86 protein-coding genes, 3 tRNA genes and 1 pseudogene (1 of these 90 running past the window's edge) are annotated in these 115,343 nt (G+C 68.1%); 48 read left to right on the top strand and 42 right to left on the bottom strand.

The features are described from left to right. A protein-coding gene (wecB, locus tag ACNJ7K_RS05715) for a non-hydrolyzing UDP-N-acetylglucosamine 2-epimerase (RefSeq protein WP_487041341.1) crosses the window boundary here: on the top strand, positions 1–491 show its final stretch. The gene continues 667 nt to the left of window position 1, outside the view; 491 of the gene's 1,158 nt are visible here — the last part of the coding sequence; its start codon lies off the left edge, out of view; its stop codon occupies positions 489–491. A gap of 95 nt (positions 492–586) precedes the next feature. Here wecB and wecC read toward each other — a convergent pair whose 3' ends face one another. From wecC to ACNJ7K_RS05700, 3 genes are read right to left on the bottom strand one after another with little or no spacing between them, the layout of a single operon-like run. After that, positions 587–1,843: a UDP-N-acetyl-D-mannosamine dehydrogenase gene (gene wecC / locus ACNJ7K_RS05710; RefSeq protein WP_487041340.1), complete on the bottom strand. Its 1,257-nt coding sequence runs from the start codon at positions 1,841–1,843 to the stop codon at positions 587–589. Further along, positions 1,836–2,651 carry a WecB/TagA/CpsF family glycosyltransferase gene (locus tag ACNJ7K_RS05705; RefSeq protein WP_487041339.1) on the bottom strand — a complete coding sequence of 272 codons (816 nt, stop codon included), beginning with the start codon at positions 2,649–2,651 and terminating at the stop codon, positions 1,836–1,838. The genes wecC and ACNJ7K_RS05705 overlap by 8 nt, the downstream gene beginning before the upstream one ends. Then, positions 2,648–3,868: a hypothetical protein gene (locus ACNJ7K_RS05700; RefSeq protein ID WP_487041338.1), complete on the bottom strand. Its 1,221-nt coding sequence runs from the start codon at positions 3,866–3,868 to the stop codon at positions 2,648–2,650. The genes ACNJ7K_RS05705 and ACNJ7K_RS05700 overlap by 4 nt, the downstream gene beginning before the upstream one ends. A 319-nt stretch (positions 3,869–4,187) precedes the next feature. Between ACNJ7K_RS05700 and ACNJ7K_RS05695 the strand changes: the two genes are divergently transcribed. Continuing rightward, a complete protein-coding gene (locus ACNJ7K_RS05695; RefSeq protein WP_106201618.1) occupies positions 4,188–4,832 on the top strand; it encodes a PIG-L deacetylase family protein in 645 nt (214 codons plus the stop codon). A gap of 4 nt (positions 4,833–4,836) precedes the next feature. On the opposite strand, the gene ACNJ7K_RS05690 is transcribed toward ACNJ7K_RS05695, so the two are convergent. The 3 genes from ACNJ7K_RS05690 to ACNJ7K_RS05680 are packed head-to-tail and all read right to left on the bottom strand — an operon-like array spanning position 4,837 to position 8,656. Continuing rightward, positions 4,837–5,436 (bottom strand): dTDP-4-dehydrorhamnose 3,5-epimerase family protein, encoded by a 600-nt coding sequence (locus ACNJ7K_RS05690; protein ID WP_487041337.1) that lies wholly within the window; start codon positions 5,434–5,436, stop codon positions 4,837–4,839. A 38-nt stretch (positions 5,437–5,474) separates the two neighbouring features. Next, a complete protein-coding gene (locus ACNJ7K_RS05685; RefSeq protein WP_487041336.1) occupies positions 5,475–6,479 on the bottom strand; it encodes a glycosyltransferase family A protein in 1,005 nt (334 codons plus the stop codon). Positions 6,480–6,520: 41 nt separating this feature from the next. Continuing rightward, positions 6,521–8,656 carry a heparinase II/III domain-containing protein gene (locus tag ACNJ7K_RS05680; protein WP_487041335.1) on the bottom strand — a complete coding sequence of 712 codons (2,136 nt, stop codon included), beginning with the start codon at positions 8,654–8,656 and terminating at the stop codon, positions 6,521–6,523. A 167-nt stretch (positions 8,657–8,823) separates the two neighbouring features. On the opposite strand from ACNJ7K_RS05680, the gene ACNJ7K_RS05675 reads away from it, so the two are divergent. Both ACNJ7K_RS05675 and ACNJ7K_RS05670 read left to right on the top strand, forming a co-directional pair. Continuing rightward, positions 8,824–10,203 carry a phenylacetate--CoA ligase family protein gene (locus tag ACNJ7K_RS05675; RefSeq protein WP_487041334.1) on the top strand — a complete coding sequence of 460 codons (1,380 nt, stop codon included), beginning with the start codon at positions 8,824–8,826 and terminating at the stop codon, positions 10,201–10,203. Positions 10,204–10,295: 92 nt separating this feature from the next. Further along, positions 10,296–11,618 carry a putative glycoside hydrolase gene (locus ACNJ7K_RS05670; protein ID WP_487041333.1) on the top strand — a complete coding sequence of 441 codons (1,323 nt, stop codon included), beginning with the start codon at positions 10,296–10,298 and terminating at the stop codon, positions 11,616–11,618. Positions 11,619–11,635: 17 nt separating this feature from the next. On the opposite strand, the gene ACNJ7K_RS05665 is transcribed toward ACNJ7K_RS05670, so the two are convergent. From ACNJ7K_RS05665 to ACNJ7K_RS05650, 4 genes are read right to left on the bottom strand one after another with little or no spacing between them, the layout of a single operon-like run. Next, complete coding sequence (locus ACNJ7K_RS05665) at positions 11,636–13,966, bottom strand: glycosyltransferase (RefSeq protein WP_487041332.1); 2,331 nt, start codon at positions 13,964–13,966, stop codon at positions 11,636–11,638. After that, positions 13,945–15,030, bottom strand: coding sequence for a glycosyltransferase family 4 protein (locus tag ACNJ7K_RS05660; RefSeq protein WP_487041331.1), 1,086 nt, complete (start codon positions 15,028–15,030; stop codon positions 13,945–13,947). Before ACNJ7K_RS05660 ends, ACNJ7K_RS05665 begins: the two co-directional genes overlap by 22 nt. Then, positions 15,027–16,532, bottom strand: a complete 1,506-nt coding sequence (locus tag ACNJ7K_RS05655; RefSeq protein ID WP_159417002.1) for an O-antigen ligase family protein — start codon at positions 16,530–16,532, stop codon at positions 15,027–15,029. Before ACNJ7K_RS05655 ends, ACNJ7K_RS05660 begins: the two co-directional genes overlap by 4 nt. Further along, positions 16,529–18,040 (bottom strand): P-loop NTPase family protein, encoded by a 1,512-nt coding sequence (locus ACNJ7K_RS05650; RefSeq protein WP_159417001.1) that lies wholly within the window; start codon positions 18,038–18,040, stop codon positions 16,529–16,531. Before ACNJ7K_RS05650 ends, ACNJ7K_RS05655 begins: the two co-directional genes overlap by 4 nt. A gap of 208 nt (positions 18,041–18,248) precedes the next feature. Here ACNJ7K_RS05650 and ACNJ7K_RS05645 point away from each other — a divergent pair, with 208 nt between their 5' ends. From ACNJ7K_RS05645 to ACNJ7K_RS05630, 4 genes are read left to right on the top strand one after another with little or no spacing between them, the layout of a single operon-like run. Continuing rightward, on the top strand, positions 18,249–19,640 hold the full coding sequence (locus ACNJ7K_RS05645) for a polysaccharide pyruvyl transferase family protein (protein WP_106200799.1): 1,392 nt from the start codon (positions 18,249–18,251) through the stop codon (positions 19,638–19,640). 47 nt (positions 19,641–19,687) lie between these two features. After that, a complete protein-coding gene (locus tag ACNJ7K_RS05640) occupies positions 19,688–21,256 on the top strand; it encodes an oligosaccharide flippase family protein (RefSeq protein ID WP_120281063.1) in 1,569 nt (522 codons plus the stop codon). After that, the gene (locus ACNJ7K_RS05635) at positions 21,243–22,523 is read left to right on the top strand and encodes a GNAT family N-acetyltransferase (RefSeq protein ID WP_487041330.1); all 1,281 of its coding nucleotides are present in this window, start codon (positions 21,243–21,245) and stop codon (positions 22,521–22,523) included. Before ACNJ7K_RS05640 ends, ACNJ7K_RS05635 begins: the two co-directional genes overlap by 14 nt. Positions 22,524–22,525: 2 nt before the next feature. Next, positions 22,526–23,872 carry a glutamate-1-semialdehyde 2,1-aminomutase gene (locus tag ACNJ7K_RS05630; protein ID WP_159416998.1) on the top strand — a complete coding sequence of 449 codons (1,347 nt, stop codon included), beginning with the start codon at positions 22,526–22,528 and terminating at the stop codon, positions 23,870–23,872. Between the two features lie 19 nt (positions 23,873–23,891). On the opposite strand, the gene ACNJ7K_RS05625 is transcribed toward ACNJ7K_RS05630, so the two are convergent. After that, positions 23,892–24,392 (bottom strand): PaaI family thioesterase, encoded by a 501-nt coding sequence (locus ACNJ7K_RS05625; RefSeq protein ID WP_006553428.1) that lies wholly within the window; start codon positions 24,390–24,392, stop codon positions 23,892–23,894. A 92-nt stretch (positions 24,393–24,484) separates the two neighbouring features. Between ACNJ7K_RS05625 and ACNJ7K_RS05620 the strand changes: the two genes are divergently transcribed. Further along, positions 24,485–25,684 (top strand): MFS transporter, encoded by a 1,200-nt coding sequence (locus tag ACNJ7K_RS05620; protein ID WP_487041329.1) that lies wholly within the window; start codon positions 24,485–24,487, stop codon positions 25,682–25,684. Positions 25,685–25,713: 29 nt separating this feature from the next. Here the strand turns inward: ACNJ7K_RS05620 and ACNJ7K_RS05615 are convergent. The 3 genes and pseudogenes from ACNJ7K_RS05615 to ACNJ7K_RS05605 all read right to left on the bottom strand — a co-directional run. Continuing rightward, positions 25,714–26,613: pseudogene (locus ACNJ7K_RS05615) on the bottom strand (enterochelin esterase domain-containing protein); the annotation flags it as partial. Between the two features lie 184 nt (positions 26,614–26,797). Continuing rightward, positions 26,798–27,787, bottom strand: coding sequence for an ABC transporter substrate-binding protein (locus ACNJ7K_RS05610; RefSeq protein ID WP_159416995.1), 990 nt, complete (start codon positions 27,785–27,787; stop codon positions 26,798–26,800). Between the two features lie 72 nt (positions 27,788–27,859). After that, a complete protein-coding gene (locus ACNJ7K_RS05605) occupies positions 27,860–29,410 on the bottom strand; it encodes a Rieske 2Fe-2S domain-containing protein (RefSeq protein WP_159416994.1) in 1,551 nt (516 codons plus the stop codon). Between the two features lie 282 nt (positions 29,411–29,692). On the opposite strand from ACNJ7K_RS05605, the gene ACNJ7K_RS05600 reads away from it, so the two are divergent. After that, positions 29,693–30,508, top strand: a complete 816-nt coding sequence (locus ACNJ7K_RS05600; protein ID WP_230789698.1) for a lysophospholipid acyltransferase family protein — start codon at positions 29,693–29,695, stop codon at positions 30,506–30,508. A 4-nt stretch (positions 30,509–30,512) separates the two neighbouring features. Then, positions 30,513–31,376, top strand: coding sequence for an HAD family hydrolase (locus ACNJ7K_RS05595; RefSeq protein ID WP_404817782.1), 864 nt, complete (start codon positions 30,513–30,515; stop codon positions 31,374–31,376). A gap of 25 nt (positions 31,377–31,401) precedes the next feature. On the opposite strand, the gene ACNJ7K_RS05590 is transcribed toward ACNJ7K_RS05595, so the two are convergent. Next, on the bottom strand, positions 31,402–33,546 hold the full coding sequence (locus ACNJ7K_RS05590) for an N-acetylmuramoyl-L-alanine amidase (protein WP_159416992.1): 2,145 nt from the start codon (positions 33,544–33,546) through the stop codon (positions 31,402–31,404). Between the two features lie 273 nt (positions 33,547–33,819). On the opposite strand from ACNJ7K_RS05590, the gene ACNJ7K_RS05585 reads away from it, so the two are divergent. The 14 genes from ACNJ7K_RS05585 to ACNJ7K_RS05520 all read left to right on the top strand — a co-directional run bounded on the left by ACNJ7K_RS05585 (position 33,820) and on the right by ACNJ7K_RS05520 (position 57,213). Beyond that, the gene (locus ACNJ7K_RS05585; RefSeq protein ID WP_487041328.1) at positions 33,820–35,379 is read left to right on the top strand and encodes a SpoIID/LytB domain-containing protein; all 1,560 of its coding nucleotides are present in this window, start codon (positions 33,820–33,822) and stop codon (positions 35,377–35,379) included. A gap of 140 nt (positions 35,380–35,519) precedes the next feature. Continuing rightward, positions 35,520–36,272 carry a MerR family transcriptional regulator gene (locus tag ACNJ7K_RS05580; RefSeq protein WP_487041327.1) on the top strand — a complete coding sequence of 251 codons (753 nt, stop codon included), beginning with the start codon at positions 35,520–35,522 and terminating at the stop codon, positions 36,270–36,272. Positions 36,273–36,344: 72 nt separating this feature from the next. Then, a complete protein-coding gene (glf, locus tag ACNJ7K_RS05575; protein WP_120281074.1) occupies positions 36,345–37,565 on the top strand; it encodes a UDP-galactopyranose mutase in 1,221 nt (406 codons plus the stop codon). Between the two features lie 50 nt (positions 37,566–37,615). After that, positions 37,616–39,514 carry a glycosyltransferase gene (locus ACNJ7K_RS05570; protein WP_487041560.1) on the top strand — a complete coding sequence of 633 codons (1,899 nt, stop codon included), beginning with the start codon at positions 37,616–37,618 and terminating at the stop codon, positions 39,512–39,514. 46 nt (positions 39,515–39,560) lie between these two features. Further along, a complete protein-coding gene (locus ACNJ7K_RS05565) occupies positions 39,561–40,109 on the top strand; it encodes a phosphatase PAP2 family protein (RefSeq protein WP_487041559.1) in 549 nt (182 codons plus the stop codon). Further along, positions 40,106–41,011 carry a decaprenyl-phosphate phosphoribosyltransferase gene (locus ACNJ7K_RS05560; RefSeq protein WP_060652272.1) on the top strand — a complete coding sequence of 302 codons (906 nt, stop codon included), beginning with the start codon at positions 40,106–40,108 and terminating at the stop codon, positions 41,009–41,011. Before ACNJ7K_RS05565 ends, ACNJ7K_RS05560 begins: the two co-directional genes overlap by 4 nt. A 4-nt stretch (positions 41,012–41,015) precedes the next feature. Then, positions 41,016–42,962 carry an arabinofuranosyltransferase AftB family protein gene (locus ACNJ7K_RS05555; protein WP_487041326.1) on the top strand — a complete coding sequence of 649 codons (1,947 nt, stop codon included), beginning with the start codon at positions 41,016–41,018 and terminating at the stop codon, positions 42,960–42,962. A gap of 267 nt (positions 42,963–43,229) precedes the next feature. Then, complete coding sequence (locus tag ACNJ7K_RS05550; protein ID WP_120281076.1) at positions 43,230–44,240, top strand: alpha/beta hydrolase; 1,011 nt, start codon at positions 43,230–43,232, stop codon at positions 44,238–44,240. A gap of 258 nt (positions 44,241–44,498) precedes the next feature. Beyond that, positions 44,499–46,415, top strand: a complete 1,917-nt coding sequence (locus ACNJ7K_RS05545; protein WP_230789709.1) for an alpha/beta hydrolase-fold protein — start codon at positions 44,499–44,501, stop codon at positions 46,413–46,415. Positions 46,416–46,548: 133 nt separating this feature from the next. Then, the gene (locus tag ACNJ7K_RS05540) at positions 46,549–47,121 is read left to right on the top strand and encodes a DUF732 domain-containing protein (protein WP_120281078.1); all 573 of its coding nucleotides are present in this window, start codon (positions 46,549–46,551) and stop codon (positions 47,119–47,121) included. Positions 47,122–47,141: 20 nt separating this feature from the next. Then, entirely contained in the window at positions 47,142–48,101 is a 960-nt protein-coding gene (locus ACNJ7K_RS05535; RefSeq protein WP_006553445.1) for a cutinase family protein, read from the top strand. 684 nt (positions 48,102–48,785) lie between these two features. Continuing rightward, the gene (gene fadD32 / locus ACNJ7K_RS05530) at positions 48,786–50,675 is read left to right on the top strand and encodes a long-chain-fatty-acid--AMP ligase FadD32 (RefSeq protein WP_060652455.1); all 1,890 of its coding nucleotides are present in this window, start codon (positions 48,786–48,788) and stop codon (positions 50,673–50,675) included. 53 nt (positions 50,676–50,728) lie between these two features. Continuing rightward, entirely contained in the window at positions 50,729–55,663 is a 4,935-nt protein-coding gene (gene pks13 / locus ACNJ7K_RS05525; protein ID WP_487041558.1) for a polyketide synthase Pks13, read from the top strand. An 8-nt stretch (positions 55,664–55,671) separates the two neighbouring features. Beyond that, entirely contained in the window at positions 55,672–57,213 is a 1,542-nt protein-coding gene (locus ACNJ7K_RS05520; RefSeq protein WP_120281080.1) for an acyl-CoA carboxylase subunit beta, read from the top strand. A gap of 36 nt (positions 57,214–57,249) precedes the next feature. Here the strand turns inward: ACNJ7K_RS05520 and ACNJ7K_RS05515 are convergent, their stop codons facing one another. The 3 genes from ACNJ7K_RS05515 to ACNJ7K_RS05505 form a co-directional block, all read right to left on the bottom strand. Beyond that, positions 57,250–57,891 carry a TetR/AcrR family transcriptional regulator gene (locus ACNJ7K_RS05515; protein WP_230789721.1) on the bottom strand — a complete coding sequence of 214 codons (642 nt, stop codon included), beginning with the start codon at positions 57,889–57,891 and terminating at the stop codon, positions 57,250–57,252. A gap of 148 nt (positions 57,892–58,039) precedes the next feature. Then, the gene (locus ACNJ7K_RS05510; protein ID WP_268654995.1) at positions 58,040–61,348 is read right to left on the bottom strand and encodes an arabinosyltransferase domain-containing protein; all 3,309 of its coding nucleotides are present in this window, start codon (positions 61,346–61,348) and stop codon (positions 58,040–58,042) included. Positions 61,349–61,392: 44 nt separating this feature from the next. Next, complete coding sequence (locus tag ACNJ7K_RS05505) at positions 61,393–64,689, bottom strand: arabinosyltransferase domain-containing protein (RefSeq protein WP_268654996.1); 3,297 nt, start codon at positions 64,687–64,689, stop codon at positions 61,393–61,395. A 130-nt stretch (positions 64,690–64,819) separates the two neighbouring features. Here ACNJ7K_RS05505 and ACNJ7K_RS05500 point away from each other — a divergent pair, with 130 nt between their 5' ends. Then, entirely contained in the window at positions 64,820–67,597 is a 2,778-nt protein-coding gene (locus ACNJ7K_RS05500; protein ID WP_268654997.1) for an FAD-binding and (Fe-S)-binding domain-containing protein, read from the top strand. Positions 67,598–67,611: 14 nt separating this feature from the next. On the opposite strand, the gene ACNJ7K_RS05495 is transcribed toward ACNJ7K_RS05500, so the two are convergent. The 4 genes from ACNJ7K_RS05495 to ACNJ7K_RS05480 all read right to left on the bottom strand — a co-directional run bounded on the left by ACNJ7K_RS05495 (position 67,612) and on the right by ACNJ7K_RS05480 (position 70,002). Continuing rightward, positions 67,612–68,268 (bottom strand): hypothetical protein, encoded by a 657-nt coding sequence (locus ACNJ7K_RS05495; protein WP_268654998.1) that lies wholly within the window; start codon positions 68,266–68,268, stop codon positions 67,612–67,614. A gap of 8 nt (positions 68,269–68,276) precedes the next feature. Beyond that, positions 68,277–69,161: a hypothetical protein gene (locus tag ACNJ7K_RS05490; RefSeq protein WP_268654999.1), complete on the bottom strand. Its 885-nt coding sequence runs from the start codon at positions 69,159–69,161 to the stop codon at positions 68,277–68,279. Between the two features lie 272 nt (positions 69,162–69,433). After that, positions 69,434–69,709, bottom strand: coding sequence for a hypothetical protein (locus tag ACNJ7K_RS05485; protein ID WP_192378612.1), 276 nt, complete (start codon positions 69,707–69,709; stop codon positions 69,434–69,436). After that, positions 69,706–70,002 (bottom strand): SAV_915 family protein, encoded by a 297-nt coding sequence (locus ACNJ7K_RS05480; protein ID WP_159416979.1) that lies wholly within the window; start codon positions 70,000–70,002, stop codon positions 69,706–69,708. Before ACNJ7K_RS05480 ends, ACNJ7K_RS05485 begins: the two co-directional genes overlap by 4 nt. Positions 70,003–70,126: 124 nt before the next feature. On the opposite strand from ACNJ7K_RS05480, the gene ACNJ7K_RS05475 reads away from it, so the two are divergent. Continuing rightward, the gene (locus tag ACNJ7K_RS05475; protein ID WP_159416978.1) at positions 70,127–70,567 is read left to right on the top strand and encodes a DoxX family protein; all 441 of its coding nucleotides are present in this window, start codon (positions 70,127–70,129) and stop codon (positions 70,565–70,567) included. Here the strand turns inward: ACNJ7K_RS05475 and ACNJ7K_RS05470 are convergent. Next, entirely contained in the window at positions 70,542–72,470 is a 1,929-nt protein-coding gene (locus tag ACNJ7K_RS05470) for a galactan 5-O-arabinofuranosyltransferase (RefSeq protein ID WP_159416977.1), read from the bottom strand. The genes ACNJ7K_RS05475 and ACNJ7K_RS05470 overlap by 26 nt on opposite strands. Before the next feature lie 156 nt (positions 72,471–72,626). Here ACNJ7K_RS05470 and ACNJ7K_RS05465 point away from each other — a divergent pair, with 156 nt between their 5' ends. After that, positions 72,627–72,947 carry a hypothetical protein gene (locus ACNJ7K_RS05465; RefSeq protein ID WP_159416976.1) on the top strand — a complete coding sequence of 107 codons (321 nt, stop codon included), beginning with the start codon at positions 72,627–72,629 and terminating at the stop codon, positions 72,945–72,947. 61 nt (positions 72,948–73,008) lie between these two features. On the opposite strand, the gene dprE2 is transcribed toward ACNJ7K_RS05465, so the two are convergent. Further along, entirely contained in the window at positions 73,009–73,770 is a 762-nt protein-coding gene (gene dprE2 / locus ACNJ7K_RS05460) for a decaprenylphospho-beta-D-erythro-pentofuranosid-2-ulose 2-reductase (RefSeq protein WP_016692644.1), read from the bottom strand. After that, a complete protein-coding gene (dprE1, locus tag ACNJ7K_RS05455; protein WP_120281092.1) occupies positions 73,770–75,194 on the bottom strand; it encodes a decaprenylphosphoryl-beta-D-ribose oxidase in 1,425 nt (474 codons plus the stop codon). Before dprE1 ends, dprE2 begins: the two co-directional genes overlap by 1 nt. Positions 75,195–75,213: 19 nt before the next feature. Between dprE1 and ACNJ7K_RS05450 the strand changes: the two genes are divergently transcribed. Further along, complete coding sequence (locus ACNJ7K_RS05450; RefSeq protein WP_016692646.1) at positions 75,214–75,747, top strand: GtrA family protein; 534 nt, start codon at positions 75,214–75,216, stop codon at positions 75,745–75,747. Positions 75,748–75,778: 31 nt separating this feature from the next. Here ACNJ7K_RS05450 and ACNJ7K_RS05445 read toward each other — a convergent pair whose 3' ends face one another. The 3 genes from ACNJ7K_RS05445 to rfbA form a co-directional block, all read right to left on the bottom strand. Beyond that, positions 75,779–76,660, bottom strand: a complete 882-nt coding sequence (locus ACNJ7K_RS05445) for a DUF559 domain-containing protein (RefSeq protein ID WP_230789769.1) — start codon at positions 76,658–76,660, stop codon at positions 75,779–75,781. Positions 76,661–76,754: 94 nt separating this feature from the next. Continuing rightward, the gene (rfbC, locus tag ACNJ7K_RS05440) at positions 76,755–77,336 is read right to left on the bottom strand and encodes a dTDP-4-dehydrorhamnose 3,5-epimerase (protein WP_268655002.1); all 582 of its coding nucleotides are present in this window, start codon (positions 77,334–77,336) and stop codon (positions 76,755–76,757) included. A gap of 1 nt (position 77,337) precedes the next feature. Beyond that, on the bottom strand, positions 77,338–78,213 hold the full coding sequence (rfbA, locus tag ACNJ7K_RS05435; RefSeq protein WP_487041325.1) for a glucose-1-phosphate thymidylyltransferase RfbA: 876 nt from the start codon (positions 78,211–78,213) through the stop codon (positions 77,338–77,340). 33 nt (positions 78,214–78,246) lie between these two features. Here rfbA and rfbB point away from each other — a divergent pair, with 33 nt between their 5' ends. From rfbB to ACNJ7K_RS05420, 3 genes are all read left to right on the top strand, one after another. Continuing rightward, positions 78,247–79,254, top strand: a complete 1,008-nt coding sequence (rfbB, locus tag ACNJ7K_RS05430; RefSeq protein ID WP_487041324.1) for a dTDP-glucose 4,6-dehydratase — start codon at positions 78,247–78,249, stop codon at positions 79,252–79,254. A 143-nt stretch (positions 79,255–79,397) separates the two neighbouring features. After that, the gene (locus ACNJ7K_RS05425) at positions 79,398–81,302 is read left to right on the top strand and encodes a glycosyltransferase (protein ID WP_487041323.1); all 1,905 of its coding nucleotides are present in this window, start codon (positions 79,398–79,400) and stop codon (positions 81,300–81,302) included. 24 nt (positions 81,303–81,326) lie between these two features. Further along, positions 81,327–82,811: a glycosyltransferase family 39 protein gene (locus ACNJ7K_RS05420; RefSeq protein ID WP_487041322.1), complete on the top strand. Its 1,485-nt coding sequence runs from the start codon at positions 81,327–81,329 to the stop codon at positions 82,809–82,811. Here the strand turns inward: ACNJ7K_RS05420 and wzm are convergent. Further along, a complete protein-coding gene (gene wzm, locus ACNJ7K_RS05415; RefSeq protein ID WP_006553471.1) occupies positions 82,799–83,647 on the bottom strand; it encodes a galactan export ABC transporter permease subunit Wzm/RfbD in 849 nt (282 codons plus the stop codon). The genes ACNJ7K_RS05420 and wzm overlap by 13 nt on opposite strands. Before the next feature lie 188 nt (positions 83,648–83,835). Here wzm and ACNJ7K_RS05410 point away from each other — a divergent pair, with 188 nt between their 5' ends. From ACNJ7K_RS05410 to ACNJ7K_RS05395, 4 genes are all read left to right on the top strand, one after another. Continuing rightward, the gene (locus ACNJ7K_RS05410; RefSeq protein ID WP_487041321.1) at positions 83,836–85,080 is read left to right on the top strand and encodes an amidohydrolase; all 1,245 of its coding nucleotides are present in this window, start codon (positions 83,836–83,838) and stop codon (positions 85,078–85,080) included. A gap of 13 nt (positions 85,081–85,093) precedes the next feature. Continuing rightward, the gene (locus tag ACNJ7K_RS05405) at positions 85,094–85,741 is read left to right on the top strand and encodes a trimeric intracellular cation channel family protein (protein WP_120281100.1); all 648 of its coding nucleotides are present in this window, start codon (positions 85,094–85,096) and stop codon (positions 85,739–85,741) included. 28 nt (positions 85,742–85,769) lie between these two features. Next, positions 85,770–86,153 carry a hypothetical protein gene (locus ACNJ7K_RS05400; protein ID WP_487041320.1) on the top strand — a complete coding sequence of 128 codons (384 nt, stop codon included), beginning with the start codon at positions 85,770–85,772 and terminating at the stop codon, positions 86,151–86,153. Between the two features lie 158 nt (positions 86,154–86,311). Beyond that, complete coding sequence (locus ACNJ7K_RS05395) at positions 86,312–88,804, top strand: response regulator (RefSeq protein WP_487041319.1); 2,493 nt, start codon at positions 86,312–86,314, stop codon at positions 88,802–88,804. Between the two features lie 56 nt (positions 88,805–88,860). Here ACNJ7K_RS05395 and ACNJ7K_RS05390 read toward each other — a convergent pair whose 3' ends face one another. Continuing rightward, a complete protein-coding gene (locus tag ACNJ7K_RS05390; protein ID WP_487041318.1) occupies positions 88,861–90,642 on the bottom strand; it encodes an AMP-dependent synthetase/ligase in 1,782 nt (593 codons plus the stop codon). Between the two features lie 143 nt (positions 90,643–90,785). On the opposite strand from ACNJ7K_RS05390, the gene ACNJ7K_RS05385 reads away from it, so the two are divergent. Continuing rightward, entirely contained in the window at positions 90,786–93,245 is a 2,460-nt protein-coding gene (locus ACNJ7K_RS05385; protein WP_487041317.1) for a molybdopterin oxidoreductase family protein, read from the top strand. After that, positions 93,242–93,730 (top strand): hypothetical protein, encoded by a 489-nt coding sequence (locus tag ACNJ7K_RS05380; protein WP_487041316.1) that lies wholly within the window; start codon positions 93,242–93,244, stop codon positions 93,728–93,730. The genes ACNJ7K_RS05385 and ACNJ7K_RS05380 overlap by 4 nt, the downstream gene beginning before the upstream one ends. 12 nt (positions 93,731–93,742) lie before the next feature. Here the strand turns inward: ACNJ7K_RS05380 and glfT1 are convergent, their stop codons facing one another. The 3 genes from glfT1 to ACNJ7K_RS05365 all read right to left on the bottom strand — a co-directional run bounded on the left by glfT1 (position 93,743) and on the right by ACNJ7K_RS05365 (position 96,139). Then, positions 93,743–94,633 (bottom strand): galactofuranosyltransferase GlfT1, encoded by an 891-nt coding sequence (gene glfT1, locus ACNJ7K_RS05375; RefSeq protein WP_016692663.1) that lies wholly within the window; start codon positions 94,631–94,633, stop codon positions 93,743–93,745. Beyond that, positions 94,626–95,477: a galactan export ABC transporter ATP-binding subunit Wzt/RfbE gene (wzt, locus tag ACNJ7K_RS05370; RefSeq protein WP_159419065.1), complete on the bottom strand. Its 852-nt coding sequence runs from the start codon at positions 95,475–95,477 to the stop codon at positions 94,626–94,628. The genes glfT1 and wzt overlap by 8 nt, the downstream gene beginning before the upstream one ends. A gap of 77 nt (positions 95,478–95,554) precedes the next feature. Further along, the gene (locus tag ACNJ7K_RS05365) at positions 95,555–96,139 is read right to left on the bottom strand and encodes a bacterial proteasome activator family protein (RefSeq protein ID WP_487041315.1); all 585 of its coding nucleotides are present in this window, start codon (positions 96,137–96,139) and stop codon (positions 95,555–95,557) included. 147 nt (positions 96,140–96,286) lie between these two features. Here ACNJ7K_RS05365 and ACNJ7K_RS05360 point away from each other — a divergent pair, with 147 nt between their 5' ends. Continuing rightward, complete coding sequence (locus ACNJ7K_RS05360; RefSeq protein ID WP_230789816.1) at positions 96,287–97,486, top strand: cysteine desulfurase-like protein; 1,200 nt, start codon at positions 96,287–96,289, stop codon at positions 97,484–97,486. Here ACNJ7K_RS05360 and ACNJ7K_RS05355 read toward each other — a convergent pair. Then, positions 97,483–98,469, bottom strand: coding sequence for an NAD(P)H-quinone oxidoreductase (locus tag ACNJ7K_RS05355; protein ID WP_159416966.1), 987 nt, complete (start codon positions 98,467–98,469; stop codon positions 97,483–97,485). The two genes, ACNJ7K_RS05360 and ACNJ7K_RS05355, sit on opposite strands and share 4 nt — an antisense overlap. Before the next feature lie 119 nt (positions 98,470–98,588). On the opposite strand from ACNJ7K_RS05355, the gene ACNJ7K_RS05350 reads away from it, so the two are divergent. Both ACNJ7K_RS05350 and ACNJ7K_RS05345 read left to right on the top strand, forming a co-directional pair. Next, positions 98,589–99,059, top strand: a complete 471-nt coding sequence (locus ACNJ7K_RS05350) for a MarR family winged helix-turn-helix transcriptional regulator (protein WP_060652229.1) — start codon at positions 98,589–98,591, stop codon at positions 99,057–99,059. Between the two features lie 51 nt (positions 99,060–99,110). Then, positions 99,111–99,195: transfer RNA gene (locus ACNJ7K_RS05345), tRNA-Ser, on the top strand. A 134-nt stretch (positions 99,196–99,329) separates the two neighbouring features. Here the strand turns inward: ACNJ7K_RS05345 and ACNJ7K_RS05340 are convergent. From ACNJ7K_RS05340 to ACNJ7K_RS05330, 3 genes are all read right to left on the bottom strand, one after another. Then, complete coding sequence (locus tag ACNJ7K_RS05340) at positions 99,330–100,073, bottom strand: MBL fold metallo-hydrolase (protein WP_159416965.1); 744 nt, start codon at positions 100,071–100,073, stop codon at positions 99,330–99,332. A gap of 31 nt (positions 100,074–100,104) precedes the next feature. Next, positions 100,105–100,503, bottom strand: coding sequence for a flavodoxin domain-containing protein (locus ACNJ7K_RS05335; RefSeq protein WP_159416964.1), 399 nt, complete (start codon positions 100,501–100,503; stop codon positions 100,105–100,107). A gap of 81 nt (positions 100,504–100,584) precedes the next feature. Continuing rightward, positions 100,585–101,847 carry a helix-turn-helix domain-containing protein gene (locus tag ACNJ7K_RS05330; RefSeq protein WP_487041314.1) on the bottom strand — a complete coding sequence of 421 codons (1,263 nt, stop codon included), beginning with the start codon at positions 101,845–101,847 and terminating at the stop codon, positions 100,585–100,587. Between the two features lie 147 nt (positions 101,848–101,994). Between ACNJ7K_RS05330 and ACNJ7K_RS05325 the strand changes: the two genes are divergently transcribed. Both ACNJ7K_RS05325 and ACNJ7K_RS05320 read left to right on the top strand, forming a co-directional pair. Beyond that, positions 101,995–103,836: an NAD(P)-binding domain-containing protein gene (locus ACNJ7K_RS05325; protein WP_487041313.1), complete on the top strand. Its 1,842-nt coding sequence runs from the start codon at positions 101,995–101,997 to the stop codon at positions 103,834–103,836. 173 nt (positions 103,837–104,009) lie between these two features. Beyond that, complete coding sequence (locus tag ACNJ7K_RS05320) at positions 104,010–105,008, top strand: alpha/beta hydrolase (RefSeq protein WP_230789838.1); 999 nt, start codon at positions 104,010–104,012, stop codon at positions 105,006–105,008. Positions 105,009–105,029: 21 nt separating this feature from the next. Here the strand turns inward: ACNJ7K_RS05320 and ACNJ7K_RS05315 are convergent, their stop codons facing one another. Both ACNJ7K_RS05315 and hisC read right to left on the bottom strand, forming a co-directional pair. Continuing rightward, the gene (locus tag ACNJ7K_RS05315; RefSeq protein WP_230789840.1) at positions 105,030–106,727 is read right to left on the bottom strand and encodes a bifunctional metallophosphatase/5'-nucleotidase; all 1,698 of its coding nucleotides are present in this window, start codon (positions 106,725–106,727) and stop codon (positions 105,030–105,032) included. 99 nt (positions 106,728–106,826) lie between these two features. Beyond that, positions 106,827–107,906 carry a histidinol-phosphate transaminase gene (hisC, locus tag ACNJ7K_RS05310; protein ID WP_230789842.1) on the bottom strand — a complete coding sequence of 360 codons (1,080 nt, stop codon included), beginning with the start codon at positions 107,904–107,906 and terminating at the stop codon, positions 106,827–106,829. A 148-nt stretch (positions 107,907–108,054) separates the two neighbouring features. On the opposite strand from hisC, the gene ACNJ7K_RS05305 reads away from it, so the two are divergent. The 3 genes from ACNJ7K_RS05305 (at position 108,055) to ACNJ7K_RS05295 (ending at position 109,246) form a co-directional block, all read left to right on the top strand. After that, positions 108,055–108,146: transfer RNA gene (locus tag ACNJ7K_RS05305), tRNA-Ser, on the top strand. 37 nt (positions 108,147–108,183) lie between these two features. Beyond that, positions 108,184–108,256: transfer RNA gene (locus ACNJ7K_RS05300), tRNA-Arg, on the top strand. A gap of 171 nt (positions 108,257–108,427) precedes the next feature. After that, complete coding sequence (locus ACNJ7K_RS05295; RefSeq protein WP_120281113.1) at positions 108,428–109,246, top strand: RelA/SpoT domain-containing protein; 819 nt, start codon at positions 108,428–108,430, stop codon at positions 109,244–109,246. Positions 109,247–109,568: 322 nt separating this feature from the next. On the opposite strand, the gene ACNJ7K_RS05290 is transcribed toward ACNJ7K_RS05295, so the two are convergent. Beyond that, entirely contained in the window at positions 109,569–110,462 is an 894-nt protein-coding gene (locus tag ACNJ7K_RS05290; RefSeq protein ID WP_120281114.1) for a TIGR03619 family F420-dependent LLM class oxidoreductase, read from the bottom strand. A 351-nt stretch (positions 110,463–110,813) separates the two neighbouring features. Here ACNJ7K_RS05290 and ACNJ7K_RS05285 point away from each other — a divergent pair, with 351 nt between their 5' ends. Further along, positions 110,814–112,046, top strand: coding sequence for an acyl-CoA dehydrogenase family protein (locus tag ACNJ7K_RS05285; RefSeq protein ID WP_120281115.1), 1,233 nt, complete (start codon positions 110,814–110,816; stop codon positions 112,044–112,046). Beyond that, positions 112,046–113,194: an acyl-CoA dehydrogenase family protein gene (locus ACNJ7K_RS05280; RefSeq protein ID WP_120281116.1), complete on the top strand. Its 1,149-nt coding sequence runs from the start codon at positions 112,046–112,048 to the stop codon at positions 113,192–113,194. The genes ACNJ7K_RS05285 and ACNJ7K_RS05280 overlap by 1 nt, the downstream gene beginning before the upstream one ends. A 30-nt stretch (positions 113,195–113,224) precedes the next feature. Here the strand turns inward: ACNJ7K_RS05280 and ACNJ7K_RS05275 are convergent, their stop codons facing one another. Next, positions 113,225–113,674, bottom strand: coding sequence for a very short patch repair endonuclease (locus tag ACNJ7K_RS05275; protein ID WP_120281117.1), 450 nt, complete (start codon positions 113,672–113,674; stop codon positions 113,225–113,227). Between the two features lie 11 nt (positions 113,675–113,685). Further along, positions 113,686–114,831 (bottom strand): DNA cytosine methyltransferase, encoded by a 1,146-nt coding sequence (locus tag ACNJ7K_RS05270; protein ID WP_120281118.1) that lies wholly within the window; start codon positions 114,829–114,831, stop codon positions 113,686–113,688. Positions 114,832–115,343: the final 512 nt, after the last annotated feature.

Below are 115,343 nucleotides of genomic sequence, written 5' to 3'. Positions count from 1 at the left end.
TCGCCCGTCTGGCCCGCGCGTTCCCGCACATGACCTTCCTGCTGCCGGCACATCTCAATCCGATCGTGCGGGAAGTCCTCCTCCCGCCCCTCGCCGACCTGGGCAACGTGGTCGTGACGAATCCGCTGTCCTACAGCGACTTCGCACTCGCCATGGCGGCATCGACGATCGTGCTGACCGACAGTGGCGGTGTGCAGGAAGAGGCACCGAGCCTCGGCAAGCCCGTCCTCGTGATGCGGGAGACCACCGAGCGGCCGGAAGCCGTCACGGCGGGAACCGTCCGGCTGGTGGGGACGGACGAGGAGCTCATCGTCGAGTGGGTCACCCGGCTGCTCACCCAGCCCGCGGCCTACGACGAGATGGCCCGCGCGGTCAATCCGTACGGCGACGGGAGCGCCGCCCGGCGTTCGGTGGCGGCGATCGAGCACTTCTTCGGCCTCGGACCTCGCCCCTCGGAGTTCGCGCCCGTCGAGGCGGTCGGCTCCTACTGACAGGTCCGGATACCGCGTAGTCCGAAAGGAATACGGCCGGCAGGTGCGAGAACACCTACCGGCCGTATTTTCGTGGGTGCCGTATTCTCGTGGGTTCAGCGCCACACCCCGCGGGTGTCGTACACGACCTTGCCCGCCAGGAGGCTGCGCGACAGCGACCGGAACTGATCGTGGTCCACGAGCTCGACGACGATGTCCGCCGCGGCGATGGCGTCCCGGCACCGCGCGGTGCGCACGCTCTCGTATCCGAGGAGGGTGTCGGGAACCTCGTGCACGAACGGATCGGCGAGCAGGAGTTCGACGTCGGGCAGCGCCTTGGCGATGAGCTCGACGACGTGCAGGGCCGGACTCTCCCGGATGTCGTCGACGTTGGCCTTGAACGTCAGCCCCAGACACGCGACCGTCGGATTCTTGAAACGCGAACAGGTTTCGATGACCTGCTGGGCCACGTAGTTCGGCTTGGAATCGTTGATCTCGCGTGCGGTGCGGATCAACTTCGCCGAACCCGGCGACGCGCCGACGATGAACCACGGATCGACCGCGATGCAGTGCCCGCCGACACCGGGGCCGGGAGAGAGGATGTTCACCCGGGGATGGCGATTCGCCAACCGGATGACCTCCCAGACGTCCAGTTCGAGTTCGTCCGAGACGTACGACAACTCGTTGGCGAAGGCGATGTTGATGTCGCGGTAGGCGTTCTCGACCAGTTTCGCCATCTCGGCGCTCGCGGCGTCGGTCAGGCAGATCTCACCCTGGCAGAAGACGCGGTAGATCGAGGCGGCGCGCTCGGCGCACAGCGGCGTGATCCCACCGACCACGCGGTCGTTCGTGATCATCTCGATCATGATGCGGCCCGGGAGCACCCGTTCGGGGCAGTGGGCGACGTGGATGTCCGGCAGACCCTCGTCGGCGTGGGGGAGATGGAGATCGGGTCGCAGTTCGGACAACCACCGGCTGACGCTCTCGGTGGTACCGGGCGGTGAGGTGGATTCGAGCACCACGATCTCCCCGCCGCGCAACTGGGGGGCGATCTGCTCGGTCGCCCGCCGCACGTACGACAGGTCGGCGGTGTGATCGGCGTTGAACGGTGTCGGCACGGCGATGATGTACGCGTCGGCGAGGGGAACCGTGTCGGTCGCGCTCAACGTCCCCATGGCCACGGCGCCGGCGAGGCTCACCGCGAGATCGGGTTCGGCGAACGGCACCTCGCCCCGCGAGACGGCCGACACGATACGGGGATCGATGTCCACGCCGATGACGTCGATGTCGCGGGTCGCGAGGACGACGGCCGTCGGCAGGCCGATGTAGCCGAGTCCTACGACGGCGACGGTGCCGCTGAATGTGTCAGCCATGATGCTTCCTCGGGGTCGGGAGTTTCTCGGGACGCGGATAGGGCGGGGTGGTGCGGAAACGCTCGCGGGCGAGCAGGATCAGGAACGCGGTGTTGGTCGTGAGATAGCGCCGCCACATCCGGCGCGGTTCCTGCAGGAGGCGGTAGGCCCACTCCATGCCGGCGCGCTGCCACCGCTCGGGTGCGCGCTTGGTGATCCCGGCGAGGACGTCGAACGAGCCACCCACACCGTGACGTATCGGGACGTCCAGCACGTCCTCCCAGCGCCGCAGGAAGTTCTCCTTGCGAGGAGAGGGCATGCCGAGGAACAGCATGTCCGCGCGGGACTCGCGGATGGCCCGGGCGATCGACTCCTCCTCGGATTCGTCGAAGTAGCCGTGGTGGGCACCGGCGATGCGGAGGCCGGGATACTTCGTGGTGAGGACGTCGACGAGGGCGTCGAGCACCGACTGCTCCGCGCCGAGCAGATAGACGGAGCGGTGTTCGGTGTCGGCCGTCGCGAGCAGCGAGGTGAACAGGTCGATTCCGGCGACGCGTTCGGGCAGCGGATATCCGAGGAGGTTGCCCGCCCACACGACCGCCTGACCGTCGGCGAGGAGTATGTCGCACTCGAGCAGGGATTCGCGCAGGGCCGCGTCCTTGCGGAGGCGAACGGTCTTCGCGGCGTTGACGACTCCGACGGTCATCGGTTCTCGACGCTCGAGGGCGTCGCGGCACCGTGCCACGGCCTCGTCCATCGTGACGGCGTCGAGCGGCATCCCGAACAGGGTCGCCGACGTGCGGGTGCCGGTGGTGGGGTCGGCGGTCATCGGGTTCCTCCGAATTCGTTGCGCTGCAGCCACGCGTAGAGCATCCAACCGAGTTCGTACGGGCGGCATTCGTAGTCCACGACTCCGGCGGGAAGGAGCCGGTCGAGTCCCGGCAGTTCCGAACCCGGACGCAGCGCGGTGGCCGCGGCAGCCAGCGATCTCGCGGCCTTGCGCGGTTCCCGCCGACCGACCTTGCGCCAGACGACGTCCTGGGACTCGCAGACGAGATCGGCCAGCGCCTCGGGATGGCTCTGCAGCCAGTCGATCCCGAGTTCGATTGCGGCGGTGTGGTCGTCGCCGCCGGCTGCGGCGAGATCGAACAGCACCATCGGCGCCATCGCGTGCTGGTGGACGCTGTAGACGGGGAAGCGCTCGACCACGCTGTGCCCACGCGAGTCGTAGTGCCACCACCACTGACCGGCCTCGCCCTGCAGCGCGCAGATCCGGGTGGCGCACGCGTTCGCCGCGGCGAGCGCGACGTCGTCGTCCGTCGCCGCGGCCGTCCGGGCGAGTGCCTGGAGGGGATAGACCTGGTCGGCGAAGGACCCGATGTGCCGGCGCAGTCTGCTGCCCGTGCCCACGGGAATCATGTGGGGGAAGAGACCACCGGGACCCTGCGCGGCGAGGATCCGTCGCTTCAGCGTCTGCACGAGACCACCGGAATCGAATTGTGTGCGCGCGGCGAGTGCGGCAGTGAGGGCCCAGGACGCGTCGACCGTCGCCAGGGGGCTGCCGCTCTCGCACCGGCCCCGGAGTTCTTCGTAGAGCGCGGAATCGACCGAGCCGGTGATCTCGGCGCAGGCCCACACCGCGAGCGCGAGGGCGCCGGTGTCACGGTGGCCGAGGGCCCGGATCCCCGTCCGACGGGCGAGCTCGGCGGCCGTGTCCCCGTGGAGCACACTGCGCTGCACGTGTTCGGGCAGCAGGTGCAGTCCGAGGGCGGCGATCGAGGTGTAGCGCGTGCTCCGCCCCTCGAGCCGGAGTTCGGTACCGAACGATGTCCTCGTGCCGCGTGCGGTCTGGGGGAAGCCGTCCCCGTCGTACATCCGGGTGAGCCCGCGTACGGCGAGATCGGTCAACTGGATGACGCGTACGGCCGTCTCCGGTCGGGTGCCGCTCCGGGGCGGTACGTGGTCGCTACCGCTCTGCGGCGGTACAGGGTCGCTGCCGCTCTGCGGGGGTGCGTGATCTTTGTGCAGTCCTGCCGCAATCTTCATGGGGACTCCTTCGCGGGACGAATGCCGTGTCCGTGGAGTGGATGAAAGTCTGTGAATGGCGGAAATAACTGATGCAAGGATAGCTACTGAGCTAGAAAAAGTCCTAGAGTTTGTTTAAGCCTTGTTGGCGGACTTCGGATGTGTTTTAGTGGGAACCACGATCGAAATTTCGGACCCATCGACATTCCTCTGCGGGGTCTGCCGTCAGCCTGGGCTCCGTCGCCGAAGACAAGGTGTTGATCATGAAAGTGCTTCTGTCTCCCGTCGTTTGCGCACCCGGCCGCAGCACCGAGGGGGTGTGGGAGTCGTGATCGAACTGATGCCGCGCAACGTCCGCGAGGTCGCGCTGTTCGGCGCCCACTGCGACGACATCGCCATGGGGGTCGGCGGAACACTGCTGACCCTGTCGGCGGCGTGCCCGAACCTGCGCGTGCGTGCCTTCGTCCTCTCCGGCGGCGACACCCCGCGAGAGATCGAGGAGAACCACGCGCTCCGGGCCCTGTGTCCCGGAGCGGACGTGATGGTCCGCGTGCTGGACATCCCGGACGGGCGTGCCCCGGGGTACTGGGAGGGGATCAAGATCGCACTCCAGTCCTTCCGCTACCACACCGAACCCGACGTGGTGTTCGCTCCGCAGCGCGCCGACGCGCATCAGGACCATCGTTTGCTCGCCGAGATGGTGCCGACGGTCTTCCGCGACCACCTGGTCCTCGGCTACGAGATCCTCAAGTGGGAGGCGGACACGCCGTCCACCTCCGTGTACCACCCGCTCACGAGGGATGTCGCGGCGGAGAAGGCGCGTGTGCTGCTCAAGCACTATCCGTCGCAGACCGATCACGACTGGTTCGACGAGGAGTCGTTCCTGGGCCTGTCCCGTCTCCGCGGGGTGCAGTGCCGGTACCCGCACGCCGAGGCGTTCGTCCTGGAGAAGGCGGTCGTCCGGTTCGGCGGGCAGGGCGCCTGAGCATTCACCACAACACGTCGGCCGGGTTCTCCGAGGAGGGGAGCCCGGCCAACAGGTCCTTCCAGCTGCCGGCAGCGGCATCACGTGCGCTGATCGTCGTCACCGGCAGTGGCCAGACGATGCCGAGATCCGCGTCGTCGTGTGCCACCGCGAGATCCTCACGCGGATCGTGCGGCCGGTCGATGCGGTAACAGACGTCGGTGACGTCGGCCAGCGCCTGGAAACCGTGCAGGAATCCCGGCGGTACGAACAGGTGGGCGAACTCGACGTCGTCGAGCAGGAATGCCTGTGAGCGGCCGAAAGTGGGCGATCCGGGACGGATGTCGACCAGCACGTCGTGGATCGCTCCATGTGCACAGCGCACCAGTTTCGCCTCCCCGTCCCCGGAGCGGCTGTGCATGCCGCGCACGACGCCCCGGACCGAGCGGGACTGCGAGTCCTGCACGAAGTCGGAGGCCCGGACGGCCGGCGAATCGGGACGGCTCCGGAGGTAGGCGTCGAATTCGGTCGCGTCGAAGGTGCGGGTGAACAGGCCTCGATCATCACGGAACGGTTCGGGGCGGAGAACGAGAACACCGGCCAGGTCGGTGGTGTCGATACGCATCGCAGGTCTCCCTCGTGTCTACGGGATGGGAAGGTGCGTCAGACCGGCGCGTTCAGACGGACGGCCACCCGCCCGGCCGCGCTCGTCAGTCGTTGTTTCGCCGGGTACAACATCCGGACCGGGCCGGGAGCCACCGTGACGGACGCGAGCGCGACAGCGGCACGCAGGGAACGCCGGTGGGTGAAGGCGTCACGGGCCGCGATCCGGGCGGCGGGCAGATCGTTGCGGAGGAAGGCGGACCGGGCCCGACGCAGTGCCTGGTCGTAGCGGAGCCGGCTCACCGTCTCGTCCAGGGCCTCGTGTTCCTCGGGGGTCGTCGCCAACGCCGCGCCCGCCTGGAACGACCGGATCAGCTGCCGTTCGAAGGTCGCGACGGTGGCCTCGTCCCGTGAATCCGAGTCGCCGCGCAGGCGGTACCGGGCGAGCCGGTCGGGCAGCATCTGCACCTCGAAACGGTCGGCGAGGCGGAGCCAGACGATCACCGATTCGTCGACGTCCTCGATGCCCGACGCGTAGGCGTTCACCGCGGACCACGCCTCGCGGCGGATCGCCGCCGTGTAGTAGGGGACCTCGCCGCCGAGGACGTCGAGCAGGGAGAGGCGTCCGCGTCCCCGGCGGTTCCCGCCGGCCCCGATCGACCGCATGTACCCGGTGGGCAGCAGTCCCTCGGCATCGGTGAACAGGTGGGCGTCCACCGCGACGGCGTCGATCTCCGGCCGGGCGTCGAGCACGGCACCGACCCGCGTGCAGAAGCCCGGCATCAGGTGGTCGTCGCTGTCGAGGACACACAGGTACCGTCCGCGCGCCGCCTTCGCCGCCGCGGCGATCCCGCCCGCGTAGCCGCGATTCTCCTGGCGCACCAGGATGATCCGCGGGTCGTTCAGATACCGCCCGACCACGCGGGCCATGTCGTCCGACATGCCGTTGTCGACGATCACGTGTTCCCAGTCGTCCCGTTTCTGCGCGAAGACGGATTCGATCGTCTCGGCGACGTAGTCCTCGGTGTGGTAGGCGGTGGTGAGGAAGCTGAAGGTCGGTTCCATGCTCGAACTCCTCGGAGAAACTGTGGGGATCAGGCGGGTGATCAGGAAACGGGGTCGGCGACGTCCTCGCGCCGCACGTGTCCGGGCGGGTCGCTGCTCGGCAGGACGGTGTGGAGGTGGGCGCCGTCCTCGTCGTGCCACCGGACGGTGATCGCGTCGTCGCGCAGGGCGACGGCAAGTCCCGACACCGCCGGTTCTCCGGCGCTGCCCGGCGTCAATGTCGTTACCAGCGCGACCGGGGTCTGCGCGTGCACGACACTGCCGACGAGCCATGCGGGGACGCGGGATTCGAGCCGGTGCGACCACCAGCCCAGATTCGTGTCGGTGTCGCCGCGGATCTCGCTGCGGATCGGTTCTCCGGAGGACGCGGCGTAGGTGAGCTGCAGGGCGGGTGCGCCCTCCCGGAGGGCGAGATGGCCGCATTCGGCGGGTCGGACGTCGAGGGAGGGGTGCAGCGGCCAGGCGGTGCGGAACTCGTGGTGGCCGGTACCGGTGAACAGGTCCACCACCACCGCGGTGGCACGGCCGGGCGGTGCGATGAGCCATCGGCGGTGTACGACGGGTTCGTCGAGTCGGAGGTAGCCGTCGTGCTCGGCGTCCACGAAGCCGGTTGCGGTGTCCACGGAATGCGTGTGCACCCGCGCGTGCTGCCGCCAGAGGAAGGCACCGCCGATGACGGATTGGTCGAGTCCGTCCACCGAGGCGGTCGGGTGGGCTCGCGTGCCCCGATGTGCGGACCGCCAGTCGGGATGGCCGTAGTAGCTCGTCACGCCCGGATGTCCGACGAGTTCGTGGCCGTCTGCGCTCAGGGTGACCGCGAGTGCGTCGGCATGGCCGTGCGCTGCGATCGACAGGTACCCGAGGGGACCGACGTCCATGGTGATCCGGCGTCGCCCGGAGCGCAGCACCACGAGGCCGCCGTCGGGTGCGTGGAAGCTGCCGAAGGGTTCGCCGCGAGGCGTGTCCTCGGTGGCTTTCGTGGCGGCGGCGAGCCACCCGGCGGCCGGGGGTCGAGTGCCGGCCCGTCTCGCGTCGGGTGTGCCCAGCACACATCCCACGAGACCGAGATGATCGCGAACGGTGCGCACGGGCGACGCGTCGAGGCGCAGAGCGAACCCTTCGTCGTCGTCCCCGTAGCGCGGTGCCGGGTCGTGGTCTCCGACCACCGCCGCGAGATACCGGGCGCTGCGCGTGATCGCGTTCGTGAGCAGGACGGGCGCGTATCCGTCACGTCGCCGGAGCATCTCGGCGACGAGGAGCAGCAGTTCTGCGGTGAACATCTGATAGCCCACGGCCTGTTCGGCACCGCTGCCGTCGGGCAGGATCTGCCGGTCGGCCTCCGCGCACAACGCGGTGACGGCATCACGCTCCCATCGCGGCGAGGGCCGTAGATCGGGGAACAGCAGCGCCACGGTGGCGAGGCCCGCGAGTTCACCGATGAGGTGATTGTTCGCCGAGCTGTACAACGAGCGTTCGGCCCAGCATCGGCGGGCGCTCTCCGCGAGCATGCACACGACGGCGCGGAAGCGGGCGACGGTGAGACGCGGACTGTGCCGCAGCCCCTGCAGCGCGACGGCCACCGAGATCGCGCGGATGCCCGCCTCGAACGCTCCGCGCCAGGCGATGCCGCGTCCGGGGGGATTGGCGGCGATCCACGAGTCCAGCTGGTCGAACGCCTCGGCGGCGTAGCGATCATCGCCGGTCAGGAGCCAGGCCTGCGCCAGCCACGGAAGGTGCTGCAGCCGGTTCAGTTCCCAGATCCACTTCGGGTCGCCGGCCGCGGTGCGGTGATCGATGCGGTGACCGGGCAGTGTCGGCCAGTCGATCCCGCCGATGGGGTCGTGATTCCAGTCGATCTCGGGCCCGAGTGCCGCCTCCGGATAGCCGAAGTAGGCGAAGCGGTGGTCGAGAACCCGATCCGCGGCGACGAGCGTGGCGGCGGCGATCTCGGTTCCGGCGAGGGTGTCGGCCTGTTCGTGGCCGAGGAGGACGGGACGGCCCTCGGTTGCACGGAAACGGTCGAGGGTGCCGCACCAGTCGAGGTCGGGCCCGACGAGTTGCGCGTCGGTGAACGATCGGGACGGAAGTCGTTGTCCGACCACGCGGCGGACCCGCCATTCGATCTCGGCGGGTTCCATCGCGCGGAGCCGATGTGCGTACCAGGTAAGTCGTTGCACGGGACCTCCGTTACGAGGTGGTTGCACGGGACCTCCGTTACGAGGTGATCGACAGGGGATCGGCACGGTGCGAATCCCCACCGTAGCAAAATCAAAGTCTGTAGATTGCCGCTTAATCAGACTACAGGTATGTTTAGCGCGAGCACATCCGAACCGAAGGTGGGCCCATGGCACCTCCGAAGAAACTCGTCGCCGTCCAGCACCGCGTGCGGCGTATGCATCCACTCGCCGCCCCGATGAGCCGTGAACTCAGCAGGATCGCCGCGGCGGGCCCCGACGAGATCCGTGCCTTCCAGGAAGGTCGGCTCCGTGCGATGACGCGATGGGCGGCCGTCGCCTCGCCGTTCTACCGGCAGTGGTTCCGCCGCGAGAAGGTGGACCCGCGTGAGATCCACACTCTCGACGACCTGCGGCGCCTGCCCGTCCTCCGCCGCAACGACCTGATGGATCGTCCCGAGACGTTCCGCGCCTATCCCGCACGCGCGATGTGGGAGGCCCATTCGAGCGGAACGTCCGGCCGGGCCGTCACCGTCTACCGGACCCCGGGCTCGTCGGTCTACGAGATGCGGGTGCTCGAGCGGCAGTGGAATTGGTTCGGCCTGCCGCGTGCCCCTCGCCGGGTGACGCTGGGCGGTAGCGACTTCGCGGCCGACCGTCCCGGAAACCCGACCGAGATCGTCCCCGGCGCACGACAGCTGTTGGTGTCGAGTTACCGGCTCACCCCCGACGACCTGCCCACGATCGTGCGGGACATCCGCAGGTTCGGTCCCGACGCGATCGACGGCTGGCCGTCGAGCATCTGCCTGCTCGCGGAACTGCTGTACGAGCAGGGGGAGCGGCTCCCGGTCCGCGCCGTCCTCACGTCCTCCGAGACGATGCGGTCCGCCCAGCGTGCCCTGATCCGCGAGGTCTTCCGAGGTCCGATCGTCGATCACTACGGTCAGACGGAGCGGGTCGCGATGGCGGGCACGTGCGAGGCGGGCACGATGCACATCTTCCCCGACTACGGCATCGTCGAACTCGAACCCGTCCCCGGTGCACCGGACAGATGGGAGATCATCGGAACACCCTTGCACAACTGGGGTTTCCCGATCTTCCGTTACCGGACGGGCGATCTGGTCGGACCGGCACCGGCAGACGGGTGCGCGTGCGGCCGGGCGTTCCCCACCCTCGGAGCGCTCGACGGTCGGGTCGAGGACGCGTTCACCACCGCGGACGGCCGGCCGCTTCCGATGCCGTCGACCGTGATCGACGACGTCACCGGTGTCCGCGAAGCCCAGATCGCGCAACTCGCTCCGGGACGGTTCGAGATCCGGATGGTTCCGGGCGTGGGCTTCGACGCCGAGCGCGTCGAGCAGCAGTACAGACGCAACGTCGAGCGGTTGTACGGCCCGGGACAGGAACTCCGCGTGGTGACCCTGGATGCCGTGCCGCGCACCGCCTCCGGAAAATTCAAGACGGCCGTCGTGGAGGGTGGGGGGGACCGTTCCGTTCCGGCGGTTGTGGCGGAGGCCTTCACCGGCTATCGCCTAGGCTCGGGAGAGTGAGGCGTCATCCCGTGTACAGGAGAACGGGACGCCGCCGCGGGTCGGGAGGATCCCGGCACCATACGGGATCGGCAGGGTCCAAGGGCCGTACGGTGTCCCGCATCCTGCTCGTCGTGCTGGTGACGACGTCGTCGCTGTCCTGCGCGGCGCCCACCGCGCGCGACACCACCGCGGATGCGGCGTCGACAGCGATGTCCCTGCCGGGTATGCCCGCGACCGGTGAGCCGACCTTCCCGAGAACCGCCACCTACTATCTCGACCAGGATCGCCTCCCTCCGATGGAGGAGCTCGCCCGATACGATCTCGTGGTTCTCGATCACGAATGGGCGCATCGTGTTCCGGAATCGTACTTCGACGGGCTCCGGTCGCGGAATCCGCGTGTCCGTCTGCTCGCGTACCTGAACCTCGTCGACCTTCCGGGAGCGCTGGGGTCGCCGGGATACTGGGCCGATCGGTACGCCCTGTGGCAGTTCGACGGCCCGAACAGCAGCGCCTTCCCGAAGGAATGGCTCGCCACCACGGCATCGGGGGAGCCGGTCAGCGAATGGCCCCGGACGACGATGACCAACCTCACCGACGTGGCGCCGCGGGTCGACGGCAGGATCTATGCCGAGTACGCCGCGGAGTGGGTCGCCGATCAGGTCTGGTCGACCGGGATCTGGGACGGTGTCCTCCTCGACGTCTGGGGGGATCGGATCTACTCGGCCGACGCGGACGCGTGGGACATCGACGGCGACGGTGTGGACGAACCGGATTCGCAGATCTACGGCCCCGACGGGCCGTGGGCGCGGGGACTCACCGTGGCGGAACGGATCATGCGGGAGCGCATGCCCGACGCGATCATCGTCGCGAACGGCGATCGCAGCCCGGTCGACGGCCTGCTCGACGGGCGGGCCTGGGAGAGCTTCGCGGATCCGATGGTCGAGCGCGATCCGGGCATGGACCTCGACCGCTATCTCGAGACGAGTGCCGGAGGGGGACATCGATCACCGGGAGTGTGGATGACGATCGACCGCCTGGGAACGGGCCGGAGTGTGGCCGACACCTATCGACGAGCGCGCTTCTTTCTCACGGCCACGCTCCTGGGAGACGGTTACTGGGCGCCGATGCTCCTGCACTACGGCAGTACCGCCTACTACGACGAGATGGACGGGGCGGGACTCGGCCCCGGTTATCTGGGCCTGCCCGTCTCCGACGCCGGTCTGCAGGGCGACGCGGGACGGACCGTGCTCCGCCGGGACTTCGAGAACGGGATCGTCCTCGTGAACAGCGGGGACAATGCCGAACACGTGTACCTCGAGGGCCCCTACCGTCACCTGCAGGGGACGCAGGACCCGAGCGTCAACGACGGCAGCGTCACCGACGAGGTGGTGCTCGAACCGCTGGACGGCCTCATCCTCCTGCGGACGGACTGACCCGGTCGATCTGCCCGTCAGTTCGACCGGCCCGTCAGTTCGGTGAGCAGGGCCTCGAACGACCGTGCGGTCCGGGAGATCCGGTACTCGCGTTCCGCGCGTTCGCGGCCGTTCGCGCCGAGGCGGCGCGCGAGTGACCGGTCGGCGGCCAGCACGCACAGTCGTTCCGCGAGTGCCGCGGCGTCTCCGACCGGGACGAGGAAGCCGTCGGTCCCGTCGGTGACCATGTCGGGCAGGCAGCCGCATTCGGTGGCCACCACCGGAAGACCGGCGGCCATGGCCTCGATGACCGTGATGGGTGCACCTTCGTGGACGGACGACAGCGCCGACACGTCCAGTCCCGGCAGCAGTGCTCGGACGTCGCGGCGCACACCCGTGAACACGGTCCGGCCGGAGATACCGAGATCGCCGGCGAGCGACCGTAGTTCGGATTCTCTCTCGCCGCCACCGATGATCAGCAGTCGCAGCTCGGGACGGGTGCGTGCGGCGATCCGCACCGCCTCGAACAGCACCTGGTGTGCCTTCTGATGGCTCAACCGCGCGACGATACCGACGGCGAACGCGTCGGGGGACAGCCCGAGCGCTGCGCGTGCCCGGTCGCGGTCCTCCTCGGTGGGCGGGTCACCGATGTCGATCCCGTTGGTGATGACCACTTCTCGTGTGCGCGACCACGGCCGGCGGGCGACCCCCTCCTCGCGGCGCAGATAGTCGCCCTGGCGCGGTCCCAGCAACACGAGGGCATCGGAGAGGAAGAGGGTGGACACGGCCCACCGGGGAAGACACCGCTTGCCGATGCTCGTCAGATCCATGTCGTGCGCGGCAACGAGATTCGTGGGTGTCATGGCAAGGCGCGCTGCCAGCCTGCCGAGCGCCAGAGCGGCGTGGTGGTGGTGTGTCACGAGCACGGCGTCGGTGCGGTCGGTACGCAGCATGCGCACGAGCCGCGTCAACCGGCGCGGGTCGTAGCGGCCGGATCGCGGGACGACCTCCACCTCGAATCCCGCGCGCCGATACTCCTCGGCGAGCGGGCCGGCTTCGCGCACGCACACCAGACGGGGGCGCACGACCGACGGATCGAGGTGCCGGAACACCTCGAGCATGAGGACCTCGACGCCCCCGACGAACGTCTGGTCCAGCACGAGCGTGAGGCGGACGGGATCCGTCCGCTCTGCGTGCTCCGTCGGCCGTGCGGGTCGCACAATTCGAGACCGTGCGGGTCGCACAATTCGAGACCGTGCGGCTTCCACGAGGGCGCTCTGGGCGCCCGCGACACTTCGGTGGAGTGTGAACTCCGATTCCACGCGTTCCCGCGCGGCCCGCCCCATCTTGCGGGCGAGTTCGGGATCGTCGAGCAGTTCGAGCATCCCGTCGGCGAGTGCTCGTTCGTCGCGGGAAGACACGAGCCGGCCGGTGACCCCGTCGACCAGCATCTCGGGGACGCCGCCGACGGCCGTGCACACCGCGGGGCGGCCGGATGCCATGGCTTCGAGCAGGGCCATGGGGAAGCACTCGATGCTGTACGACGACAGGACGACGAGATCCAGGGCACGGAGGATGCGCGGGATGTCGTTGCGCGCACCGGTGAAGACGACGTTCGCGCGCAGATCGGCGGCGTCGGCGATCGCTTCGAGGTCCTCGCGGCACGGACCGTCGCCGATGACGAGGAAACGGACATCGGGTCGCACGTCGACGACCCGCCGTGCGGCGCGGAGGAAACAGGCGTGGTCCTTCTCCGGACGCAGTGCCGCCACGATCCCGACGGTGGGAGCATCCGCGGGCACGCCGAGTTCGGGCAGCACGCTGCGATCGTCGGTGGTGTCGTACAGCGACGGATCGACCCCGTTGTACACGACGGTGATCTTCTCGGGTGGGTAGCCGAGATCGTCGGTCATGAATGCGCGCTGTGCCTCGGCCACACCGAAATAGGAGTCCGTGAGCGGATCGAGGCACCGGTCGATCAGTCGCCGGAGCCGGCCGCGGGGTTCGGGATCACCGCAGTGGTGGACCCACACCACGACGTGCGGGACGCGGGCGAGGAAGGCCGCCGCCCGTCCCAGCGTCTCGGCGTTGTATCCCCGCGTGATCACGATGTCGGGACGGAACCGGCACATCTCCCGCACCAGATCGACCAGGGCGCGCACCATCTGCCGCTTGGTCCTGCGCAGCGCCGTTGCGGGAATCGACGATTCGACCAGATCGGAGAACAGCGCGCCGGGTTCTCCGATGCAAACGGCACACGAGGTGAAGCGCTGGGGGTCGAGTCGCGGGAGCAGGGTGGTGACGTGCCGTTCGGCGCCGCCCACACCCAGATCCGGCACGACGTACATCAGTCGCAGCGGACGGGACATCTGCCGACCTCTCTGTAGAGGGTGTCGAAACGCCGTGACACGACGTCGACGTCGAATTCCGTGCACACCCGGCGCCAGGCGCCGGCGCCGAGGCGGGCCCGCTCCGCGTCGTCGGTGACGACCTTGCGGAGGGCGGCGGCGAGGGCGTCGGGATCGTCGGGTGGGACGAGGATTCCCGAATCGGCGTCGACGAGATCGGGTATCCCGCCGACCGGACTGGCCACCACACACAGCCCGGCCGCCATGGCTTCGAGGATCGCCATCGGCTGACCTTCGTTCCGGGACGGCAGCACGAGGATCCGGTTGTCCCGGAGCAGTCCGGAAACCTTCTCGGGTGCCGTCCATCCCGCGATGGTGACGGTGTCGTCGATACCGAGTTCGGCGACCTGCTGTGCGGCCGCGTCCACGGCACCGTCACCCGCGATCGTCAGGTGCGCGCCGGAGACCGCTCCTTCGTGCGCGAGTCGCGCCCATGCCTCGAGCAGGACGAAGGTGCCCTTGCGTTCACCGACCTCGCCGAGGAAGAGCACGTTCACCGGTCGCCCGTCCGGCCGTTGGGAGACGGGCGTCCGGGGCCGGACGGCATTGGGCACGACGACGATCCGGGCACGGGGTGCGATCTCCTGCAGGCGGCACGCCCACCTCTCCCCGAGTGCGATCACCGCGTCGGCCTCGGTGAGGGTCGCGCGGATGACGGTCCGGGCGGGCTTGGGGCACAGGGAGTAGAAGCGGTGGAACTCGGCGCCGTGGACGTGGAGGATCACCGGGATGCGGGCGGCGCGTGCGATCCATGCCAGCGTGGCCTTCCGGACGAAGCTTCCGTACGAGGCGGTGTGGAGGTGTACGACGTCGGGTCGCCTCCGGATCACCGTGTAGGTGAACGAGACCAGCCCGACGGCGAAGGCGACGATCCGGAGGGGGATCGAACCGTTGCGATGGGTGCCGATGTGTTCGATGTGCCAGTCGCTCCACAGATCGGTTCCCTGCATCGTGCGGACGAACGAGGCGACACCGCCTCGGGTCGATGTGCTGGTGGAGACCCACAGCGCCCGTGGGGCATTCATGACGAGACCTCCTCCGGGGATCTCTCGGGATCCCGCTTCCGCGGGACGAACCGGTCGGACCATCCGATCGCCACACCGGCGATGAGCAGTGCCATCGCATTGGTGACATCGAAATTGCGGAGTTCGGCGGTGAACCCGGTGACGAGCAGGCACAGCACGGCGAGGACGGCCGCGATCGCGAGCGGTTGCCCGGTGAGCCGACCCGGTGGCAACCTGCGGTAGGCGCGGACGAGTTGGACGACGAGCAGCACGAGCACCGTGATCCACAACAGACCACCGACGATGCCGAGTTCGGCGAAGATCCCCAGTTCCGTGAAGTGGGCGTCGATACCGAATCCGCCCTCCCACGGGATGCTCGGTCCCCACGCCCGGTGGAAGAAGGTGTTGACGGACACGAAACGCGCGACACCCCACCCGGTGAGCGGTTCCTCGCGGATCGCCCAGAAGGCCGTCGCCATAGCGTTGAGCCGGTCGTGGATCTCGCTCGTCGAACCCACGCCGCCGGCCTTCCGGTCGGCGCTGGTGAAGGTCGACCAGTTCATCGCGACCGCGACCACCATCGCCGTGGCCGTCAGGGCGAAGGCGCGGCGGAAGCCGCGGGCGCACAGCAGTCCGACGAGGACGACGATCCCGAACGCCAGCCACACCGCGCGTGTGTAGGTGAGGAAGACGCCGTAGGCGCAGGCCACGGCGATCACGGCGGCGAGGCGCCGGAGCCAGACGGGTTCGGATCTCTGCGAGGCCAGGACGACCGTGACGATGAATCCGAAGATGAGGATCGTCCCGTTGCCGACGGGCTGATTGGTGACACCCACCGCGCGGCCCGGCCAGTGCTCGTTCTCGAGCATGTAGCGCGGCCACACCAGAGCGGTCGGGCCTTTGAGCTGGAAGATGCTCATCATCGCCGAGAACGCCGCGATGGCGGTGACGGTCCAGAGCATGCCCCGCACCGCACGCTCCCGGTCGAAACTCAGGCGTCCCATGACGAAGACGGCGAACGGGATGACCGTGCCGATGATGATGAAGCGGGACACCGAGGTGGGTTGACTCGTCAGGGGAACCACCGCGGGGAAGCGGTGCGAGGCGAACATCGACCAGAAGTTCCACAGGACGAACAGGCCCATGAAGATCTCGAGCATGCCCAGCTGCCGGATGCGATCGGGGCGCACGGTGATCCAGAGCCCGAACGACCCCAGCGCGACCGCGAAGAGGAAGACGAACAGATCGACGGGCAGCATGGGGATCTCGGGTGTGGGGAGCCGGAAGAACATTGCGACGATCAGCACGAGCACCGCGGTGGCCGGGTGGTAGACCGCCGCGGCGATGACGGCCAGTCCCACCGCCCCGGGCAGGATCAGCGCAAGCAGTTCGCCCGGGAGGACGAATGCGGCCAGGGCCGCGGCGACGAGCAGGCCCGCAGCCGTGGCGGCCGTGAGCGCCGCGCGTCCGAACCGGGCTCCCGACGATCGGATGCCCGGCCGGACGGTTCCTGCGGTGGTCATGGTGTTGCACCCGGCTTGCCGGACAGCAGTGTCGCGGCGTCCCGGTCGGGATGGTGGCCGTTGGACGAGATCGCCGTCGTGTCGGGGCCGAGGCTGTCGATCCGTTCGTAGCGCACCGTGGCGAGGGACTCGCCCCGCTTGTCGCGGCGGAAGAGACGGCGGACGAGCGAGCGTCCGGTGCGGGGGTCGACGAGGACCGCGCCGAGCAGTTCGGCGTCGGCGAGCAGTTCGACAGCCTCGCGGGTGGGACCGACCCGTCCCGAGCGCCGATCCAGGACGAGCACGGTGCGGTCGCTCACGACACACGCAGAGTGGGCGAAGGGGTCCTCGGTGAGCGGCGGGACCTCGACGATCACGAGGTCGGCATCGGCCCGGAGCCGTCGCAGGAGGTGGGTGAACCGTTCGCGGTTGAGCGGGGCGTCCGGGTCGTCGAGGAGATCCCGGACGAGTGCCGTGCGTACCGTGACGGCATCGTCGGCCGCGGTGCGTTCCTGCACCGTGACGGTGTGCATGTCGGCGTGGAGCAGGACGACGCGCTCGCCCTCACCGGCCCAGAATTCGGCGATCGCCCGTGCCACCTGGCCGGTCGCCGGTGTCCGGGTGGGCGAGGCGACGGCCAGGGTCCCCGGCCGCGGTACCTGGCGATGTCCGGCGCGGGTCGCGAGGCGGACGAAGCCGAGATGCCGGGCGCGGCCCTTGCGCCGGCTTCCCCCGCGAGGGATCTCGACGACCGGATTCACTCCCGTCCTCGTGTGCACGTCGTGGGAGGTGCCGAGGGTGGGGGAGAACAAGGCGGCGAGAACTGCGGCGACGGAGCCGAGGACGAGGCCGCCGAGGAGTCCGACCAGCACGTTGCGGGACATGCTCGGTTCGGACATCGCGATGCCGGCGTCGGGCTGCAGGATCTGGAGCTGGTTGGTCGAGTCGCCCTGCAACTGCTGGATCAGCGTCTCGAGCTCGATGATCCGCTGGGTGGTGTAGGCGGGATCCGCACCTTCGGTGAGCAGTCTGCGCCGCTCGTCCAGCTGGCTGCGGAGTGCATCGAGGGAGGCGTCCTTCTCGGCCCGCCGCACCGCGTCGACGTCCCACCGGAAGTTCGTGGCCAGGGCCAGGGCGGCGTCCTTGGCTCCCACATCGGTACCGGCCGTTGCCTCGACGAAGATCATCGAGCTCGCGGCGGCGGTGCGTGCCTCGAAGGTCGTGCCCGGCGGGAGGTCGGTCGAATCCCGAAGTCGCGCTTGGTAGGCGGGATCATTGAACAGATCGATGTAGCCCCGCACCATGACGGCGTCCTCCTCGGGGACACGTCCCGGCGAGGAGACGATCAGCACCGTCCGGCCGGTGTAGCTCGGCTCGGCGGTGTAGGTGCTCACGGCCGACGCGATCACGGCTCCGAGCGTGATGAGAAGGACGAGGGGCCAGAAGTGGCGGATGCGCTGAAGTTGGATCCCGACGGTCGTCGCCGTGTCGAGCGTATCGGCGTCGGTCGTGGTGTTCGTGTGTGTCATGGGGTACCCCAGGTCCTCGGGAGACGACGCTTCAAAACAATCTCAGAGTATCTTTTTACAGGATAGAGCAGAGTTCTAGTTTGTTAAATCCCAAGTTTGGTGGATTATGGATTCGAACCGTACCCATGAGCCTGATTCTGAGTATGCTTCGCTACACCGCACCGCCGGGGACTCCCGGACCCTCTCTCATCGAGGATCGGATCATCGGATGATCGACAATCATTTCGGACTGCACTCGGACGAACCGGCCGCGCGGCCGGTCCGCATTCTCATCGAGAGCAGCGAGTACTGGCTTCGCAACAACGGCGACCTGGCGATGCTCGAGGTCACGATCACGCGCCTGCGTCGCAGATGGCCCGACGCGCAGATCGGCGTGCTCACCGACGTCCCGCTCCTGCTCCGCGCCTACCACCCGACGGCGAAGGGGATCACCGTCCTCTCGACCGACCCCTGGGCCGAGCCGACGGTCGCCGAGGACTTCTTCGCTGCACTGGGACCGCACATCGTCGGCCCGATCGCCCTCGGCATGGTCCGCTTCCGGGTGTGGTTCCCGCAGAAGGCACGCGGACTGCGCCGGCGGCTCGAGCGGCTCGTCCGCACGCGTCTCCCGTCCGAACAGGCCGTGGAAGCGCCCGTCTCCGCCAGTGAGGCGGCCGCTCGCCGGCCGGTGCACCCGGGCAGCGCGGCCGCCGTCGAGAAGGCCTCCCTCCTGCTCGTGCTCGGAGGCGGCTACATCACCGATTCCGATGCCGCCCAGGCCCACCGTGTCTTCACCCTCATCGAGCACGCCTGCGACCACGGTGTTCCCGTCACCATGGTCGGCCAGGGCCTCGGACCGCTCGACGACCCCCTCCTGCAGAAACGCGCGGCCGAGGTGATGCCGCGCGTCGACTTCGTCTCCCTGCGGGAGAACCTTCGCGGCCCGGCCATCCTCGAACGGGCCGGTGTGCCGGACGATCGAATCCTCGTCACCGGCGACGACGCGATCGAACTCGCCTACACCGAATGCGACACCGGCCCCGGAACCGACATCGGCGTGTGCCTGCGTCTCGCCGCCTACGCACCCGTCTCGGAGATCGCCCGCGACACCGTCCGCAGGGTCGTGCAGGCCGTGGCCACCGAGTACTCCTCGACGCTGGTGCCGCTGATCATCGCGGAATACCGCTCCCAGGACCGTCGTTCGACGCTGCCCATCGTGCGCGGAGCGGACTCGGTGGCCGAACCGCCACCCCGGTACACCTCACCCGGACAGCTCGTCGAACAGGTGTCGAGGTGCCGCGTCCTCGTGACCGGCGCCTACCACCTCGCGGTGTTCGCGCTCTCGCGGGGAATCCCCGTGGTCGCCCTGTCGTCGACCCGCTACTACGACGACAAGTTCCGCGGCCTCGAGGACATGTTCGGCGGTGGCCTCACCCTGCTGCACCTCGACGATCCCGCGCTCGGAACCAAACTCGCAGATGCGATGCGCACCTCCTGGCAACAGGCGGACGAGGTCCGCGGTCGTCTGCGTGCCCGTGCCCGGGAGCAGATCCGCCTGGGACACGTGGCCTTCGAACACGTCTTCGCGCTCGCCGAACGGGCGCGGGTCGAGAACCACTGAGACCACTGGGATCACCGAGCAGTACAGGTCGGAAGGATGTCGCCGGAGTGAGCAGCACGACCCCCGAAGAGACGGACCCTGCGGGCCGGACGGTGGAGACCGGCCCCTCCGGGCGGTCGCTGATGTCCTCGATCGGACGGGTGGCCGGCGCGTCGACCGTCGCCTTGCTCTTCTGCGAACTGGTCTCGCTCGCTCAGACCGTCGCCCTCGCACGCCTGCTCACCCCGGCCGAGATCGGCATCTTCGTCGCGGGAACGGTTCTCACGACCTTCTTCGGCACATTCGTCGAAGGCGGACTGCGGTCGGGACTCATCCAGCGCGACACCGACGTCGCCGACGCGGCCGAGACCGTCTTCCGCGTGACCCTGCTGGCCGGGATCGTCATGAGCATCGGCGCGCTCGTGGCCGCACCCGTGATCGGGGCGATCTTCGACAACACCACCGCGGGGCTGGTCGCCGCCGCGACTTCCGGAGTACTGCTGGTCTATTCGGTCGCCAACGTGCCGGAAGCCATGCTGCAACGCGAGTTCAGCGTCAAGAGGCGGCTGATCGTCGGTCCCGCCGTCGCCGTCAGCTACGCAACGGTCGCGGTGTCGACGGCCGCTCTCGGCTGGGGTGTGTGGAGCATGGTGGCCGGCACCTACGTCTCGTACATCACCCTGGTGGTGTCGGTCTGGTCGATCACCAGCTGGCGGCCGGGTCGCGGTCGCGCCTCGTTCGCCCTCTGGCGCGAACTCGCCCGATACGGAGCACCTCTCGTGTTCGGAATGATCGGCTCGCGCGTACAGGCGGCGACGGAGGCGGTGGTGGTCGGCCGAGGACTCAGCGCCTCCGACCTCGGCTTCTTCCGGTACGGCCAGCGGATCGCCCGGATCCCGGCGATGGCGATCATCGAGATCGGCTCGGTCGCACTGTTTCCTGCCTTCTCACGGATCGCCAAGGACCCAGGCAGGCTCGTCTCGGCCTATCTGCGCGCCCTGCAGTGGGCGACCATCGGTGCCGCCGCGTGTTCCGGGTTGATGATCGCCGCCGGCACACCCGCCGTCGTCGTCGTGCTGGGGGAGCCGTGGCGCGGAGCCGGACCGGTGGTCGTCGCCCTGGCCGGTCTCAGCCTCGGCAAGGCGTTCATCTGCGTGAGCGAGGAGATCATCAAGGGATGCGGCCGGACGGGCCTGCTGAACTGGTACACACTCACCGAGGTCGGTGTGGGTCTGGTGCTCCTGCTCGTGTTCGTCGGATTCTTCGGCCTCGTCGGAGCAGCACTGTCCGTGTCGATCACGGCCATCGTCGTGGGGATCGTCGTCATGGCCCTCGCGAAGAGATGCATCCCGGTGTCGCTCTCGCAGCTCGCGGGTGCGATTCTTCCCCCGCTGCCCGCCGCGGCAGTCGCGACGGTAGTGCTCTGGTTGTTCGAACACCATCTCGCACAGAGTGATACGCACCCCACCCTCGTCGCCGTCGCCTTGCTGGCACTCGACGCACTCGTCTTCGCAGCCGCCTATCTTCTGGCGCTCGGCGTGTTCGCGAGATCCGCCACGACCGACCTGGTCGGCACGGTCGGCCGACTTGCCGCAACCGCCGTCAGGACGAGGAGGGATACCCGTGTCGATTCCTAGAACCCATCCCGAGAAACACGGCTCCGCCGAGCTCGCCGCGGTCGCGCGGTCCGGGGAGGTGGTCCGGCTCCGGCCCCCGCGGTTCTCGGACCATCGGGAATGGCGCCGGATCCGGCTGCGCGACCGAGCCATCATCGAACCGTTCTGGGCGGCCAGTGAGCTGTCCTGGGAGGCGCGGCACACCCAGGAGGAATGGGTGCAAGAGTGCCTGCACCTGCGATCCTGCCGCCGATCGCGCGGCTTCGTGATCGAGGTCGACGGGCGTTTCGCCGGACAGGTCAACCTGTTCGGCATCGATCACGTGAGCCGCTCCGCGGAGCTGGGTATCTGGATGGACTCGGCGGTGGGTGGCCGGGTCATCGGGCACCTGGCGATATCGATCCTGATGGACCACGCGTTCACCGCCCTGGGGCTGTACCGGCTCACCGCGCCGATCTGTGTCGACAACCTCCCGGCCGCCCGCGGCGCGGACCGGCTCGGGTTCGTCCGGGAGGCGACGATGAAGAAGTCCTTCGCGGCAGGGGGCCGTCGCAAGGACCACATCCTGTTCGCCATGACGGCCGATCGGGTGCCCGGCGAGGGACTGACCGCGCAGTGGTCCGATCCCTCGGTTCCCCTCGTCCTGCCGGTGTGCTCCGTCGACCGGCGCATCTCGCCGAGAAGTCTCGCGACCGGCTGCCGCTACGTGCTCGGTACCGCGAAACGGCTGGCTCCCGGACGAGCAGCGCTGCAAGCGGCACCTGCTCACGTCGGTGGGCTGATCCTGCGACCGGTCCACGCCCTGTCCGCTCCTCTGTTGCGACAACACCGCCGGGAGGAGGACGCCGTCCTGGAAGGGATGTGGCAACCGAGCTCACCGTGGGCGGGCTGGTCGGGGCACGCCTTCGGATACCGCGTGGAGAAGGACGGCCGGCACCTCGGCACGGTCGGTTTCGAACCGATCGATCTCGTCCGGCACGACGCCACACTGCGTGTGGACGCGACCGGCGACGACAGTCACCGGGCGCTCCTGCAGGCAGCGGGATGGCTGCTCGACCGGGCGTTCGGGGTGCTGAACATCGAGCGGGTACAGACCGGGGTCGATTCCTGCAACGCGGTGGCAGCCGGTTTCGCGAAGGCGCTCGGGCTCACCCTCGAAGGACGGATGCGAGGCATCACCACACACGACGACCGGCTGCGTGATCTCGACCTGTGGGCCAAGGTCGCGGACGGCAGCGCAGACAACGAGACATACAAACTCGATCACGCAACCCCCGCGGGAGAATGACGATGACCGAATCCGTCGACCTATCAGCAAAATTCGACAGATCCGCCCACCTCCAGCGGCGCCTCCACGAACTCGTGCCCGGAGGTGCCCACACCTATGCCCGCGGCCCGGACCAGTATCCCGAACACATGACGCCGATCCTCACCCACGGGGACGGCGCACACGTGTGGGACGTCGACGAGAACCGCTACGTCGAATACGGGATGGGACTGCGGTCGGTGACGCTGGGACACGGCTACCGCCCGGTCGTCGAGGCCGTCACCGAAGCCGTACGGAGAGGGACGAATTTCAGCCGTCCCACCCTCCTCGAAGTCGAAGCGGCCGAGGACTTCCTGTCGCTCGTGCCCGGCGCCGACATGGTCAAGTTCGCCAAGAACGGATCCGACGCCACCACCGCGGCGGTCCGTCTCGCGCGCGCCGTCACCGGGCGCGATCACATCGCGGTCTGCGACCACCCCTTCTTCTCCGTCGACGACTGGTTCATCGGAACCACGCCGATGAGCGCGGGCATCCCGGAGAGTTCGCGATCGCTCACGTTGCGCTTCCGCTACAACGACCTCGCATCGCTCGACGCTGCCCTCACGTCGCATCCGGTGGCGTGCGTAGTCCTCGAAGCGGCCACTGCTACAACAGAACCCGCATCCGGATTCCTCGAGGGAGTGCGCCGGCTGTGCGATCGCCACGGTGCGCTCATGGTGCTCGACGAGATGATCACCGGGTTCCGCTGGTCGGAGCACGGGGCGCAGTCGGTCTACGACGTGCGGCCCGACCTGTCGTGCTGGGGCAAGGCGATGGGGAACGGATTCCCCATCTCCGCGCTCGCCGGTCGCCGCGAGTACATGGAACTCGGCGGACTCGGGACCGACGCCGAACGGGTCTTCCTGCTCTCGACCACCCACGGACCGGAAGCGGCGTCGCTCGCAGCCTTCCGTGCAGTGGTACGTGCGTACGGGACCGAGCGGCCGATCGAACGGATGGAGGCTGCCGGAACGCGTCTGGCCACCGCGGTGAACGCGCTCTCGGCGGAGATGGGACTCGACGAGTACGTCCGGGTCGAGGGCAGACCGTCCTGCCTGGTGTTCTCGACGCGAGGACCCGACGGGACGCCCTCGCAGGAGTACCGGACGCTGTTCCTCGCGGAACTGCTCGACCGCGGGGTCCTGGGCCAGTCGTTCGTCGTGTCGGCGGCCCACACCGACGACGACATCGACCTCACCGTCGCCGCGGTGGAAGCGGCGCTCGTGGTGTACCGGAAGGCGATCGACGCCGGGAGCGTCCGGGGTCTCCTGCGCGGACGGCCGGTGGCGCCTGCGCTCCGCCGCTTCGCTGCCCCGCGCCGACTGCCGTAGCGGTCGGTGCAGGAAACGGTCAGCGCAGGATCAGGCAGGTGGTCGAGCCCGTCGCGAGCAGGCGGCCCTCCGAGTCGCGGGCCTCACCGCGCGCCGTCGCCGTGCGCCGTCCGGTGTGCTCGCAGAAGCCCTGCACACGGATGACACCCTTCCCGGTCTGCACCGGGCGGACGTAGCGGACCTGCAGGTCGAGGGTCGTGTACCCGACCCCGGCCTCGAGGGTGCTCGACACGCAGAAGCCCATCGCGGTGTCGAAGAGGGTGGCGAGCACACCGCCGTGGATGCTGCCCACCGCGTTGGCGTGGAACTCCTGCGGCTCGAGGGTGACCTCGGCGAAACCCTCGCCGGCATCGGTGACGGTGAAACCGAGCGTGCGGGAGGTGGGGTGGTGCGGGATCGTCCCGTCCATCAGCCCGCGCAGGAAGTCGAGTCCGTGCATGTCGCGGTTGGCCGCCGACGTCGGTGCCGGGTCCTCCCACGTGTAGGTACGCTGCCGCTGCTGTTGCTCGTCCGTGCTCACGATGACCGACCGTATCCCACCTCCGGAGGGGTGACATGTGGAGCCGGGCGTGCCATTCTCGTTGCATGCGCCGTCGATGTTGATCCGACCCGGTGACCTCGCTGTCCGCGCGGGTGGTCGCGTACGCGTCCGTCCGTGAGTTCGTGCCGCTCTACGGCCTGTACGCGTTGCTGTTCGAGGATCACGGTCTCGACACCCGCTCCATCTCGTCGCTGTTCGTCCTGTGGTCGGTGGTCGCCTTCGTCTCGGAGGTGCCGTCGGGCGCGTGGGCCGACACCGTCTCCCGTCGCGGTCTGCTGTTCGGCAGCGGAGCCCTGCTCACCGCCGCGTTCACGATGTGGCTGGTGTGGCCCGGTTACTGGGGGTTCGCGCTCGGCTTCGTCCTGTGGGGCATCAGCGAGTCGTTGAAATCCGGCACCTTCGAGGCCCTCGTCTACGACGAACTCGCCGCGCGCGGGTGCGAACACCGGTACGCGGCGATCATGGGATACGCCAACGCGGGTGAGATGACGTGCGTCTTCGTCGCGATCCTCACGGCGGCACCGCTGTTCGAACTCGGCGGTTACGCCCTGGTGGGCTGGGTGTCGGTCGCGATCACCGTCGTCGACATCGCGCTCGTGGGAACGCTTCCCGCCGCACCGAAGGTGGAGGAGGCCGACGAGATCGCCGGCAGCGGCGACACCGTCCTCGTCCGCTACATGTCGTCGCTGCGGGCCGGCACGTCCGAGATCCGCACCGACCGGGCCGTGCGACGATCGGTCGTCCTCGCGGCCGCCCTGCTCGCCTGTCTCGCCTTCGACGAGTACTTCGCTCTCCTCGCACGCGAATCGGGAGCGGAGACCGGATTCGTGCCGGTGCTGGTCGCGCTGACGGCCGTCGGACAGGTGGTCGGTGCCGCGACCGCCGGACGGACTGCGACGATGAGCGGCCGCACCATGGGTGCCGTCGTGATCGTCGGATCGGCATTGATCGCCGGTGGTGCACTCGCCGGAGGGATCGCCGGATTCACGGCGATCGGCGTGGGTTACGGCGCGCTGCACAACGTGGCGATCGTCGCCGAGGCGCGCCTGCAGGACACGATGTCCGGTCGCGCCCGGGCGACCGTCTCCTCCGTCGTCGGCCTGACGAGCGAGGTGCTGTCGGTGGCGATCTTCGCTGCCTACGCGCTCGGCTCGCTGTGGTTGCCGATGGCGGTGCTGGTCGCGGTGACGGTGCTCCCGCTGGTCGGGCTGGGCGTGGTCGCGCCGAGACTGTTGCCCGCAGCGCGCTCGGCTCCATTCTCCGGCCCATGAGGGTCGGGGAGCAGTTCGGCCACGAGGGCGGGAAGCCGCTCTCGCCACTGAACCCAGTCGTGGCCGCCGGCGAACCGCGCGGAACGGACGGGATGCCCGGCACGGCCGAGACGGCTCACAGCCGAGTCGATCTCGTCGAGCATCATCCATTCGAGTGAGCCGGCCTCGCAGAAGATGGGCACCCTGCCACCACGATCGGCCTCGGCGATCGTCGGAACGTCGCGCCCCCGGTCGTCGTGCCACCACATCGACGGTGAGAGACACGCCGCACCGGCGACGATGTCCGGGCGTGTCAATGCGAAGAACATCGACGCGAGACCACCGTAGGAGCAACCGCCGACGATCACCTGCTCGTCGACGAGGGCGAGCAGTTCGTCCCGGAAGCGCGGGTTGGCGGTCAGATCGGAGGCACGGACGTTGCGTGCCGGACCGTCGGCACCGACGTGCTCGACGGCCACGACACGTGCCGGTGAGGCGGTGCCGTCGAAGGCGGCGAGTACTCCGTGGGCGAGGATCTCGTCGCCGTCGAACAGCAGTACCGTGCCCCGTCCCGGTAGAGGCGGAAGATATGTGTGTACGCGGCGCGGGGTTCCGTCGAGCACGACGATCGAGGTGTGAAGATCTCCCGCAGGCGGCTCTCCCGTCCGGAAGCGTTGTGGTGGTGCATCGGGAGCTGCACCTTCTCGGGTCCCGGTTGCATTGCGACGGAACCGGATCCACCATTCGCGTTCGTTCTCTCCGTCCTCCGGTCCGTCGATCGGGCCGGCCGACGGAATGAAAGCGTAGGAACCACGCCAAGCGCTGGGTACCCGGACCGAATGCGTCCACGACCGACCGTCCGGATCGCGCCGCATCGTGCCCTCGGCGATGCGGCTGCGGTCGGTCACGCAGTTGACGTCGAGAAACACCTCGGCGGTGAAGGGCGGCATCCGGTCTGCGCTCACCGTGAAGGTCGCGATCCAGCCGTCGTCGTCGGCGGTGAACACCGGCGTACCGTCCCCGATCACGCGCGAGCGGTAGGCAGCCTCGGGAGGCGTGACGGCACTGCGATCCGGGGCGGGCAGCCGTTTCCGAGGAGATGGGGTAGGCACGCCGGTGTCGTCGGTCATGGCGTCAGGCGTCGCCGCGGACCGCAGCGGCGATCTTCTCGGGCAACTGCTCACCGAGCCACGCCATGCTCAGCAGGCTCGTCGAGCGGAAGGCGCGCCACTCCTCGTCGGTGGGCACGTAGTGACGACCCTCCCGAACGACGTCCAACGACGCGAAGACCGGCATGGCGGAGTAGCTTTCGCGGAACGACTCGTCCGGGAAATAGCCGATGAACACGTCCGCTTCGAACAGGTCGAAGTTCTCCGGGCTGATCTGGTTGTCCTTGCCCTGCGCGACGTACTGCTCGGTGGCAGGGGACGGTACGAGTCCGAGGTCACCGAAGAGCTGGCTCGTCGCCGAATCCGGCCCGGTCAGCAATCCGGCCCGGTCGGTGGAATGCAGGAGGGATACGACGTAGGTCGCGCCGTCGAGTTCGGGATGCTGCTCCTTGGCGGACGCCAATTCGGTCTCGACCGCTTCGATGCGCGCGTCGATCTCGTCGCGGACCCCGAACAGTTCGGCGACACGCTGCGTCTGCTGCGTCCAACTGTCGGCCTTCTTCTCGTCTGCACGCGCAAGGGTGGGGGCGACCGCCGAAAGCTGCTCGTACACCGAGTTCTCCAGCTCGATTCCCGTGGCGAGGATGAGGTCGGGTTCGTAGGAGGCGATCTCTTCGACGGGCACCTCGGTGAACTCGAGCAAGGGTGGGACAGTGCCTCCGAGTTCGGTGACCGCATCCTCGGTCCACGGCATGACGGGTCGGACCACCGAAGCGGTCATGGCCACCGGCACCACTCCGGCCGCCAGAGCGGCGTCGTTGTCGGAAACCGACAGGGTGACGACGCGTTCGGGTGTCTCGTCGAGCGTGACCTCGCCGAACCGGTCGGCGACACTGACGGTTCGGTTCTCTCCCGGAGGCTCGGTGGAGCCTGCGGGATCGGACGAACCCGAGCAGGCGACGGTCAGGGCCAAGGGGACGGCCAGTAGCGGCACGACACGACGGAGCGACTTCAAGACTCACCTTCCACAACGTAAGGACTAGGTAAGCCTAAACTAATTAACTCGCGGGTTGTGCCGTCATCGTTGTCACAACTTGCTGCTGCGCAGTTCGTGCCCCTTCGAGGTCTTGCAGCGGCCCGATTCGAGATCCCACTGCCAGCCGTGCAGGTTGCAGGTCAGCGTGGTGCCGTCGACGACACCGAACTTCGACAGGTCCGCCTTCAGATGCGGGCAGCGACGCTGGATCTCGTAGCCGCCCAACTCGATCGACGCCGAGTCGTCGTGCGCCTCGGCGAACCAGCCGTCGGCGTACGCGATGCGCTCGTCGGTCAGGCACTTGAAGAAGGTGTAGAGGAACTCGTTGTAGCCGCCGATGCGCCAGGCCGTGAACCGGGTGGACAGGAAGATCGTGTTGACCCAGTCGGGCTCGTCGTCGCGCAGAACCGTGCGCACGAGCTCGGGGGCGATGCGGAAACCGTAGCGGTACTTGCCTTCTCCCTCGATGGGTTCGCGCACGACGCGCTTGGGGAAGTCGAGCACCACGGTCTCGTCGCCCATCACAAGACCCACCGGATAGCCGATGCCGTCGCAGATGAGATCGGACTGCGCCATGATCGGCTCGAACTTCGCCTTGAGCGCGGACAGCAGCGGCTCACCCTCGGCGGGAGCCCAGGTCGCCTTCTGCGCCGCGATCACCGGAGCGAAACGCTGCGCCATGTCCTCGATGTAGGCGGCCTTGTTCGTGAAGATCGCCTCGACTTGCTCGTCGGGGATCGGGTGCGTGAGCGTCATGTGCTCGCTGCCCTTCAGATCCACCACCGAACCCGGGATCATGAGCAGGCCGCCCTCGCGGCCGTGGATGCGCAGCTGCTCGAGGAAGACCTGCTGGTCGGGGAAGATGTTGCCCTCGTCGCCGTGGTCGTCGTTGAGGTCGCGCAGGTCGTCGTCGAGGAAGACCGGCGGACCGGCAGACGGCACGATCCACGTCGCGTCGACCTGGTCGATGTAACTGCGGCAACGGTCCATGCCGCGCTGGCGCTTCTGCTTGCCGAAGTTGGCCTTGGTCTTCTTCGGGATGTCGTAGACCATCGGGTACCAGATGGCGCCCGAGTACTGCAGCAGATGGATGTCGATCTTCCCGAACGCCTCGTGCATGACGTCCATGTCGATCGGCCGCGCGTCGTTCATGTTGAACACGGTCGACTCACCGTCGGAGACGATCAGGCCCGAGTCGCCGATCGGTCCGTCGGCCGGCGCGCGCAGCGCGATGATCATGATGTCGAGATCGCCCTCGGGACCACTTACCGTGTGCTTCACGGAATCGGTGGTCTCGAAGAACTTCGTGAAGCCGAGATTCTCGAGCTCGCGACGCAGGTCCGGCACCGGATAATCGGGCAACAGGACGGTCGCGTCCTTGTTGACGTGCTTGCTCAGCGTGTCGGGATCGAAGTGATCCTTGTGCAGATGCGAGACGTACAGGTAGTCGACGTTGCCGAGAGCGTCCCAGTCGAGACCGGTGTTGTCCGGGAAGGGCACCCACGAGGCGAAGTACGCGGGCGTGACCCACGGATCGCACAGGATGGACCCCGCTTCGGTCTGGATGTGGAAACCGGCGTGTCCGACGCTGGTGATCTGCACTTCGTACCCTCCTGACGTGCTGACCGACGCCTACCAGGGTAGGCGCCGCCAGTCGGTCCACTGCGCCCAGGCAGTACCCGTTGCTACCCGTCGTGAGCAGGACCACCAGGTCACGGGGTGTACCGGCCTCGACGATCGGAATCGTCACACTCGTGTACACCTCCGAGATCGGGGTGACGGAGGCGGCCGCGGCATCGAAGGATTCGAGGTCGCCGCGCACAGCATCGCCTTTCGACGATGATCACGGTCGTTCCTCCACCGGGCCCCGCTAGGCTGACCGGCGTGGAACCCTTCTATCGGACCATCATCGGTGTCGCCCGCACGCTCTTCGCAGCGCAAGGGCTGAAATTCGCGATCACCGGGGCGGAGAACATCCCGGCGACGGGTGGTGCGGTCATCGCGATCAACCACACCGGCTACATGGACTTCACCTACGCCGGGATCCCCGCCCGGGTCACCAAGCGGTACATCCGCTTCATGGCGAAGAAGGAAGTCTTCGACCACAAGATCTCCGGCCCCATGATGCGCGCGATGAAGCACATCCCCGTCGACCGCGGCGACGCCGGCGAGTCCTACCGTCTCGCCGTCGAGGCGCTGCGTGCCGGGCAGCTCGTGGGTGTGTTCCCGGAGGAGACGATCAGCCGCAGCTTCGAGCTCAAGGCGTTCCGGTCCGGCGCGGCGCGGATGGCGAACGAAGCCGGTGTCCCCGTGGTCCCCATGGTCATCTGGGGGTCGCAGAGGGTGTGGACGAAGGGCCACCCCAAGCGGCTCGGACGTACGAACACCCCGATCACCATCGAGGTGGGCGCCCCCATCCAACCGTTCGAGCCGGCAGCGGAGATGACCGCGCAGCTCCACGCGACCATGGAGGAGATGCTCCACCGGGTCCAGGACGGTTACACCCACGAGGCCGGCGCCTACTGGGTGCCCCGCCGGCTGGGCGGATCCGCGCCGACCCTCGAGGAGGCGACCGCCCTGGACGAGGCCGCGGCCGCCGAGCGCCGCGCGCGGAAGGCACGCGAACGTGCCGCCCGTGAAGGTGCTGCCGGTAGCGGCAACGACGACGCAGGCGGCGACCGCGGTACTTCGGCACAATGACGGAGTGAACGCAGAGTCGAGTCGAGAGCCGTATCGGGACCACATCACGGACGCGTCGCGTCCCGGATTGGTGGCCACGGACGTGGACGGCACCCTGATCGACGACACCGAGAAGGTGTCCGATCGGACCCGCGCCGCGGTGCATGCGGTGGTCGACTCCGGTGTTCCGTTCGTTCTGGCCACCGGCCGCCCGCCGCGCTGGATCGCGCCGGTGGTCGAGGAACTGGGCTACGCGCCGATGGCGGTGTGCGCGAACGGTGCCGTGCTCTACGACAGTTCCACCGACCGTGTGCTCAGCGCCGCGGTGCTCGAGGTCGACGAACTGGCGTGGCTCGCCGAGGTTGCCTCGTCGGTGCTTCCCGGTTGCGGTCTGGCCGCGGAGCGGGTGGGGGAGCGGGCCCACGACGCGGCGACGCCGCAGTTCGTCAGCGCTCCCGGTTACGAACACGCCTGGCTGAATCCGGACAACACCGAACTCGCCGAGCACGAGGTGATCGGTGAGCCGGCCATCAAATTGCTCGTCCGGCTCCCCGGCGCGACCAGCCGGGAGATGGCGGAGGCTCTCGTGCCGAAACTGCACGGGCTGGTCGACGTGACCTATTCGACGACCCACGGGCTCATCGAGATCTCCGCGGCGGGGGTCACGAAGGCGTCCGGTCTCCAGGAGATGGCCCGGATGCTCGGTGTCTCCCACGAGAATCTCGTGGCCTTCGGCGACATGCCCAACGACATCCCGATGCTGTCGATGGCGCGTCACGGCGTGGCGATGGAGAACGCGCATCCGGACGCGAAGTCGGTCGCAGACGAAGTCACCGCCACCAACGTCGAGGACGGGGTGGCCCGCGTTCTCGAACGGTGGTGGCGGTGACTCGTTCCTACCGGTGCGCTGCGGGTCAGCCCGCGGGCGCCGGTGCGGGTGCCGGTTCCGGCGCTGGTGCCGGTTCGGGTCCGGGTTCGGGCGCAGGAGCACCCTCGGGTGCGGGTCCTGCGACGTCGGCCGGCTGATCCTGCATCGCCTGGTCGTAGGCGTCGTCGTAGGCGCGCAGCACCTTGGTGACGACACCCGTGACCTCGTTGAAGATCAGCGAGCCGAACTCGAAGTCCGAACGCCAACCGTCCGGCACCCGGTACTCGTCGCTGGTGGGCAACCCCAGCTCACCAGCGTCGAGTCCGTTCTTCTCCCACGCCTTGTAGATCTCGCCGAGTACCGTCCACGTGCCGCCGTTCGGTGACGTGTAGATGGCACCGTTGACGAAATTCACTCGTTCGAAACCGCTCTTGACCGCGGGAAGGATCGAGGTCACCGCCTGACCGAGCCGTCCGAGTTCGCCGCCCTCGGCGAGCCACTTCTGGACCAGCGGGTGACCGCTGAGGCGGATCAGTTCGTCGACGACACCTTCGGCGGTGTCGGCCGAGCCCGAGGCGAGCGCTCCGACGTTGACGTCCGGCACGTTCGGCGACGGGTTCGACGGTGACGGATTCGAGGGCTGCGGGTTCGACGGCTTCGGGTTCGAGGGCTGCGGGTTCGACGGTTGCGGGCTGCCACCGCCACCCTTCGCCGCGGCTGCGGCGATGTCGCGGATCTTCCCCATCTGCGCGTAACCGGCGTCGCCCGGGCAACTGGTGTTGCCCACGTCGCGGTGCGCGAAGATGATCGGCAGGTCGACCGCCGTGCCGCGCGGGTACGGAGTGAACGACGTGCCCTCGGAGTACATGGTGGTGCGACCCTTGGGGTCGAGCCCCGCCCGTGCCAGTCGCCAGCCGAGGAACTTGCCGACCGACTCCACTGCGGCCTGCGGCGGGGCCTGGGTCGAGAAGTCGCCCATCATCGCGATGCCGTGGGTGTTCTCGTTGAAACCACCCGAGTGGGCGCCCTGCACGTTGCGCTCGAGACCACCGGCGCGACCCTCGAAGATCTGGCCGTACTTGTCGACGAGCGTGTTGTATCCGATGTCGCACCAGCCGAGCGTGCGTGCGTGGTACGCGTAGATCGCGCGCACGATCTCGGCCGATTCGGCCTTCGAGTAGTTGTTGCTGCCCGCGGTGTGGTGCACGGTCGCGCCACCGAGGGAGTCGTCGTAGGTCGGGGTCTGGCAGCGCATCGACTCGTCGGCGCCCCACTGCTGGCGGGTGATCACCTTCAGGCCGGAGTTGCCGAGCGGGCTCGCGATGTCCTCGAGTCGCGCGTCCGCCTCGCTGCTGCCGGGCGAGATGAGCACGGCACTGACCGCTTCGGCGGCTGCCTGCAGCGGGTTCTCGCGCAGCGGCTTGGACGAGGACGCGGGCACGTATCCGAGGTCGGGCGCATCGGCTGCGGGTGCAGCGACCGGCGCGGGTGCCTCGTCGACGGGGACCGGGGCCTCCACCGGTGCTGCAGGAGCGGGAGCTCCGGGCGCCGGTGCCTCAGGGGCGGGTGCCTCGGGAGCGGGAGCAGGAGCTTCGGGCGCCGGCGGGGCCTCCGCGCCGGCAAGATTCGGTTCGGGGCCGGGACGCGGCGTCAGCAGCACCTGCACCGCACGCGTGGCACCGACGTAGATCGGCTCCGTGCCCGTGCGTCCTTCGGCGGTGGCGTCGTCGGCGCGCGTCTCGATCGGCTCGGTCGCGGTCCAGGGACCCCAGCTGCCGTCGTCCTTCTGCGCGCGGATGAGCGCGTCGGTGGCGGCGACGTCCTCGGCGGCGAGCGCGACGAGGCTGAACGGGGTGTCGCGGGTGAGTTCCTTGACGGTCGCACCGACGCGCTGGACGAGTCCGCCGTTCGGGTCGGGAGCAGTCGTGATCTGCGGGAGGCCGTCGACGATCTCCTTCAGGCTGAGGTCCGGCAGGTTGAGACCGGTCAGTTCCTCGAGCGGGATGATCAGGTCGGGCACCGAGGCGAGCACGACTTCCGCGATATCGGGTGCCACTGCCTCGACGGTGTCGTTGGCATTCCGGATCTCGGGAGCGGTGCTGGTCAGCCCGGTGACGGCGAAGGGCGTCGCGACGGCCAGGGCGGCGACGGCACCCAGGACGATCGACGGCTTGGGGCGGCGATGCGGCACTGTTTGCTACTCCCTGTCGTTGGTGCTCCAGCGGACGGTTCCGACTTCGGATCGTCCCTTACGTGTCGCTTCCGTAGTCCGGTTCGGACACGAAAGTTCTGTAACTCGTGATTCTTGTGTTGCTTCTGTGACATTTGTTGCCTAGCTCCGTCACTCTTGTCACACTAGACGCAGCAAACCTTAAGCCTCAACCTGAGCTTGAGGATCGGTCGAAATTGTCCGATATCGCGGATCACGAGTTCGCGCCCAGAGCGACAACGAGGGAGCAACGTCATGTCACGACAGTCCATCGGGCGCAGAGGCAAGATCCGGAGGCGGCGCATCATCCTCGGCAGGCCGTTGCGCAACGGATGGCGTCCCTCCGTCGCCCGTGCTGCCGCGATCGGGGTCGCTCCCGCGCTGCTCGTCGGAGCCGGCGTCGGCGCGCTCGTCCAGAGCAACCAGGCGGCACCGGGTGTCGTGCAAGCGGTTTCGGCCGACACGCCCTTCACGTTCAGCGGCTTCGGTCACGGCCACGGTCGCGGCATGGGGCAGTGGGGTGCCTACGGCTACGCCCAGGACGGATGGACCGCCGAACGGATCATCGGCCATTACTACGGCGGCACCGAACTCGGCACGGTCGACGACGCGATGATCGCGGTCCGTCTCATGGCGCGCGACGACCACACCCTCGACGTCTACTCCGACACCGGCATGATCGTCGCCGGTAAGCAGCTCGCGCCCGGCGAGGCCGCGCACCTGACACCCACCCCGGACGGCGGTGCGAACGTCGTCGTCACCGAGGGCTGCAGCGGCGACGTGCTGTGGCAGGCCGCCACCGACCTGCCGTGGGTCGACCCGATCGACCTCGCCGAGGACCGTCCCGCGAACGAGCACCTCACCATGTGCTCGGACGACAAGACCTACCGCGGTGCCCTCGGTGTGGTGCTCGACGGCACCGCCCCGCGCACCGTCAACCGCCTCCACGTCGAGGACTACCTGCGCAGCGTGGTCCCCGCCGAGGCGCTGCCCGCCTGGGCCGACACCGGTGGTGCCGAGGCACTGCGGGCGCAGGCCATCGCCGCGCGGTCCTACGCCCTCGCCGAGAAGCGTCACGAGAAGTGGCAGACCTGCGACACCACGGACTGCCAGGTCTACGGCGGGTCGGGCGTCGAGGATCCGCGCACGGACGACGGTGTGCGCACCACCCGCGGAACCGTCCTGATGAAGGACGGCGAGGTCGTGCGCAGCGAGTTCTCCGCCTCAACCGGTGGCTACTCGGCCGGCGGCACCTTCCCGCCCGTCGAGGACGAGGGCGACAAGGTCGCCCCGAACCGCGAATGGGCCAAGACCTTCACCGCGGCCGAGATCGGCAGCAAGTTCGGCGTCGGCGACCTCCAGGCCTTCGAGGTGCTCTCCCGCAACAATCTCGGACCCGAGGGTGGCCGCGTGACCCGGGTCCGCGTGGTCGGCTCCGACCGCACCATCGAGACGACGGGTGCCGAGGCACGGACCAAGCTGGGACTGCGTTCCGACTGGTTCACCGTCAAGGAAGGCATCGACGAGGACGCCCCGGAGATCACTCCGGCGCCCGAACCCGGCCCCGAGACCGGCACCGATCCCTTCGGCAGCGGCACCGGCACCTCACCCATCGAGCAGGCCTATCTGGACCTCGGCGGCGTCGACAGCGTGCTCGGCTCGCCCATCGGCCCCGAGCTGATGCTGCCCGACGAGATCGGTAAGTTCCGGATCTTCACCGGCGGCGCGATCGTGTGGACACCGGACCTCGGTGCGCAGGTGATCGATGCGAGCTTCCTCGAGGACTGGTTCCCCAGCACGGGTAGCGCCGAGTAACCCGACGGCACACCTCGACCGGCCGGTCGCCCGAACAGGGCGGCCGGCCGGTGGCGTTCCGGCACCGCGACGACAAGTGTTGACGTTGACGCAACGTCAAGATGCACGCTGGTCGTAGCCGGAAAGAAAGAGGTGGGCACGTGCGGGAATGGTCGATCCAGCAACTGGCACGCGCCGCCGGTGTCACCAGCCGCACCCTGCGGCACTACGGCGACGTGGGGGTGCTGCGTCCGAGTCGCACCGGCAGCAACGGCATGCGGTTCTACGACCAGGACGCACTCGTGCGTCTCCAGCGCATCCTGCTGCTCCGCGATCTGGGGCTGGCCCTGCCCGCCATCCGCGACGTGCTCGGCGGTCACGACGACACCGCGAACGCACTGCGTACCCACCTCGACCTGCTCGAACACGAGCGCCGGCAGTTGGACCGTCGTATCGCGGCGGTGCGCACCACCTTGGCGAAGACGGAGAGAGGGGAGGAACTCGTGGCAGACGAAGTGTTCGACGGGTTCGACCACACGCAGTACCGGGACGAAGTGATCGAACGGTGGGGCAAGGACGCCTACGACTCGGGCGACCGTTGGTGGCGGGGTATGGACGACGCCGCCAGGCGCGACTGGATGAGGCAGGTCGAGCAACTGAACCACGACTGGATCGCGGCGGCCCGGGCCGGGCTCGACCCGGCCGGACCCGAGGCGCAGGACCTCGCACGGCGGCATGTCGCCTGGTTGTCGTCGGTTCCGGGCACCCCGGGATGCGGCACTGCGGAGGGCAGTCCGCGCGAGTACGTCCTCGGTCTCGCCGACATGTACGTCGAGGACGAGCGTTTCGCAGCGAACTACGGAGGACGGGAGGGCGCCGAATTCGTCCGTGACGCGCTCACCTACTACGTGTGAGTGTGACGGCCCTCTCGGCCCGCCCGGACCGAGAGGGCACCTCCGCGACGGAGTCGCATACCCTGGTCTCCCGTGACTGCTGCATCAGCGCCCCAGCCCTCCACCGGTGAGTACGACCTGATCGTCGTCGGCTCCGGATTCTTCGGACTGACGATCGCCGAGCGCGCGGCCACGCAGCTCGGCAAGCGAGTGCTCGTGATCGAGCGTCGCCACCACCTCGGTGGCAACGCATACTCCGAGCCCGAGCCGGAAACCGGGATCGAGATCCACAAGTACGGTGCCCACCTGTTCCACACCTCCAACAAGAGGGTGTGGGACTACGTGAACCAGTTCACCGATTTCACCGGCTACCAGCACCGCGTGTTCGCGATGCACAAGGGCCAGGCCTACCAGTTCCCGATGGGTCTCGGACTGGTGTCGCAGTTCTTCGGCCGGTACTTCAGCCCCGACGAGGCACGCGCCCTCATCAAGGAGCAGGCCGCCGAGATCGACACCGCCGAGGCGAAGAACCTCGAGGAGAAGGCCATCTCCCTGATCGGCCGCCCCCTCTACGAGGCGTTCGTCCGCGACTACACGGCCAAGCAGTGGCAGACCGATCCCAAGGAACTGCCCGCCGGCAACATCGCCCGGCTGCCCGTCCGCTACACCTTCGACAACCGCTACTTCAACGACACCTACGAGGGCCTGCCGGTCGACGGTTACACGGCGTGGCTCGAGAACATGGCGAAGGACGAGCGGATCGAGGTCCGGCTCGACACCGACTGGTTCGCGGTGCGCGACGAGATCCGGGCGGCCAGCCCCGACGCTCCTGTCGTCTACACCGGCCCGCTCGACCGCTACTTCGACTACTCCGAGGGGCGCCTCGGATGGCGCACCCTCGACTTCGAGACCGAGGTGCTGCCCACGGGCGACTTCCAGGGCACCCCGGTCATGAACTACAACGACGCCGACGTGCCCTACACCCGGATCCACGAGTTCCGGCACTTCCACCCCGAGCGCGACACCTACCCGGCCGACAAGACGGTCATCATGCGGGAGTACTCGCGGTTCGCCGAGAACGACGACGAGCCGTACTACCCGATCAACACCTCGGAAGACCGCGAGAAGCTGGGCGCCTACCGCGCCCTCGCGAAGCAGGAAGCGGCCGAGAACAAGGTGCTCTTCGGTGGCCGTCTCGGCACCTACCAGTACCTCGACATGCACATGGCGATCGCCAGCGCACTGTCGATGTTCGACAACGTCCTGGCCCCGCACTTCGAATCGGGAGCGCCCATCGCCGGGGACGCCTCGTGAGCGCCGCGAAGCACGCCGCTGCCGCGAACGCCGGCAAGCACGAGGCGGCCGTGAGTGCTTCCGCTGCGGAGCAGGACGACCTGCTCGGGCGGTCGCTGCTGCAGCGCATCATCCTGCCGCGACCGGGCGAGCCGCTCGACGTGCGCACCCTCTACCTCGAGGAGTCGCCCACCAACGCGCGTCGCGCCCACGCGACGAGCCGGACGACGCTGGCGATCGGCGCGGAGTCCGAGGTGTCGCTGTGCACCTACTTCAACGCCTTCCCGGCGAGCTACTGGCGTCGCTGGAGCACGCTCGGCTCGGTGGTGCTGCGCCTCGAGCTCACCGGCCACGGCCGCGTCGACCTGTACCGCAGCAAGGCCGACTCGAGCCGCATCCACGTCACCGGCCGTGAGTTCCGCGGCGACGGGGTGATCGTCGAGATCGACACCGACCTCGGTCCGTTCGAGGACGGTGGCTGGCTGTGGTTCGACGTCACCACCGACAGCGACGTCACCCTGCACGCCGCCGGCTGGTACGCACCCGTCGAGGCGCCCGGACGCGGCTCGGTCGCCGTGGGCATCCCGACCTTCAACCGTCCCGCCGACTGCGTGAAGGCGCTGCGTGCGCTCGCGTCCGACCCGTTGGTGATGGACGTCGTCGACGCCGTCATCATCCCGGACCAGGGCACCCGCAAGGTGAAGGACGAGGCCGACTTCGCGGAGGCCGCCGAACCCTTCGGTGATCGCCTCGTCATCCACGACCAAGGCAACCTCGGTGGCTCGGGTGGTTACAGCCGCATCATGTACGAGGCGCTGAAGACCACCTCCAGTCCCTACATCCTGTTCATGGACGACGACATCGAGATCGAGCCCGACTCGATCCTGCGCGCCCTCGCCCTGTCGCGGTTCGCGCGGACCCCGATGCTCGTCGGCGGGCAGATGCTCAACCTGCAGGAACGCAGCCACCTGCACACCATGGGTGAGGTCATCCACCGCGCGAACTTCATGTGGGGTGCCGCCCCGAACGTCGAGTACGACCACGACTTCTCCACCAAGCCGCTGCGCGACCGGGAGAACTCGAAGCTACTGCACCGCCGCATCGACGTCGACTTCAACGGCTGGTGGATGTGCATGATCCCGCGCGTCGTCGCGGAGGAGATCGGTCAACCCCTGCCGCTGTTCATCAAGTGGGACGACGCCGAGTACGGCCTGCGGGCCCGCGAGGCCGGCTACCCGACGGTGACGATGCCGGGCGCCGCGATCTGGCACATGGCGTGGAGCGACAAGGACGACGCCATCGACTGGCAGGCGTACTTCCACCTGCGCAACCGGCTCGTCGTGGCCGCGCTGCACCAGCACGGCGACCCCAAGGCGATGGTGCTCGACACCATCAAGGCCACGATCAAGCACCTCGTGTGCCTCGAGTACTCGACGGTCGCGATCCAGAACAAGGCCATCGAGGACTTCCTCGCCGGCCCGGAGAACCTGTTCGACCTGCTGCCGCGCGCCCTCGGCGAGGTGCACGCGCTGCGGAAGAACTTCCCCGACGCGGTGGTGCTGCCGTCGTCGACCGAACTGCCGATGGCATCCGGCGCCGAGGTCGGCGCCGTGGGACTGCCCGAGGGTGCGGTCGCGAAGGTCAAGCGTCTGGCCAAGGGCGCGCTGCACAATCTGCGTCCCGAGAACCGCGAGCACCACGAGCGGCCCCAGCTGAACGTGCCGACCATCGACGCGCGGTGGTTCCTGCTCTCGCAGGTCGACGGCGTGACGGTCACCACGGCGGACGGTCGGGGTGTCGTCTACCGTAAGCGCGATCGTGCGCAGGCCCAGGCCCTGCTCACGGAGGCGCTCCGGTTGCGACGCGAACTCGCGCGCCGGTTCCCCGAGATGAAGAAGCGGTACCGGGACGCGGTTCCCGCCCTGACCAGCAAGGAGGAGTGGGAGCGTGTCTTCGGTATCGGCAACTGACAGCAGCGCTGCGTCCACGACCGCAGACGGTGTGACCGCAGACAGTGTGACCGCAGACGGTGCGGCCGCACGTCATTGGAGAAGTACCGACACCGAGGTCCGGATCCTGCAGACCGTCCAGGCGACCGCAGGTGCGGCGCCCGCCGCGACGAAGATCGCCCGCGGCATGTCGCACTTCGGTGAGCACGCTCTCGGCTGGATCGCGATCGGCGCCGCCGGCGCCCTCGTCGACCGCCCCCGTCGCCGCAAGTGGGCGAGTGTGGCGGTCGGTGCGTTCGGTGCCCACGCGGCGTCCGTCGTGATCAAGCGGGTCGTGCGCCGTCCGCGGCCGGTGGACCCGACGGTGCAGGTCAACGTGTCCACGCCGAGCCGGCTGAGCTTCCCGTCGTCGCATGTGACGTCCACGACTGCGGCGGCCGTGCTGCTCGCCCGCACCACCGGGCTACCCTTTCCCGCGGTGCTCGTGCCGCCCATGATGCTGTCCCGCCTGGTGCTGGGCGTGCACTATCCGACGGATGTGCTGGCGGGTGCGGCACTCGGTGCGGCGTCCGCGGCCGTCGTGGCGCGGGCAGAGACGAAGTGGGGAGATCGATGAGCGAGGAACCGGCGCCCGTCAAGGAGGCGCCCAAGAGCCTGGGCGCCGGGATCGTCAAGGCGGTCCGTCCCCGACAGTGGGTGAAGAACGTCCTGGTGCTCGCGGCCCCGATGGCGGCCGGCTCGGTCACCCAGGTCGACGTGCTGCTGCCCGTCGCGCTCGCCTTCGTCGTCTTCTGCATGGCCGCCTCGGGCATCTACCTCGTCAACGACGCGATGGACGTCGAGGCCGACCGTGCACACCCCACCAAGCGTTTCCGGCCCATCGCGGCCGGTGTGCTCCCGGTGCGACTCGCGTACATCCTCGCGACGGTGCTGCTCGTCGGCTCGATCGCGCTGTCGTTCATCGCGAACTGGCAGCTCGCCGTCGTCATGGCGGTGTACATCGGCATCCAGCTCGCGTACTGCTTCGGGCTCAAGCACCAGGCCGTGCTCGACATCTGCATCGTCTCGTCGGGCTTCCTGATCCGTGCCATCGCCGGTGGTGTGGCCGCCGAGATCCCGCTGTCGCAGTGGTTCCTGCTGATCATGGCGTTCGGGTCGCTGTTCATGGCGGCCGGAAAGCGCTACGCCGAGCTGCGCCTCGCGACCCGCACCGGCGCGAAGATCCGCAAGTCGCTCGAGTACTACACCGAGACCTACCTGCGGTTCGTGTGGACGGTCGCGGCGACGGCAGTCGTGCTCTGCTACGGCCTGTGGGCGTTCGAGCAGGACAACGTGGCCGGTTCCAACTGGTACGCGATCTCGATGATCCCGTTCGTCGTTGCCATCCTGCGCTACGCGGTCGACGTCGACGGCGGTGAAGCCGGCGAGCCCGAGGAGATCGCCCTGAAGGACCGGGTGCTGCAGTTGCTCGCAGTGGTGTGGATCCTGGTGGTCGGCGGTGCTGTCTACCTCTTCTGACGTCGTGCGCGGCGTCCACGACACCGAGGCCGGACCGTCCAGTACGGTCCGGCCCGTTCGGCGTGACCGCCTCGCCGGCGGTGTGTTCGCCGCCGGTGTGGTCATCTCCGCGTTCCTGATGTTCTGGGGAGCGTGGGAGCGGCGCTGGATCGCCGACGACGGTCTCATCGTCCTGCGGACCGTGCGCAACCTCCTCGCCGGCAACGGGCCGGTCTTCAACGCGGGGGAGCGCGTGGAGGCCAACACCTCCACCGCGTGGACGTACATCGTCTACGCGGGTGGATGGCTCACCGGCCTCCGCCTCGAATACGTGGTGCTCACGATCGCGCTCGTGTTGTCGACGGGCGCGATCGTCCTCGCCATCTTCGGCGCTGCACGCCTGTACCGGTGGCGACTGCGCGCCACCACGGGCACCGTGCTGCTCCTGCCCGCCGGTGTCCTCGTCTACATCGCGGTGCCCCCGGCCCGCGACTTCGCCACCTCGGGCCTCGAGTCCTGTCTGGTGATCTGCTGGCTCGGCCTGCTGTGGCTGCTCATGGCCCGGTGGGCGACCCCCACGCCGGGAGGGGACGGATCGCTCCCGGGTACCGGGCAGATCCTCGCCACGGCGTTCGTCGCCGGACTCGGCCCGCTCGTGCGACCCGAACTCGCGCTGGTCGCGGTGCTCGCGCTCGCGATGCTGTTCCTCGCGCCCGGCCTCGACCTGCGCATCCGGGTCGCGATGGTCGCGGTCGCCGGGGTGATCCCGGTCGGCTACCAGATCTGGCGGATGGGCTATTACGCACTGCCCTATCCCAACACTGCGGTCGCCAAGGACGCCGGTGGCGCCAAGTGGTCGCAGGGCCTCGAATATCTCGGCAACCTCGTCTCGCCGTACCTGCTGTGGCTGCCGCTGCTGTTCCTCGCGGTCCTCGCCGCGCTCGTCCTCGCCACCAGCCGTGACGCCGTGGGCCTCACCGCGGCGGCGGCGCGTCCCGATCCGCGCGACGTGCGCGCCACGCTGACCTGGGCTCAGAAGCTGTTGCGCACGCCGACCGCCGTCGTCGTGCTGTTCCTCGGCTCCGGTGTGCTGCTCGCGCTGTACTCGCTGCGTGTGGGCGGCGACTTCATGCACGGCCGCGTCCTCCTGCCGCCGCTGTTCTGTCTGCTCCTGCCCGTCGCCGTCGTCCCGCTGCGGATCCCGGACCGGGCGGAACTCGGCAACAACCGGCCGACGCAGGTCGCGGGTGCGCTGGCCGTGCTGTGGCTGGGCACCGTCGTGTGGACGGCCGCCGCGGCCAACACGACCGGCATGACCGAGGGCGCCGTGGTGGGCCGATCCGGCATCGTCGACGAGCGCGCCTTCTACGCCCTCAACACCGGGCATCTGCATCCCATCCTGGCCGAGGACTATCTCGACTACCCGCGTATGCGGGCCATGGTCGAGGCCATCGCGAACACCCCGAACGGTGGGCTGCTGCTGCCGACCCCCTCCTTCGACGCGTGGGACGTCGTGCCGCCACCCGAGCCCATCCCACCGGGCGGTGCCGGACACACGGTGTTCTTCCTGAACCTGGGCATGACCAGCATGAACACGGGTCTGGACGTGCGGGTCGTCGACCAGATGGGCCTGGCCTACCCGCTCGCCGCGCACACCGAGCGTCTCGAGGACGGCCGGATCGGCCACGACAAGATCCTGTTCCCCGACTGGGTGGTCGCCGATTCGGGCATGGTCGACGTCCATCCGTGGATGCCGGGCTATCTCGACGAGGACTGGGTCGCGATGGCGAAGACCGCGCTGACCTGTCCCGAGACCCGGGAGATGATCGACTCCTCGAGCGCCGAACTCACGTGGGCACTGTTCAAGAGGAACCTGCGCAACGCGTTCGACTACGCCTCGTACCGGATCGAACGGGTGCCGAAGTACGAGATCCAGCGTTGTGACCTGCCTATGCCACCGCCGCGGGGGTGACGGCCGGACACCGAGATCAACTTGGCCCGCTTCGACTGTCTCGATAGGATCACGGCGCATCACGGATGGGTAACTTTCCGGCAGCGCGTGCTTGACCTACAGGTCAAGAGGTGCCCAAGAGCTGTTGAAACCAGGGTTTGTCAGAGATCACGCGGTCCTTTACAGTTTTGACCGCAGTGTGACTTGGGGCGGCCTTCCGCGGTCGTCATCGCCGGAATCCGGGGGACGCGAACGCGGACGCCGCAGACGAGAAAGAGAGCATTGTTCATGCGTTTTGTCCCGAGGTTGAGGCAGGGCCTTCGACGGCGACTGCTCGGCACCGCCGCCGCAGCTCTGGTCCTCCCCGTGGCTGCCGGCCTCGTCGGAACCACCGCCGCCGTCGCCGCGCCGGCGCAGGGAGCGCCGGTCTCGCACCGCGCGCCTGCAGGCGGCTTCGAAGAGGTCTTCGTCGAGTCCGACATGGGCCCGATCAAGGTTCAGATCCAGTGGGCCGCGCGCGGTGGCGACGCGGCGCTCTACATGCTCGACGGCCTTCGCGCTCGGGACGACGCGAACGCCTGGACGTTCGAGACGAACGCCCTGCAGCAGTTCGCGAACGACAACGTCAGCCTGATCATGCCGGTCGGCGGACAGTCGAGCTTCTACACCGACTGGTACGCGCCGTCCAACCTGAACGGCCAGGACGTCACCTACAAGTGGGAGACGTTCCTGACGGAGCAGCTGCCCGACTACCTCGCCACCCGTGGTGTCTCGCGCAACAACAACGGCATCCTCGGCCTGTCGATGGGTGGCTCCGCCGCCCTGACCCTGGCCGCCTACCACCGCGACCAGTTCAAGTTCGCGTCGTCGCTGTCCGGCTACCTGAACCTGTCGGCTCCCGGCATGCGTGAGGCCATCCGCGTGGCGATGCTCGACGCCGGCCGCTTCAACGTCGACTCGATGTGGGGCCCGCCGTGGAGCCCGGCCTGGCTGCGCAACGACCCGTTCGTCTTCGCTCCGAAGCTCGAGGGTCTGTCGCTGTACATCTCGGCCGCCAGCGGTCTGCCCGGTGAGCACGACAACCCGCAGGGCTTCGTCGGCTACTACAACACCGCCAACGGCATGGCGCTCGAGGCGCTGTCCCTCGCCCAGACCCGCGCGTTCCAGATCAAGCTGGCCACGCTCGGCATCCCGGCCACCTTCGACTTCCCGGCGCGCGGCACGCACGCATGGAAGTACTGGGAGGATCAGCTGTGGAAGGCACGCCCGCAGATCCTCGAGGCGCTGAACGCGTTCTGATCTCCGGTACGCACTGCTGGCAACGACGCCGCCCGCTCACCCTCCGGTGAGTGGGCGGCGTCGTAACTTTCTGCAACAATTTTCTCACCTGTCACAGCGCGGCACCCGCGATTCCGAGTGCCGCCGGTGTAGAAACAACATCCGGGACTCCGGTATCCCGAGTCGGCACACCCAGCCGGGGCGCCCTGCCACTGCCGCCGTCGCGGTCCACCCGAAGCCGCACTTCGGCAGGAAATCCGGCAACGCAGAAAGTGAGCGATGCAGATGCGAACTGAGCTCGAGCACGGTGAGCGACGGACGGGGCCGAGCAGGAGAGCGGCTCGCGTTGCGGGTGCGCGGAGCAGAAGATCCCGTGCGCTCGCACTGATCGCCGCAGCCCTCGTCGCGCCCGTCGCCGCAGGTCTGACCACCGTCTCGGTGGCCACAGCCGATCCGCTCATCGCCCAGTCCGGCCCGACGAGCACCGCCGGTGCCACCGTCCGCTCCGTCGACTGGCTCACCGATCGTCGTGTCGCCCTGTGGATCGACTCGCCGTCGATGGGGACGCCGATCCAGGTGCAGCTGCTGCTCGCGCGCGACTGGAACAGCAAGCCCGACGCGAAGTTCCCGTCGGTGTTCATGCTCGACGGCATGCGCGCGCGCGACGACGAGAACGGGTGGACGCTCGAGACCGACGCGGAAGCCTTCTTCGCCGACAAGAACGTCAACGTCGTGCTGCCGGTGGGTGGCCAGTCGAGCTTCTACTCCGACTGGATCGACCAGAACAACGGACAGAACTACAAGTGGGAGACCTTCCTGACGAAGGAACTTCCCCCACTCCTCGAGCGCGACTGGCGTACCACCGACAAGCGTGGCGTCGTCGGGCTGTCGATGGGCGGTACCGCCGCGATGTTCCTGCCCGCCCGCAATCCGGGCTTCGCGCAGTTCGCGGCGTCGCTGTCCGGCATCCTCACCACGACCACCCTCGGCATGCCCGAGGCCATCCACTACGCGATGCAGGACGCCGGCGGTTTCGATTCCGAGGCGATGTGGGGTGCGCCCGGCTCCGAGGGCTGGGAGTCGCACGATCCGTACCTGCTCGCCGACAAGCTCAAGGGTGTGAGCCTGTACGTCTCGAGCGGCAGCGGCACCACCGGCCCGTACGACGATCCGTCGGGCATCCCCGGTGTCAGCACCAACTACGCCGGCATGGGCCTCGAGATCCTCTCGCGCCTCACTTCGCAGGCGTTCGCGACGAAGCTCAAGAAGCAGGGCATCCCCGCGCAGATCGTGTACCGGCCGTCGGGCACCCACACGTGGAAGTACTGGGAGTTCGAACTGCACCAGTTGTGGCCGCAGCTCGCCAACACCCTCGGGGTCGGTGTCGACAAGCCCGAGTGCAATCCGACCGGTGCCTTCGGTGACGTCGCGAACGCGAACGCCTGGCTCGGTGACTGCCTCACCTCCGAATACGACGTCGCAGGCGGCAAGGTGCAGGACTTCCGCTTCGGCCGTGTCTTCTCGTCCGACGGCACGACGGTGCCGGTCGCGGGTGCGATCGGCGGCGCCTACCAGGGTGTCGGCGGTCCGGCCGGGCAGCTCGGCTATCCGACCACCGAGGAACGCGTAGCTCCCGACGGACGCGGACGGTTCAACCACTTCCGGAACGGCGCGATCTACTGGACGCCCGAGCACGGCGCCCACGCGGTCCGCGGCAAGATCTTCGAGGAATGGAAGAACCAGGGCTGGGAGGGCGGCCCCCTCGGCTACCCGATCCTCGACGAGGCGGCGACCCCCGACGGTCGCGGCGCGGTCCAGGGCTTCGAAATCGGCGCCATGTACTGGAGCGAGGACACCGGTGCCCACGGGGTACAGGGCATGATCCTCGACAAGTACTCCCAGCTCGGCTACGAGACGGGTGTCCTGGGCTACCCGACGACCAGTGAGCAGCCCGCCGGGCGCGACGGTCGCTTCAACGAATTCCAGCACGGCCACATCTACTGGAGCCCGCTCACCGGCGCCTGGCCGGTCCGCGGCAAGATCCTCGAGGCATGGCTCGCCGAGAAGGGTGCCGAAGGACGTCTGGGTCTGCCGATCAGCGACGAGTTCCCGGCCGCCGACGGCAAGGGTGTCCAGCAGAACTTCCAGAACGGCTTCATCACGCTCGACGGCGACGAGGTGAAGCTGCAGCCGTAACCGAACCACAGCAGGGTCGGCCCGTGTGAACCGGGGGAGGCAGGACGCTCCTACCGGCCGCACGGGCCGCTCTGTAGCCTGGGGCGCATCTGACCAAGTTCGACCGACATCCCGGATGTGAGGACCCCACCACATGCCTTCACGGACCCGCTCGCGCTCGACCCGAGTCCTCGGCGCCCTCGCCGCGGCACTGACCGCCACGGCCGTTCTCTCCGCATGCGGAAGCGACGACTCCACCGCGACGAACACGCCGACCACGTCTGCCGCCACGGAGACCTCGACGTCGACATCGACCTCCGCGGCCGAGACGTCCCCCGGCGCCGCCGGGGCCGAGACCACGGGCGAGACCGAGACGAGCGAGGCGTCCCCGGCTCCGTCCTCGCCCGCTGCCGGAGACGACGATGCCGGAGAGGACACGGGAGCCGGCACGGGCGCGGCACCCGCTCCCACGCCCGGCGCACAGGCCTTCCTCGACGGCCTCCGCGCCGAGGGTGTCGAGCCCAGCGACGAGACCGGCGCGGTGAACATCGCCGACTACATCTGCAGCGCCCAGGCGCAGGGCGGGTCGCCGGAGGAGATCAAGGTGTTCGTGACCGCGCTCGTGGGTAGTGATGCTGCAGCCGGTGGTGTCGAATTGTCGGAGGAGCAGGCCTCCTCGACGGCCGACACGTACATCGCCGTCGCCGGCGAGACGTACTGCAACTAGGGAACGCGGGGACAGCACGAATGGTCAGGACGAAGCAGCGTCGCGGACGCAGGATCGTGGTCGTGGGGGCGCTGCTCGTCCTGGCGATCGTGCTGGTGCTCTGGTACATGCTCGCGGGGCGGCTGGACATCCCGTCACCGATTCCCACCCCGCCGGGGCCGGAGGAGCCGCAGTCGCAGCCGGCCTCGTGCCCCGACGTGCAGGTCGTCGCGGTGCCGGGCACCTGGGAGTCCGCGGTGGGCGACGATCCGTACGCCCCGGCCGCGAACCCGTACTCGCTCATGCTCAACGTGACGAGGCCGCTGCAGGAGCGTTTCGACGCCCAGCGCGCCGACGTCTACACGGTGCCGTACGTCGCGCAGTTCTCGAACCCCATCGCGATCCCGCCGGACGGCCAGCAGTCCTACAACAACAGCCGCAGCGAGGGATTCGCGGCCACCACCGACATCCTCGCGCGACGCTCGGCCGAGTGCCCGCTGACCACCTACGTGCTCACCGGCTTCTCGCAGGGCGCTGTGATCGTGGGCGACGTCGCCGCGCAGATCGGTGCCGGCAACGGCCCGGTCCCCGCCGACCGGGTGCTCGGTGTCGCGCTCGTCGCCGACGGTCGCCGCGACGGGGTCTCGGGCACCGACATCGGTGCGCCCGTCGCCGGAGTGGGCGCCGAACTGTCGCTCGACGGACTCCGGTTGCCGGGGATCACGATGACCGGCGCGCGGCCCGGTGGCTTCGGGGAGCTCGACGACCGCACGATCCAGATCTGCGCGCCCACCGACAGCATCTGCGACGCGCCGCCGAACGCGCTGAATCCCGCCAATTGGATGTCGGCCGCTCCGCGTCTGCTCGAGTACGTCAACAACCCGATCCACGCGATGTACAACACCTACGTCGTGGACGAGAACGGCACGACCGCGACGCAGTGGATCGCGAACTGGGCGGCGGAGAAGATCGATGCCGCACCGGAACCCGCAGAAGAATGAGGTGCGGCCGCCGCTGCCCGTAGGGGCGGTTCGGGTCCGAGTGAACCCTCCCATATATTACTCGCCGGTAGTGTCCGATCTCACCACCCGGTACACTCGAAAGACGGGCTGCCTTTAGACTCATCCCTCGGCTGCGTGCCCGGCCGTCCGGGATCGTGGCGCACGACGACTGCCACAGGAGAAGAGGTTCATGGTGCCAGCGACGGCACGGCGAACGGCCGGCGCCCTCCGGGGGCGTAGCGACGGCCCGCGACCGGGAATGATCCTTGTCACGAGCTCTCGCGTCGGTCGGGCGTACGTACCGGGGCGCCGATCCTGGGCTGCAGAGGACGGCGGGTTGCATCGTCGGCGGGTGCCGGCGTCGAAAAACCGTCGCACACAATCGGATCGTGTGCTCTTCTCCTTCGACGGGCGCGGAATGTGTGTGTGAAGACGACCATGTCGTATCTTTGTGTTTCCCGTGTGCGAGGGGAAGCGTTCCTCCCGGCGACCGCACTTTGCGAGGGTGCGCGTGATGCCGATCTGTAACATATTCGTGATCTGGGGTCGATGGACACGTTCGAGGAACGGACCGCCGGAAGCCGTGGGGGGCGGTATCGGTACGACGATCCGCCGGCGCGGAGGAAAAGTTAGTGGCGCAACCATGTCGAGTGGTTGTGGGATCGCTTCGACAGGGAGAAGGAATTGAGCGTCGGGTTCGAAGAGTTCATCGATGAGAACGGGCGGATCAGGCTGCCGGAAGGGCAGACCCTGCTCGATCACCTCGAGGGGAACTTCGCTTCAAACGGTGACGACCTCGCCTACCGGTACATCGACTACTCGCGGGAACGCGACGGCGAGGTGCACGAGCTGACCTGGGATCAGTTCGGTGTGCGCATCAAGGCCATCGCCGCGCGCCTGCAGCAGGTCACCGCTCCCGGCGACCGTGTCGCGATCCTCGCTCCGCAGGGCCTCGACTACGTCGTGTCCTTCTTCGCCGCGATCTACGCCGGTACCATCGCCGTGCCACTGTTCGATCCCGACGAGCCCGGCCACACCGATCGTCTGCACGCCGTTCTCGGCGACTGCACCCCCAGCGCGATTCTCACCGCCACCTCGTCCGCGGCCGGCGTGCGGCAGTTCTTCCGCCCGCTCCCCGCTGCGCAGCGTCCCCGCGTGATCGCCGTCGACGCCATCCCCGACTCGGTCGCCGAGTCCTGGAACCGGCCGCCCATCGGCACCGACGACATCGCGTACCTGCAGTACACCTCCGGCTCGACCCGCGTTCCCGCCGGCGTCGAGATCACCCACCGCTCGGTGCTCACCAACGTCATCCAGATGGCCGACTCGATCGAGCTCAACGAGTCGTCGCGCGGCGTGACCTGGCTGCCGCTGTTCCACGACATGGGCCTGCTCACGGTGATCCTGCCCGCGGTCGGCGGCAAGTACATCACCATCATGAGCCCGCGCGCCTTCGTGGCCCGGCCGAGCCGCTGGATCCGCGAGCTCGCCGCCGTCTCCGACGGTGCCGGCACCTTCGCCGCCGCCCCGAACTTCGCGTTCGAGCATGCTGCGGCACGCGCGGTCCCCAAGCCCGGCGAAGAACTCGACCTGAGCAATGTCATCGGCCTGATCAACGGCAGCGAGCCGGTCACCACGTCGTCGATGCGCAAGTTCAACGAGGCCTTCGGCCCCTACGGTCTGCCCCGCACGGCGATCAAGCCGTCCTACGGCATGGCCGAGGCCACCCTGTTCGTCTCCTCCACCCGTCACAGCGACGAGGCGAAGGTCATCTACGTCGACCGCACCGCACTCAACGCGGGCCGGGTCGTGCGCGTCGAGCCCGACGCCGAGAACGCCATCCCGCAGGTCTCCTGCGGTTACGTCGCGCGCAGCCAGTGGGCCGCGATCGTCGACGCCGAGACCGGCACCGAGATGCCCGACGAGCAGGTCGGCGAGATCTGGCTGCACGGCGAGAACATGGGCATCGGCTACTGGGGTCGCAAGGAAGAGACCGACAACACCTTCCACAACCGCATCACCAAGCGCCTGGCCGAGGGCAGCCACGCCGAGGGCACCCCGGACGACAGCAAGTGGCTGCGCACCGGCGACTACGGCGTCTACATCGACGGTGAGCTCTACATCACCGGTCGCGTCAAGGACCTCGTGATCGTCGACGGCCGCAACCACTACCCGCAGGACCTCGAGTTCTCGGCGCAGGAGGCCAGCTCCGCGCTGCGCCCCGGCTTCGTCGCGGCCTTCGCGGTGCCGGCCAACCAACTGCCGCGCGAGGTGTTCGACAACGACGCCTCCGGCCTGCAGTTCGATGCCGACGATTCGTCGGAGCAGCTCGTGATCGTCGCCGAGCGCGCTCCCGGCGCCGGCAAGGCCGATCCGCAGCCGATCGCCGACGCGGTGCGTGCCGCGATCTCGTCCCGGCACGGTGTCACCGCCCGCGACGTGCTGCTCGTGCCGGCCGGTTCCATCCCCCGTACGTCCAGCGGAAAGATCGCGCGTCGGGCGTGCAAGACCGCATATGTCGAGGGAACGCTGCGCGGCGGTTACCAGCAGCAGGCCTTCCCGGACAGCGTGTAAGAACGAATGTCCTCTTTCCCGGGTAGCGTGGTGGGTTGATGTCTGACACTGAAATGACGGTTGCGCAGCTGCGCGAATGGCTGCGCAACTGGATCGCCGACGCGACCGGACAGCCGGTCTCCCAGATCTCGGACGATCGTCCGATGGAGGAGTTCGGACTGTCCTCCCGGGACGCCGTCGCCATGGCGGGCGAGATCGAGGAACTCCTCGGTGTCACCCTCAACGCGACGATCGCCTACCAGCACCCGACGATCGCGTCGCTCGCGACGCGCATCATCGAAGGTGAGCCCGAGGCACCCGCCGAGGACGACTCCGCCCTGTACACGGTCGGTGCCGCGGCGGGTTCGAAGGACGTCGCCATCGTCGGTCTGTCCACCCGTTTGCCGGGCCACGTCGACACCCCCGAACAGATGTGGGAGCTGCTCGCGTCCGGACGCGACGGCATCTCCGATCTGCCCGAGGGCCGCTGGTCGGAGTTCGAGAACGACCCCGCCGTGTGGGAGTCGATCCGCAACGCCAACACCAGGGGCGGCTACCTCGACGACGTGAAGGGCTTCGACGCCGAGTTCTTCGCGATGTCGCCGCGCGAGGTCGAGATGGTCGACCCGCAGCAGCGCCTCGCGCTGGAGCTGACCTGGGAAGCACTCGAGCATGCGCACATCCCGCCGAGCGACCTCAAGGGCGGCTCGGTCGGTGTGTTCATCGGCAGCTCGGCCAGCGACTACATGCTCCTCGCGGTCGGTGATCCGTCCGCAGCGCATCCCTACGCGCTCACCGGCACCTCCACCGCGGTCATCGCCAACCGCGTGTCGTACTTCTACGACTTCCACGGCCCGTCCGTCACGCTCGACACGGCGTGCTCGTCGTCGCTGGTCGCCGTGCACCAGGCCGTGCGCGCACTGCGCAACGGCGAAGCCGACGTCGCCCTCGCCGGTGGCGTCAACATGCTGCTCGCCCCGGCCGGCACCCTCGGCTTCGACGAACTCGGCGTCATGGCACCCGACGGCCGCATCAAGGCGTTCTCCGCCGACGCCGACGGCATGATCCGCGCCGAGGGTGGCGGTCTGGTCGTGCTCAAGCGTCTCGAGGACGCCGAGCGCGACGGCGACGACATCCTCGCGGTGATCGCCGGTTCGGCCGTCAACCAGGACGGCCGCTCCAACGGTCTGGCCGCTCCCAACCCCGAAGCGCAGGTCGACGTGCTGCGCCGCGCCTACCGCGACGCGCAGATCCTGCCGTCCGGTGTCGACTACATCGAGGCGCACGGCACCGGCACGGTGCTCGGCGACCCGATCGAGGCCGACGCGCTCGGCCGTGTCGTCGGTCGGGGGCGTGAGGACGACAAGCCGGTCCTGCTCGGTTCGGCCAAGACCAACTTCGGTCACCTCGAGTCCGCCGCCGGTGCGGCCGGTCTCATCAAGGTCGTTCTCGCGATGCAGAACGATCAGCTGCCCCCGACGCTCAACTACACCGCGCCGAACCCGTACATCCCGTTCGACAGCGCGCACCTGAAGGTCATCCCCGAGGGTGCGAAGTGGCCGCGCTACACCGGTCGCGCCGTCGCCGGTGTGTCCGGATTCGGTTTCGGTGGCACGAACGCGCACGTCGTCGTGCGCGAGTACACCGGTCCCGAGGGGCTCGAAGCGTCCGAGGCCGAGGTCGAGGTCCTGCCGGAGGAGATCCCCGCCGCCGCGGAGACCACCGAGCAGGCCCGTGAGCTGCCCGTCCTGCTCGCCGTCTCCGCTGCGATGCCGTCGCGTCGCCGCCGTGCCGCCGCCGATCTCGCCGACTGGCTCGAGACCGAGAAGGGCAGCACGACGCCGCTCGCCGACGTCGCCCGCACGCTCGCTCGTCGCAACCACGGCCGGTCCCGCGCGATCGTCGTGGCGAGCAACCACGGTGAGGCGATCGCCGGTCTGCGTGCCGTCGCCGCCGGCAAGCCCGCGCAGGGCGTGTTCACCGCCGACGCTCCCGCCTCCAAGGGCGCGGTGTGGGTGCTGTCCGGCTTCGGTGCCCAGCACCGCAAGATGGCCAAGCAGCTGTACCTAGAGAACCCGGTCTTCGCGGCGGCCGTCGACGAGGTCGACGAGCTGATCTACGACGAGTCGGGCTACTCCATGAAGGAGAAGTTCCTCGACGACGCGCAGGACTACGACGTCGAGACCGCGCAGGTCGGCATCTTCACGATCCAGATCGGTCTCGCCGCGCTGCTGCGCCACCACGGTGCCGAGCCCGCCGCGGTCGTCGGCCACTCGATGGGTGAGGCCGCCGGTGCCTACATCTCGGGCGGACTCTCGCTCGAGGACGCCGTGCGCGTCATCTGCTCGCGCTCGCGTCTGATGGGTGAGGCCGAATCCGGTCTGACCGGCGACGACATCCGCCTCATGGCGCTCGTCGAGTACAGCGCCGCCGAGATCACCGACGTGCTGCCCGACTTCCCGCAGCTCGAGGTCTGCGTCTACGCGGCGCCGACGCACACCGTCATCGGTGGCCCGCAGGAACAGGTCAACGCGATCGTCGCGCGTGCCGAGGCCGAGGAGAAGTTCGCCCGGGTCCTGCAGACCAAGGGTGCGAGCCACACCTCGCAGGTCGATCCGATCCTCGGTGAGCTCGCGGCCGAGCTCGCCGGCATCGAACCGCACCGCCTGAAGGTCGACCTGTACTCGTCGGTCGACCAGGAGACGCTCTACCGCGCAGGTCACGACGGCATCCACGACGTCGAGTACTGGACCAAGGGCATGCGCCACAGCGTGTACTTCACGCAGGCGATCCGGCAGGCCCTGTCCGACGGGCACACCACTTTCGTCGAGCTCAACGCCAACCCCGCGACGCTCATGTCGGTCGCGGCGACGGCCTTCGACGCCGGTGTGCAGGACGGCCAGTTCATCCAGACGCTCAAGCGCAAGGAGGACGAGTCCCTCGGGGTGCTGACCGCCCTCGCGCAGCTGTACGTGCACGGGCAGTCGGTCGACCTGAAGACCCTGCTGCCGGAAGGCGGCTACGTCGACCTGCCGCGCACCGCCTTCATCCGCAAGCCGTACTGGGTCGAAGCCAACATCGGCACCTCCGGCAACGGCCGCGCGCCCGGCGCCCGCGTCGCACTCCCGGACGGCCGCTACGTCTGGGAGGTGCAGGCCTCCGCCGTCACCGACGCCGCCGAGCTGGTCGTCGCGGCGGCCTCGCAGGTGCTGTCGGATGTCACGCTCACCGCGTCCATCCCGCACACCGGCGTCCCCGCGACCGGCACCCTCACCACGACGCTCACCCGGCACCCGGGTGGCGCGTCGCTGCAGGTGCACGCGAACGCCGGCGACGGTTTCACGCTCGTCCACGAGGGTGTCGTCACCTCCGGTGAGCCGCTGCCCGCGCCCGTCGCGGTGGCCGCGAAGCCGGCCGTGCAGGCCGAGGAGATGCCCGAGGTCGTCGAGTCGTTCGGCGACAAGTGGGATCCGAGCGGATCGCAGAGCCTCGACGACCGCCTGACGCTGATCGTCGCCGAGTCCATGGGCTACGCGCCCGAGGATCTACCGGCCGAGATCCCGCTCATCGAGCTGGGCCTCGACTCGCTCATGGCGGTCCGCATCAAGAACCGCGTCGAGTACGAGTTCGACATCCCGCAGCTGCAGCTGTCGGCGGTCAAGGACGCGAGCCTGCGCGACGTCGCGAAGTACCTGCGGTACGCCGTGGAGAACCGCGAGGAGGTTGCGCAGCTCGCCGAGCAGCAGGCCGCCGAGAAGGCAGCCGAGCGCGCCGCCGCTGCGAACGGAGACGAGCTCCCACAGGCAACGGAGCAGGTCGAGCTTCCCCAGCTCGAGGACACCACCGCGGTGGGTGAGGCCGAGCAGATCCTCGCCGACGCCGAAGCGCAGACCGCGGCCGAGACACCCGAGCCGGAGCAGGAGTCGAGCGGGGTCGACGTGCCGCCGCGCGACGCCGCGGAACGGTTGACCTTCGCCTCGTGGGCGGTGGTGACGGGCAAGTCGGCCAAGGGCATCTTCAACCCGCTGCCGAAGCTCGAGCGTGATGTCGCCGAGAAGCTCGCGGCACGGCTGACCGAGCGGGCCGAGGGCGAGATCACCGTCGACGATGTGCTCGCCGCCCCGACCATCGAGCAGCTCGCCGAGACCGTCCGTCAGCATCTCGAATCCGCCGATCGCATCGACGGACTCGTGCGCACGCTGCGGCCCCGCGCCGAGGGATCGGACACCGTGCCGGTCTTCGTCTTCCACCCCGCGGGTGGTTCGACGGTCGCGTACGAGCCGCTGCTGCGCCGCCTGCCCGCGCATACCCCGGTGTTCGGTTTCGAGCGCACCGAGGGCCCGATCGACACTCGCGCACAGGCGTACCTGCCGCTCATCAAGGAGATCCAGGGCGACGGCCCGTACGTGCTGTGCGGCTGGTCGCTCGGCGGTGTCCTGGCCTACGCGGTGGCCCGTCTGCTCCGCGAGGAGGGCAAGGACGTGCGTCTCGTCGGTCTCATCGACACCGTCATGGCCGGTGAGAAGGTCGAGGACACACCCGACGAGATCCGTAAGCGCTGGCAGCGTTACTCGGCGTTCGCGAAGAAGACCTACGGGATCGACGCGCCGCTGCCCTACGACCTGCTGGCCGAGGCCGGCAGCGACGAGGAGCAGATCGGCATCCTGATGGGCCTGCTCGAGCTGAGCGGGGCGCAGATCCCCGGTGGCATCATCGAGCACCAGCGCACGTCGTGGCTCGACAACCGCGCCATCCAGACCGCGGAGCTGCTGCCCTACGACGGCAAGGTCGTGCTGTACATGGCCGACAAGTATCACGACGACGCGATCGATCTCGAGCCGGCCTTCGGGACCCGGCAGCCCGACGGTGGGTGGGGCGAGGTCGTCGCGGATCTCGAGGTCGTGCACGTCGGCGGCGATCACCTGCAGATCGTCGACGAGCCGTACATCTCGAAGGTGGGGGAAGACCTGACCCGCAAGCTGGCCGACATCGAGGCCTCGAGGAGCTGAACGAAGAAGTGAGCACCACGGCACAGAAGCTGGCCGAGCTGCGCGAGAAGCTGGAGATCGCGAAGGAGCCTGCCGGCGAACTCGCGATCGCCAAGCGCGCGAAGAAGGGCATCCCGAGCGCTCGCGAGCGCATCGACATGCTGCTCGACAGGGGCAGCTTCGTCGAGATCGGCGCGCTGATGAAGACGCCCGGCCGCGACGATGCGATGTACGGCGACGCCGTCGTCGTCGGGCACGGCACGGTCGACGGCCGCCCGGTCGCGGTGTTCTCCCACGACCAGACCGTCTTCGGCGGCAGCGTCGGTGAGATGTTCGGCCGCAAGGTCGCCGCGGTCCTCGACTTCGCCCTCAAGATCGGTTGCCCCGTCGTCGGTATCAACGACTCCGGTGGTGCCCGCGTGCAGGACGCCGTCACCTCGCTTGCCTGGTACGGCGAGATCGGCAAGCGTCACGAGCCGCTGTCGGGCCTGTGCCCGCAGATCTCGGTGATCGTCGGCAACTGCGCCGGTGGTGCGGTCTACGCGCCGATCAACACCGACGTCGTGGTCGCCACCGAGGGTTCGCACATGTTCGTCACCGGCCCGGACGTCATCAAGGCGGTCACCGGCGAGAACGTGAGCCTCGAGGAGCTCGGCGGTGCCCGTCAGCAGGCCGAGTACGGCAACGTGCACCACGTCGCGCCCGACGAGAAGGCCGCTTTCGAGTGGGTGCGGCAGTACCTGAGCTACATGCCGTCCAACGCGCAGGAGAAGCCTCCGATCATCAATCCCGGTCTCGAACCGGAGATCACGCCCGACGATCTCGAACTCGACACGTTCATGCCCGACGCCGACAACTCCGGCTACGACATGCACGACATCCTGCTGAAGATCTTCGACGACGGCGAGTTCCTCGAAGTCCGCTCGCAGACCGCGCCGAACATCATCACCGGCTACGCGCGCGTCGACGGTCATGCCGTGGGTGTCGTGGCGAACCAGCCGCTGTACCTGTCGGGTGCGCTCGACGCGGCCGCCGCCGACAAGGCAGCGCACTTCGTGCGTGTCTGCGACGCCTACGACATCCCGCTCGTGTTCGTCGTCGACACCCCCGGCTTCCTGCCCGGTGTGGAGCAGGAGAAGATCGGCGTCATCAAGCGTGGCGGCCGCTTCCTGTTCTCGTACGTCGAGGCGTCGGTCCCGAAGGTGACCGTCGTGGTCCGCAAGGCCTACGGCGGCGGCTACGCCGTGATGGGTTCGAAGCAGCTCGGCGCCGACATCAACTTCGCGTGGCCCACCGCGCGTATCGCCGTGATGGGTGCCGAATCGGCTGTCGCGGTGATCGGCCGCCGGCAGATCGAGGCCGCAGGCGAGAACGCCCCGGCGGTGCGCCAGCAGCTCATCAATTTCTACAACGAGCACGTGGCGACGCCGTACATCGCGGCCGAGCGCGGATACGTCGACGCGGTGATCGAGCCGTCGACGACCCGCCTCGAGATCCGCAAGGCGCTCACCCTCCTTCGCGACAAGGAAGTGTTCAAGAACCCGCGGAAGCATCACCTGCTGCCGCTGTAGAACAGCCGGAGAACCCGCGCCGACGGGGTCTGTGCACTAGGACGTGCGCAGGCCCCGTCGCGCGTATCCGACGATCTGCTCGACCTCTGCGTCGGCGTCGAAGGTGGAGGCGTCCCGCCACAACAGATGTTCCATCACCGCGAGCAGCAGGATCGACGTGGTGAGCGAATCCCGTTGCGGGTCGGCCGATCCCAGATCGGCGATGGGTCCGGCAAGTACCTCCGCGACCGCCTTCTCCAGATCTTCGCGCACCTTCGGTGCATGCGATCGGCCGCCGGCGGAGGACACGACGTTGCGGGTGGCGGCGGCGATCTCGGGATCGACGGCCTGGTTCAGGACGGCCGCGATGCCGGCGCGCAGGGCGGCCTCGGGGTCGGCGGCCTTGTCGATCTTGTGACGCAGATACCGGACGAGGCGGTGTCCGCCCTCCTCGACGACGGCGTCGACGAAATCGCCCTTGCTCTTGAAATAGCGGTAGAAGGCGTCATTGGAGAGTCCCGCGGCGGCGACGATGTCGGCGACGCGCGCGGGTTCGCCCCGGGTGAGCAGTTCGCGTCCGCACCGGATCAGGGTGTCGACGTCGCGGCTCGCGGCCTCCTGTCGGGGCGTCAGGCTTCGCTTCACGGCCTCGGAGGCGCGGGGGGACAGGGTCGACCCGGCTGAATTCTCGGTGGTCACCCGCTCATTCTAGATAACCGAAACCCGATTCTGGGATGCTCCGACCCGGACGCGGCCGGAAGATCAGGGAACCGTCCAGCTGCCGACACCGGGCAGGTACGTGAAGCCCGGGGCGGTCACACCACGGCGACGATGCGACCGGTCCCTGTCACTCGTAGACGCGCATCGGCGCGGGCTTCCACAGACCCGACCTCGTCACCTCGGTGGTGGTCAGTTCGGCCGGCTGCGCATTCGGGTAGAAGCGCACGTACCGCTCCACCGAACCCCAGTCGCGACCCCAGTCGTTCTCCAGGTAGGTGGGCACCTGCTCGGGCCGCGCCAGGACCTCCGCAAAGCCGAGCGGACCACCGTTGTCGGCGGACTGCCAGGTGTCGGTCGACGACACCGCGAGCGGACGGTCGGGGAGGACCCGGTAGTTCGGCATCTCGGCGACACCGGCCCAGTGATCGAACGGCCGCTGGCACGGGAACTGCAGACCCACGGCCCAGTCCAGCAGGAGCGGCTGCTCGGAACCGAGCTGGGCGTCGAGCCGCTCGAGGGTCGGGACGCGCGGCGGCGTGAACGCCAGCCACTGGTCGCCGGTGAGATTGGGATCGTTGGCGACGATGCGGACGGCGTCGACGTCGTCGGGCAGGTCGGCGAGCGGCACACGCAGGTTCCGCCACGACGGCGCGGGGCCGATGTCGCGCGGCAGGTAGGTGCCCTTCGCCTCGACGCTGCCGTCGGCCTGGCGGGTGCCGTACTCGACGAGCAGCGACTGGCCGTAGGTCAGGGCACCGGTGTCGTCGTACGACCAGATGCGACCGGCCGCGGAGATGATCACCAGCGGCGTCTCGTCGGTGATCTCGGGCAGGGCGTACCAGCTGGAGGTGAGCGCGGCGGGTTCCTGCACACCCTCCTGGTAGCTGCCGAGCACGGGGGTGACGGCCGGGTCGAGCCCGAAGGGCAGGCGCACGGTGCTGCCGTTGACGGTCTGCTCACCGGAGCCACCCGTGGTGCCGCCGCCCGCGCCGGTCTCGAAGGTCGGGCCGACGCTCTGGTTGTCGGTGTTGCCCTGGCCCGGCTTGACCTCGACGTAGTCGGCGGTCAGGTCGGACGGCACGCCGTCGGGAGTGAAACCGCGCGGCGCCGCACCGGCGAGCGGGTCGTCGTTCGCCGGCGGGTCGGCGGGATCGATGATCGGTTCGAGGCGTCCCTCGTTGGGGTCGGCCTCCACGAGTACGTCGTTCGCGAGACCGCAGGTCTGCCCGGCGACCGCCCCGATGTTGGAGCGGGCGAGCGAGTACGCCGGGTACTGCGACACCGCACCCTTGAGCAGCGACAGCACCTCGAACAGCACCATCACCGCGGCGACGACCGTGAGCGGCGCGGCCGCGAGGGCGCGGATCCGCCGGCCCTTCTTCGTCTCGGGCGACTCCGGTGGCGGTGCGTACCCCTCGCGGAGGTACTGCCACGCGACGAGCACGAGGGCGAGACCGAACAGGATCAGGAACAGCGAGCTGGACTGGTAGCCGCTCAGCGAGACGGTCTTGTCGAACCACGGCACGCCGTAGCTCGAGACGTACCACCAGCCGTTGATGCCGGCGAACGACACCGCCAGGACGAACAGCAGTCCGGCGAGGAAGATCGTGCGGTTGCGCCGCGACCGCAATGCGCTCGCGGAGACCACGACGGCCGTGACCGTCGCGAGCGATCCGGCGATGCCCGCGTACGCCCCGAAGTGGTGGGTCCACTTCGTGGGGTTGAACATCATGAAGAAGATCGTGCCGAAGACGATGCCGAGCAGACGCCAGGTCGGGCTCACGGCGACGCCGGGGATCCGGCGGCGGCGCAGCAGCACGAACAACGTCGTGAACAGGCACAGCAGCATCGTGAGGAACGCGAAGCGGCGCGGCAGCGACCCGTCGACGGTCTGCACCATCAGGTAGTAGTAGCGGAGGAAGTCGTTCCACCACTCCTCGTTGGGTCCGATGATGGTGCGCACGCGGGTCGCCTCGAGGACCGCGGCGAGGGTCTGGTCGGAGAACACCACGACGAGCACGAGCAACCCGGCGGCACCGATCGGTGCGAGCAGTGGCAGGGTGCCCACCTCGCGGTGGCGGCGCACGATGATCCGCGTCATCGGCCGGATACCGGCGATGAGGGCGGCCACACACATCAGGCCGGTCGGTGCCGCGGCGAGCGTGAACGCGCCGATGATCACCGCGGTCGCGGCGGGCAGCAGACGACCGGTCGCGATGGCGCGCTCGATCGAGCACCAGGTCAGCAGCGCACCGAGAGCGACGATCGGCTCGGGCCGCAGACCGTTGTTGTAGGGGAGCCAGAAGGCGAGGAAGACCAGTCCGCCGGTCCACAGTGCGATGCGGTTGTGCCGCACGGCCCGGCCGAGACGCGGCACCACCTCACGGCTGATGACCATCCAGCACAGGATTCCGGCGATCAGTGCCGGGATGCGCATCCACGGGCTGGCCGTGGAGATCTTCGCGAACGCCGCCAGCACGTCGTAGTACCAGCCGAAGGGCGCTTCGGGGACACCGAACCAGCGGAAGTAGTTGGCCATGTAGCCGGAGTTCTCCGACACCCGGGCCATGGTCAGCAGGTAACCGTCGTCCGAGGTGTTCGCGCCGAAGAAGTGCCAGCCGACGAGCGTGAGGACCACGACGACGTCGACGCCGGTGAACTTCCACCAGCGGGCAGGCAGGAAGCGGCGGTGACCGCGACCGTCCGTGCCGTCGAGCTTGGCCAGCGCGCCGAGCGCGAGTGCCGTCGACAGCACCGCCAGGACCATCGCGAGGGACTTGACCAGCGTCGGCGACGACGTGAACCGGGAATCGACATCGACGATGACGTCGAGGCCGGGAACCGCGGTGGGCAGGTCGCTGAACACGCCCACGACGAGCGGCCGCAGGTCGCCGGTGAGCTCACCGGACCGCGGGTTGCCGTTCTCGTCCGAGAGGCCGACGAACTCGGCGGTGGTGCGTTCGGAGTCGGAGAAGATCTGCAGTTCGCTGCACGCACCCGACTCGACGTCGGCGCGCGGCGCGGTCGCGACCACCACGTTGCGGTCGAGCACGTCGACGTTCTCGGCGCCGACCCGCACGAACATCGCGTTGAGCGCCGCGTCCTGCCCGTTGGTGGGGGCCGTCGCGAGCAGCATCCCGCCGTCGCCGGGCATCTCCGCGACGGCACTGCACGGCACGGTGGCCCGGAACTGGAGGGGAACCTGCGACATCAACGGCAGTTCGACGTCGGTCGCCGCCGCGTCCTGCGGCCACGACATCGTCGCCTCGGTCACGCGGACCGGGAGGAACGGTGTGGCCAGCGCCAAGATCATGCCGAGCAACCCGGCGACGACGGCGACGAGTCGCGCGGTCCGGTACCGAGTGCGAAGGTCCTCGCCCATCGACCGTGGGGCGGTCGGAGCGGGCGCGGGTGAGGTCGTCACGTCGTCGGGCACGGGAGTCGATGGTATCCGGCGACGTGGTGTGACGGCACTCGCCCTTACTCGAGCAGGACCGGGACCCCGTCACGGATGCGGCCCGGCGACCACAGGCCGGAGCGGGTCGTCACGTCGGTGGTGACCTCCGCTGGGGAGGCATCCGGGTCGATCGGACGGTACTGCTCGAGCGATCCCCAGTCGCGATCCCAGTCGTGGTTCAGATAGGTGGGGACGGCCTCGGCGTTCAGCAGAAGCGGGATCCAGCCGAGCGGTCCGCCGCCGATGTCGTCCTGCCAGCCGTTCGTCGCGTCGGCCCCGACACGGTCCGGCAGGATGCGGTACTCGGGGACCTCGGCGACACCGTTGCGGTGCCCGAAGGGTCGCTGGCACGGGAAGGCGAGACCCACCGACCAGTCGATGAGGACCGGGGCGTCGGATCCGACGACCTCCTGCAGGGTCTGCATGCGCGGCATCCGCGGCGGCGTGACCGCGACCCACTGGTCGGGGGAGAGGTCACCGTCGTCGACGACGATCCGCACGGCGTCGGCGTCGGCCGGGATCGCGTCACTCGGCACGCGCAGGTTGCGCCAGGACGGCGACGGGCCGATGTCGATCGGGGCGAGCGTCGCCAGCGGCGTCACGTCGTCCCCGGACGACGAACCGAACTCCAGCAGCACGTCCTGACCCGGGGTGATGACACCGTCCGGGTCGACATAGCGGACGCGTCCCGCCGCGGTCACGACCAGCAGCGGCGTCTCGTCGGTGCGCTCCGGCAGCGCGTACCAGCCGGATTCGAGCTCGGCCGACTGCTGCACGCCCGAGCGGTAGCTACCGAGGACGGGCGTGGTCTGCGGGTCGAGGCCGAAGGGCAGCTTCACGGTGCTGCCGTTGATGCCCTCGTCGCTGGTGCGACCGCCCTCGGTGCCGGCGCTGGTGGAGGTGGTGGTGCCGCCTTCCTCACTGTCGACGGTGTTGGCGCCACCGGTCGTGGTGGTCTCCGCGTCGGCGGTGAGGTCGAGGGCCACGCCGTTCGGGGTGAAACCGACGGCTGTGCCCGCACCCAGGGCCTCGCCCGCATCACCGTCGAGAGGCTGCAGCATCGTCGCGTTCGGGTCGGACTCGACGAGCACCTCGTTGGCGAGTCCGCAGGAGTTGCCCCTGAGGGCCGCCGCGTTCGACTTGGCGATCGAATAGGCCGGGTACTGCGAGACCGCGCCCTTGAGCAGCGACAGCACCTCGAACAGCACCACCGCCGCCGCGACCAGCGTCAGCGGCGCCGACGCCAGAGCCCGCACCCTGCCGTTGCGGTCGGGCCGCGGCGTCGTGAACGGCTCGCGCAGGTGGAACCACGCGGCGAGGAGCAGGGCGAGCACCGTCAGACCCAGCAGTGCCGTGGAGAAGGCGTAACCGGAGATCGACGGCGGCTTGTCCCACCACGGGATGCCGTAGCTCGAGACGTACCACCAGCCGTTCGAACCCGTGAAGGCCATCGCCAGGACGAACAACACCCCGGCGGTGAACAGCGCCCGGTTGCGGGCCGATCGGATGCCCACCGAGCCCACCCCGATCGCGGCGAGCGCAGCCACCGACGCGGCCAGGCCCGCGTACACACCGAAGTGGTGCGTCCACTTCGTCGGCGTGAGCATCATGAGCAGCAACGACGCGAAGACGATGCCGAGGATGCGGCGCGACGGTCCGATCGCGGTGCCCGGGATGCGGCCCTTGCGCAGGATCAGCATGACGCACACGACCAGGCACAACAGCATCACGAACACGCCGAACCGGCGAGCCAGCGAACCGTCGGGGGAGACGGTGAGCAGCGCGTCCCAGCGCAGCCGCTCGTCGAACCACGGCACGTTCGGGCCCACGGCCGAACGCACGCGGGTCGCTTCGAGGACCGACGCGAGGGTCTGGTCGGCGAAGACCGCGATGAGCACGACGGTGCCCGACGCGAGGATCGGCGCGAGGGGCGCGACGACACCGACGAGATGCCGACGCGCGACCAGCACCTTCACCAGCGGGCGCATCCCCGCGACGAGCGCGGCCACCGCGATCAGACCGGTCGGGCCGGCGGCGAGCGAGAAGGCCGCGATGAGGACCGCGATCGCGGCCGGCAACATGCGGCCGGTCGCGATGGCGCGTTCGATCGAACACCAGGTCAGCAGTGCACCGACCGCGATGATCGGCTCGGGGCGCAGACCGTTGTTGTAGGGGAGCCAGAACGCGAGGAAGACCAGCCCGGCCGTCCACAGCGACACCCGGCTGTGCCGGACGGCGACACCGAGCCGGGGGATGACCTCACGGCTGATGACCATCCAGCACAGGATCGCCGCGATCAGCGTGGGTACGCGCATCCACACGCTCGCCGTCGACACCTGCGCGAACACGACGAGCACGTCGTAGAACCAGCCGAACGGCGCCTCGGGCACACCGAACCAGCGGAAGTAGTTCGCCATGTATCCGGCGTCGCCGGACACTCGCGCCATATTGAGGATGTAGCCGTCGTCCGAGGTGTTCGCGCCGAGGACGTGCCAGAGCAGCAGAGTGGCCACGACGATCGCGTCCACAAGGGTGAACCGCCACCAGCGGGCCGGCAGGAACCGGCGCGCGCGGCGCCCGTCGATCCCGTCCAGGCGATGCAGGGCGACGAGGGAGACCAGCGTCGCGAGCGCGCACACGATCATCGCGAGGAGCTTGAGCACCGTGGGGGTCGAGGTGAACCGCGAGTCGAGCTCGGCGCGCACCGACAACCGTTCCGTGGAGTCGTCACCGCCGGGTTCGAAGGCGCCCGCGGGGCCGGTGAGGTCGCTGAAGACACCGACCATCTGCGGTCGCTCGTCGCCTTCGAGCTCGATCGCGACCGGCGGGTCGGAGCCCACGATCTCGGCGGCGGTGCGTTCGGAGTTCGATGCGACGGTCACCGCCGTGCACGGTTCGTCGAGCGGCGCCGAGACGAGCACCGAGTTGCGCAGGACGGCCTCGACGGTGCCGGGGGCGCCGTCCTCACCGGGTACCGCGCGGATCACCAGGCCCTCCGCCGTGGCGTCGGGGGAGCCGGACGGGATGGTCGAGACGAGCGTGCCGCCGTCGGAACCGAGCTGCGCTGCTGCCGCGCACGGCACGCTGGCCCGCAGCGTGAGCGGGGCGTAGGTGACGAGCGGCGCCTCGACACTGTCGATGCTGCCGTTCTGCGGCCATTGCAGTTCGCCGGTCTCCTGCCGGACCGGCAGGAACGGAAGGGTCAGAGCCAGCACGAACCCGAGCAGTCCCGACACGATCGCGACGATCCGCGCTGTGCGGACGCGCGATGTCGGGTCGGACGAATCGGTTTTCCCGGGCGAAGCGGTATCGGCTGGCACAAGCGTCGATGCTAGGCGAGTCCCGTCACGGTCCGGGCTCGTGCCGCTCTGCTCGCACTACTCGTGGGTACTCCGCGGTTCTGTCCGACCACGTCCGGAGCCGTACCTCCCGCCACTAGCATCGCTGTCTATGAAGACCTCCACCCCGATCGGGCGCGCTCTGCGCGCGGCGGGCACCGGGGAGGTCTGCGACGACTCGACCACGCGCGCGCTGTACTCGTCCGACGCCTCTCTCTATCGCGTCCCACCACAGGCCGTGGTGCGCGCCCGATCGATCGACGACATCGCCACGACCCTCGACGTGTGCCGGCGCGAGGGTGTCCCCCTCACCTCCCGCGGCACCGGCACCTCCCTCGCGGGCAACGCCGTCGGACCCGGCGTCGTCATCGACTTCTCGCGTCACCTGAACCGGGTGCTCTCCGTCGACCCCGAGACGCGGACCGCGCGGGTGCAACCGGGTGTCGTGCAGGCCGAGCTCCAGCGCGCCGCGGCACCGCACGGTCTGCGCTTCGGCCCCGATCCGTCCACCCACAACCGATGCACGATCGGCGGGATGATCGGCAACAACGCGTGCGGGGCGCGGGCGCTCGGCTACGGCCGCACGTCCGACAATGTCGTCGCGCTCGAGGTGCTCACCGGCACCGGGCACCCGCTGTCGCTGCCCGGCGAGGACCCGACGCTCGAGCCGCTGCGGAAGATCGTCGCGCGCGATCTCGCAACCATCCGTACCGAATTCGGTCGCTTCGGCCGGCAGGTATCGGGTTACGCACTCGAGCATCTGTTGCCGGAGAACGGATTCGACGTCCGAAAGCTGTTCGTCGGCAGCGAGGGCACCCTCGGGATCACGACCGAGGCGACGGTGCAGTTGATCGCCGATCCTGCCGTCCGCACGATGGTCGTACTCGGCTATCCCGACATCGTCGCCGCCGGCAACGCCGCGCACGGACTGCTCGGCTTCCGGCCCACGGCGTGCGAAGGACTCGACTCGCGGATCGTCGACATCGTCCGGCACCGGCGCGGGCCGGAAGCAGTACCGCCCCTGCCGTCGGGTGCGGCGTGGCTGTTCGTCGAACTGGCGGGTGACGACGCCGACGAAGTGCGCGACCGGGCGAAGGCGCTCGCGCACGCCGCAGCCGCGACCGACGTCCTGCACGTCGAGGACCAGGCGCGGGCCGCCGCGTTGTGGCGCATCCGGGAGGAGGGGGCAGGCCTGTCGGCGAGAAGTCCGAAGGGACTGCCCGCGCACGCGGGATGGGAGGACGCCGCCGTCCCCGCCCACCGCGTCGGCGACTATCTCCGCGACTTCGAGGAACTGCTCGCCGGATACGACGTCACCGGCTATCCCTACGGGCACTTCGCCGACGGATGCATCCACATCCGCCTCGACCTCCCGCTCGAGGTTCCCGGCCTGTTTCGCGAATTCCTCTTCGAAGCAGGCAAACTCGTCGCCGAGTACGGCGGGTCGATGTCGGGGGAGCACGGCGACGGCCGGGCCCGGAGCGAACTGCTGCCCCTGATGTACTCGCCCGACGCGCTCGCGCTGTTCGGCGCCGTGAAGTCGGTCTTCGACCCGGAGAACATCCTCAACCCCGGAGTGCTCGTCGACCCGCGACCCGTCGACGTCGACCTCCGCGTCCCGGCCGCACGGAAGGTTCGTGAGGGTCTGGCCTTCCGTTATCTCGAGGACGGCGGCGACTTCACACAGGCCGTGCATCGGTGCACCGGGATCGGCAAGTGCCGCGCCGACAACACCGGCACCGGCGGGGTGATGTGCCCGTCCTTCCTCGCGACCCGCGAGGAGAAGGACTCCACCCGCGGACGAGCCCGGGCACTGCAGGAGATGCTCAACGGTCACCTCGTCGACGAGTCGTGGCAGTCGCCGGAGGTGCACGAAGCGCTCGAGCTGTGCCTGTCGTGCAAAGGATGCCTGTCGGACTGCCCGACCGGGGTCGACATGGCGACCCTCAAATCCGAAGTGTTGCACCAGACCTACCGGGGACGGCGACGGCCCGCCAGCCACTACGGTCTCGGCAGACTGCCGCAGTGGGCGGCGATCGCCTCCCGCGCGCCGCGTGCCGTCAACGCTCTGGCCCGGATCCCGGGCGTCGCCCCGCTCGGCTTGACCGTCGCCGGTCTCGATCGACGCCGCCACGTTCCGGCGTTCGCTCCTCGCACCTTCCGGAAGTGGTTCGCCGACACCCTCCCGCAACGATCCCGCACGGGCGACCCGGTGTTGCTGTTCGTCGACACCTTCACCGAGTACTTCACCCCGGAGATCGGAGCCGCCGCCGTGCGTGTCCTCGAGACCGCCGGATACAGCGTGCACATTACCGACGAACCCCGTTGTTGCGGGCTGACGTGGATCACCACCGGCCAGCTCGATCAGGCCCGGAAGATCGTGGGCCGCACCGTCGCCGAACTCTTCCGCAGCGGCATGCCGATCGTCGGGCTCGAACCGTCGTGCACCGCCGTCCTGCGCTCCGACGTGGTCGAACTGCTCGGGTCCGCGCCCGCACGTCTCGTGGCCGACAGCACCACGACCCTCGCCGAACTCCTCACCGACTGGGAACCGCCGTCGCTGGACGGGACACGGATCGTCGCGCAACCCCACTGTCACCACCACGCCGTCATGGGCTGGGGTGCGGACGCTGCCCTGCTGCGACGCGCGGGTGCCGACGTGCAGCGACTCGCCGGCTGCTGCGGCCTGGCCGGGAACTTCGGGGTCGAACGCGGGCACTACGACGTGTCGGTAGCGGTCGCGCGGACCCAACTCCTGCCGGCCGTCGAGGCGGCATCCGACGACGCGGTGATCCTCGCCGACGGGTACTCGTGCCGTACCCAGCTCAGCGACCTCACGACGCGGCGCGGCACGCACCTGGCCGAGTTGCTGGCCTCACGACTGCCGTAGGTGCGGCGGGCTCATCATCTGCGACGTCGTCCTCTGGTGCGTTCGCTTCGGGTTGGGCGTGGCCCGAGTTCGTAGGGGATCTTCAGGATGTGGCGGGTTTTGGCGTCGATATCGCAGTTGCCGGAGGCGACGGAGTGGAGGATGCCGTTGTAGACCAGGTCCCACAGGTCGGGGTTGCGCTGGATCTCACTGATCTTGAGCGAGTGAATTTCGTTGCCGTGGGCATCTTTCAACCGGAGAACACGGCTGTAGCCGTCTGCAGAGAACTGGATGCGAGTGAGGTGGTAGGTGTCGACCCAGCTGCTGCGCCATTGCACCCAACTGGCACCGGCTGCGGTCCAATGGTTCGCGGTAGCGCGAAACATCATCCAGGCGCCTACCGCCATGATGACCCACATGATCCACCAGTGGACCCAGCGGAAGTCTCCGTTGATGACGGTGAGATATACGATCAAGAGCAAGACCATGGAAAGCGCACTGGTGTACTTGTCGCGGACGGTGGGCTGGAGCCATTCGAGCGTGGGGCCGAGATGATCCGGTGCCTCGGGCGGCTTTCGTGGGGAGCGCTTGACTGGTGTGTCTTCCGTACTTTTGTGAATGCGGGGCGCTCGGGGCGGGCGAGGCTCACCGGTGATCGAATCTGGCATCGGAGGTAGGTCGGTTGTATTCATTGCTGTCCTCAGAACAGGTTTCCTACCCAGCGGGCCGCGGAGCCGGCAGCGCCGGAGACATCGTCCCAGTGTTCGATCACTTCACCGACGCCGAACGCGACACCGACCCCGACGCCGACAGCGAGAAGGGTGACAGGACCGCCTGCTGCACTCGCGAGTATCAACTCGGTCGCTACGGTTCCGGCGACGAAACCACCGACATCCTTCGCAACCGCTTTGACTGCATCTCCGGTAGTTTCGGCATTGATCACATCACTGCTGGTCTGAGCAGCGGTGAACAGGAGTCCGGCCACAGGAATTTTGGATCCGAGTTTCGAGAGGGCTGACCCTTCCGGAAGGAAACTGTCGACGTTCTTTCCGAACAACTGGACGAACTTGTTGTCACCGATCCCCGCAAGCAGTCGAGAGTTCTCCGCAGCGAACCTCGCTGCATCGTCCGCCCCGCCTTGGAAGGCCCGAACAGCCCGGGCCGCTGTGGCTTCCGGATACGGATCACCCAACCGCGCCGCTTCCGCAGCAAGCTCACGCAACCGAGCGAGGGTTGCGCCTCGTGTCTCGGATAGCTCTCCCCATTTCGACAACTCGGAGACTGTCGTCGCTATGTATCCGCCCACGGTATGAGCCAAGAGCCATTCCCACTGGGCTTCTGCGTCCTTCAGAATCGTCGTCGGCCCGCGCAAGGCTTCCGCGAGTGCGTTGTGCGCTGCGGTTTCGACTGCGCGACCGTCCGCAACGAGCCCCGCAGCCGTCTCGTAGGCCGCGATCTGCTTCGCCCGAAGTGTGTGGAGCGCAATGTCGTACGAGTTCGGATCGGCGTCGAGTGGCTCACCGATCCCGACGCCGAACTCCACGGGAATGCCGGCTTCGGCCGCTGTCTCCTCGGCCTGCGACATGCGTGACCGGGCGGTGGCGAGTCCGTCGGCGAATGCGCGGAGGGCAGCGGCGATCACGTCGATCTGGTCTGCAGCCTCGGTCGTCCCGGTGATGATGCGGTCGAGGGTCGTGCGGAACGCATCTCCCGCAGGGCTTCCGAACTCGAATTCGGACTCTGTACGGCCGTCGCGGGCCGACTTCAGTCGGTCGTTCACACCCGTGACAAGGGCAGCGAGCGAATCCGCACATGCGTAGCAGGAGGTGGGGTCGCCGAAGACTCGGGTGTCGAGACTCATCCCTCACCGGCCTTCGCGATCTCCTGAGCAGTGTGCGACTCGGCGTCCTGGTAGGCGCGCAGACTGTCCTGGGTGGCGTCTGCTGCACTGGCCAGCGACCGGACCGCCGCGTCCAGGACGGAAGCAATCGACCCGAGAGCGTCGACGAGCAGCGGAGTGGCGGCACCCGCGTCGGGTATCGGTGCGGGATCGGGTCCGAGCTCGTCGATTCCCATCGCTCCGGTCGCCAGGAGTTTCGCGACGGCGTCGAGGTCGCCGATGTCGATGCTCACCGGGACCACCTCCTTCCGAGCGGGTCCTCGAACGGACGGTCTTCGTCCTCGACCGGGGGTGGTTGTCGGCCGTCGAGCAGGACCACGTCGTACCGGGTGGTCCGATGGATCTCCTGTAGTCCTCTGCTGTCGACACCCATCCACGGCTGCTGCGGTCCACAACAGCGGACCAGTTCCTCGAGTGAGGTGTAGGCGGGCAACGCCAACCGGTCGTCGGACAGGGTGCGCATCTCGAGCCGGACCTGCCCGGAGCTGTCGCGGCGTCGGATCGGCACATACAGAACGTCGCTCATCGAATCCCCCGATTCCGTCGTACCCCCCGTACGACTCGCCGAGACCTTACCGCAGCGGCGATGAGTTTCCGGCTCCTGCCCGGTCGGTATCTGCGACAGCACCGCTACCTACCAGGAGGTCGTCATGAACACCTTCACCCCATCCACCACCGGCACCCGCAACGACACCGCCGCGGCACCCTCACGCACCGCTCGCATCGCAGGCCTGATCGTCAGCGGCCTCGTCGTCCTGTTCCTGCTGTGGGACTCGATCATCCACATCGCCAACGTCTCGCAGGTGCAGGAGGCCATGGCCGATCTCGGATTCGATCCGAGCCTCAACCGCGTGTTCGGCGTGGTCCTGCTGATCTGCCTGATCGCCTACGTCCTGCCGCCCACCGCGATCCTCGGTGCCGTTCTGCTCACCGGTTACCTCGGTGGTGCCGTCGCGACGAATCTGCTCACCGAGCAGCCGATCGTCAGCACGACCCTCTTCCCGATCTACACCGGCATCTTCGTCTGGGGTGGATTGTGGTTGCGGGACATCGGGGTTCGCCGCATCATGCCGATTCGCCTGCCGCGGTGACGACGACGAACGGTCCCACCTCGGTCACGGTGAATCGGGGATCGTCGAACAGTTCCTTGGGGAAGGTCACCGTGTACCGCCGCACATTGGGATCGTTCGGGTAGACGTCCTCGGCCAGACGCAGCGTGTAGCCCTCGGCGCCCTGTCGGAAGACGACGGCGTCGGGGGCTCGCCACGGCAACTCCTCCCACGCGGCGAGCAGTTCGTCGGCGGAGGAGAGTTCCGACCACTCCTCGATCGCTGCGGCACGCGCGGAGAATTCCGCCAGCGGGTTGGCGTAGTGCGAGGTCAGGGCCTGGAAGCCGAAGTACGGGTAGTAGGCGAGGAAGGATGTGTCGGCCGTGAGGACCACATGGTCGTCACGCTCGCCGCCCAACTGGGACAGCAGGACGTCGTCCACCTCGGCGTAGTAGGACGCGGCACCGGCGGGTCGCTGGTCGGCGCGTTCACCGGCCCCGTCGGTGTCGGTGTAGGCGACGGTGATCTCACCCCCGAGCACCTGCGGGATGTTCTGGGTGAACGCCAGCGCACCGAGAGCGCCCACCGCCACGAGAACCCTGCGCACGCGCGGATTCTCGCTGGTCGCCAGGCTGATCCACCGCGAGAAGTCGACGAAGGCGAATGCGCCTGCCGCAGCGAGCAGTACGAGCAGGATCACCTCGAGACGGAACGCGAGCAGGGTGTTGCCCACGGCGGTCAACGCCATCGACGCGAGGTACCACAGGTAGACCGCGATCACGCCCAGCCCGAGCGCCTGCGCCCGATGCGACGACGACGCGCGGCCCACGAGCCACACGGTGCCCAGCAACGACAACAGTCCGATCAGGGACATGTGGAACATCGGCAACGGCAGTCGCGCACCGCCATCGGGGAGATAGTGCGTTGCGGTACCGGACTCGGACGGAGGATTACCGCCCAGCACGTCGAACACGAACGGCGCCCACACGATCAACGCGACGAGCATCGCGATCACCGCGATCACCACGAGACGCACGAGCACCGGAAGGACCGCCCGCCACGACCCGGTGGCGCGACGCGCGAGGTACGCCGCGACGACGGCCATCACCGTCACCGCGAACGCCGCGATTCCGAGATAGAGGGTGTAGAAGGTCGCGGCGAGACCGAGGAACAGGCCCGTCCCCACGACGGCGCCCCAGCCCTGTCGCACCCGGCCACCGCGCGTAGCGGGCAGGAAACCGCCCCAGGCCAGCACCAACGTCGGCGCGACCAGCACAGCGATCACCGCTCCGTAGGGTTCCGGCGAACCGTAGGCCAGTACGACGAGCGTCGTCGCGGTGGCGGCGAGCACCGCCAGGTCGGAGCGGACCAGTTCGGACCACAACACCAGGGCGACGACCGCCGCGACCGCCAGCGAACCGATCGCATACGGCTTGAACGCTTCCCAGCCGTCCATGCCCAGCACATTCGCGACACGGCCACCGATCCAGAACCACCCGGCCGGATAGAACGACGGCAGATCGGCGTAGTTCATGTCGCGCAACGCCGCGCTGTCCGTCAGCCGCGTGAGGAACTGGGTGCGGAACTCCTGGTCGACGGAGATGCCGTGCAGATAGAGGCGGGTCGCGGCGAGCGGCATCCCGAGGGTCGCGGTCACCAAGCCGGACAGCGCCGCCCACGACAACACCCGCGCCCCCGTCACCCATCTGCGGCGACGCAACAGATAGATCGAGAGGCCGAGCACGGCGAGTGCCGCGAACTGCATCACGGTGGTGACGGCCTGCGTCACGTTCGACGAATTGAACGCCGGCCACTGCACGCGGTCGAAGGCGAACAGCCCCACCGCCGCGACGAGTGCTGCGACGAGCGCTGCGCAGACGAACTGCGCGAGCGTCGAGACGGCACGGCGTAACGGGGCTACTGCTACAGGAGTGTCGGCGAGCACCCCACGAGCATAGAGATGCGTCCGCGAGACGAGTGGTGGCCCGATTCGCGCCGCAAAAACGCCGCCGTCCACCGGTCGGGACCTTCATCCTGGAAGTTGCGTCGGGAAACCGGGCCGTCGGTACGGCCCGGGGAATCCGAACGAAAGGCTCAGATCATGACAGGTAAAGCGGTTCGTGCGGCCCTTGCAACGCTCGCGACGGCACCTCTCCTCGTCTTCGGGGCGGCGCAGGCCTCGGCGTATCCGGTGATCGCACCGGGTGAGCCCGGCGGCCCGATCGACGGCCGGTTGTACGACCACCACGGCGTCGATCCCTACCAGTGCATCGTCCTCGGGACTCCGGGTGTCGGCTACGCGACGAACGAGGCGGGACAGGACGGCACCGTGAACGGCGTCTTCGTGAACGAAGGGTCGATCAACCACTGGTGCTACGGGCCGCCCGGGATGATCCACAGCGGAACCGGATACGTCCGGTAACCCCTGAACAAGACGACTGCCCCGCCGGAACGGGTCCGGCGGGGCAGCGGGTGCACGTCTGTCAGATCGGCAGCTTGCGGAAGATCGCGCGCGGCAGGTGACGCAGCACGATCATCACGAACCGGAAGGTGCCCGGTGCCCAGACGATCTCCTTGCCGCGATCGGAGGCCGCGACCGCGAGCTTCGCGACGTCCTCCTTGTTCACGGTGAGCGGCGCCTCGTCGACGTGCGCGCTGAACTGCGTGCGCACCTGGCCGGGGCGCACGACGGTCACGCGCGGACCGAACGGACGCAGCGCCTCACCGAGACCGAGATAGAAACCGTCGAGGCCGGCCTTGGTGGAGCCGTAGACGAAGTTGGCGCGCTTCACGCGCTCGCCGGCGACCGACGACATCGCAATGATGCGGCCGAAGCCCTGCGCCTTCATCCTGTCGCCCACCAGCACACCCACGGAGACCGCGGCCGTGTAGTTGACCTCCGCGACCCGCACGGCCTTGCTCTGGTTCTGCCACAGCTCCTCGGCGTCGGCGTCCAGACCGAAGGCGACGATCGCGATGTCGACGTCGCCGTCCTTCCATGCCTGGTCGATGACGGCCGGGTGGCTCGCGGTGTCGAGCGCGTCGAAGTCGATCAGGTCGACCTGCGTCGCACCCGCGGCCTTCGCCTGGGCGACGGCGTCCTCACGACGCGGGTCGCCGGGCAGGGCCGCGAGGATCACGCGAGCCGGTGCCTTGCGCAGGTACTCCTCGACGATGGCCAGGCCGATCTCGGAGGTGCCACCGAGCAGCAGCAGGGTCTGGGGGTTGCCGACGGCGTTGATCATCAGTGGAGTTCCAACCTTCTGGACATATCGGAGGCGAAGACGTTCGTGGGGTCGACGGAGCGGCGCACCTTCAGCCACTCGTCGATCCGCGGATACATGGCGTGGAAGGTCTCCGCGTCGGTCCGCGAATCCTTCGCGGTGTAGAGACGACCACCGAACTCGAGGACCCGCTTGTCGAGTTCGCGCACGAACTCGTTCAGACCCGCCTTGATCGGGAAGTCGACGCAGATGTTCCACCCCTTCATGGGGAAGCTCAGCGGCGCCTTGTTGCCCTCACCGAACAGCTTGAAGACGTTGAGGAACGAGTAGTGCCCCGACTTCTGGATGTCGACGATGATGCGCTTGAACTCGTCGACGGACTCCGGCGGCACCACGAACTGGTACTGCAGGAAACCCTTCGATCCGTAGGCGCGGTTCCACTCACCGAACATGTCGAGCGGGTGATAGAACTGCGTCAGGTTCTGGACCTTGCCGGTGTAGTTGCCCGACTTGCGGTACCAGACCTCACCCACCGCCGAGAAGGTGTACTTGTTCGCCAGACCGTTCGGGAAGACGTCCGGGAAGGTCAGCAGCGTCGGCGCGTCGAACTTCAGCGGGTCCTTCTGCAGCTTCTTCGGCAGCTGATCGAGCTTGGCGAGCGAACCGCGGGAGATCGCGGCGCGACCGAGCTTCGGCAGCGGAGCCACTGCGTCGAACCAGGCGCTCGAATAGTCGTAGTTCTCCTCCGAGCCGTCGCTGTGCACGGCGATCGTCTCGTCGAGCGTCGAGGTGACCACACCGTCGGCGATGAAGTACGCCGTCTCGGTCGGGGTCATCTCGATGGTCGCGCGGAGGATGATGCCCGTCAGACCCATGCCACCGACGGTCGCCCAGAAGAGCTTGGAATTGCGTCCGGTGGGCGTGCACGTGCGGACCTGGCCGTCGGCCGTGAGCAGGTCGATCGACTTCACGTGGTTGCCGAAGCTGCCCGCGCTGTGATGGTTCTTGCCGTGGATGTCGGAGCCGATCGCGCCACCGATCGTCACCTGGCGGGTGCCCGGCAGAACCGGGACCCACAGACCGAACGGCAGGGCGGCGCGCATGAGCTGGTCGAGGTCGACGCCGCCGTCCACCACCACACGCCGCGAGTCGCGGTCGATGCTGTGGATCTTGTTCAGCGCCGTCATGTCGACGACGAGCCCGCCGGCGTTCTGCGCGGGGTCGCCGTAGGAGCGCCCGAGCCCGCGTGCGATGACACCGCGACGCAGGTGCGACGGCTTCGACTCGTTGTCTTCCGCGACCCGCGCGACCGCCTTGGCGATCACTTCGACGTCGGGAGTGGACAGCACCTCTGCGGTGGTCGGCGCGGTGCGCCCCCAGCCGGTCAGGGTGCGGGTCTGGGTGGGGAGCGGCTCGCTCGCCTGCTCCGTAGCTGTCGTGGACATCGGGGTAAAGGCTACCCGTGTGTCCTGGTCACCCGGCAAGATGCTGTTCCTCACGGGCGTTACCCTCGTCTGCGTGCCGGAATCCCACGACCATGTGCAGCCGCTGCCGGAGCACCACGCCCCGCTGGCTCCCGAACTGCCGTTGACCGATTCGACGGCCGACGAGGCGCTGGACCTGAAGACGCAGCTCACACGGTTCGTCCTGACCGGTGGTTTCTCGGCGATCGTCGACTACGGCCTGTACGTCCTGCTCATGGCACTGGGCGTCACCCGCGACGTCGCGAAGGCCCTGTCGTTCGTGGCCGGCACCACCACCGCCTACCTGATCAACCGCCGCTGGACCTTCAAGGCCCCGCCGAGCCGCGTCCGCTTCGCGGCTGTGGTGGTCCTCTACGCAGTGACGTTCGCCGCACAGGTCGGCATCAACCGCGTACTCAACGAAGCCCTCGGCGACGAGTGGTGGGTCACGCCCTTCGCCTTCGTCGTCGCCCAGGGCACCGCGACGGTGATCAACTTCGTTGTCCAGCGGGTCGTGATTTTCCGCCTCCGCTGATTCGGGTGGATCCGACCCCGCTCAGCGGGGTTCAACCCACCGAAGTCCGATTCAGGGCTTGACGGATCTGCCGCACCACCTCGTCGGGTTCCTGGGTGATCGCGTGCCAGGTGAAGCGCAGCACGTGCCAGCCGGCGTTGATCAGGACGTTCTGCCTCTCGGCGTCGCGGCGGTGTCGCTCGGCGTCGCGGTGCCAGGCCCACCCGTCGATCTCGATCGCGACCCGCTCGGCGTCGAACACCACGTCGATCTCGAAGCCGCAGCTCATCGCATGTGCCCGCCAGCCGGTGAACCCCGCCCCACGGAGCAGTCGGTGGAAGATGCGTTCGGCCTGGGAGTGGCCGCCTTCGCGAGCCGAACACAACAGATGAGCGGCGCGGGGTGCGCCGTGACGCCCGAGATTCCTTCGATGTGCCTGCTCGAGTACGGGTAGCGAGGTGTGACGCTGCAGCGCGCGGTCCATGAGCACCGAACCCGTCGGCAGTTCGACGGCGGCTTCGAGCACCGTGAGTGGCAGCGCGGTGACGGGTAGACCGCGCACTACGACGAGGTCGCGTCGCTGAAGGTCGCGTCGGCGTACCCGTACCCCGTGACGTCGTGCGAGGGTGCGCTTCTGCGGCACGGTCACGTAGCGGAGAGAAGGAGCGCGGTCGAGCAGTCCGTGCCACCATGCCGCGCTCGGTCCCCACGCTGCCGCTTCCGGACCTGCCGCGTAGACGGCTGCCCGTAGCGCCACGGCCGGCGTGCGTTCTCGGTCGGCACGAAGGTAGACGCCGCGTGCGAGCGCGAGCCAGTCGCGGTTCTCGACCCGTCGGTCGACAGCGGAAGCGCTCATTCCGCAGTTCAGTGCTTGCGCTCGGGTGATGACGCCGTCCTGAGCGGCCATGATGCGGTACGCGTTTCGCAGGTTCATATCCGGTTCGACGCAGTGATCGCCGTTCCGGTTCCGCACCGATCGATTTGTGTGGATCCAACCCCGGAAACCGGGGTCGAATCCACACAAATCGTCAGAAGCTCGGGAGACGGTCCGTTTCGCGGGCGTCGGCCAGGGTGGGTGCCGCCTGATCCTTCGCCGACAGTTCGTAGGTCAGCGGGGTGCCGTCAGGTCCTGTTGTGGGCCAGTCGATCCCGATCTCCGGATCGAGGGGGTGCACCTCGTGCTCCCGGTCGGGGTTGTAGCCCGTCGAGCACAGGTAGACGACGGTCGAGTTGTCCTCGAGTGCAAGGAAGCCGTGGCCGAGGCCCTCGGACAGGAAGATCGCGCGTCGGTCCTTCGTGTCGAGCAGCACCGAATCCCACTGCCCGAAGGTCGGCGACCCCACCCGCAGATCGACGACGACGTCGAGCACCGACCCCGACACGCACGTGACATACTTCGCCTGTCCGGGAGGGACATCCGCGTAGTGGATGCCGCGCAGCACCCCGGCGGCGGAGACCGAGCAGTTCGCCTGCGCCAACTCCAGGGGACGGCCGGCGGCGTCGGTGAAACTCTCCTGCTTGAACCATTCGAGGAACACGCCCCGGTCGTCGCCGAACTGTTTCGGCGTGACCTCCCACGCCCCGGCGATCGTCAGTTCCCGGTACTGCAACCTAGCGGTCCTTTCCTCGTTCGAGCAGATCCAGCAGGTAGCTGCCGTAGCCCGACTTCACCAGCGGCTCGGCCGCGGCGCGCAGTTGCTCGTCGTCGATGAACCCGAGACGCCACGCCACCTCCTCGGGTGCGCCGATCTTCAGGCCCTGACGTTGTTCGATGGTGCGCACGTAGTTCGACGCGTCGAGCAGCGAGTCGAAGGTGCCGGTGTCGAGCCAGGCGGTGCCGCGCGGCAATACCTCGACCTGCAGTTTCCCCGCTTCCAAGTAGGTGCGGTTGACGTCGGTGATCTCCAGTTCGCCACGCGCCGACGGCTTCAGCGAGCAGGCGATCTCGACGACGTCGTTGTCGTAGAAGTACAACCCCGGCACCGCGAAGTTCGACTTCGGGTCGTCGGGTTTCTCCTCGAGCGACAGGGCGCGACCGGTGGAGTCGAACTCGATCACCCCGTAGGCCGACGGGTCGGACACCCGGTAGGCGAACACCGCGCCGCCGTCGATGTGGGCGAAGCGCTTGAGCTGCGTGCCGAGGCCGGGACCGTAGAAGATGTTGTCGCCGAGGATCAATGCGACCGGCTCGGTTCCGATGTGGTCGGCGCCGAGCACGAAGGCCTGCGCCAGACCGTCGGGTGAGGGTTGGATCGTGTAGGTGATGTTCACGCCGAACTGCGAGCCGTCGCCGAGCAACCAACGGAACTGCTCGGCGTCGTGCGGGGTGGTGATCATGAGGATGTCGCGGATCCCGGCGAGCATGAGCGTCGAGAGCGGGTAGTAGATCATCGGCTTGTCGTAGACGGGCACGAGCTGCTTGCTCACGCCCTGGGTGATCGGATGCAGACGCGAGCCCGTCCCACCCGCGAGGATGATTCCGCGCATGTCGGACAGTCTCGCATGAGTAGGCTTGCCCCAATGAGGCTGCTCGTCACCGGTGGCGCCGGTTTCATCGGCGCGAACTTCGTCCATCAGACCGTCGCGGAACGACCCGACACTCAGGTCACCGTGCTCGACAAGCTCACCTACGCCGGCAACCGCGCCTCCCTGGACCCGGTCGCCGAGAAGATCACCTTCGTCCAGGGCGACATCGCCGACGCCGACCTCGTCGACCGGCTCGTCGCCGACACCGATCTGGTGGTGCACTTCGCCGCCGAATCCCACAACGACAACTCGCTGGCGAACCCGGCGCCGTTCGTGCAGACCAATCTCGTGGGCACCTTCACGCTGCTCGAGGCCGTCCGCAGGTACGACGTGCGCTATCACCACATCTCCACCGACGAGGTGTACGGCGACCTCGCCCTCGACGACCCCGCTCGCTTCACCGAGGCCACCGCCTACAACCCGTCGAGCCCCTACTCGTCGACCAAGGCCGGTTCGGATCTGCTGGTACGCGCCTGGGTACGCTCGTTCGGCGTCCGCGCGACCATCTCCAACTGCTCGAACAACTACGGTCCGTATCAGCACGTGGAGAAGTTCATCCCCCGCCAGATCACCAACGTGCTCACCGGCGTGCGCCCCAAGCTCTACGGCACCGGCACCAACGTGCGGGACTGGATCCACGTCGACGACCACAACAGTGCCGTGTGGACGATCATCGAACACGGGCAACTCGGGGAGACCTATCTGATCGGAGCGGACGGGGAGAACGACAACCGCACCGTCGTCGAAACCGTCCTCGAGCTGTGCGGCAAGGACCGCAGCGAGTTCGATTTCGTCACCGACCGCCCCGGCCACGACCTGCGGTACGCCATCGACGCGACCCGCCTGCGCACCGAACTGGGCTGGCAGCCCCGCTACCGCGACTTCCGTGAGGGCCTGGCCGCGACCATCGACTGGTACCGCGCCAACGAGCAGTGGTGGACGCCACACAAGCATGCCACCGAGGCCGCCTACAGCCGGACCGAGCGCGTTCTGGGCGGATAACCTGCGCCGTTCGGGGTGATCCCGGCACAATTCGCGAATGGGTCGAAACACTGGTGCACGACGCACACAACCGTGGAGCTCCTGTTTCCGCTGCTACTGTCGCATCGAAAACAGCGGATCGACCACGAGCGGGGAGTAGCCCGATGGAGCAGGCAGCTGCCGGCGACACAAGCACGATCGGACATGACGCGGACACGCTGGACGAGGTTCTCACCGAGCCGGTGCGTCGCGACCGGCTGATCGTCCAGCGCGGCGTCTTCGCATCCCTGTCGCCGCGCGTGCCGGAGAAGATGTACGTCCACACGAAGGGCGACGCGGCGTCCGATCGCTACGGGCTGCAGCTCGCCGACGGCGCGACCGCCCACACCAACACCTACTTCGGGCGTTTCCCCGCGACGTTCTGGCAGCGCTGGACCGACGTGAAGACCGTCAACCTGCAGCTCACCTACGGCTGCTCCGGTACCGCGAAGTTCACCGTGTGGGCGTCCGACGCCCGTGGACGCGAGCGGATCGTGACGGTCGAGACGGTGTCGGGTTCGGGCGAGCTCGACCTCGAGCTGCCGATCGAGCGGTTCGTCGACGGCGGTGCGATGTGGTTCGCCGTCGCCGCCAGCAACGGATCGGTGCTCGTCTCCGACGCGCGCTGGACGGTCGCCGCACCCGAGCGCCTGCGACCCGCCGCCGTCGTCATCTGCACGTTCAACCGCGCCGACGACTGCACCGTCACCGTCGGCACCCTCGCCTCGGACGACGGGGCGATGGCCGACATCGAAGCGGTGTGCATCGTCGACCAGGGCACCGACCAGGTGCGCTCGCGTTCGGCGTTCGCCGAGGTCGCCGACAAGCTCGGCGACAAGCTCATCTACCTGACCCAGCCGAACCTCGGTGGTGCGGGTGGTTTCTCGCGAGGCATGTACGAGATCACCGGCTCGGCCAAGGCCGAGCACGCCAACGTCATCGTCATGGACGACGACATCCTGTGCGAACCCGAATCGGTGTTGCGTCTCAACGCTTTCGCGAACATGACGGTGCAGCCGACGATCGTCGGTGCCCAGATGTTGTCGTTGAGCAACCCGCAGGTCCTGCACGTCTCGGCCGAGCGTGAGGTGCTCGACGAGATCACCGCCGGCGCACTGACTCCGGGCGCGCGCATGGGCATCGATCTCGTGAAGAAGAAGCAGGACATGCGTTTCGACGCCGGCTGGAACGGCTGGTGGACCTGCCTGCTGCCGGCCGAGATCATCGCCGACTGCGGCCTGCCCATCCCGTTGTTCTTCCAGTGGGACGACATCGAATACGGCATCCGTGCTCGCTACGCGGGGCATCCGACGGTCACCCTGCCCAATGCGGGTGTGTGGCACGCCGACTTCTACCTCAAGGACTACGACGACTGGGCGCGCTACTTCAGCATCCGCAACGGTCTGATCGTCTCGTCCATCTACGGGCGCTTCGACGGGAACGACATGTCGAAGTACCTGTTCCGCAAGATCAGTGAGCTCATCGTCTCGATGCAGTACGGTCTCGCCGCGACCTTCATCAAGGCGGCGGAGGACTTCCTCGCCGGACCGGACTTCCTCTACGACGGCGGCCAGTCGGTGCTGAAGGAACTGCGCGAACTGCGCGACCGCTATCCCGAGACGAAGCCGCTGCCGGCCGCGCAGGTGGGCAAGGAATCCGACCCGCACACGCAGATGTCGGTGTGGCAGTTCGAGCCCGACAAGAAGCGCGAGGGGCTGGTGCTGCTCAAGCGTGCCGTGCAGCAGTTCGCCGGTAAGGTCGACCGCCGGACGGTCACCGTGCCCGCGCACTTCGCCGCCTGGTGGCACGTGTCGCTGTTCGACAAGGCCGTCGTCACCGACGCCTCGCAGAACGCCGTGCGGGTGCGTCACCGCGACAAGGACACCGCCGTCGAACTCGCGAAGCAGACCGCGAAGGTGTGCTGGCAGCTCCGCAAGGAAGCGCCCCGGATGAAGACGGTCTGGCAGGAAGCGCTGCCCAAGCTCACGAGCCGCGAGAACTGGGCGCGCCTGTACGGCATCGACGGGTAGACCGTGCGGGCATGGTCGTTTCCCGTGCTCATCGGGGTTGCGACCGTGCTCGTCGCAGGGGCGTTCTCGTGGGTGCCCTCGCTGTGGTGGGACGAGGCCGCGACCATCTCGAGCGCCGACCGGTCCGTCGAGGGGATGCTCCGCGTCCACACCCGGATCGACGCCGTCCACGGCCTGCACAATCTCCTGCTGCACTACTGGTTCTCGCTGGTGGGCGTCGACGAGTTCACCGCCCGTCTGCCCGGTGTGCTCGCGCTCGGGGCGGGTGCCGCAGCCGTCACCGCGACCGGCCAGGTGCTGGCGGGTCGTCGCGTGGGGATCGCCGCCGGGGTGCTGTTCGCGCTGTCGCCGCGGGTGACCTGGGCGGCCACCGAAGCGCGGTCCTATGCCTTCGCTGCGGCGCTGGTCGCGGTGTTGTCGCTGCTGGTCGCGCTCGGCTGCGCGACCGGCCGTCGACGCTGGTGGGCCCTGTACGCCGTCGTCCTGCCGGTCGCGACGGTGATGTTCGTGTACTCCGCGACGGTCGTCGTCGCGCATGCCGTCACCGTGCTGGTCCGGGGTCGTGGGCGCGGTGCGTTCCTGTTGTCCGCAGGGGTTGGCGCGGCCTTGTCGACGCCGTTCGTCCTGCTCGCCTACTCGCAGGCCGAGCAGGTCGCGTGGATTCCCCCGCTCGACTCGATGATCGTCCGCACGATCGCCCTCGACCAGTGGTTCCCGCAGGCCCCGTGGACGGCTGCGTTGTTCGCCGCGATCACCGTCGCCGGGGTGATCGTCGCGGTCCGTCGTGGTGTGGAGCCGGGGGAGCGCACCCTGCTCTGGCTCACGGTACCGGGCTTCACCGTGCCGATGGTGCTGCTGCTCGGCTACTCGCTGCTCGAGGACAACGTGTACCTCGAGCGCTATCTGTCGTTCACGGTTCCCGCGATGGTGCTCTCGGTGGGCTGGGCCGCCGCCCGTGTCGCGACCCGCTGGTGGTCGATGCTGATCGTGCTGACCGCGGTCGCCGTCAGTGTCGCGCCGGCCTACGTGCAGCAGCGACAGTCGTTCGGCAAGCCCGGTGGGATGGACTACAGCGTGATCGCCGACCGGCTCGTCGAACGCTCCGAACCCGGCGACTGTGTGGCCTTCGAACCGCGCGTCTCGTGGGCACCGACGTCACTGCGCGCCGTCGTCGACGCCCGGCCCGACGCGGTGGAAGGGCTCGACGACGTGGGGCTCGGGTACGACGCCGTCGACCGCGTGAACCTGTGGTCGACCGACGCCCCGCCACCGGAACTCGCCCGACGCGCGGCGACCCGATGCGAGGTGCTGTGGGTGATCGCCGACGGCGAGCGCGAGACCGGCTTCCGGGTGTGGCACCCGAACAACGTGTGGTGGCGGTTCGAACCACACCGGTTCACCGAGACGGACACCTACCGGGAGCTCGAGGCCGTCGGTTTCCGGATCACCGACAGGGAGCCGATCCACCGTTCACAGCTCGTCCGGCTCGAACCGACTCAGACCCAGTAGGCGACGCGCGAGCGGTAGTTGCGCAGCGCGAGCAGGGCGATACCCCAGCCGACGACGGTGATGATCAGGACGATGACCCAGTGGTAGAGCTGCTGGTCGCCGCCGAGCAGCGGGGTCCGCACGATGTCGAGGAAGTGGTAGAGCGGGTTGATCTCCGCGATCCGCGCCCGACCCTCGTTGCCGGTGCCCTCGAGCGTCTTCTCCGTCCAGATGATCGGCGTCATGAAGAACAGCAGCTGGACGATGCTGCCGAGCAGCGGCGCGATGTCGCGGTAGCGCGTGGCGAGGATGCCGAAGACCAGCGACACCCACACCGCGTTGATCGCGATCAACGCCAGCGCCGGGATGGCGAGGAAGGCCGTCCAGTACAGCTGACGTGGGAAGAAGATGAAGATACCGATGTAGATGACGATGTTGTGCGCGAACAGGATCATCTGCCGCCACACCAGCCGGTAGACGTGCACACTCAACGGCGTCGGCAACTGCTTGATCAAGCCCTCGTTGGACATGAACACGTCCGCGCCCTCGAGGATCGACCCCTGGATCAGGTTCCAGATGATGAAGCCGAGCGCGACGTACGGCAGGAACTCCGGGACATCGAGGTTGAACAGCGTGCCGTAGAGCACACCCATCGCGATCGCCGACACACCCGTGGCGATCGTGATCCAGAACGGACCGAGCACCGACCGGCGGTAGCGCTGCTTGATGTCCTGCCAGCCGAGCAGCAACCACAGTTCGCGGTGGTTGAAGCCTTCGCGCAGATCCTGGAACGCGCGCCGGAACGAGCGTGAGGACGACTCGATGGGTTCGTCGTCGACGGTGAGGGCATCAGACACGGGTCCCGAGCCTACCCGCGGCGCAAATGCGGCCTGCCGGGGCGCGGGGTGATCGGGACTCCCGACGGATGCGCAGGTCCTGTCGATCTTGCACGATTTTCTCGACGAAAACCGCACGCCCGTGTCGATTGCGGTCCGGTGCGGTATCCGGACCGTGGTACCACCGATCCGACCACCGAGGAGACGTCATGACGCTTGCTCTGCAGGGCTTGGACGAGATCCGCGCGGACCAGGAGAACTTCTACCGCGACCTGCACGCCCACCCGGAGTTGTCGCACCAGGAGTCGCGCACTGCCGCCGAGGTCGCCGCGCGGTTACGGGCCGCCGGGTGCGAGGTGCACACCGGTGTGGGTGGCACGGGAGTCGTCGGGGTCCTACAGCGAGGTGACGGGCCCGGAGTGCTGCTGCGCGCCGATATGGATGCCCTGCCGGTTCGGGAGGAGACCGGTCTGGACTACGCCAGTTCCGTGACCGCGACCGGCGCGGACGGCAACGCGACGCCTGTCATGCACGCCTGCGGGCACGACATGCACGTCGCATGTCTGGTCGGGGCGGTCGAACTGTTGTCCCGCGCCGGCGAGTGGTGTGGGCGGCTGGTCGCGGTGTTCCAGCCGGGGGAGGAGGTCGCCGACGGCGCCCGGCGCATGGTCGACGACGGGCTCGCCGGGATCGTCGGGAAGGTCGACGTGGCATTGTGCCAGCACGTCCTGGCCTTCCCGGCCGGGCTCGTGGGCACGCGCAGCGGGCCGACCCTCTCGGCCGCCGACAGCATGCGCATCACCGTTCACGGCCGGGGTGCGCACGGGTCGATGCCGCAGGCCTCCGTCGACCCGGTGGTCCTCGCCGCGATGATCGTCGTCCGGTTGCAGACGATCATCGCGCGGGAGACCCGGCCCGGTGAGCCTGCGGTACTGACCGTCGGCAGTATTCAGGCCGGGACGAAGAGCAACGTCATTCCGGACAAGGCGACGATCCTGCTCAACCTCCGCACCTACGACGAGGACACCCGTCATGCGATCCTCACCGCTGTGAAGCGGATCGTCGTCGCCGAGTGCGACGCCTCCCGTTCGCCGCGACCACCCGAGTTCGAACTGTTCGACCAGTACCCCATGACGGACAACGACCCCGTGGTCACCGAGCGGGTCGCGGCGGCGTTCGCCGAGCACTTCGGGGACGGCGCGGGTGAACTTCCGTTGCAGACGGCCAGTGAGGACTTCAGCGTCATTCCCCGCGCGCTCGGCATTCCGTACACGTACTGGGGGATAGGTGGCACCGATCCCGAGCTCTACGGTCAGGCCGAAGTCGAGGGGCGCATCGCCGACGACGTGCCGGTCAACCACTCGTCGAAGTTCGCTCCGCTGCTGCAGCCCACCCTCGACGCCGGGACGGCTGCTCTGACTGTCGCTGCGCGGGCGTTCCTGGGGACTGCATGACGGACGGAGACGCGTGACTACCCAGAGCACGTTGCTGCTCGTACTCGATCTGCTCGGCACCTTCGCCTTCGCTGTCAACGGCGCCTTCACCGCCGTGCGGGTCGCGAGGATCGACATCGTCGGTGTGGTGACGCTCGGGATGGTGACCGCGCTCGGTGGCGGGATCATCCGCGACATCCTGATCGACGACCTTCCGCCCGCGACGTTCAGCGACTGGCGCTATCTCGCGGTGGCCGCTGCCGGAAGCCTTCTCGCTCTCTTCGGCCGTAAGCTGGAGCGATTGTCCAAGCCGATCACCGTGTTCGACGCCGCAGGCTTGAGTCTGTTCGCCGTCACCGGTGCGGGTAAGGCCCTCGATTTCGGGTTGGGCCCGGTGCAGGCGATCATCCTGGGCACGATCACCGGGGTCGGGGGCGGCACGGTGCGCGACGTGTTGATCCGGCGGGTTCCGGTCGTGTTGAACAGCGAGCTGTATGCCATTCCTGCGTTGGTGGCCGCGACCGTCCTCGTCGTCTGCGAGAGTCTCGAGGTGCCCACGCTGCCCGCAGCGCTCGGGGCTGCGGCACTGTGCTTCGTCATCCGAATGGTCGGGGTCCGTTACGATCTCGACGCGCCGCGTCCGCGTGGGTTCGACGACCCCGACCCACCGAAACCGGCCTGACCGAAACCGGTGTTGTTGTCGATTTTCGATGCGTTCTCGCAAACAACGCCGGACTCGATCGGCCGTACGTCAGTCTCCGTCGCCGTCCGCAACCATCTGGCCCGAGTCGCCCGGCCACTCGTACAGTTCCGCCGCCGACTGTATCTGCGCCCACCACGCCGACGAGATCCTCGTGTACGTCGGCAACGGGAAGAACTCGTACTGGGCGACCGTCGCGCACATCGACGTGCAGGACGGTGTGCTGACCGTCGACGGTGAGACCCGGTACAGCAGGTTCGGAAGCGAACGCATGCCCGGACTCGACTCGTCCGGCACCTGGGTGCGCTCGCCGAAGGGCGGACCGACCGGACGCAGCAAGAAGCGAAACGGCGACCTCGGTCTGGATCGCTACGCCGGGACGTGCCCGAAATAGCCGGTCGGCTGCCGACCACGCCGTTCTCTCCCTCCCCGACGAACCGCCACCACCGCCCACCTGAGGAAAGGAGGTTGTATGTCCTCTTTGTGGCGTCGCACTGCGCGATATCAGGGGAGAATGACGGCGGGAAGTACCGGAGATGGGAGTGACGGGGCATGAGGGCGACAGCCGAGTCGGGAGAGGCGTGGTCGGCGGAGCGCCTGTTCGCGGGACCGGGAGAAAGCCAGGAACGCTTTCGGAAGACCGATTGGTCGGCTACGCCCCTGGGTCCGGTGGAGTCGTGGCCCGCGGAGCTGCGCATGGCGGTGCGGACGGTGCTGCCGTCCGAGGTGCCGATGCTCCTGTGGTGGGGACCGCAGCTGGTGCAACTCTTCAACGACGCGATCATCCCCGTCCTCGGTGACAAGTATCCCGCGGCGGTCGCCCAGCCGGCACCCGAGTGCTGGCACGAGGTGTGGGACGAGGTCGGAGCCCGCGTCGAACGGGCGATGGCGGGTACGGCGACCTTCGCCGAAGAGGAACTGCTGTTCATGCAGCGCCACGGCTACGAGGAGGAGACCTACTGGACCTTCTCCTACAGCCCGATCCGCGACGAGTCCGGCGAGGTGGCAGGGGTGTTCGTCGCGACCACCGATGTCACCTCGCGGGTGCTCGGAGAGCGTCGTCTGGAGGCCCTGAGCCGTCTCGGCACGGTGGCGATCACCGATTCGGGAATGTCGGTGATCGAGACGTGCCGGAACGCGTTGGACGCGCTCGCGCCCAGTCATCAGGACATTCCGCTGGCTGCACTGTTCCTCGACAGTCGGGTGGTGGATCCCGGTGATCCGCAACCGAACTGGAAGCAGCTCGCCGCAATCGGGACGAAGCCCGGCTTCTCTGGTTCCCTGCTCGGACCGGATGAGGACCAGCTGCTGTCGAAGGCCGCGAGGGCCTCCGAACCCTTCGTCGTCTCCGGCGTCGCCGAGCGTTCCCCGGATCTGCTCGACCCGCAGCGAACCCTCGGAGACCATCCGATCGGCACCATCCTCCTCGTGCCGTTGACGGCGTCGGGACACGACTTCCCGCTCGGTGTCCTCGCCGTCGGACTGAGTCCGTACCGGGTGTTCGACGCCGCGTACTCCACCTTCGTCGAACTCGTCGCCACCAAGATCTCGGGACTGCTGCGTGATGCGTCGGCGATGGATGCCGAGCGTCGCCGGGCCGATGCGTTCGCGGCGCTCGACGCTGCCAAGACCCGGTTCCTCGAATCGATCAGCCACGAGTTCCGCACACCGCTCACACTGCTCCTCGGCCCGTTGCAGAGCATGCTCGACGAGGCCACGACGCTGACGGACGCGCAGCGACAGTCGCTGGAGGTCTCTCAGCGCGCCGCGATCCGGTTGCGGCGACTCGTCGACGCGTTGCTCGAAGCGACGCGTGCCGAGACCGACCCGTCGCGAAAGCCCCTGAGGCCGACCGATCCGGCGGCGCTCACGGCCGAATGTGTGGACCTGTTCACCGACGCGGCTCAGCGTGCGGGCCTGGACCTGCGCAGCCGGATCGCCGACGCGGCGGCCGAGCAGACCCGGCTCGATCCCCAGACGTGGGCCCATATCGTGCTGAACCTGCTCTCGAACGCGATCAAGTACACCCCCTCGGGATCGATCGATGTGGATCTGGACGTCGAGGACGATCTGCTGGTCCTGAAGGTCGCCGACACCGGTCTCGGCATTCCGGAATCGGAGCTCGGTCGCATCTTCGAACGGTTCCATCGCGTCGAGAGCGTCGGGGGACGCAGTCAGGAGGGCATCGGGCTGGGTCTGTCCCTCGTCTCGGACTGGGTCCACACGCTCGGCGGAAGTGTGACCGTGTCCAGTGAGCTCGGGCACGGCAGCACCTTCACCGTGTCCGTTCCCCGCGTCCTCGACCAGACGTCGGAGTCGCCGGCGGGAACCGTCCCGGGGGATCTGAGCGCCATGTACATCGGCGAAGCGCAACAGTGGGACAGGGTCGCTTTCGACGAGAACGAATCGTCCACGCAGGGAGAGGATGTGGAATCGTTGCCACGGATCCTCGTGATCGAGGACAACGCGGACATGCGTGACTATCTGACGCAGTTGTTGCGTCGCCAGAGCTGGCACGTGGATGCGGTGGGGGACAGCGATGCCGCCCTCGAGCGGATCCGATCGCGACCGCCGCATCTCGTCCTCAGCGACATCATGCTCCCCGGTCGGGACGGGGTGGAGCTGCTCGGGGAGATCCGCCGCGACCCGGCGACCTCCCGTTTGCCGGTCATCCTCCTGACGGCACGGGCCGGCGCGGAGGCCACGATCGGCGGTCTGCGTACCGGCGCCGACGATTACATCACCAAACCGTTCCATCCCGACGAGCTCATCGCCCGTGTGCGCGTGAATCTCGAATTGTCGTGGCTGCGTGAGCAGATGCTCGCCGCGCGGGAGCGTGAGTCCGACCAGTTGAAGACGGCCCTGGAGACCCGGTCGACACTGAGCAAGGCCGTCGGACTGATGATGGCCACGTTCAAGTGCGACGCCGACGCGGCGTTCGACAAACTCGTCGCCTTCTCCCAGCACCGCAACGTCAAGGTGCGTGAGATCGCCGAGCAGATCGTCGGTGACTACACCGCCTCGCTCAGCAATTCGTCGGGGTAGTGCTCTGCGCCTTCGGTTCCGCCGCTGCTACTGCAGACCGTGAGCGCGGTGACGGATCAGGCCCCCGCGTACAGCTTGTCGATCTCCTCGGCATACTTCGCATCGATGGGCTTGCGCTTGAGCTTCATCGTCGGGGTCAGCTCGTCGCCGGAGGGTTCCCAGATCGTCGGCAGCACCGTGTACTTCTTGATCTGCTCGACCCGCGACAACTTGCTGTTCGCCTCCTCGACCGATTTCGCGATCGACTCGAGGACCACCGGATGCCGGGAGAGCTCCTCGTGGGTGCCGCTGAGACCGTGTTGTTCGGCGAAAACGGCCAAGGCGTCGGGATCGAGCGCGAGCAGCGCGACGTTGTAGGGTCGGTCGTTGCCGATGGCGACGGCGCCACCGAGCATCGGGCAAGCGGCGCGCAGGGCGCCTTCGATATTGGCGGGTGACATGTTCTTCCCCGCCGCGTTGACGATGATCTCCTTCTTCCGGTCGATCAACCGCACGTATCCGTCCGCGTCGATCTCACCGATGTCGCCGGTGTGCAACCAGCCGTCGGAATCGATTGCATCCGAAGTCTTCTCGGGGTCGTTGCGGTAGCCCTTCATCAACAGCGGACCCGAGACGAGCAGTTCGCCGTCCTCGGCGATCCTGAGCTGCGCACACGGCACGGCCTGCCCGACGGTGCCGATGCGGATGGCGCCCGGCCGGTTCATCGTGACCACGCACGAGGTCTCCGACATGCCCCACACCTCGGAGCACGGAATGCCCAGGGCGAGAACGAACTCGAGGACCTCCGGCGAGATCGCGGCGGCACCGGTGACAGCGGCCCGGACCTGATCGAGGCCGAGCTTGCCGCGGATCGCGGACAGCACCAGCCTGTCGGCCACCGCGTGCTGCACCTCGAGGGTGCGGGGGACCGGTTTGCCGTCGGACTGCAGCCGGGCACGCTTGCGTCCGACGTCGATCGCCCACAACGCGAGTTTCTTCTTGATCGGGCTCGATTCCTCGGCGAGGGTCTTGTCGATCGCGGCCTTGAGCTTGTACCAGACCTGGGGGACGGCGCCGAAGAGCGTCGGCCGCAGGCTCGGCAGCACGGTGATGGCCTGCTTGAGGTCGTCGAGCGTGGTGATCTGCATGCCGCTGTACAGGCTCGAGTAGTGCGAGCCCCAGCGGTTGGCGATGTGCGCGTCGGGCAGATACGACAGGATCCGGTCGTCCGGGCCGGTGGGCAGATACGAGCTCGTCGCCTCGAGTTCGGCGAGCAGGTTGGCGTGGGTGAGTTCGACACCCTTCGGCGGCCCGGTGGTGCCGGAGGTGTAGATGAGGGTCAGCAGGTCGGGCGGTTGCACGGCCTTCCACGAGGCGTCGAAATCGAAGGACGGATCGGCGGCGGCCTCGAGGTCGTCGAGGGAGATCGTGCCTTCCGGTTTGCCGTCGATGCACACCAGGTGCTCGACCTTCGTGTCGCCGAGCGCCTGCCGCAGAACGGGGACGAACTGTTCCTCGGCGATCATCACGCGGTTGCCGGCGTTGCCGAGCACGTACGAGATCTGTTCGGCGGTCAACGAGTTGTAGATCGAGAACGGCACCGCGCCGAGGTGGATCGCGGCGGTGTCGAGAAGGTGGAATTCGGGCCGGTTGGTGAGCATGAGACCGACGGTGTCCCCGCGGCTCACGCCGAGGCCGGCCAGCCCGGCGGCGAGGCGTTCGACGCGCTGCGCGTACTGACGCCAGGTGTAGGAGACGGAGTCGTCGGGGGTGCGCAGCGCGACCTTGTCGGGGTACGCCGCGGCGGTGGTCTGGAAGGCTTCGCAGAGGGTCGACGGTGAGGTGGCACGAGGGGTCATCACTGGCTCCCGAGGTCGAGTGTGGCGAAAGTGTAGGACGAAGTGCGTACATCCGTGGTCGGATTTGCCGGATTGTTGCGCCGGAATCGAGCGGTGATGCAGGCGAGTGTTTGTTCCTGCCCACCCCGGGTACCGCCGGGGACATGACCACCGTGGATCGCATCGCGGATCCGTGGGGTTCGCGCACACCCTATGGACCCGGGCAACGCTGGCCCACCCGCGTCGACACCTATCTCGCCGACGGACTGACCGAGGACGATGTCGACAGGTGGGTGCAGTCGGCGACCATCCTGCATTCCAACGGCGACGGCCTCGACATCGCCGTCAAGGACGGACGCATGGTGGGGGTGCGCGGACGCGCCGTCGACCGGGTCAACCACGGCCGGGTCGACCCCAAGGACCTGTTCGGCTGGCAGGCGAACCACTCGGAGGACCGGCTCACCACGCCGTTGATCCGGCGCGACGGCAAGCTCGTCGAGACCGACTGGGACACCGCGATGGATGCCGTCGCCGGTCGCACGAAGCAGCTGCTCGACGAGCGCGGCCCCAGCTCGGTCGGCTTCTACACCACCGGGCAGTTGTTCCTGGAGGAGTACTACACCCTCGCGCTCATCGGGCACGGTGGCATCGGCACCAACCACATGGACGGCAACACGAGGCTGTGCACGGCGACGGCGGCAGCCGCCCTCAAACAGTCCTTCGGGTGCGACGGCCAGCCCGGCTCCTACACCGACATCGACCATGCCGACGTCATCGCGCTCTACGGACACAACATGGCCGAGACACAGACGGTGACATGGACGCGGATCCTCGATCGGCTCGCCGGACCGAATCCACCGGCCGTGATCTGTGTGGATCCGCGGCGGACGCCGGTCGCGCGGGCCGCGACGGTGCACCTCGCTCCGCGCCCGGGCACCAATGTCGTCCTCATGAACGGGCTGTTGCACGAGATCCTGCGACGCGGGTGGATCGACGAGAAGTACATCGAGGACCACACCGTCGGATTCGACGAGCTACGCAGCCGGCTCGCCGACTACTCCCTCGAGAAGGCCGCCGAGATCTGCGACGTCCCCATCGAGGACCTGCGGGAGGCCGCTCGACTGCTCGGCACGGCGGAGCGGCTGCTCTCGACGGTCCTGCAGGGCTTCTATCAGTCCCATCAGGCCACCGCGGCCGCCGTTCAGGTGAACAACATCCATCTCGTGCGCGGCATGCTCGGCAGGCCCGGTTGCGGAGTCCTCCAGATGAACGGGCAGCCCACCGCGCAGAACACCCGTGAATGCGGAGCCGACGGTGACCTGCCGGCCTTCCGGAACTGGGCCAACGAGGCGCACGTCGAGGACCTCGCCCGGGTGTGGAACATCGACCCGATGCGGATCCCGCACTACACCGCGCCCACCCACCTCATGCAGATGATGCGGTATGTCGAGGACGGCTCGATCCGCTTCCTCTACGTGAGCGGGACGAACCCGGCCGTGTCCCTGCCGGAGCTGCGCCGGGTGCGCGAGATCCTCTCCCATGACAGGCTTTTCCTCGTGGTGCAGGACATCTTCCTGTCGGAGACCGCGCAACTCGCCGACGTCGTCCTGCCCGCTGCGACCTGGGGTGAGAAGACCGGGACGTTCACCAACACCGACCGCACCGTGCACCTGTCGGAGAAGGCCGTCGAACCACCCGGGCAGGCCAGGCCCGATCTCGACATCTTCGCCGACTACGCGCGCCGGCTCGACCTGCGGGACAAGGACGGCGACCCGCTCGTGAAGTGGTCCACGCCCGAGGAGGCGTTCGAGGCGTGGAAGGAGTGCACGGCCGGGCGGCCCTGTGACTACACGGGCATCACCTACGAGAAACTCCGTGGCGGAAGCGGAATCCAGTGGCCGTGCAACGCCGACGCCCCCGACGGGACCGAACGTCTCTACGAGGGCGGAAAGTTCTGGGCGGCACCGGACTACTGCGAGAACTACGGACGCGACATGGTCACCGGAGCGCCGGTCGAACCCACCGAGTACCGGGCGCTGAACCCCTTCGGCAAGGCGATCATCAAGGCGGGTGAGTATCTTCCCCCGCACGAGACGGTCTCCGACGAGTATCCGTATCTGCTCACCACCGGCCGCACGCTCTACCACTTCCACACCCGCACGAAGACCGGTCGTGCCCCGCAACTGCAACGCGCGGCACCGGAGGTGTGGGTGGAGATGTCGGCGGGCGATGCCGAACGGCACGGCTGGTCGGAGGGCGACCTGCTGCGGATCGACACCCCGCGCGGGCACGTCACCGCTCGGCTGCGGATCAGCGGGATCCGGACCGGGGTGCTGTTCCTGCCGTTCCACTACGGCTACTGGGACACCCCGGCCGGTCACGAACCGGCGCTCGAGGGGCGCGCGGCCAACGAACTGACCTTCACCGACTGGGATCCGGCGTCGAAGCAACCCCTGTTCAAGTCGGGCGCCGCGCGCGTCGAACGGATCGCCGTCGCCGACGACGGGCCTTCCGCGGCACCGACCACCACCGCCTCGGCGCCGGTCTCCGGCGCCGTGCCCGCCACCTCGGGTGGACCGGACGCCGAGATCACCGAGACGCTCGGCGACGGAGGGCCGCGATGAACAAGGTCTCCCTGGCGATCCGCGAACTGCACCGATCGGAGAACGACCTGGCGACCGAACTGCTGCGCACCGCGGACCGGCACAAGGTCGACCACGAGATCTTCCACGTGGCGCGTGACATCGCCGGCTGGTCGCAGCAGCACGTGCGCGAACTCGCCCGCGTCGGCCACGACTACGACCTCGACCTCGACGACGAGCCCCAGGGCGTCCACGAGGTGCTCGCGGAGGTGCGGCGGAAGGGAAGTGAGATGCTCGGACGCCGGCAACCCCCGAGCGTCCTGTTGTTGCGGGATCTGCGCACCGTGCACCGCATGGCGGCGGGTGTCTCGCTCGACTGGGAGATCCTCGCCCAGACGGCGCAGGCCCTGAGCGACCGCGAACTGCTCGCCCTCTCCGAACGCTGCCATCCCCAGACCCTGCGTCAACTGCGCTGGGCGAACGCGAAACTCAAGGAGATCGCAGCGCAGACGGTCGTCACCGACTGAGCGGCGGCACCGTCAGGGCCGTTCGAACCTCTCCTCGCGCCCGAGTCTGCGCAACCGGATCCACTCGCGCAGACCGGCCGGGTCGCGGCGCGTGATCAGGAAGTACCAGCCGAAGCGCACCCATTCCTGGGGCAGCAACCGGCGCAGTCCCGGCTGCGACAGCAGGTAGCCGCGGTTGCGGTAGGTGAAGAACCGCTTGGTGTCGTTGTCCGGATACTGCGTGTGCATCCGGCCACCGAGAATCGGCTTGAATTCGTCGGCACCATCCGGGTGCAGGTAGGCCGTCTGCAAGCAGGTGCCGAACGGCAGTCCCGACCGGACGAGACGGCGGTGCACCTCGACCTCGTCACCGCGAACGAACAGACGCAGGTCGGGCACGCCCACCGCGTCGATCGCCGCGGCCGTGAAGAGCGCGCCGTTGAACAGCGAGGCGATACCGGGCAGCAGGTCCTCGTCGCCGAGTTCGTGCCGCCACCGCCGCCACACCACACCGCGGCGCAGCGGGAAGGCGAGGCGATCGGGCTGCGCGATGTCGCACACGACCGGCGACACCTCGGCCAGGCCGTTGCGCTGCGCGCAGTCGAGCAGCGTCGCGAGTACGTCCGGTCCCTCGGGGCGGCCGTCGTCGTCGGCGAGCCACACCCGGTCGGCTCCCAGCGACAGCGCGTACAGGATGCCGAGGGCGAAGCCGCCCGCGCCACCGAGATTGTGCTTCGAACCGAGATAGCTCGTGGGCAGGTCCACCGCGTCGACGAGCTCGCGCACCGCGTCCTCGTCGCCGTTGTCGACCACCACGAGATGGTCGAGCGGACGGGACTGCGAGGCAAGAACTTTCAGCGAGTCCGCCAGCAGCTCACGACGGCGGTGCGTGACGACGACGCCGATGATCCGTTCGTCAGCCACCGTTCGAACCCGTCGAGGCCGCGGCGTCGTGGCCGGACTTCGCGATCCGCTCACGCTCGAGCTCGTGGAGGATCGTGCGCACGTGATCGCCGGCCTCGTCGCCCTCGTAGGCGCGCACCACGTGCTCGATGTCGCCCTGCTCACGGATCCGACCGTGGTCGATCCACATCGCCTGGTCGCACAGCTGGGCGAGGAACTCGTTCGAATGGCTGGCGAACACGAGGATGCCCGAGCGTGCGACGAGATCCTGCAGACGCACGCGCGCCTTCTTCATGAACTCCGCGTCGACCGCGCCGATGCCCTCGTCGAGCAGCAGGATCTCGGGATCGATGCTGGTGACCACGCCGAGCGCGACACGCACCCGCATACCGGTCGAGTAGGTGCGCAGCGGCATGTTGAGGTAGTCGCCGAGCTCGGTGAAGTCCGCGATCTCGTCGACCTTGGCCAGCATCTGCTTGCGGCTCATCCCGAGGAACATGCCGCGGATGATGATGTTCTCGTAGCCTGAGATCTCCGGGTCCATGCCGACGCCGAGGTCGAACACCGGCGCGACGCGACCCTTCACCCGAGCGTGGCCGCGCGTGGGCTCGTAGATCCCCGAGAGCAGACGCAGCAGCGTGGACTTACCGGCACCGTTGTGGCCGACGAGGCCGACGCGGTCGCCTTCCTTCAGCGACATCGTGATGTCGCGCAGAGCCTCGACGACCACGACGTCGGAGTTGTTGCGGCCGATCGCTCCGCCCGCCTTACCCAGGAAGGCCTTCTTCAAGGAGCGGGTCTTGGCGTCGAAGATGGGAAAGTCGACGCACGCGCCGCGCGTTTCGATGCTGACCCGACTCACGATGCTGCTCCAGACGCTGACACGGGACCCGAGCGTACCCGTCGCGCCGATACCCGAGTCCCGGGGCGTACCCGGCGGGACTACAGGTACTGGCCGGTGCCGGGGTGGGTCTGACCGGGAAGTGATTGCTCGTTCTGGCCGCGACCGCCCTGCGCGACGCCGGGAGGAAGCGCTCCCTGACGCATCTGCTCGAGCTGGGCACGAGCCGCCATCTGCTGAGCGAACAGCGCCGTCTGGATGCCGTGGAACAAGCCTTCGAGCCAGCCGACGAGCTGGGCCTGCGCGATACGCAGCTCGGCGTCGGAGGGCACCGCGTCCTCACCGAAGGGCAGTGCGAGCCGCTCGAGTTCCTCCCGTAGATCGGGGGCGAGGCCCTGACCGAGTTCGCGGATGGACGACAGGTGGATGTCCTTGAGCCGGGTGCGGCTGGCGTCGTCGAGCGGCGCGGCCTTCACCTCTTCGAGAAGCTGTTTGATCATGGTGCCGATCCGCATGACCTTCGCCGGCTGCTCGACCATGTCGGCCAGGGATTCGCCGCCGTTCTCGGTCTTCTCCTCCTCCGGCCGGCCGTCGGCCTCCACGCGGGCCGCCTCCTCGCGGGAGACACGGATGGGCCGGCCGTCGGGGCCGATCACGAGAACCTGGTCGTTGTCCGGATGCGTCATGGCTCCATTCTCCCTTTCCCACCCCGGGTGTGCCCGGTTGCCCGAAGGTCCCGGAGTGCCGGGTACCCCGAGCGAGCCTACCGAGAGGGCAACACCGGATGCAGGCACGGCGCGTCCCGATTGACATCGGGACCTAGAGTGTCTGCCATGGCTTACGACGTTGCCCGGATCCGGGGGTTGATCCCCTCGCTCGGGGACGGGTGGATCCATCTCGATCCACGGGCCGGTATGCAGATCCCCGATGTGGTGTCGCGCACCGTGTCCACCGCCTTCCGCAACTCGGCCGCGTCGGCGACCGGACGGCACCTGTCATCGCGTCGCAGCGCCGCGATCCTCCAGGAGGCGCGCGTCGCGGTCGCGGAACTCGTGGGGGCCGACCCGGACGGGGTCGTCCTGGGGCCGAGCCGCGCGGTGTTGCTCGCCTGGCTCGCCGAAGCACTCAGTTCCCGCCTCGGGCTCGGCACCGGCATGGTCCTCTCACGGCTCGACGACGAGGCGAACATCGCTCCTTGGTTGCGGGTCGCGAGCCGCTACGGCGCGCAGGTGCGCTGGGCCGAGGTCGAGATCGAGACGTGCGAGCTGCCCACCTGGCAATACGAGGAACTCATCACGCCCACCACCCGGCTCGTCGCGCTCACCGCGGCGTCGTCCATCGTCGGCACCGCGCCCGACGTGCGGGTCGTCGCGGATCTCGTCCACGAGGTCGGTGGGCTCATGGTCGTCGACGCCGCCGGCGCCGCCCCCTACGCCCACGTCGACATCGACGATCTCGGCGCCGACATCCTCACCGTGGATATCGCCGCGTGGGGCGGACCGCAGATCGGTGCGCTGGTCTTCTCCGACCCCTCGCATCTCGAACGGGTCCCGGCGATGTCGCTGAATCCGCACGCGCGCGGTGCCGAACGCCTCGAGGTGGGCGGTCACCAGTTCGGGCTGCTCGCCGGGATCCCCGCGTCCATCGACTTCATGGCCTCGCTGGACGACGATGCCACCGGTTCGCGCCGCGAGCGTCTCGACGTCTCGATCAGCTCGATGCAGAACTACCAGGACGTGCTGTTCGACCGTCTGATGCGACAGCTCGACAGTCTCACCGGCGTGATCGTGCTCGGCCGCGCGTCGAGCCGCGTCCCCACTCTCAGCTTCACCGTCGACGGGGTCCCGGCCGAGAAGGTCGCCGCGCATCTCGCCGACCGCCGCATCGCGACGGTGGCGAGCACCCGCGGATCGAGCCGGCTCCTCGACTCCCTCGGCGTCAGCGACGAAGGGGGAGCGGTGAGCATCGGCCTCGCCCCCTACACCACGAGCTTCGAGGTCGATCAGCTCGTCCGCGAGCTCCGCAACCTCTAGTTCCGCGCGATCCGCAGCACGACCTTCCCGACGGTCTCGGGGCTGTCGAGCAGTTCGTGTGCCTGTGCTGCCTCGGTGATCGGCAGCTCGGCGTGCACGACGGGATGGACCTTCGCCTCCTCGATGAGCGGCCACAGATCGGCGCGCACGGAGTCGATGATCTCGCTCTTGCCCGACGGACCCGAGTCCGGACGGCCGCGCAGACCGGTCGCGATGACGTGACCGCGCTTGGCAAGCAACTTACCGAGGTGCAGTTCGCCCTTCGTGCCGCCCTGCATGCCGATGACGACGAGCCGTCCGTCCGGAGCGAGGACGTCGATGTTCCGGGACAGGTACTTCGCACCCATGTTGTCGAGCACCACGTCGGCGCCACCGAAGGTATTGCGCACCTCGGAGACGAAGTCCTGTTCGCGGTAGTCGATCGCCAGGTCGGCGCCGAGTTCGCGACAGCGGTCCAGCTTGCCGGCCGAGGCCGTCACCGCCACCTTCGCGCCGAGCGCCTTGCCCACCTGGATGGCGTGTGTACCGATGCCGCCACCGCCACCGTGGACGAGCAGGACGTCGCCGCGCTTCAGTCCGGCCGCCATCACGACGTTCGACCACACCGTGCACGCGATCTCCGGAAGCGACGCGGCGATCGCGATATCGATGCCCTTCGGGACGGGCAGCAGCTGGGAAGCGGGGACCGCGACCTTCTCGGCGTAGCCGCCGCCGGTGAGCAGGGCGCAGACCTTGTCGCCGATGTTCCAGCCCGTCACACCCTCGCCGAGTTCGGAGATCACTCCGGAGCATTCGAGGCCCAGGATGTCGCTCGCCCCCGGGGGGGGCGGGTAGAGGCCGCGCCGTTGCAGCAGGTCGGCGCGGTTGACCGCGGTCGCCGCGACATCGAGAAGTACGTGCCCGGGAGGCAGGTCCGGGTCGGGCTGCTCGGTCCACCGGAGAACTTCTGGACCACCGGGTTCGGTGGCGACGATTGCATACATGTGTTCGACGCTATCGCGTGCGGCGCAGTGAGGGGACGGTCACTCCGCTCACGGCGCGCTCACCTGCTCGAAACTACCGTGCGGTAACCGGATCGGGCCGTCGGCATTACACTCCCGGCGTGACCAGCGAACGAGACGAACCCAAGTGGTTGACGGCAAAGGAGCAGGAGGCCTGGCGGCTCTACATGGACGGCAACAACCGTCTCATGAGCGCCCTGAGTCGGTCCCTCAACGATCGACACGACCTGTCGCTGGCGGAATATCGGATTCTGGTCATGCTCTCCGAAGCCCCCGACGGCGCCCTGCGTATGAGCGATCTCGCCGACGGTGTGCTGTCCTCGCGCAGCCGTCTCACCCATCAGATCCGGCGGATGGAGCAGGAAAAGATGGTCGTGCGCAGCTCGTGCCCCGACGACGGTCGCGGTGTGCTCGCCACCATCACCGAGGAGGGCCGACGGCGTCTGGCGGAGGCCGCCCCCACCCACGTCGACGACGTGCGCAACTACCTCATCGACCTGCTGTCGGCCGACGAACTCGACATGCTGGCGCGGGTCTTCGCGCGCGTCGAGCACACTCTGGCCGACCGCTGAGGTCGCGAATCGGTTAGGCCCTGCTTGCGCGGAGCGGTTAGGATCTGCCACGGAAGCGTGGCAGAGCGGCCGAATGCACTCGCCTTGAAAGCGAGCTTGGGTAACACCAACGGGGGTTCAAATCCCTCCGCTTCCGCAGAAGAAGAGGTTCCGGCACCCGACAGGGAGTCGGAACCTCTTCTCGTTTCTACCGCCGGGTCGCGACCATCTTCTCCTCGAGGATCCAGGTGGAACGCCAGGCGCCGATCCCGGGGAGTGGATCGCGATCTGTCAGCTCGGTCCGGCGGCCACTGCTCGTTCCACGGCCGCGGCCGCACCGTCGTGCCACGGTTCACCGTGGCCGACGAGGACGTGCTTCGCGCCGGTGCCGGCGATGGCCGCCAGCGAGGCGAGGGCGGTCCTGCTGTCGGCGGTCGCCGCACCCGAGACGATCTGCGGACCGTGCCTGCCCGTGTACGGATCGAGGGTGACGATGGCGTCGCCGACGATCACGGTGTCGCGGTCCGGGAGATGCAGCGCGCAGTGCCCGTAGGTGTGGCCGGGGGTGTGCAGGGGGACGGGGCGGCCCGGCAGGTCGAGCGGTTCGGAGTCGTGGAAGAGCGTCACGTCGTCGACCCCGCGCACCCACAGCGCACCGGCCACGGTCATCCGGGCGAGCACGGGGATGCAGGCGGGATATCGGGCGGGATAGAGCAGCCGGTTGCGTTCGTGCTGGTAGCGATAGGGGTGGGCGGCGAGGAACTTCTCGTCGCGATGCGCCCACACCGGCACCCGCCACCGTTCACGCAGCCGCTTCGCCGACCCGACGTGATCGAAGTGGGCGTGCGTGAGGACGACTCCCTGCACGTCGTCGATTCGACGACCGATGCGTGAGATCGCCTCTTCGATGCGCCCGGCGGTCGCGGGCAGTCCCGTGTCGACGACGGTCACTCCGGTGTCGTCCTCGATCAGGTAGACGTTGACGTCGGCGTGCGCGAGGCGATGCACACCCGGTGCGACATCCGTGTGGAGCATGGCGGCCCTTCGCTCGGGGGGACGTGCAGGTTCAGCTGTGTCCGTCGATCTCGTCGGCGATGAAGGCGGCCCACGACCGCACCTCGTCCTCGCCTGCGGACGGACCGAACGACCGGTAGTCGAGCGCGGCGAGTTCGGACACCAGATCCGGTGTGTCCTCGGCGGTTTCGTCGCCCACCGCGAACAGCCATACGAGCTGCTGACTCAGCCCGGAGGCCCGCGACGACAACAGTTCGACGGTGTCGGGCGAGTACTCGCCGGCGTCGACCTCGCCTCCGAAGACGACGCCCTCGAACTCCTCCGACCGCTCGAGATCGGAGGTGTCACCGACGGTGACGTCGATGTCCCGCTCTCCGAGGGCGTCGGCGACGAGTCGGGCGATCTTCTGGGTCGGACCTTCGGGACTGTCCGTGACGACGAGAACGGTCATTGTGTCTCCAGCATGTTCGGCGACTCGGGTTCACTGGTGCGTTCCCGGTCCCCGTGGGGCGGAAACATGCCCCCGGCCGTGTCAGTGGGAGCCGCCGAGCGCCCGCACCCCCGGCGCCCCCGAGCGGCGGACGAACTCGGAGTCGGCGAGGCGTTCGTCCGCACCGAGATCCAGCGACAGGTCGACGGTCGCGGCGAGCCGGTACGGCTTGCTCTCGATCACGTCCCCGATCGCGCGTCGCAGTCGCGACACCTCGGCGCGGACCGACACGGCATGGTCGTCGTCCCCGTAGAGGGCCCGGCTGAGCGCTGCGACCGTCATGCCCTCCGGGCCGCGCTCGTGCAGCAACAGCAGGATCTCGGCCTGACGTGCGGTGACGATGCTGCGCCATGAGTCGTCGTCCCCGAACACCTCCACCGTGGGCGACGACGACACGTGCAGCACCATCCGCATGCGCGACGGCGAGGCCGCACCGCGGATCAGCCAGCCGTGCGAAAGGCGCTCGGGCACACACAGTCCCATACCGGGAACGGTCAGCGGGCGTGCGTGCCGCGGAACCGCGACCCGCTCGGCGGCGATACCGGAGGCGTGCGCGACCCAGCCGTCCTCGTCGACGAGCAGCACCGGTCCCCGCGTCGACGACAACAAAGGAGCGGCCTCGGTGCGCAGCCGTTCGAGCCGCACCTCGTGCCGCCGCCACAGTTGCGCTTCGGCGAGCCGGACGGCGGTGTCGACGAGGGCGATGATGGCCGGGTGCAGGGTCAGCGCGGGACCGCTGACGTCGACGATGCCCAGCAGGTCGCCGCGGATCGGATCGTGGATCGGGGCGGCGGTGCAGTACCAGGGGTGCTGGGTCGTCTCGAAGTGCTCACCCGAGAACAACTGGACCGGCGCGGCCTCCGCGAGCGCCGTGCCGATGGCGTTCGTGCCGACGGTCGACTCGGTCCACACCGTCCCCTCCTGGAAACCGAGGGTGTCGGCGCGTGACCGGATCGGCGCCGAACCGCTGCGCCAGAGGATCACGCCGTCGGCGTCGGTCACCACCAGCAGCAGGTGCGAGGCGTCGGCGACGGGCGTGATGACCTGTTCGAGATCGCCGATCACCGCGGAGAGAGCGGATGCGCGGCGCCGTCGCTCGACCTCCGCGACGGGCAGCCGGCTGCGTTCGTTGGTGCCGGTGGGATCGAGGCCCGCGTCGAGCACGCGCTGCCACGAACGGGACACGAGCGGACGGGGCCGCATGGGTGACCGGGCGCCGCCGATGACCGCGTCGTGCATCCGCGTCAACTCGCGCGCGTAGCGCGACAGGTCGGTGCCGGGCGCGATCGCGCTGAACGTGGTCACGGTCTCCTCTTCGTCGTCGTCATCGGAGCATAGGCGGCAAATGTGTGCTGCGCCACAAATCGGGTGCCGTGCAACGTGACGCAACGCTTGTGGGGGAGCGGTCACGGGGAGTGTCCTGGATCACATCACCACGGGAAAGGACTCACCATGACCGACACCCTCGACAAGCCCACGACCTCCGGCACCGCGACGCCCGACGAACGCGTCGACGCCTGGTTGCAGGCTTTCGAAACCGCCCTCGCGCAGCGCGACGTCGACGTCGCTGCGGGCCTGTTCGGCACCGATTCCTTCTGGCGCGACCTGGTCGCCTTCACCTGGAACCTCAAGACCGTCGAGGGACGCGAGGGCGTCTCGGACATGCTGCACGCGCGACTCGACGACACCGACCCGAGCGGCTTCCGCACCACCGAACCGGCGAGCGACGACGACGGCGTGCTCAGCGCCTGGATCGCGTTCGAGACCGCGGTCGGTCGCGGCGTCGGCCATCTGCGTCTGAAGCGCGACGAGGAGAGCGGCGAGGACCGCGCCTTCACGTTGCTGACCACGATGCAGGAACTGAAGGGCTACGAGGAGAACAAGGGCACGCGTCGTCCCCGCGGCACGAAGCACGGTGCGGACAAGCACCGCGTCACGTGGTCGGAGCAGCGCGAGATCGAGGAACGCGAACTCGGTTACACGCGTCAGCCCTACGTCGTGATCATCGGTGGTGGTCAGGGCGGTATCGCGCTCGGTGCGCGCATGCGTCAGCTCGGTGTTCCCGCGATCGTGCTCGACAAGTACGACCGTCCCGGCGACCAGTGGCGCGGACGCTACAAGTCGCTGTGTCTGCACGACCCCGTCTGGTACGACCATCTGCCGTACATGCCCTTCCCCGACAACTGGCCGGTCTTCGCGCCCAAGGACAAGATCGCGGACTGGCTCGAGATGTACACGAAGGTGATGGAGGTTCCCTACTGGTCTAAGTCGGAGTGCACCTCGGCGAGCTACGACGAGGAGACGGGCGAATGGACCGTCGACGTTCTGCGCGACGGCGAACCGGTGGTCCTCCGGCCCAAGCAGCTCGTCATTGCGACCGGCATGTCGGGTAAGCCGAACATCCCCGACTTCCCCGGGATGGACCTGTTCCGCGGCGAACAGCACCACTCCAGCGCCCACCCGGGCCCGGACGCCTATGCCGGCAAGAAGGTCGTCGTGATCGGTGCCAACAACAGTGCGCACGACATCTGCGGTGCCCTCTGGGAGGTCGGCGCCGACGTCACCATGGTGCAGCGCTCGTCCACGCACATCGTCCGATCCGATTCGCTGATGGACCTCGGCCTCGGCGACCTGTACTCCGAGCGGGCCCTCGCCGCCGGTGTCACGACCCAGAAGGCAGACCTGACCTTCGCGTCCCTGCCGTACCGGATCATGCACGAGTTCCAGATCCCGATCTACGAAAAGATCCGCGAACGCGACGCCGAGTTCTACGACCGGCTGGAGAAGGCGGGCTTCCAGCACGACTGGGGTGACGACGGGTCGGGTCTGTTCATGAAGTACCTGCGTCGCGCATCCGGCTACTACATCGACGTCGGTGCCTCGGAACTCGTCGCGAACGGCGACATCAAGCTCGCCCACGGCAATGTCCGCGAACTCACCGAGACGTCGGTGATCCTCGAGGACGGCACCGAACTCGAGGCCGATCTCGTCGTCTATGCGACCGGCTACGGCTCGATGAACGGCTGGGTCGCCGACCTGATCTCGCAGGAGGTCGCCGACAAGGTGGGCAAGTGCTGGGGCCTGGGCTCCGACACCACCAAGGACCCCGGTCCCTGGGAGGGTGAGCAGCGCAACATGTGGAAGCCGACGCAGCAGGACGGCCTGTGGTTCCACGGCGGCAACCTGCACCAGTCGCGGCACTACTCGCTCTACCTGGCGCTGCAGCTCAAAGCGCGCTACGAGGGCATCCCGACCCCGGTCTACGGGCTGCAGGAGGTGCACCACCTCCGCTGATCGACTCGGCTCCCACGCGTCGCTCCCGCCTTCCGGCGGGGGCGACGCGGCCGTACATCCTCCTATTCGTCACGAATCGGAGGGTGAGTATTAGGGTCGCGTGCAGGTCCGCTTGACCGGGTACAGGTAGTGACTGTGAGATCACTGCAGGTCGTCGGGGGACGGGGAGTTCGATGGTGAAGAGACTTGCGGCGGCTGTGGCAGTGGCCCTGATGATGCCGGTCTCCGGCACAGTGATGGCCCATGCCCGACCGGCCCATGCCCAACCGCCCCAGATGCAACCGGCGTCGGCCAGGATCGACCACGTCGAACGCGTCGGCGACCGGCAGACGAAGCTGTTCGTCCACTCGGCCGCGATGAATCGGATCGTGCCGGTGCAGGTGCTGCACCCGGCCTCGGCGGGGCCGCGCCCCACCCTCTACCTGCTCGACGGCGTCAGCGCCGGCGAGGAGTCCGAGTTCCGTGAGAGCACGTGGACGCAACGCACCGACATCGAGGAGTTCTTCGCCGACAAGAACACCAACGTCGTCCTTCCCGTCGGTGGCACCGCGAGCTACTACACCGACTGGAACAATCCCGACCCCGTCCTCGGTGTCAACAAGTGGGAGACCTTCCTGACCGAGGAACTACCCCCGCTGATCGACGCCGAATTCGACGGCAACGGCACCAACGCCGTCGCGGGACTGTCGATGGGCGCCACCGGCGCGATGTCCCTGATCACCCGCAATCCCGACCTCTACCAGGGCGTCGCGGCGCTCAGCGGCTGCTACGACACCTCTCGCGACCGTTCCCGCGACACCGTCCGCGGGACCGTCGCATACAAGGGCGGCAACCCCGACAACATGTGGGGACCTCCCGAGGACGCCCGGTGGGAGGAGCACGACTCCTACCTGCTCGCCGAGAAGCTGCGCGGCAAGGAGGTCTTCCTCAGCACCGGCAACGGCCTGCTCGGCCCGCACGATCTCGGCGCCGGCCAGGACGTGCTCACCGTCGGCGCGCCGCTCGAGATCGGCACCTTCGTGTGCACCGTCACCTACGACCGTCGCCTCCGCGAACTCGGCATCCCCGCGCAGGTCGTCTACCGCCCGTGGGGCACGCATTCGTGGAGCTACTGGCAGGACGACATCAAGGCCGCGTGGCCGACCCTCGCGGACGCCCTCGGACTCCGCTGACCGCGCCTCGACGGCACCGTCTCAGTGCAGACGGATGCGGTCGACCGTCGGCGGTTCCACTCGTGAGCGGGTCGCCAGATAGCTGTTGAGGGCGTCGAGATCTTTGCCCGCGCCGACCAACCCGTGCGCTTCCGTGCACACCGTGAAACCGTCTCCGCCACCGGCCAGGAAGTTGTTCATCACGACCTTGTACACGCGTTCGGGGTCGACGGCCTCGCCGTCGATCGTGATCGAGCGGATCCGTTCGCCGCGCGGCGCCAGGCGGTCGAGCGTGTAGGTGAGATTGTGCGAGGGCGCCAGGATGCGTTCGATCTCCGAGCCGCCCGGGCCGTCCTGGAACTGCTGCTCGAGCAGCACGTCGAGTTGGGCGCCGGTGAGGTCGAGCACCTGCAGCATGTTCCCGAAGGGCTGCACAGCGTAGGTCTCCCGATACGAGACGGTGCCGTCGCCGGCGAGGAGGTCGCCGCGGAGTCCGCCGGGGTTCATCAGGGCGATCTGCGCCCCGAGATGTCGCGTCGCGGCGAGTTGCGCGTCGGCCACCAGATTGCCCAGCGCCGATTCTCCGCTCGGACTCTTGCTGCGCGTGACGTCGGCGCCGATACGGACGATGGACCGGTTCGCGACCTCCGCCGACTTCTCGACCGCCCGGTCGACGAACTCGAGGGTGGTCGGATCCGGGTCGATGTCGTGCGTGACGACCTGCGTGAAGACGACGGTCCGGTCGCGCAGCACCTCGCGGCTCTGCCGGTCGATGACGAGATCGGCAACCGACAGGATGCGCCCGTGCGAAGCGCCCTGCACGACGGTGCGCGGTTCGCCCGCCGGATCGGTGTAGGTGCAGTTGAAGTGTCGGTCGCCGTCGGAGGTGATGATGAGGTCCACATCGGGGGAGACGGACGTCGCGATCGCCGCCGCCCCGCTGTCCCCGCTCGGGCACGGATCGTCGCCGTCGATGGCTCCGATGTCGCCCTTGTAGAGCACGACGATCGAGCGGACGCCGAGCGCGCCGAGGATGTCGGCGGTGCGATTGACCGCGACGATCTCGTCCTCGAACCGCAATCCCGCGATCGCATCGGGCCGGATCATGTCGGGGGTGTTGCTCGGCACGACGCCGATGACACCGACGGGCAGGCCGTCGACGTAGTCGATGCTGTAGGGGAGTGCGGCCGGTGTGCCGTCCGACGTGGTGAGGTTGGCGCCGAGAATCGGGAAGTTCGCGCCCTCGAACGGTTCGGTGTAGAGGCACCCTTCCTTCGGATGACAACCGCCGTCCCGCAGTCGCTCGAATTCGGCGTAACCGCGGTCGAGTTCGTGGTTGCCGAGGGTCGCGGCGGTGAGGTCGAGTTCGTCGAGCAGGGCGATGGTCGGCTCGTCGTGGAACAGACCCGACTCGAGCGGCGACGAACCCCACGTGTCGCCCACGGCGTAGAGCACGGAGTTGTCGGCCTGCTCCCGGAGCTGGCGGACGTAGGCGGCGAGATAGGCCGCACCGCCCGCGGGGACCGAGACACCGTCCGACCGGACGACCTCGCCGTGCAGTCCCTGCGGGGGCAGCAGATTTCCGTGCAGGTCGCCGAATGCGATCACCCGGAGCGGGACGGTGTTCGAGGGGACGGTGCTCGACGGTGCAGCGCCGGCAGGTGCCGCACCACCGAAGGCGACCAATGAGCCGACGACTGCGCAGGCCGACAGGGCGCGCCGCACCTTGCCTGCCCCCATGCAGTTCCTCCGACCCCGGCCCGATCCGACCGCCCGAGTCTGTCAGGGCCGGATCACGCCACCGATACCCAGCCATAACGGTTGGGTCTCGTCACAGGATCAGCCGATGCCGGCGAGTGCCCGTCCCTGCCCGGTCGCGAAGTCGAGGAAGAGGTCGTTCTCGTGCGGGTCGCCGATCGTCACCCGGGTGCCCTCGCCCGTGAAGTTGCGCAGCACCACGCCCGCCTCCGCTGCGGCCTCGGAGAACGCCGCGGAGCGTTCACCCAACGGCAGCCAGAGGAAGTTCGCGGCACTCGTGGGCACCTCGTAGCCGGTCTCGACGAGTGCCGCGTGGACCCGTTCCCGCTCGGCGACGACACCCTCGGTGCGCGCGAGCAACTCGGTCGCGGCGGCGAGCGAGGCCACGGCAGCCGTCTGAGCGAGCGAGTTCACGGAGAACGGGGTGTGGACCTTGCTCAGCGCCGTCACGACGGACGGGTCGGCGACCGCGTATCCGACGCGGATGCCGGCGAGACCGTAGGCCTTGGAGAAGGTGCGGAGCACGACGACGTTGCTGCGACCCTCCGCGAGCTCGAGACCGTCGGGCAGATCCTCGCCGGGCTCGGGGCGGACGTACTCGAAGTACGCCTCGTCGAGGGCGACGACGATGTGCTCGGGGACGGCGTCGAGGAACTGTGCGAGCTCCTCCTTGCCCAGCAGCGACCCGGTGGGGTTGTTGGGATTGCACACGAAGATCAGGCGCGTGCGGTCGGTGATCGCGGCGAGCATGGCCTTCAGGTCGTGCCCGTGGTCCGCGGTGTTCGGGACGCGCACGGCGGTCGCGCCGGCGACGGCCGCGATGATCGGGTACGCCTCGAACGACCGCCACGCGAAGATCACCTCGTCGCCCGCATCGCACGTGATCTGCACGAGCTCCTGGCACAGGCTCACCGATCCACAGCCCACGGCGATCCGCTCGGTCGGGACGCCGAGTCGCTCCGACAGTGCCGCGACGAGCTCGGTCGCGCCGTTGTCGGGGTAGCGGTTGAGGCCTGCGGCAGCGTCGGCGATCGCCTCCCGGACGCTGGGGAGCGGGCCGATGGTGGTCTCGTTGCTGGCGAGCTTCACCGCACCGGGGAACGAGCGGCCCGGAACGTAGGCGGGGATCGATTCGAGGTCGGGGCGGGTCCGTGGAGTCACGAGCCGATTATGCTCCTCGTCGTGGGACCGCCTGTCGGCAGGATGGGGGAGACCGTCCATCTACACGCCTCTGACCAGGCGTTTTGCGTTTCCCCTCGGGGCATGTGTAATGTTTCGATCCGGCGGTTCGAGAGCATCGAATCCCCGAGGAGGCGTGCCAGAGCGGCCGAATGGGACTCACTGCTAATGAGTTGTCCCCCTTACCGGGGACCGGAGGTTCAAATCCTCTCGCCTCCGCCAGTTGGTGTAGCGTCACCAACGACAATTGAATACACATGCGCCCGTAGCTCAACGGATAGAGCATCTGACTACGGATCAGAAGGTTAGGGGTTCGAATCCCTTCGGGCGCACACACGAAAACCCTCACCGGTACTTCCGGTGAGGGTTTTCTCGTATCTGGTTACGGAGTCGCCACGACACAGAATCGACACGGCTTGCTGACCGGCTTCAGCGACATCTTTGTGGCTATCTTCACTCCGCAAGGGACGTCACGTGACTTCCCCCGGACTACAGGAGGGTGTGTGCAAGATCGGCCCTGGTCCAACAAACAGATGGAGATTCTTGCCCAGTGCCTCCGTGACAATGTCGCGACACCGGAGGGCGCTCCCGACTACGACGACGTCATGATCTGGTACGACGAGTTGGCGGCAGAGGTTCACGGCATCGTCCATGCTCTGCCGTGGAAGACGATCTTGCCTCATTCACATTCCGAGGTGGACATCACTTACCGAGCGAAGACGATCGACACGCTCCGTGACAAGCTGGTCCGCCTTTCCTCTGGACCTTTGACCAACATCGTTGATATCGCCGGCGTCCGAGTGGACGCCGAGATGACGCTGCATGAGCAGGACAGAGTCGCTGCTGCCATCGCTCGGGCCTTCGGGATGGACCCTGAAAAGGCAGTGAAAGATCTACGGGTCGAGCACCACAACGGGTACCGCGCCGTTCACGTCCATCTGAAGCTTCGGCGTGCGATGGCCGAGGTTCAAGTTCGTACACAACTCCAGAGCAAGTGGGCGAACACGTACGAACGGTTGGGCGACTTGGCCGGCCGAAGTATCAGATATGAGCGAGTCACGGGGTCTGGTGGTTGGAGTGGGATTGCCTCGAAGCTTCAGGGGATCTCCTCGAATCAGATCCGGCTGATCGAAGAGGCGAAGGACAAGATTGCTGAGATGTCTCCTGATTCCGGCTATGTATGGAACAGTCTTGACGATCTGCCCGAAGAGGTTCGCGAGATCGGGTACAAGGTGCTGGAAGACGAAGCCGAACTCTCTACTATGCTCGACGATGTAGAGCAGCTGCTTCGAGACGCACAGCGGAAGGGGATGGAACAGTGACGGCTTTCGTGATCGAGTACAACCGGAAGACTGCCGACCGGACGGTTACGTCATTCCCCGGCGTCGAGGGACGACGTGCTGCTATGCGTCGGCGTCTCGAGCTCGAGAAGTCTCGAACGGACAAAGATGTGGAGATTGTTTCGCTGGTGAGCGACTCCCTCGAGACGCTTCGTCGCACGCACTCCAGGTACTTTCAGGGCCGGGAACTGGCTGCAAACGCCTGACAGGCCAGGGTTCGATCCCTTCGGGCACACAGACCAAACCCTCATCGATCCTGTCGGTGAGGGTTTTCTCGTTCGAGGATTGCTGTTTCCGGTTGCGCTCACGTGAGCTTCGTGATGATCCTCTCGGCGAAGTCCTCGATCGGCGCGCGGTACTGCTCGGCGGTGCCGAGGAGGTGATCGTGGTCGCCCGAGTGGGTGGCCTCCCAGTTCGCCCACGGCGACACCATGACGCCGGTGATGCCGATCTTCTCCGCCCGCCGGTACAGCTCCACGGACGGTTCGTCGCGCAGGCCGACGATGAAGTCGAAGGGCTCGTTCTCGCGTCCGTACTCGCGGCGGTAGCCGTTGATGCGATCGATCCACTGCTCGGCGACGTCGATCGTGTAGGCGGTGCCGACCCAGCCGTCGCAGTAGCGCGCGGCACGTCGGAGCGCCGGTCCGGATTCACCACCGCACAGGATCGGCACCGGGCTCGGCGGGTGGGGTTCGATGGTCATCTCGGGGATGTCGTAGTACTCGCCCCGGAACGAGACCCATCCTCCCTTCCACAGTTCGCGCAGCGCCCGGATCATCTCGTTCAGCCGGGGCCCGCGGTTGTCGAAGTCCTGGCCGAGCAGTTCGAACTCCTCGCGCATCCATCCCGCGGACAGTCCGATGGAGACCCGGCCGCCGGCGATCGTGGCGGCGGTGCCCACCTGCTTGGCGACCTCGAGGATCGGCCGGGACGGCGCGATGTAGACGTTGTTGCCGAAGTGCAGGTTCTTCGTCACGGCGGCCATCGCACCGATGAGCACCCAGGCGTCGGGCCACTCGGTCTCCGGCGACCAGAACGGCTTGCCGCTCTCGTGCCCGGGGTAGACCGTCTTCATCTCCTTCGGGTAGATGAGGTGGTCCGAGACGAGCAGGCCGTGGAATCCGGCGTCGTCGAGCATGCGGGCGACGGTCGGCATCTCCGCGGTCTTCATGAATGCGGTCCCGCTCCAGAATTTCATTCGAATGCCCTCCGAATTTTCGATGCCCGCCGACGATGAAAGAGTGACGTTTACATTCTCAAGAACAAGGTTCTATCAGAATGTGTGACCGCAGTCACGAGGTGAAACGCCGCCGTCCCCGGTTCCTGCGCTGCGAGTGAACGATGCGTCTTCGTTTCGAGTGGACCTTCCACCCGGAGTCGGGGACTCGATCGTTTGCGTCCCCGGTCGGAGATCCTGCCGGTACCACAAGGAAATCCGTCTATTGACGAGCCCGCTGGGACGGAAGTAGATTTCGTACCACTCTCGAAAAGTTAACGACAATTCGCACGACGGTCCGGCAACGACGGTCGCGCTCTGCGGGGAGAAGACATGGAACTTGCGTGGTCAGAGGCCGACGCCGCCTTCAGAGACGAGGTGCGATCGTTTCTCGAAGAGAAGCTGACGCCCGAACTGCGGCGGGCCGGCCGACTCGCGACGAGCGTGTACTCCGACCACGAAGCGAGCATGGAGTGGCAGCGCATCCTCCATGAGCGTGGTTGGGCGGCGCCGGCCTGGCCGGTCGAGTACGGCGGATGCGACTGGACGCAGACGCAGCACTACATCTTCAGCCGCGAGTCGATCCTCGCGGGCGCCCCGAACCTGTCGCCGATGGGCATCCGCATGGTCGCGCACGCGATCGTCGCCTACGGCACCGAGGAACAGAAGAGCTACTTCCTGCCCCGGATCCTCACGGGCGAGGTCTTCTTCTGTCAGGGCTACTCCGAGCCCGAGGCCGGCTCCGACCTCGCGTCGCTCAGCATGGCGGCGGTCGACGACGGCGACGACCTGATCGTCACCGGCAGCAAGATCTGGACCACGCATGCCACCGAGGCGAACTGGATGTTCGCGCTCGTGCGCACGTCGAAGACCGGTCGCAAGCAGCAGGGCATCACCTTCCTGCTCATCGACATGACCTCGCCCGGCATCGAGATCCGTCCTCTGGTCATGACGTCCGGTGAGGAAGTGCAGAACCAGGTCTTCTTCGACGGTGTGCGTGTCCCGAAGAAGAACGTGCTCGGGAAGATCGACGACGGCTGGACCGTCGCGAAGTACCTGCTCGTCTTCGAACGCGGGGGAGCGGCGGCAGCGCCGGCCCTGCAGGTCATGGCCGAACGGATCGCCGAGGCGGCCGCCGAACAGCCCGGTCCGTCGGGTGGCAGGCTCATCGACGATCCGGCGTTCTCCGCCAAGCTCGCCGAAGCGCGTATCCGCACCGAGGTACTCGAGATCCTCGAATACCGCACTCTCGCAGCGTTGTCCGCGGGCAAGAATCCCGGTCCCGCGTCGTCGATGCTCAAGATCCTGGGCACCGAACTCAGCCAGACGATCACCCAGCTGACCCTCGAGGCGGCCGGTCCGCGCGGTCGGGTCTACCAGCCGCACATCACCGCGCCCGGTGGTCCGGTGGCCGACTACGTGCCGCCCGCCGACGGTTACGTCAGCGGTGAGGAGTGGCAGGCCGTCGCGCCGCTGCGTTACTTCAACGACCGTGCCGGGTCGATCTACGCCGGCAGCAACGAGATCCAGCGAAACATTCTCGCCAAAGCAGCATTGGGGCTCTGATGGACTTCGGTTTGAGCAAGGAGCAGGAGCTCCTTCGTGATTCGGTCACCAAGTTCCTCGCCGGTCGCTACGACCTGGCGCAAAGCCGGAAGGTCGCGACCACCGGCGAAGGTTGGCAACCGGAGGTGTGGCGGGCATTCGCCGAGGATCTCGGAATTCTCGGGGCCACGCTTCCGGAAGAGGTAGGGGGGATGGGCGGCGGACCGGTCGAGTTGATGGTGGTGTCCGAGGCACTCGGGCACGCACTCGTCATCGAACCGTACGTCGACACGGTCGTCCTCGGGGGCGGGCTGCTCGGTCGTGCAGGGGTCGATCGAGCCCGGTCCGTCCTCGAGGCGATCGCTGCCGGTGAAGCCGTCACGGCGTTCGCCGCGACCGAGCCCACCTCCGGATACGTCTTCCACGACGTGTCCACCACCGCGCGTCGCGAGGGCGACGAGTGGGTCGTCGACGGTGAGAAGACCGTCGTCACCAGCGCTCCGCTCGCAACGCACCTGCTCGTCACCGCCCGCACGTCGGGTGAGCGCACCGACACCGACGGCATCTCGCTGTTCCTCGTCGACTTCGACCCCGCGAACCCGCCGAGCGGTGTGGAGATCCACTCCTACCGCACGATCGACGACCGGCGCGCCTCCGACATCGTCTTCTCGGGTCTGCGATTGCCCGCCGACTCGCTGCTCGGCGAGGAGGGCGGCGCATGGCCGTCCGTCTCGCGCGGCATCGACGAGGCGACCGCGGCCGTGTCCTCCGAAGCGGTGGGCCTGATGCGCAAGGTGCTCGCCGACACCGTCGAGTACGCCAAGCAACGTCAGCAGTTCGGTCAGTCCATCGGCAGCTTCCAGGCGCTCCAGCACCGCATGGTCGACATGTACATGGAGGTCGAGCAGGCGGTGTCCGCTGTCTACCTGGCCGTTCTCCATCTCGACAGCGACGACGCCACGCGGGCACGCGCGGTCTCGGCCGCGAAGGCGACGATCAGCCGTGCGGCACGCTTCGTCGGCCAGAACGCCGTCCAGCTCCACGGCGGCATGGGCATGACGGAGGAACTCGCCGTCGGGCACTACTTCAAGCGACTGACCGCGATCGAGTACGAGTTCGGCACCGCCGAACAGCATGTCGCCAGGTACGCACAGCTCACGAAGGGCTGATCGGATCGGTGCCAGGGCCGGTGCGGGGGATCACCCCTGCGCTGGCCCTGCATCCGTTTCCGGCGGAGCCGACAGAGCATCCTCCACGCGCGTCGCGGCGACGACGGGGTCCTCGTGCTCCCACACCCGCACCACCGTCCAGCCCGCGGCCTGCAGGCGCGCATCGGTGTCCCGATCGCGCTGCACGTTGGCGGCGAGCTTGGCCGCCCACCACTCGGCGTTGTTCTTCGGGAACGTCGCGTGCTGCGGGCAGCTGTGCCAGAAGCATCCGTCCACGTAGACCGCGACCCGACGACGAGGGAAGACGAGGTCGGCCCGGCGTCGCATACCCGGCAGAGGAGCGCGGTCGACGAAGAACCGCCGCCCCCGGTGATGCAGTTCCCTGCGTAACGCCACTTCGGGAACGGTGTCGCGTCGGCGTTGCCGGCTCATCCGCGCACTCGTACGCGGATCCGTCCCGGGCCGATCCGACGACGCCATCACGGTGTCTTTCAGGCCGCCACTCGCGGGAAGCCACCCATGCGTTCGAGGTGGTTCTCGACGTCCTCGAGGAATCCGGGCAGGAAACGCAGGTTGCCGGAGCGTGCGCGTCGGAGGAATCCTGCCGTCGCCCGCGCCGACAGCAGACGGGCGTCGAGGAGGAAACCGCCGAGGTCCTCGTAGGGAGCCTGGACGGGCCACTGCGACTCGTGCACGCGGAACGCCTGTCCGCGGGCACCCCACGCTGCGGTCGGCCACGTGTCGCCCGGAAGCAGCGGGGTCTCGTGGTCGGAGCTGTAGGCGATGGGGTTGTTCAGACGGTGGCCCACCCACGACGCCATCCGCACGCTGACCGCATTGCCGACCAGACGCCACCGATGCCCGGCACGGACGCCGGGCGCCTCGATGGCAGGAGCCGTCCAGTCGGCGTCGAATCCCTGGAGTCTCTCCGCGTCGGTCAGGCCGGGGGTGACGATCTCGCCGGACGGCAGTCGCACGGCCGGAGGGCTGGCGATACCGAGCGTCGAACCGCCCTTGAGCGTGGGCACGGCATTGACTGCCCATCCGAGACCGCGCACACCCTCGGTCCAATAGAAGCCGCAGGGGAACAGATCGGGATTGCCCTCCATGGGCATGCCGGCGTCCTGGCCGAACAACACCGTGCGGGGATCGTCCGTACGAGAGGCGACCATCAGGACGCGGTGCCGACGCTGGGGGAGACCGAAGGCGCGGGCATCGACGACGCGATAGGCCCACATGTAGCCGAGCTCCTCGAGGGCGTCGGTGATGTGGCGCATCGCCGCACCCCGGCCGAGCTGCAGCATGAAGGGAACGTTCTCGACGACGAGCCAGCGCGGGCCGTTCTTACGCTTCACGAGACGGAACACTTCGTCGACGAGCCCGGACTTCGAACCCGTGATGCCGGCCGTGCGTCCGGCCTGGGAGAGGTCCTGGCAGGGGAAGCCTGCGGCGACCAGTTCCGTATCGCGGGGAAGAGAGCGGAGACGCGTGACGTCCGGATGAAGCGGGACGTCGGGGAAGCGCGTACGTAGTACTGCCTGAGCACCCGGCTCGATCTCGCAGAGGAGTTCGGTGTTCCACCCGTGTCGCCCGAGTCCGAGCTCCAGTCCGCCGATACCGGCGAACAACCCCACCATGTTCCCCGTCGACGTCACGGCACCCTTCCTCGCTCAGCTCAACGGTGAACGTTACTCGAGAAGTAGGACGATCCGTGAGCGGACGCGACGAGCACCACGATGGAGGGGTCCTCCTACCCCTCCTGCGAACGGCGCCGGGCTACCGAAACCGCCGATGACCTGGCGATTTGGTGTTCTCGGAGATGTTCGCGTAACTTATTCCAGGTCAGAGCGACACGGACACCGACCCGGGCCGAGAGGAACGGGACAACGAGGTTGGACGAGGGCGCCTGCGAATTTGATGGCTACGAACCTTCTGGTAAGGTTTCGAGCCGCCCCTGGTTCCGAAAACCACACGGACTTGCGTTCGTGAGGATGAGGAAGTAGGCTGGAACAGTTGCCTCAGAGCGGGTCGGACGTCAGTCCGGAGCGTGATGATGTGTGCGTGTTCTTTGAGAACTCAACAGTGTGCCGATGAATGTCAGTGCCAAATAATATTTGGTGCGGCCATCGAATTTGTTCGGTGGTTGTTG

The organism is Rhodococcus shunpengi, assembly GCF_048381395.1.
Taxonomy (GTDB): Bacteria; Actinomycetota; Actinomycetes; order Mycobacteriales; family Mycobacteriaceae; genus Rhodococcus.
This window is presented reverse-complemented; position numbering and strand designations above follow the sequence as displayed.

Coding starts and splice junctions, on each gene's coding strand:
- ACNJ7K_RS05545 (WP_230789709.1), top strand. CDS start 44,499: ATGCAGATGCGAACTGAGCTCGAGCACGGTGAGCGACGGACGGGGCCG.
- ACNJ7K_RS05490 (WP_268654999.1), bottom strand. CDS start 69,161: ATGTCGCAGGCCGAGGAGACAGCGGCCGAAGCCGGCATTCCCGTGGAG.
- ACNJ7K_RS05660 (WP_487041331.1), bottom strand. CDS start 15,030: ATGAATGCCCCACGGGCGCTGTGGGTCTCCACCAGCACATCGACCCGA.
- ACNJ7K_RS05475 (WP_159416978.1), top strand. CDS start 70,127: ATGAACACCTTCACCCCATCCACCACCGGCACCCGCAACGACACCGCC.
- ACNJ7K_RS05325 (WP_487041313.1), top strand. CDS start 101,995: ATGACCGACACCCTCGACAAGCCCACGACCTCCGGCACCGCGACGCCC.
- ACNJ7K_RS05390 (WP_487041318.1), bottom strand. CDS start 90,642: ATGACCCCTCGTGCCACCTCACCGTCGACCCTCTGCGAAGCCTTCCAG.
- ACNJ7K_RS05650 (WP_159417001.1), bottom strand. CDS start 18,040: ATGACACACACGAACACCACGACCGACGCCGATACGCTCGACACGGCG.
- ACNJ7K_RS05535 (WP_006553445.1), top strand. CDS start 47,142: ATGGTCAGGACGAAGCAGCGTCGCGGACGCAGGATCGTGGTCGTGGGG.
- rfbB (WP_487041324.1), top strand. CDS start 78,247: ATGAGGCTGCTCGTCACCGGTGGCGCCGGTTTCATCGGCGCGAACTTC.
- ACNJ7K_RS05280 (WP_120281116.1), top strand. CDS start 112,046: ATGGACTTCGGTTTGAGCAAGGAGCAGGAGCTCCTTCGTGATTCGGTC.
- ACNJ7K_RS05425 (WP_487041323.1), top strand. CDS start 79,398: ATGGAGCAGGCAGCTGCCGGCGACACAAGCACGATCGGACATGACGCG.
- ACNJ7K_RS05500 (WP_268654997.1), top strand. CDS start 64,820: ATGAAGACCTCCACCCCGATCGGGCGCGCTCTGCGCGCGGCGGGCACC.
- ACNJ7K_RS05335 (WP_159416964.1), bottom strand. CDS start 100,503: ATGACCGTTCTCGTCGTCACGGACAGTCCCGAAGGTCCGACCCAGAAG.
- ACNJ7K_RS05385 (WP_487041317.1), top strand. CDS start 90,786: ATGACCACCGTGGATCGCATCGCGGATCCGTGGGGTTCGCGCACACCC.
- ACNJ7K_RS05290 (WP_120281114.1), bottom strand. CDS start 110,462: ATGAAATTCTGGAGCGGGACCGCATTCATGAAGACCGCGGAGATGCCG.
- ACNJ7K_RS05540 (WP_120281078.1), top strand. CDS start 46,549: ATGCCTTCACGGACCCGCTCGCGCTCGACCCGAGTCCTCGGCGCCCTC.
- ACNJ7K_RS05700 (WP_487041338.1), bottom strand. CDS start 3,868: ATGAAGATTGCGGCAGGACTGCACAAAGATCACGCACCCCCGCAGAGC.
- ACNJ7K_RS05560 (WP_060652272.1), top strand. CDS start 40,106: ATGAGCGAGGAACCGGCGCCCGTCAAGGAGGCGCCCAAGAGCCTGGGC.
- ACNJ7K_RS05275 (WP_120281117.1), bottom strand. CDS start 113,674: ATGGCGTCGTCGGATCGGCCCGGGACGGATCCGCGTACGAGTGCGCGG.
- ACNJ7K_RS05315 (WP_230789840.1), bottom strand. CDS start 106,727: ATGGGGGCAGGCAAGGTGCGGCGCGCCCTGTCGGCCTGCGCAGTCGTC.
- rfbA (WP_487041325.1), bottom strand. CDS start 78,213: ATGCGCGGAATCATCCTCGCGGGTGGGACGGGCTCGCGTCTGCATCCG.
- ACNJ7K_RS05495 (WP_268654998.1), bottom strand. CDS start 68,268: ATGAATACAACCGACCTACCTCCGATGCCAGATTCGATCACCGGTGAG.
- ACNJ7K_RS05585 (WP_487041328.1), top strand. CDS start 33,820: ATGTCACGACAGTCCATCGGGCGCAGAGGCAAGATCCGGAGGCGGCGC.
- ACNJ7K_RS05550 (WP_120281076.1), top strand. CDS start 43,230: ATGCGTTTTGTCCCGAGGTTGAGGCAGGGCCTTCGACGGCGACTGCTC.
- ACNJ7K_RS05705 (WP_487041339.1), bottom strand. CDS start 2,651: ATGACCGCCGACCCCACCACCGGCACCCGCACGTCGGCGACCCTGTTC.
- ACNJ7K_RS05340 (WP_159416965.1), bottom strand. CDS start 100,073: ATGCTCCACACGGATGTCGCACCGGGTGTGCATCGCCTCGCGCACGCC.
- ACNJ7K_RS05675 (WP_487041334.1), top strand. CDS start 8,824: ATGGCACCTCCGAAGAAACTCGTCGCCGTCCAGCACCGCGTGCGGCGT.
- ACNJ7K_RS05360 (WP_230789816.1), top strand. CDS start 96,287: ATGGCTTACGACGTTGCCCGGATCCGGGGGTTGATCCCCTCGCTCGGG.
- pks13 (WP_487041558.1), top strand. CDS start 50,729: ATGACGGTTGCGCAGCTGCGCGAATGGCTGCGCAACTGGATCGCCGAC.
- ACNJ7K_RS05270 (WP_120281118.1), bottom strand. CDS start 114,831: ATGGTGGGGTTGTTCGCCGGTATCGGCGGACTGGAGCTCGGACTCGGG.
- ACNJ7K_RS05645 (WP_106200799.1), top strand. CDS start 18,249: ATGATCGACAATCATTTCGGACTGCACTCGGACGAACCGGCCGCGCGG.
- ACNJ7K_RS05630 (WP_159416998.1), top strand. CDS start 22,526: ATGACCGAATCCGTCGACCTATCAGCAAAATTCGACAGATCCGCCCAC.
- ACNJ7K_RS05655 (WP_159417002.1), bottom strand. CDS start 16,532: ATGACCACCGCAGGAACCGTCCGGCCGGGCATCCGATCGTCGGGAGCC.
- ACNJ7K_RS05445 (WP_230789769.1), bottom strand. CDS start 76,660: ATGAACCTGCGAAACGCGTACCGCATCATGGCCGCTCAGGACGGCGTC.
- ACNJ7K_RS05320 (WP_230789838.1), top strand. CDS start 104,010: ATGGTGAAGAGACTTGCGGCGGCTGTGGCAGTGGCCCTGATGATGCCG.
- ACNJ7K_RS05355 (WP_159416966.1), bottom strand. CDS start 98,469: ATGTATGCAATCGTCGCCACCGAACCCGGTGGTCCAGAAGTTCTCCGG.
- ACNJ7K_RS05395 (WP_487041319.1), top strand. CDS start 86,312: ATGAGGGCGACAGCCGAGTCGGGAGAGGCGTGGTCGGCGGAGCGCCTG.
- dprE2 (WP_016692644.1), bottom strand. CDS start 73,770: ATGATCAACGCCGTCGGCAACCCCCAGACCCTGCTGCTGCTCGGTGGC.
- ACNJ7K_RS05400 (WP_487041320.1), top strand. CDS start 85,770: ATGCGTTCTCGCAAACAACGCCGGACTCGATCGGCCGTACGTCAGTCT.
- ACNJ7K_RS05690 (WP_487041337.1), bottom strand. CDS start 5,436: ATGCGTATCGACACCACCGACCTGGCCGGTGTTCTCGTTCTCCGCCCC.
- ACNJ7K_RS05380 (WP_487041316.1), top strand. CDS start 93,242: ATGAACAAGGTCTCCCTGGCGATCCGCGAACTGCACCGATCGGAGAAC.
- ACNJ7K_RS05480 (WP_159416979.1), bottom strand. CDS start 70,002: ATGAGCGACGTTCTGTATGTGCCGATCCGACGCCGCGACAGCTCCGGG.
- ACNJ7K_RS05695 (WP_106201618.1), top strand. CDS start 4,188: ATGCCGCGCAACGTCCGCGAGGTCGCGCTGTTCGGCGCCCACTGCGAC.
- ACNJ7K_RS05410 (WP_487041321.1), top strand. CDS start 83,836: ATGACGCTTGCTCTGCAGGGCTTGGACGAGATCCGCGCGGACCAGGAG.
- ACNJ7K_RS05665 (WP_487041332.1), bottom strand. CDS start 13,966: ATGTCCCGTCCGCTGCGACTGATGTACGTCGTGCCGGATCTGGGTGTG.
- ACNJ7K_RS05365 (WP_487041315.1), bottom strand. CDS start 96,139: ATGACGCATCCGGACAACGACCAGGTTCTCGTGATCGGCCCCGACGGC.
- wecC (WP_487041340.1), bottom strand. CDS start 1,843: ATGGCTGACACATTCAGCGGCACCGTCGCCGTCGTAGGACTCGGCTAC.
- ACNJ7K_RS05465 (WP_159416976.1), top strand. CDS start 72,627: ATGACAGGTAAAGCGGTTCGTGCGGCCCTTGCAACGCTCGCGACGGCA.
- ACNJ7K_RS05285 (WP_120281115.1), top strand. CDS start 110,814: ATGGAACTTGCGTGGTCAGAGGCCGACGCCGCCTTCAGAGACGAGGTG.
- dprE1 (WP_120281092.1), bottom strand. CDS start 75,194: ATGTCCACGACAGCTACGGAGCAGGCGAGCGAGCCGCTCCCCACCCAG.
- ACNJ7K_RS05685 (WP_487041336.1), bottom strand. CDS start 6,479: ATGGAACCGACCTTCAGCTTCCTCACCACCGCCTACCACACCGAGGAC.